The sequence below is a fragment of the Leisingera sp. ANG59 genome, from assembly GCF_013317235.1.
GTDB lineage: Bacteria > Pseudomonadota > Alphaproteobacteria > Rhodobacterales > Rhodobacteraceae > Leisingera.
The window spans coordinates 1-110,800 of record NZ_WLCM01000005.1; the positions used below are offsets into that span (position 1 = coordinate 1).

The window sequence follows — 110,800 nt, forward strand, 5'->3', positions numbered from 1 at the left end:
CCTTCGACACTCTTAAGGACCAGGTTGCTTCGGGCGCGGTTGACACCGTTCTGGTCTGCCTTGTGGACATGCAGGGCCGCCTGATGGGCAAGCGCTTCCACGCCAAGCATTTCGTGAATGGCGCCTGGGAGGAAACCCACTGCTGCAACTACCTCTTGGCCACCGACCTGGCGATGGCAACGCCGGACGGTTATGCCTCGACCAGCTGGGAGCGCGGCTATGGCGACTATGTGATGAAGCCCGACCTCTCCACCCTGCGCCCGGTGCCGTGGCTGGAGGGCACCGTGATGGTGCTGTGCGACGTGCTGGATCACCACACCCACGAGGAAGTCTCCCACTCCCCCCGCGCGATCCTGAAGAAACAGGTGAACCGGCTGAAGTCGATGGGCTATGACGCCATGTGCGCCACCGAGCTGGAGTTTTTCCTGTTCGCCAGGAGCTTTGACGAGATCCGTCGCTCGGGCTTCCGCGATCTGGAGCCGATCTCCGGCTACAACGAGGATTACAACATCCTGCAGACCACCCGCGAGGAGCATGTGATGCGCCCGATCCGCAACCACCTGTGGGATGCGGGGCTGCCGATCGAGAACTCCAAGGGCGAGGCGGAGACCGGCCAGGAGGAGCTCAACATCAAATACGCCGCGGCGATGGAGACGGCGGAATACCACACCATCGCCAAGCACGCGATCAAGGAGATCGCCGAGAGCCAAGGCCACGCGGTCACCTTCCTGCCGAAGTGGAGCCACGACAAGGTCGGCTCCTCTTCCCATGTGCATCAGTCGCTGTGGCAGGACGGCAAGCCCGCGTTCTTTGACGAGGCGGACGATCTGGGCATGTCGGCCCTGATGAAGAATTACATGGCGGGCCTCTTGAAATACGCGCCCGACTACACCGCCTTCATGGCGCCCTACATCAACAGCTACAAGCGCTTCATGAAGGGCACCTTTGCCCCGACCCGGATCATCTGGTCGGTGGACAACCGCACCGCGGGCTACCGGCTCTGCGGTGACGGCACCAAGGCGATCCGGGTCGAATGCCGTATTCCGGGCTCCGACATGAACCCCTATCTGGCGATGGCAGGCATGCTGGCGGCGGGCATTGCGGGCATCGAGGAAGGCCTGGAGCTGCAAGAACCGACCAGGGGCGATGTCTATCAGGGCGACACCGGCAAGATCCCCGGCACGTTGCGCGATGCGGCCGCGGCGCTGAAAGGCTCGGAGATGCTGCGCAAAGCGATGGGCGATGACGTGGTCGACCACTACGTGCGCGCGGCGGAAGTGGAGATCGAGGATTTCGACCGGGTGGTCACCGACTACGAGATCGCCCGCGGGTTCGAGCGGGCGTGATCCGGACGCGCCGGGGCGCCGTCCCGGACCCCGGGGTATTTGAAACCAGAAAGAAGCAGGGGCGGCTTGCCCCTTGGAATGGAGTTGATGGCATGGGCCAGGCACTGAAATGCATCTCGCCGATCGACGGATCGGTCTTTGCGGAGCGCGCGGTGCTGTCGCGCGAGGCCGCCTTCGCGGCGGCAGAACGGGCGCGGGCGGCGCAGGCGGCCTGGGCGGCGCGGCCGCTGCGGGAGCGCATCGGTCTGGTGATGGCGGGCGTGGCCGCCGTCGGCGCGATGAACGAGGAGATCGTGCCGGAGCTGGCGCATATGATGGGCCGCCCGGTGCGTTATGGCGGCGAGTTTGGCGGCTTCAACGAGCGTGCGGGCCATATGGCAAAGATCGCCGCAGAGTCGCTGGCAGATATCGAGGTTGGCGATGACGCAACCTTCAAGCGCTACATCAAGCGTATTCCGCACGGCGTGGTCTTTGTGGTTGCCCCCTGGAACTACCCCTACATGACTGCGATCAATACCGTGGCGCCTGCGCTGATTGCCGGCAATACGGTGGTGCTGAAGCACGCGACCCAGACCCTGCTTGCGGGCGAGCGCATGGCGCAGGCCTTCCATTCCGCAGGCGTGCCGCAGGACGTGTTCCAGAATGTCTTCCTGGACCACGACACCACGTCGGAACTGATCGCCTCCAAGGCGTTCAACTTCGTGAACTTCACCGGCTCGGTGGGCGGTGGCCAGGCAATGGAGCGCGCCGCGGCGGGCACTTTCACCGGCGTCGGCACCGAGCTGGGCGGCAAGGATCCGGGCTATGTGATGGAAGACGCCGATCTGGAGGCGGCGGTCGACACGCTGATCGACGGCGCAATGTTCAACTCCGGCCAGTGCTGCTGCGGCATCGAGCGGATCTATGTGCATGAGAGCCTGTTTGATGCCTTCCTTGAGAAGGCCATTGCCATCGTCAAAGGTTACAAGCTGGGCAACCCTCTGGATGCGGAGACCACCATCGGCCCGATGGCCAATGTGCGCTTTGCCAATGAAGTGCGCGGCCAGATCGCCGAGGCGGTTGAGGCCGGCGCCGTGGCCCATATCGAACCCTTTGCCGAAGACGACGGCGGCGCCTATCTGACGCCGCAGATCCTGACAAATGTCACCCACGACATGCGGGTGATGCGCGAGGAAAGCTTTGGCCCCGTTGTGGGGATCATGAAGGTCTCCTCAGATGAGGAAGCCATCCGGCTCATGAATGACAGCGACTTCGGCCTCACCGCCTCGCTCTGGACCAAGGATGTGGAGCGTGCGCAAGCCGTGGGCGATCAAATCGAGACCGGCACCGTCTTCATGAACCGCGCCGATTACCTGGATCCGGGCCTGTGCTGGACCGGCTGCAAGGACACCGGCCGCGGCGGCGGCCTGTCGGTCATCGGCTATCACAATCTGACCCGTCCGAAATCCTATCACCTGAAGAAGGTCACTGGCTGACGGACGGCCCCGCCCGCCCCGTTTCTCCTCCCGGGGCGGGCCTCAGCATCAAAGGAACATCACATGTCTCTCGTTGGAAACTGGTCCTACCCGACCGCAATCAAGTTCGGCGCAGGCCGGATCAAGGAACTTGCGGACGCCTGCGCCGCCGCGGGTATCAAGAAGCCGCTGCTGGTCACCGACAAGGGGCTGGCGGATCTGCCGGTCACCCAAAGCACCCTCGACATCATGGAGGCTGCGGGCCTCGGCCGCGGCATGTTCTCCGAGGTCGATCCGAACCCGAATGAGAAGAACCTGGAGGCAGGCGTTGCCGCCTATAAGGCGGGCGGCCACGACGGGGTAATCGCCTTCGGCGGCGGCTCCGGCCTGGATCTGGGCAAGATGGTGGCCTTTATGGCCGGCCAGACCCGGCCCGTTTGGGATTTTGAGGATATCGGCGACTGGTGGACCCGAGCCGATGCCGATGCGATCGCGCCGATCATCGCGGTGCCGACCACCGCCGGCACCGGCTCCGAAGTGGGCCGCGCCAGCGTGATCACCGACAGCGTTACCCACCAGAAGAAGATCATCTTCCACCCCAAGGTGCTGCCCGCCGTGGTGATCTGCGATCCCGAGCTGACCGTCGGCATGCCCAGGTTCATCACCGCTGGCACCGGGTTGGATGCCTTTGCCCATTGTGTCGAGGCGTTCTCCTCGCCCCATTACCATCCGATGTCCCAGGGCATCGCGCTGGAGGGCATGCGGCTGGTCAAGGACTATCTGCCGCGCGCCTACTCAGACGGCACCGATATTGAGGCCCGCGCGCAGATGATGTCGGCGGCCGCGATGGGCGCCACTGCCTTCCAGAAGGGCCTTGGCGCGATCCATGCGATGAGCCACCCAGTAGGGGCCCATTTCAACACCCACCACGGCACCACCAATGCGGTCTGCATGCCCAGCGTGCTGGAGTTCAACGCCCCCGTGATTGCCGACCGGTTCAACATGGCGGCGGCCTATCTGGGCATCGAAGGCGGTTTCGACGGGTTCCGGGCCTTCGTGCAGGAGCTGAACGACTCCTTGGGCATCCCGCGCAGGCTGGGCGAACTCGGTGTCACCGCCGAAGCGATCCCAGAGCTGGTCAAGGGCGCCATCATTGACCCCTCCTGCGGCGGCAACCCCATTGAGCTGACCGAGGAGAACCTCGCCCAGCTGTTCAAGGCTGCACTGTAANGTGATTGCCGACCGGTTCAACATGGCGGCGGCCTATCTGGGCATCGAAGGCGGTTTCGACGGGTTCCGGGCCTTCGTGCAGGAGCTGAACGACTCCTTGGGCATCCCGCGCAGGCTGGGCGAACTCGGTGTCACCGCCGAAGCGATCCCAGAGCTGGTCAAGGGCGCCATCATTGACCCCTCCTGCGGCGGCAACCCCATTGAGCTGACCGAGGAGAACCTCGCCCAGCTGTTCAAGGCTGCACTGTAAAAATCTCGGTTCACACATTACAGCGCTCTCCGTCCAGCGGAGAGCGCTTTTTTAGTTGGGCAAGGTGTCAGCCGCTGACGTAAACCTTGTCCTTGGGGTAATAGAAAATCTTCTGATTGTGCAGTTGCCCCAGCAATGCATGGACCCGGCGCAAGGTTTCCGCATCAGCGCTGCCTGCCGCTGGGTGGGTTTCCGACAGAGTGTCCCTTGTGTGGCGCAATGAGGTTTCGATCAGGTCCATATCCTCAACCGAAAGCTCGAACATGTCATTGTACTTGGGCATCTGCACTCCTTTACCGGGCCAACCCGCGCTGAACTGGAACCATACCCGCAGGTTGCCCCGGCCAGCCGGTCAAAGCTAGGAAAATCGCCTATGTTCGCTGCTGGGGCGGTTGCCTGACTGTCGCAGCAGCAAGCCGTTACGCCGGGCTAGAGCGTTTCCCCAAGGCTGATCGCGGGTGTCAAACGGTCGAACACCAGCCCCTCTGCCCCGCCGGTTTCCCGGGATTTCAGGATGATCCGCGCCGCACGCTCTCCGATCTCATGGCGGCAGGCATCCGTAGTCGCCAGTTGCAGCGGCAAGCCCTGCAGGATTTGCAGGTTGTTGAAGCCCGCCAAAGCAATATCGCCGGGTACCGACAGTCCCGCGGCCAAGCAATGCATCAGCCCGCCCACGCTCATCACGTCGCTTGAATAATAGATGCAATCCAGGCGAGGGTTGCGCGCAAGCATCTGTGACGTCAGCTGACGGCCGGTCTGGATCGAACTTTCGCCGGAGTAATGCTCCAAATCCGCAAGTGTCAAGCTCTGCGCCGCCAGCCCGTCCGTGAAACCGTCAAAGCGCTTCCGCGCACGGAAATCCTGCGGCATCTTGGTGCCAATGAAACCGATATTCCGGTAGCCGCGGGCAAGGATCTGCTCTGCCATGCCGCGGCCGGCCTGCAGATGCGAGATACCGACGCAATGGCGTACGGGGTCTCCATCGACATCCATCACCTCAACCACCGGGCAATCGGTCTGCTGCAGCATCCGCCGGGTAACCTCGGTATGCTCCAGCCCGGCGACGATCAGCCCCGAGGGCCGCCAGCTGAGCATTTCGCGGATGACGCTTTCCTCTTCCTCCAGATCATAGCCCGACACCCCGACCACCGGCTTCAAGGGGCTTTCTTTCAAGACGGCGGAAATTCCGGAGAGAACCTCCGGAAAGACAAAGCTGTTGAGCGACGGCACCACCACTGCCACCAGATTGACCGACTGCGAGGACAGGGAACCGGCAATCCGGTTTGGCACATAGCCGTGGATCCTGGCGATTTCCTCAATCTTCGCCTTGGTCTTGGCGGACACATCCGGGGCACCGCGCAAAGCGCGGGAGGCGGTCATCTCGCTGACACCGGCCAGCTTGGCCACGTCTTTCAGAAGCAGTTTCTTCGTCATACGCCCATGCTCCTGCAGATCGCGGGCAGCCGCAAGAGCCGCTCTGCTGCAACGGGGGTTGATTTTTGTCAGCGTTATCGATATCGGTTTCGCAACCGTTATCGATACCGGAGAAAGTTCCGGTACACCAGCCGGAGATCAGAGATGACACTGAAGATTGCAATCAACGGATTCGGGCGCATTGGCCGCGGGGTACTGCGGGCGCTGCTTGAAAGCGATGCCAAGGATATCGAGGTGGTGGCCATCAACGACCTGTCGCCGCCGGAAACCCTGGTGCATCTGCTGAAATATGACAGCGTGCACGGGCGGCTGAAGACTCCCGTCTTTCTGGCAGATGACCTGATCCGCGTCGGTCATCACAGCATCCGCCTGAGCGCCGTCCGCAACCCGGAAGACTTGCCCTGGCAGGATGTGGACATTGCCTACGAATGCACCGGCCTGTTCACCGCCCGCGAGGATGCAGCGCGGCATCTGCAAAACGGCTCCAAGCGGGTGCTGATCTCTGCCCCCGGCAAGGATGCGGACCGCACCGTGGCCTTTGGCGTCAACCACATGGATCTGACGGCGGGGGACGTGATCATCTCCAACGCCTCCTGCACCACAAATTGCCTGGCGCCGCTGGCCAAGGTGCTGGACGAGGCCTTTGGCATCAAAACCGGCTATATGACCACCATCCACGCCTACACCGGTGATCAGCCGACTCACGACACCAGCCACAAGGACCTCTACCGTGCTCGTGCAGCCTCGCTGTCGATGATCCCCACGTCCACCGGGGCTGCGCGGGCGATCTCCGAGGTGCTGCCGCATCTGAAAGGGCGGCTGGAAGGCTCTGCCATCCGGGTGCCCACCGTCAATGTCTCCGTGGTGGATCTCAGCTTTGTCCCAGAGCGCCCTGCCACGGTTGAGGCCGTTAACGCGGCGGTGCAGGCGGCAGCTGCAAACGGGCTGGAGGGCATTCTGTCCTACGAGGAAGACCCGCTTGTCTCCGTCGACTTCAACCACGACCCGCATTCCAGCTGCTTTGCCGCCGCGCAGACCGCCGTCACCGCCGAAGGGCTGGTGCGGGTGGTCAGCTGGTATGACAATGAATGGGGCTTCTCCAACCGCATGGTGGACACCGGTCGCCGCATCGGCGCAGTGATGAACGCCGCGGAAGTGGCCTTGGCCAGCTGACGGGATCCTCCCGCCCGTCCTCGGCCCGATGGGCCTCCTCCCGTTGGGCCCGGCGCCGCGCTGACGCGCGGCGCTGTTGCGTTTGCCGCACGGCATCCAGGCCTTCAGCAAGGCCAGCCCGCAAAAAAGCTGACTCCAGGATGCGTTAAAACAAACTCCTGGCTGTGTACGGCTGGCATGACCCGCCGAATTGCGCCAGAACAGGCGCAAGACATGACCAGCTACAGGAGACCGGCGTGACCGTCACCCGTGAAACCGTCCTTGAGGCGCTCAAAACCATCACCGATCCCGTCAGCGGCAGCGATATCGTCAGCGCAGGCATTGCCCGCGCCGTAAGCGTCGAAGGCAGCACCGTCCGCTTTGTGCTGGAAATCGACCCCGGAAAGTCCGAGGCCTACGGCCCGGTGCGCAACAAGGCTGACGCGGCCGTGGCAGCGCTGCCGGGGGTGGAGAAGGTTTCTGCCATGCTGACCGCCCATTCGGAAAAGGCGCCGCCGGACCTGAAACCCAAAAAGGCAGCCCAGCCCCAGCAGCAGACGCCGCAGAAAGTGCCGGGCGTGGCGCGGATCCTCGCTGTGGCCTCGGGCAAGGGCGGCGTCGGCAAATCCACGGTATCTGCCAACATCGCCTGCGCGCTGGCAATGCAGGGGCGCAGGGTGGGCCTGCTGGATGCCGACGTCTACGGCCCCTCGCAGCCAAAGATGCTTGGCATCAGCGGCCGCCCTGCCAGCCCGGACGGCAAGACCATCCTGCCGCTGCGCAACCATGGTGTCACCATGATGTCGATGGGGCTGATGACCGGCGAGGACCAGGCAGTGATCTGGCGCGGGCCGATGCTGATGGGAGCGCTGCAGCAGATGCTCTTGCAGGTGCAATGGGGCGTGCTGGACGTTCTGATCGTCGACCTGCCGCCCGGCACCGGCGACGTGCAGATGACGCTGGCGCAGAAAACCCATGTGGACGGCGCCATCGTGGTCTCCACCCCGCAGGACGTGGCGCTGATCGACGCCCGCAAGGGCATCGACATGTTCCGCAAGATGAACGTGCCGGTTCTGGGCATGATCGAAAACATGTCCACGCATATCTGCTCGAACTGCGGACATGAGGAGCATGTGTTCGGCCATGGCGGCGTGGCGCAGGAAGCCAGGAAGCTCGACGTGCCGTTGCTGGGCGAGGTGCCGCTGCATCTGGACGTGCGGCTGGCCGGCGACAACGGCACGCCGATCGTGGCCGCCAAGCCTGGCAGCGCCCAGGCCAAGGTGTTCCTCGACATCGCCACCCAGCTTGTGGACGCAGGCGCCGCCTGATCCCTGCCAACCCCGGGTCAAGGGCCGCAAGGCGGCGGCGCGCAGCGCCATTTACCCTTGAGGCGGGGATGGCAGAGTACACAATAGGAAAGGCGCTTGAGGGGCAGAATTGCCCCTCAAGCGCTTCTCTGCAGCCCTTCTGCGCCGCGCAGCGGCGCCACGCCGAACTGTGAAATGCATTCTTCGAATGCGCTGATACAGACGTGAGCAACCGCCCGCCGGATTAGGAATACTTCTCCAGGAACTCCTCCACCCGCAAATTGCGGAAGTCCGGCAACGCGGTCCGCAGGGTCTCGTGGTCCCAGTTCCACCAGGCCAGTTCCATCATCTGCGCGGCAATCGCCTCAGGATAGCGACGGCGGATCACCTTGGCGGTATTGCCGCCAACAATGGTGTAGGGCGCAACATCCTTGGTCACAATCGTGCCCGACGCGACGACAGCGCCGTGTCCAACGGTAACCTCAGGCTTGATCATCGCGCCGTGGCCGATCCAGGTGTCATGTCCGATACGGGCAGTTCGCGCGGCACGTCGCGCAAACCACGCCGCGTCATCCTCCGCATCATCCCAGTAGCTCGCCGAACGGTAGAGGAAATGGTGCAGCGACGCCTTCTCCATCGGGTGGTCCGAGGCGCCGATCCGCACGAAGCTGGCGATATTCGCGAACATGCCGATCTCCGCATTGGCAATGTCGCATATGCGGTCGCAGTAGCTGTAGTTGCCGAACACCGCATTTGACACCCGGCTGCCAACACCGATCTCCACATAGGTGCCAAAGCTGCTTCCGGTGATTGTGCATCCGGGATGGATGAAGGGTGCCTCTGCCTGCAAACGGGACATGGTCAGCTCCTCTCCGAAAACCGGCGCCGGGTCAGGGCAGCAGGAAGGCTTCGCCCTCCGCCTTTCGCGGCTTGCGCTTGGCGTTGCCGCCCTCGCCCTTGATCAGGCGGCGGCGCAGCCAGCCGGAAAACCAGTCCATCAGCATCACCATCAGGATAATCAGGGTGATGTAATAGGCCACTTCCTCCCAGTCCTTCTGGGTGATGATCGCCTGTGTCAGCAAGAGCCCGATGCCGCCACCGGTAATCGCGCCGATAATGGTCGCAGACCGCGTGTTGGATTCCAGGAAATACAGCAGCTGGCTCAGCAGCACCGGGGTGATCTGCGGGATCACCCCGAAACGGTAGCGCTGCACCGGCTTGGCCCCGGTTGAAGCCACGCCCTCGATCTGCTTCTGGTCAACGTTCTCCAGTGCCTCGGAGAAGATCTTACCGAAGGTGCCGGTGTCCGTCACCAGGATCGCCAGCGCGCCGGTCAGCGGACCGGGGCCAAAGGCCCGCGCCAGCACCACCGTCCAGATCAGCGAGTCAACGCCGCGCACAAAGTCGAAAAGGCGGCGCATGGCAAAGCGGATGCTGCGCAGGGGCATGAAATTCCGTGTCGCCAGAAAGGCCAGCGGCAGCGCGATGATGCCGGCGCCGATGGTGCCGAGGAAGGCCATCAGCAGGGTCTCAGCTATGGCCCAGGCCACGTCCTGATGGCGCCACATCTTGTTGGTCCAGAACTCTTGGAAGATCGCACCGCCCTCTCCAGTGGCAGCGCGCTGCATCAGCTCCCCTACCCCCATGCCGTAATACGGGCTGTCGAGGGTAAAGAAGAACAGCTCCCAGCCTGCGAAATAGCGGAAAACTTCCGCCCGGTTGCGGGTCACGGTCAGGCGGCCGGCCTCTGTGGTGACGGCCAGGCGGTTCTTCGAAACACTGATCCACTCCGGCACATCACCGGCAGGCAATTCCGCTTGCACGCCCGCGCTGCGGCTCGGGGTGGCCCGTACGGTGCCATAGCCTGGGATCTCGTATGCGATGGTCTCGGAGCCGAAAGTGACCCGATGCCCGTCCTCCAGATCAATGACCGTGGTTTCGCCCAGGGCCACCCAGTCCGGTGACATGCCGTCGGGATAGGCGCCCTTGCGCTCGCCCTCGATGGCCACTGACACCTCACCGCTGCGGTTGTCTCGGGTGACATGGGTTTTGTAGCTGTAGCTGTCGCTCACCAGTGTTTTGGCGTTGTCCAGGCTGGCACGCTCCCACAGTCCCGGCATGTCGAAGACCACAAAGACATAAGCGAGATAGGCCAGCACCGCGGCGGGCAGGGCAAAATTCATCAGCCGCTTTTTCAGAAACAGCCGCGAGATGTCCGACTTCAGGTCTGCCGGTGTCAAGGTGGTGTCAAAAGTGGTCATGCCTTCGCTCCATGGGTCAGGCGATCACGCAACAGACCGGACAGCTGGTCAACGGCCACGATAGTGACAAACAGAAGAAGGAAGATCGCGGCGGCCTCGTCATAGCGCCCCTGCCCCCAGGACATGGCGTTTTTCAGCTCGTAGCCAATGCCGCCCGCGCCAACGAAGCCAAGGATGGCGGAGGCCCGGATGTTGATCTCAAAACGCAGCAGCGCATAGCTCACATAGTTCGGACCGACCTGCGGGATCACTCCCAGCGTCATCCGCTGTGCCCAAGTGGCACCTACGGAAGTCAGCCCCTCGACGGGTTTCAGGGAGGCGTTCTCATTTACTTCGGAAAACAGTTTGCCCAGCGCGCCGGCAGTGTGGATGGCTATGGCAATCATGGCTGGCACCGGCCCGCCGCCCAGTACAAAGATCAGAACCAGAGCGATAACGATTTCCGGAATGGCCCGGCAGATATCACTGATCCGGCGGAACAGCGGAATAAGCACCGGCCACGGCGCCATGCCGCGGGTCGCCAGAAGCGACAGCAGCGTGCCGAACACGGCTCCCACCAAGGTCGAGGCGGCGGCAATGTTCAGCGTCTCCACCAGTGCCGGAAAGAATTGCACCAGATGCCCCGGCAACTGCGCAGCCTTTTCGGCGGCTTCCGCAAGAACCTCGGACGGGTAATCAAAGATGCGGGTGAACCCGTCGGCAAAGGAGCCTGCATTGCGCGCGTCCGCGGTGCGGAACCCCGCGGCCATCAGCGCCACAAAAACCGCCAGAAGAATACCGCCATAGAGCCGCTTGCGCTGGGTATGGGCGGTGTAGTGCTGCCGGATGTCCTCGATGCCCGGCCGGGCGGCTGTCAAATCTGCCATTTGGGGATCCTGATCTTCTAGGGATGGGTGATACTGGGTCCATCCAGGAAATTGCGGGGCTCCAAGACCGGCCCGGAACCCCGCAGAGCACAACTTAATAAGTGCTGGGCTGAAATTACTGGGACTTCAGCTTGCGGGCTTCGATGATCACCTCATAGGCTTCATGGGTGATCGGATCGAAACTCTTGGCCTCACCTGCCGCAACACCATAAAAGCAATCGCGGTCAATCTCGCTGAGGTTGTCCATCAGTGCGGTCATCTTAGCTTTAACGTCTGCCGGCAGAGCCTTGCGCAGAACCACCGGGCCTTCCGGGATCGGGGCGGATTTCCAGATTTCCACCATGTCGTTCATGTCGACCAGACCTGCATCCACGGCACGGCGCAGCGCGCCGGACTGGTAGCCGTCTTCCCATTCGCCCAGACCGTCGGCCCAGGTCACGCCGCCGTCCACGTCGCCGTTGGCAACCGCGACAATGGTCTGCTCGTGGCCGCCGGTGAACTTCACTTCACCGAAGTAGTCGCCAGAGTCCATGGAGGCATTGATCTTGTTCGGGATCTCGATCGACGGGATCAGGTAGCCCGAGGTGGAGTTCGGATCGCCGAAACCGAAGGTCTTGCCTTTCAGGTCTTCCAGCGAGGTGATGCCGCTGTCCTTGCGGGCAAAGCCGACCGAGTAATAGCCGTAGCCGCCGTCGGTGTTCACCTTGACCAGAACCGGCTCAACCGCTTCGGGGTCGGACAGATAGGTCTTGGCATAGCCGGACGCGCCCAGCCAGGCCATGTCGATGGTGCCGCCCAGCAGGCCCTGGATCACGCCGTTGTAGTCAGCAGGCGCAAACAGCTTGGTTTCAACACCCAGTTCTTTCTCGGTGTATTCACGCAGGCACTCGTTGTTGTTCAGGCGGTCCTGAGCGTTCTCTCCGCCCAGGATGCCAATGCGGAATTCCTTGATCTCTTCTGCCGCAACAGGGGCGGTCAGCGCGGTGGTTGCCAGAACGGCAGCAATCAGTTTCTTCATCTTTTGTCTCTCCGGTTGGGTCCCGGCAGAGCAGCCCGCCGGGTCGATGAATTCAGGGTCACGGGTTACTCAGCGGGAATGGCGGCGCGCATCGCGTCCGTCTTTTCCAGCGTTTCAATTTCGGTTGAGGTGGCTGCTTCGGAGAATTCCTCCCCGGCGCCGTAGATCTCGCGGGCCACCCCGGTGGTCAGCTGCTCCGGAAGCCCGTCAAAGACGATGCGCCCGTCGCGCATACCGACGACCCGGTCGCAATAGCGGCGCGCGGTGTCCAGCGTGTGCAGGTTGGCAATGACCGTCCGCCCATCTTCTTCGTGGATGCGGCGCAGCGCCTCCATCACGGTCTGGGCGTTCATCGGGTCGAGCGAGGCAATCGGCTCATCCGCCAGGATGATTTTCGGATCCTGCATCAGCGCCCTAGCAATCGCCACCCGCTGCTGCTGGCCGCCCGACAGCGCCTCGGCCCGCTTGGCCGCGTGTTCGGCAATGCCGAGCCGGTCGAGGATGTCGATTGCCTTGTGAATGTCGGCCATCGGGTACAGGTTGAACAGCGTCGCCACCGCATTGCGGCGGTTCAATGTGCCGTGCAGCACGTTGGACACCACATCCATCCGCGGCACCAGGTTGAACTGCTGGAAGATCATCGCGCATTCGGACTGCCAGGCCCGCTTGTCTTTGCCTTTCAGCCCGGTGACTTCGCGTCCCTCAAACAGGATACGGCCGCCGCTGGCGTCCTCCAGCCGGTTCAGCATCCGCAACAGGGTGGATTTGCCTGCGCCTGAGCGGCCGATGATGCCGATCATGCAGGGCTTGTCGATGTCCAGCGTGGCGGTATTCACCGCAATCTTATCGCCGAAGCGTTTGGTAAGTTTGTCAATGCGCAGCACCGGGGCGCTCCCTTCTCGTTCCGGGATTGCCTATCGGCCCTGCTCAAAGCTCATGTGTCACTGCCGTGAAAGTTTTGTGACGCGGCCCGGCGCAACCCGGAGGCGCAGCATTCAAGGAAACGGACCCGCTGCGCAATCTGCCCCTGTGCACAGCGGGCCGGACGGTCTATACGGCCTTCGACTCCTCATTTCCGTTCGCAAAAGGAAGCTGCCAGATGTCCTTTGACCGCAAGATCAAGATCGCACCCTCCATCCTGTCTGCCGATTTCGCCAACTTCGGCAAGGAGATCCAGGCCATCGAAGCCCAGGGCGCCGACTGGGTGCATGTGGATGTGATGGACGGGCACTTCGTGCCGAACCTCACCTTCGGCCCGCAGGCGGTGAAGGCGTTCCGCCCGCATGTCAAAACGGTGATGGATGTGCACCTGATGATCGCGCCGGTTGATCCCTACATCAACGCCTATGCGGATGCCGGCGCCGATGTGCTGACCGCCCATATCGAGGCAGGCCCGCACATCCACCGCACCCTGCAAGCGATCCGCGGCGCAGGCATGAAGGCAGGCGTGGCGTTGAACCCCGGCACCCCGGCGGAGGCCGTTGAGCACCTGCTGGACCTCACTGACCTCGTGTGCGTCATGACTGTGAACCCGGGCTTTGGCGGCCAGAAGTTCATCGACATGACCGCCAAGATCCGCCGCCTGCGCGCGATGATCGGCGACCGCCCGGTGCATATCGAGATCGACGGCGGTGTCGATCCCACCACCGCGCCGCTGGTGGCCGAGGCCGGCGCCGATGTGCTGGTCGCAGGCTCCGCGGTGTTCAAGGGCGGCTCGGTGGCCAACCCGGAGGTCTACGGCGAGAATATTCGCAAAATCCGCGCCGCCACTGAAGGCACCTGGACGTAAGCGACGGGAACTCCCGCCAATCGCAGGGCGCATCCTGAAATGCGCCGCTCTTGTTGGGCCGGGCGCCGCGCATTCTGCGCGGCGCTTTTCTTTAGGCGGGCTGCGTCTGTACGCCCTGGCTGCCTGCTTATGCGCCCTTGTTCAGATCATCGAAGGACTTGCCATCGGCAACCAGCTGCTCCAGCAGCGGCGCGGGCTGCCAGAAGAAATCATCTTCAACCGCATAAGCCCGGATATCCGCCAGGATGCCGTCCAGCCCCTGCAGATCAGCCCATTTCAGCGGCCCGCCCCAGAAGCGCGGGAAACCATAGCCGAACAGCATCACCATATCCACGTCCAGCGGGCGCCGGGCGATCCCCTCGCCCACTACCTTGGCGGCTTCGTTCACCATAGCGCACATGTATCGGCGCAGAACCTCTGCGTCCGAAAACTCCCGCGGAGCCACGCCCTGCTGCTCCTGATCCTTGGCGATCAGCTCCGCCACCTGCGGATTCGGCACGCCGCCGCCCCGCGGACCGTCCTCGTAAACATAGAAGCCTTTGCCGGTTTTCTGGCCGAAATCGCCGCCTTCGCAGAGCATCTCGTAGAACCGCGGCACCCGCTCGCGCGGGTCACGGGTGGGAGCGCGGCGCTTGCGGGCCGCCCAGTTGATGTCCAGCCCCGCCAGATCCCCCATCGCAAACGGCCCCATCGGGAAGCCGAAAGTGGTCACCGCCTTGTCCACCTGATAGGGCGAAGCGCCATCCAGCACCACATATTCCGCCGCCTTGCGGTAGACATTCATGATCCGGTTGCCGATGAAGCCGTCGCAGATGCCGGAGCGCACCGCCACCTTCTTCAGCCGCTTGCCCAGGGCAAAGCCGGTGGCCAGAACCTCCGGCGCGGTTTTTTCCGCCACCACAACTTCCAAGAGCTTCATTACGTGCGCGGGAGAGAAAAAATGCAGCCCTATCACATCCTGCGGGCGGGAAGTTGCCGCGGCAATCTCATCCACATCCAGATAGGAAGTGTTCGTCGCCAGCACCGCCCCCGGCTTGCAATGCGCATCCAGCTTGCCAAAGACCTCGCGCTTGACACCCATGTCCTCGAACACGGCCTCAACCACCAGATCCACCTTCCCCAGAGCCGCATAATCCGTGGACACGGTCAGCGCCTCTCCGGTCAGCTGATCATATTGCACCTGGGTGATCTTGCCCCGCTTCAGGGCGCCTTGCAGGTTGCCCTGGATCCGGCCGCGCGCGGCGGCAACACCCTCATCAGTCATCTCGATCAGCACCACCGACAACCCGACCAGCAGCGCCGCAGTGGCGATGCCCGCGCCCATAGTGCCGCCGCCGATCACCCCCATTGCGGCAACCTCGCGGGGTTCGATACCTTCCAGCTCCGGCAGCTTGCTGACCGCACGCTCCGAGAAGAAGGCATGGATCAGCCCCTGCCGCTGATCGGACTCCATCAGCTCCGTGAACAGCGCGCGCTCGCGCTTGAGGCCGGCTTCAAAGCTCTCCGCCTCAGCCGCGGCCTGTACCGCGCGCACGGCTGTTGCAGGAGACAACTGGCCGCGGCCTTTCTTCAACGTCGCCTCATAGACCGCATCAAAATCCACGGCTTCCGGAGCAGGCATTTCCCCGACCGCCCGGCGTGGTGCGCCTGCATCCAGCAGTTCCTGCGTATAGGCGAGGCCGATCTCGCGCGGCACGCCCTCTTCGATGCGGTCGATGATGCCCTTGTCCAGCGCCTCCGCCGCGCCGAAGTGGCGGCCGGTGGTAATCATCTCCAGCGCCGCCTCGGTCCCGGCCAGCCGCGGCAGCCGCTGGGTACCTCCCGCGCCGGGCAGGATGCCCAGGTTGACCTCAGGCAGCCCCATCTTGGCAGATGGCACCGCAATCCGGTAATGCGAAGACAAGGCCACCTCCAGCCCGCCGCCCAGCGCTGTGCCGTGCATGGCAGACACGACGATTAGCGGCGAGGCCTCAATCCGGCTGCACAGGCCCGGCAGATAGGGCTCCTGCGGCGGTCTGCCGAATTCGCGGATATCAGCACCGGCAAAATAGGTCTTGCCCTCGCCGTAGATCACGACCGCCTTGGCTCCTTCGCTTTCGGCACGTTCGATCCCGGCCAGCAGCCCTTTGCGCACATCAATGCCCAGCGCATTCACAGGCGGGTTCTGCGCCTTCAGTACGGCGACATCGCCGACGCGCTCATATGCAATGGCTTCACTCATCCGGTTTTCCTCTCTCTTCCGCGGCGGCAGTGCCTGCGCCCGGCTCCAAACAGATTAGGCACGGCAGCCGGACCGGCGCCAAGCCCCAATGACAGCAGAAGGCCCGCAAACCGCGCGTCACGGTGCTTGCGGCCTCCGGCAGGCTGTCATGCCGACAATTGCGTAACAGATAGAATGGAAAATGGAAACTTTTTGAAACACCTTATCTGTCAGCACAACAGCCAGGCCTGTCAGCCGGTTTTCATCAGCCCGCTGGCGGTCCCGCCGTCCAGAATTTCCAGCGCTTTGACAGAGCATCCGGCACCGCAGCAAAGGCGCCCTTCACCAAGCTCTCCCGCCCATGCCGACGGGGGGCAAAGCGGATTTCCCCCGCTCTTCCGGCTCCCCGGCCTGCGCCGCAGTGCCGGGGCCAAGCGCAGCCGCAACTGCGGCGCCGTTCGAAGCGATATTCAGCTCCAAGTTCTTCCGACCGGCCGCCCAATTGGTTCATTATACAAACCATTGGTTTGATTTTTTATTGACAGGCACTGTCCTTTTCTGCCAACACAATTGCATCACTGTGCGTCTTCTCACGCAGACAGCATCCGCAGGAACCAGCAGGGAGCATCGGCAAGAGCATGGGAACGGTATCCAAAGCCTTGTCCTTACTAACTTTCTTTGACCACAGCCGGACCAGGATCGGGCTCAGCGACCTCACACGCCTGTCCGGCATGAACAAGGCAACCGTCTACAGGCTGATGAGCGAACTGCAGGAATCAGGTTATGTCGAACAGGCCGGCGACGATCGCTCCTACCGGCTCGGCCCTCAGGTGCTGCGCCTCGCGGCCCTGCGCGAGGCGGCGGTTCCGATCCTCTCCGTTTCGCGCCGGGTGCTGCGCGACCTCAGTGACGAAACCGGCGAGACCAGCCACCTGTCGCTCTTGCAAGGCCGCCAGCTCAATTCGTTGTCGCATGCCTATTCGCCGCGCACCGCCACCAAAGTGATGATGGAGGACGCTAAGGTCCTGACCTTCCACGGCACCAGTTCGGGCATGGCGGTGCTGGCTTATGCCGATCCGGATTTCGCCGAGGAAGTCCTGTCGCAGCCGCTGGAGGCCCGCACCCCGGACACCGTCACCGACCCGCGGGAAATCCGCGCCCAGCTGGCCGGCATCCGCAGCAGCGGTATTGCCGTTTCGGTTGGCGGGTTTGAGGCTGACGTGCATTCCCATGCAGTCCCGGTTTTTGGCCCGGACCGCAAGGTGATCGGCGCCCTCGCGGTGGCCGCGCCGGCCTCCCGCATGACGGCGGAACAGAAACAGCTGATCCCCATGGCCCTGCGCCGCGCGGGCGCCGCCCTCACCCATCGCATCGGCGGTTCCGCCCCAGCAGACTACCCGCAGGACGAAACCGCCTGACCCCTTCACCGGCCCGGACCGGGCCGCATCCAGGAGCTGCCCCATGAAAGACTCCAACTTTCTGAAAGAACACAACGCCAAATCCCTGTGGCACCCGATGGCGCACCCGGGTGACAGCCTGGCCAATCCGCCCGCCATCATCACCTCCGCTCAAGGGGTCAAGATCACCGACATCGACGGGCATGAGGTGGTCGATGCGGTCGGCGGCCTGTGGAACGTGAACCTCGGCTTTTCCTGCCAGGTGGTGAAGGACGCAATTGCCACGCAGCTTGATGTGCTGCCCTATTACTCCACCTTCCGCGGCACCACCAACGACAAAGTGATCCAGCTGGCCGAGGAGCTGCGCACCTTCTTCGCGCCCGACGGGCTGACCCGCGCCTTCTTCACCTCTGGCGGCTCGGATTCGGTAGAAACCGCCCTGCGGCTCGCGCGCCAGTACCACAAGATCCGCGGCGAGGAAGGCCGAACCAAGTTCCTGAGCCTCAAGAAGGGCTACCACGGCACCCACATGGGCGGCGCCTCGGTGAACGGCAATGCCAATTTCCGCACCCAGTACGAACCGCTGCTACCCGGCTGCCACCACATCCCGGCGCCCTACACCTACCGCAACCCGTTCAACGAAACAGATCCGGAGCGGCTGGCCCAGCTCTGCCTGCAGGCGCTGGAAGATGAGATCGCCTTCCAGGGGGCGGGCACCATCGCCGCCTTCATCATGGAGCCGGTCCTGGGCGCAGGCGGGGTGATCCCGCCGCACAAGAGCTTCATGCCCGGCGTGCGCGACATCTGCACCAAGCACGGAATTCTCCTGATCGCCGATGAGGTGATCACGGCCTTCGGCCGCACCGGATCGTGGAGCGGCTCACGCCACTGGGGCGTGCAGCCCGACATGATGGCCACCGCCAAGGCGATCACCAACGGTTACTTCCCCTTTGGCGCGGTGATGATCGCGGACCATATGACCGAGACCTTCGAGAAGGACACCACGGGCAAGGCGGCCATTGGCCACGGCTACACCTATTCCGGCCACCCGGTCGGCGCCGCCGCCGCCCTGGCCTGCCTTGCGGAAACCCAGCGCCTGAACATTCCGGAAAACGCCGCCGCCCGCGGCAGCCAGATCCACCACGGCCTGCTGGCGCTGCAGCATAAATACGAGCTGATCGGCGACGTCCGCGGCGGCCACGGCCTAATGTGCGCGCTGGAGTTGGTGTCCGACCGCGCCACCAAGGCAGCCGTGGACAAGAAGACCATCGGCAAGCTGCAGGAGGTCGCCTATGAGGCCGGCGCGATGGTGCGGGTCTCCGGCCCCAACATCATCCTGTCGCCGCCGCTGGTGCTGAGCGCGGCGGAGGCGGACACCATTCTCTCGGCGCTCGACACAGGCTTCGCAGCGGTGAGCTGACACCGGCACCAAATATATCTGCACCCGGGCCGTCAGGGCCGGGCGCCGCCAGAAAGGGGGCGCCCGGCCCCGCCCTGCGGGTTCCCCGAAGTATTTTCCAAAGGTGAATATGCGGGCCGGCTATTGCGGTACCGGCCCGCGGTATTTCTCGGTCAGTTCGGGCGCCAGCTCGTCAGCCTCATAAACCCCCAGCAGGATGCCCTTGCGCCCGGACTTGCCGCGGCGCGCCTTGATTTGCGCATCCGACAATGTGATCCGCTGCGACATCCTGAGGCCCCACTCCAGCAGCCTGTCATACATCAGATCAATGATCTCCTGGTGGGTGCCGCCCTTGGCCAGGTCGACTAGCTCATCCGGGTCATTCTCCATGTCAAACAGCATCGGCCTGAGGCCGCCCTCGGCATGCATGAACTTCCAGCGCTTGTCGGCAACCATGAACAGCCGCGCATCTTTCGGCGCCAGCCCCAGCTTTTCGCACAGCGGCATGGTGGAATAGTCGAACTCGGCCACCGCATAGCCCCGCCACGCAGGATTTTCACCGCGCAGGAACGGCATCAGCGAACGCCCCTCAAGGATATGCGGCGCGGGCTCGCCACCCGCCACCTCGAGGAAAGTCGGCAGCAGGTCGATTGCCTCCACCAGCTCGTCGCAAGTTGATCCGCGGGTGACGTCGGCCTCCGCGCGCGGATCATAGATGATCAGCGGCACCTTGATTGACGGTTCGTGGAACAGGTTCTTCTCCCCCAGCCAGTGATCGCCCAGGTAATCGCCGTGGTCCGAAGTCACCACGATCATCGTGTCCTGCATCCGGCCCGTCTCCTCCAGCCAGGCAAACAGCCGGCCCATCTGGTCATCGGCCTGTTTGATCAGCCCCATATAGGCCGGGATCACCTTCTCCCGCACCTCATCGCGGCTGAAGGTCTTGCCGATCTGATTGTTCATCATGCCATCAAAGACAGGGTGCGCGTCTTCGCGCTCTGCCTCCGAGCGCACCGCCGGCAACACGTGCTCTACCCCATACATATTGTGATAAGGCGCTGGCACGATGTAGGGCCAATGCGGCTTGATGTAGCTGAGATGCGCGCACCAGGGTCCGTCAGCTTGTTCGATGAATTCCATCGCCTGAGTGGTCAGCCAGGGCGTTTCGCTGTCTTCCTCGGCAATACTGGCGGGCTTGTCCGCGTTGATCATGAACCAGCCGGACGCGATGTCGTTGCCTTCAACCCCGGCATTGGCAAAGTCGTTCCACGGGTTTTCACCCGGATAGCCCTTCTCCTTCAGGTATTCATTATAGGGGCTGCGCTTGCTGTCATAGAACCCGTCCGGCCCTTCGGCCCACAGCCCGTCATCGCGAACCCAGGGGTCAAAGCCGCATTCCGACTGGCGCACCCCGATCACACTGTCCGGCGCCAGCCCTAGCCGCTGCATCCCGTCAGCATCCGCAACCATGTGGGTCTTGCCGATCAAGTGGCAGCCCATCCCCGCCTTGCGCAGATGGTCGCCCATTGTCCACTCGCCTACTCGCAAGGGGTAGCTGTTGAACTGCACCCCGTGGCTGGAGGGATAGCGCCCGGTATAGCTCGACATGCGGGACGAACCACAGGTGGGCGACTGCACATAGGCGCGGGTGAAGCGCACACCCTTGGCGGCCAGCCCGTCAATGTGCGGCGTCTGCAGATGCGGGTGGCCCGCGCAGCTGAGGTAATCGAACCGCAGCTGGTCGAACATGATATAGAGGATGTTCATCGGCGCCTCCCGCTCAGTGCTGCCACATTTAAAAACAAGCAGTGCTGCCACATTAATAAACAAGTGAAGCAATTTTGGCGAGGGGATCTTCTTGACCCCTTCCGCTCCCATCTGAACTATGCTCCCAGTCTTTTCTTTCCCCAATGGCATTCATGACCGGAAATTCAGCCTCCACCACAATCCGCCCTGCCGCTATGGATGACTGCTCAAGCCTTGCAGTCCTGTCGATTGAGGTCTGGACCGGCACCTATTTGCGCGACGGGATCAGCGGGCATTTCGCGGACTACGTGCTCAGCCAGTATACTCCGGCGCATTTTGCAGCGGTGCTTGAAAACCCGGCCGAGCGCCTGCTGGTCTCGCAGAACCGGGATGGCATCGATGGATATGTCCGGATCTCGCACGGGCACCCCAGCCCGGCCGGCGGTGCGTCCCGCACCGAAATTTCGACACTCTATGTCCAGCCGCAGCATCACGGGCGCGGCATTGGTCTTTGCCTGCTGCAGGCCGGGCTGCAGCACTGCCGCGACAGCAGTTGGGACGCCCCCTGGCTCACCAGCAATTCGGACAACGCCCGCGCAATCTCGTTTTATTTGCGGAACGGTTTTGAGAAGACAGGCCAGACCCATTTCTGGATCGGCGGCAGCCGGTACCCGAACGACGTTCTCCAGCTCCGCGCATTATAGCGGGCGTCCGGGCTGATTGATCCGGCGCGCGCCCGCCTGTCGTCAATCATTTTGCGAAAGACCTCCTCCCGTTGGGCCCGATGCGTTTCAAAGCGCAACGGCGGGCGGCAGCCCCTGTCTGCGGCAAGTTCCCGGCAGCCGCAGCATCAATTCGTTACAGTTTTTCCATAACATGACGTTTTGCGTTACATTTCTCTTGCCGCGAATCATCTTCCGGCGTATCACCGACCCAACGGTCGGCTTTTCCTGCCGCCGCCACAGGAGACGCGAACACCCATGGATGCTTTCATCTGCGATGCCACCCGCACCCCGATCGGCCGCTACGGCGGCGCGCTGAGCCAGGTGCGGACCGATGACCTTGCCGCTCTGCCGATTGCCGCGCTGGCGGCGCGCAACCCGGACGTGGACTGGGGCGCCCTCGACGATGTGATCCTGGGCGACGCCAACCAGGCCGGCGAAAGCAACCGCAACGTGGCCCGCATGGCCGCCCTGCTGGCAGGCCTGCCAACCACGGTGCCCGGCACCACCATCAACCGCCTCTGCGCCTCCGGCATGGATGCGGTCGGCATGGCGTCCCGCGGCATCAAGGCGGGCGATTATGACATGGCCATCGCCGGTGGTGTCGAAAGCATGAGCCGCGCGCCCTTCGTGATGCCCAAGGCGACCTCCGCCTTCACCCGCGCCAATGCGGTTTATGACACCACCATCGGCTGGCGCTTCGTGAACAAGAAAATGCACGAGATGTACGGCACCGACTCGATGCCCCAGACTGCTGACAACGTGGCCGAGGACTACAGTGTCAGCCGCGAGGATCAGGACGCATTCGCCGCCCGCAGCCAGGCCCGCTGGGCCGCCGCGCATGAGGCCGGCATCTTCAAGGACGAAATCACCCCGGTCACCATCCCCCAGCGCAAGGGCGATGACCTGGTGGTGGATACCGACGAACACCCCCGCCCCGGCACTTCGGCGGAGAAGCTTTCAGGCCTCAAGGGCGTCAACGGCCCGGACAAATCCGTGACCGCAGGCAACGCCTCCGGTGTCAACGACGGCGCCGCGGCGATCCTGATGGCAAATGAGGCCGCGGCCGCGAAGAACGGCCTGAAACCGATGGCCCGCATCGTCGGCATGGCCGCCGCTGGGGTCGAGCCGCGCATCATGGGCATCGGCCCGGTGCCCGCCACCCGCAAGGTGCTGGCCCGTACCGGCCTCAGCATCGAACAGATGGACGTGATCGAACTGAACGAGGCCTTTGCGTCCCAGGGCCTCGCCACCCTGCGCGAGCTTGGCCTTCCGGACGATGCGCCCCATGTTAATCCCAACGGCGGTGCGATCGCACTGGGCCACCCGCTCGGCATGTCCGGCGCGCGGCTGGTGCTGACCGCCGCCTACCAATTGCAGCGCACCGGCGGGCGCTATGCCCTGTGCACCATGTGCGTCGGCGTCGGTCAGGGCACCGCCCTGATCCTCGAACGCGTGTAACGAAACCCTGAGGAGGTCCCAGACATGTATGCTCAGATGATCAAATCCGAGGCGACCCAGGACGATCCGGAAAAGCTGGCCGCCTTCCAGGCGCGCATCGACGCGGGCGAGAAGATCGAGCCCAAGGACTGGATGCCCGAGGGCTACCGCAAGACGCTGATCCGCCAGATCGGCCAGCACGCCCATTCCGAAATCGTTGGCCAGCTGCCCGAAGGCAACTGGATCACCCGCGCGCCCACGCTGGAGCGCAAGGCGATCCTGCTGGCCAAGGTGCAGGATGAGGCGGGCCACGGCCTCTACCTCTATTGCGCGGCGGAAACCCTGGGTGTCAGCCGCGACGAGATCACCGAAATGCTGCTCGACGGGCGCATGAAGTATTCGTCGATCTTCAACTACCCGACGCTGAACTGGGCCGACATCGGCGCGGTGGGCTGGCTGGTCGATGGTGCTGCAATCATGAACCAGGTACCGCTGCAGCGCACCTCCTTCGGCCCCTATTCCCGCGCGATGATCCGCATCTGCAAGGAAGAAAGCTTCCACCAGCGCCAGGGTTACGACGCCATCCGCCAGATGGCCGAAGGCACGCCGGAGCAGAAGAAGATGGCCCAGGATGCGCTGAACCGCCTCTGGTACCCGTCGCTGATGATGTTCGGCCCGTCCGACAAGGACTCGGTGCATTCCGCCCAGTCGATGGCCTGGAAGATCAAGATGAACACCAATGACGAGCTGCGCCAGAAGTTCGTCGACCAGACCGTGCCGCAGGCCGAATACCTTGGCCTCACCATCCCCGACCCGGACCTGAAGTGGAACGAGGAGCGTGGCCATTACGACTACACCGACCCGGACTGGAGCGAGTTCTTTGACGTGATCAAGGGCAACGGCCCCTGCAACGTCGACCGGCTCGCCGCCCGCAACAAGGCCTGGGACGACGGCCAGTGGGTGCGGGACGGCCTGCTCGCCCACGCCAGGAAGAAAGCCGCCGGCAAGCACGCGGCAGAATAATCCCAAGCATTCCGCGCGCCGCATTGCAGGCGCGCCCCTCAGCCAGGAGGATTTGAGACATGAAAAACGAATGGCCCCTCTGGGAAATCTTCATCCGCGGCCAGCACGGCATGAGCCACCGCCACGTCGGCTCCCTGCACGCGCCGGACGCCGAAATGGCGATCAAGAACGCCCGCGACGTCTATACCCGCCGCAACGAAGGCGTGTCGATCTGGGTGGTGGAGGCAAACCACATCTCCGCCTCCTCGCCCAGCGACAAGGGCCCGCTGTATGAGCCGTCCGAGTCGAAGGTCTACCGCCATCCGACCTTCTTCGACATCCCCGAAGAAGTGGGGGCGATGTAATGACCCGCGAAGAGGCATTTACCCAGTTCCTGCTGCGGATGGGGGACAACACACTGATCCTCGGCCACCGGGTCAGTGAATGGTGCGGCCACGCGCCGGTGCTGGAAGAGGACATCGCGCTGGCCAATACCGCGCTTGACCTGATCGGCCAGACCCAGATGTGGCTCGGCCTGGCAGGTGAAGTGCAAGGTGAAGGCAAGTCCGCTGACGACCTCGCCTTCCTGCGCGACGCCTGGGATTTCCGCAACGTGCTGCTGTGCGAGGTGCCGAACGGCGACTTCGGCCGCACCCTTATGCGCCAGTTCCTGTTCGACGCCTGGCATTCGATCCAGCTGGGCCGCCTGATGAAATCCTCGGACGAGCGGGTGGCCGCGATTGCCGAGAAAGCGTCGAAAGAGGTCGCCTATCACCTGGAGCGCTCCGCCGACACGGTGGTGGGCCTGGGCGACGGCACCGAGGAAAGCCGCCGACGGATGCAGGAGGCGCTGGACTATCTATGGCCCTACGTGGGCGAGATGTTCCAGTCCGACGATGTAGACGCCGAGATGGTGAAGGCAGGCATCGCCCCCGATCCAGCCTCCCTGCGCGAAGAATACGACGCGCTGATCTCCCGCATCCTGGGCGACGCGACGCTGACCATCCCGGAGAGCCGTTTTGCCCACAAGGGCGGGCGCACCGGTGCGATGCACACCGAGCACCTGGGCCACCTGCTGACCCAGATGCAATGGCTGCAGCGCGCCTATCCCGGCGCCAAGTGGTAACGCCACGGTCAAGGAACTGAGGGCATCCCCGACCTTGGACGGGGGTGAGGCCAGCTTCCGCAAAGGAGGCCGGGCGGAACAGCCAATGAGGGTAACCGCATGAGCCAAGTGACAACACAGCCAAGCACCACCCGGATCTGGGAGTGGCTCGACGCCGTGCCGGATCCGGAGATCCCGGTGATTTCGCTGGTGGATCTGGGAATCATCCGAGATGTCGCCTGGGAGGGTGGCACCCTGGTGGTCACCGTTACCCCGACCTACTCCGGCTGCCCGGCCACGTCGGTGATCGCCATGGACATCGAAACCGCCCTGCGAGACCGCGGCATCGAAGATCTGAAGCTCAAGACCCAGATCTCCCCTGCCTGGACCACCGATTGGCTGTCGGAAAAAGGCCGCACCAAGCTGGAGGAATACGGCATCGCCCCGCCTCAGCCCGCAGGCGGCCCGGAAAAATGCCCGCACTGCGGCAGCACACATGTCACCAAGGTCAGCCAGTTCGGCTCGACCCCCTGCAAGGCCCACTGGCGCTGCCAGGACTGCCTCGAACCCTTTGATTATTTCAAGTGCATCTGAGGAGACCCTGATGGCGCGCTTTCACGACCTTGAAGTCACCGACGTCCGCAAGACCATCCGCGATGCGGTGGTTGTTACCCTGAAGCCTGTGAACGGCGCGGCTGAAGAGTTCGATTTCACCCAGGGCCAGTACCTGACCTTCCGCCGCGACTTCGACGGCGAGGAGCTGCGCCGCAGCTACTCGATCTGCGCAGGCAAGGACGAAGGCATCCTGCAGGTCGGCATCAAGCGCGTCGACGGCGGCGCGTTCTCGACCTGGGCCAATACCGAGCTGAAGGCCGGCGACACCCTGCAGGCGATGGCGCCGATGGGCACCTTCTTCACCCCGCTCGATGCGGCGGCCGAGAAGAACTACCTGGGCTTTGCCGGCGGTTCCGGCATCACCCCTGTCCTGTCGATCCTCAAGACTACGCTGGCGGCGGAACCCAAATCCTCCTTCACGCTGGTCTATGCCAACAAGGGCGTGAACACGATCATGTTCCGCGAGGAGCTGGAAGACCTCAAGAACCTTTACATGGGCCGTTTCAACGTGATCCATGTGCTGGAATCGGACGCGCAGGAAATCGACCTGTTCACCGGCCTGGTGACCGAGGAGAAATGCGCCCAGCTGTTCGAGCACTGGATCGACATCAAATCGGTCGACACCGCCTTTATCTGCGGCCCGGAGCCGATGATGCTGGGCATTGCCGCCGCCCTGCGCACCGCCGGGCTGGAGGACAGCCAGATCAAGTTCGAGCTGTTCGCCTCTGCCCAGCCGGGCCGCGCCAAACGCAAGGCCGCCGCGAGCGGCGCAGCCTCTAGCGCCAACCAGACAAAGGCTGCCATCACCCTGGACGGCGCCACCCAGACCATCGAGATGGGCAAGGACATGACCCTGCTGGACGCTGCGCTGGAAAACGCAATGGACGCGCCCTATGCCTGCAAGGCGGGCGTCTGCTCGACCTGCCGCTGCAAAGTGCTGGAGGGCGAGGTCGAGATGGTCGCCAACCACGCGCTGGAGGACTACGAGGTCGAAAAAGGCTACGTGCTGTCCTGCCAGGCCTATCCGGTGACCGATAACGTCGTGGTCGATTACGACCAGTAACGCCTGCGCGAGGGAGGAAAGATCATGACTGACGAGATGAGCATCGCAAGCTATCTGGCCCAGGGCGGCGTACTGTCCAATCCATCAAACGTGCCGCCGCGCTACCGTGCCGAGCTGATGAAGATGATGGCGACCTTTGTCGACAGCGAGCTGGCAGGCGCCGCAGGCTTTGCCGACATCATCAACGAAGGGCCGGGCATCAAGGCGCGCATCGCCGCCGCCAAGATCGTGCTGGAAAAATCCGACAGCGCCGAAAAGGTGCTGCGCATCATGGGCGATTTCGGCGCCGATACAGAGCGTTACGCCGACCACCACCCTTGGACCGCGCGGCTGGAGCGGGACGCCGACATCGGCCAGACCCGGACCAAGCACGACATGCGGCTGGCCGTGTTCAACTACCCGCTGGAAGGCTGGGCGGATGCGGTGGTGATGAACCTGCTGATGGGCAGTGCCGTTGCCGTGCAGCTGGAAGAGCTGAGCCATGTCTCCTACCAGCCGCTGGCCGAGGCGTTCCGCGCCATCCAGCCGATTGAGGCGCACCACGCGGAATTGGCCGAGGAAGGCCTGATGGTGCTGGTCGAGACGCAAGGCGCAGAGACCCTGCAGGAGCTGGCGGACTACTGGTGGCCAAGGGTGGCGGCCAGCTTCGGTTCGGAGACTTCGCAGAAATTCGAGGGCCTTCAGGCGATGGGCCTGCGCCGCACGCCAAACGCGGAGCTGAAAGCCCGCTGGGAACAGGCCGCCACTGCCGTTCTGGCAAAGGCCGGCATGAAGCCCGCCGCCTGATCGCCAGCGGAAATGCTCCCGCCCGGGCTTCCGCGCATCACTGATGCGCAGGCCCGGTTGGGCCCGGCGCGCCTGACGGCGCGCTGGCCGCGCTGCTTACGTGCCGCTGTGCAAAACCACAGGGAAATGGTGCACCGCTGCGGAATAGCGTTTTGAACGGCAACCCTCCATCTTCACCTTAACAGACAGATGGAGACAGCAATGAGCACCGGCACAGCCCCCCTGCCCGCAGGCACCCGCATCGGCCATATCCACCTGAAGGTGTCGGACCTGGAACAGGCAATCGCGTTTTACAGCGGCGTGCTGGGGTTCGAAGTAACCCAGCGGCTGGGCAGCTCCGCCGTCTTCCTGTCGGCGGGCGGCTATCACCATCACATCGGCCTCAACACCTGGCAGTCGCGCGGCGGCCCTGCCCCGGCGCCCAACATGACCGGCCTCTACCATACCGCCATCCTGCTGCCGGACCGCAAGAGCCTGGCCGCGGTGCTGCGCCGGGTGCTGGACGCAGGCATCGCGCTGGAGGGCGCAGCCGACCACGGCGTCTCCGAGGCCATCTACCTGCGCGACCCGGACGGCAACGGAGTGGAGCTGTACCGCGACCGGGCTGAGGAAGAGTGGCCGCGCGGGCCGGACGGCAGCCTGCAGATGCGGTCTGACCCATTGGATTTGCAAGATTTGCTCGCAGAGGTTGAGTAGGTCAGCAACCCTGTCCGAATGTTTCGCGCGCGAAACAATTCGTCAGATATACTGACTTAATGGACGCGACGTCAGATTTTGCACCGTGTCAGAATAGCCCCATGAAACCAAACGGAAAAAGACGCTTCGCCGATGCCACCCCACCGGCACTGGCGGGCGATGTTAGGTCTGGACCTCTGACCTTTCCCTGCCTACCCTAGCGGCAAGCACAGGGAGGCAGAACCATGGCTGTGGGCCGCACAATCCGCACGTATTTCAACGGCAGCTGGCAGGATGGCAATCCGGCGGTGATGCGCGCTGCCGACCATGCAATATGGCTCGGCTCGTCGGTGTTTGACGGCGCACGGCTGTTTGACGGCGTGACCCCGGACCTGGACCTGCACTGCGCCCGCACCAATACCTCTGCCGCGGCGCTGATGATGGAGCCCACCCATTCGGTGCCGCAGATGATGGAGATCATCCGCGACGGGCTGGAGGGTTTCGCCCCCGGCGCCGCGGTCTATATCCGGCCGATGTACTGGGCCGCCGACGGCGACGAGACGCTGATCGCGCCCAAGGCGGAGAGCACCCGGTTTGCCGTCAGCCTGGAGGAGATCCCGATGGCAGCCCCCGATTCCGCCGCCACGCTGACCCGCACCCGCTTCCGCCGCCCGGTGCTGGAAAGCGCGGTGGTGAATGCCAAGGCCGGTTGCCTGTATCCCAACAACGCCCGGATGCTGCGGGAGGCGCGCAACAAGGGGTTCAGCAACGCGCTGGTGCTGGACGCCATGGGCAACGTGGCTGAAACCGCCACCACCAATGTCTTCCTGGTGCGCGACGGCGAGGTCTTCACCCCGATCCCCAACGGCACCTTCCTGGCCGGCATCMCCCGCGCCCGCCACATCAGCAACATGCGCGCCGATGGCATCACCGTGCATGAATGCGTGCTGGGCTATAATGATTTCGAGGAAGCGGATGAGATCTTCCTCTCCGGCAACATGAGCAAGGTGACCCCGGTCACTGCATTTGACGAGTGCCGCTATCAGGCCGGCCCCGTGGCCAAACGGGTGCGGGACCTCTACTGGGACTGGGCTGCCAGCAACCGGTAACCTGCGCGGCCCCGCTTGCAAGTGCTCGCGCCCGTTCCGGGCCTTTCTGCGAAACGCGGCTGCCCGGTCGAGCATCTACGCGGCGCCCGGCCCAAGGCCGCCAAGGAGGGGCCGGGGCGGCCGGACCACCCTGCGGGTGCGGGAGATCCGGCGGAGCAATCAAATCTCTAAGGCCAGAAATACGCAGCGTTGACGCTGCTTTGGCTCTATTGCCTGACGGCGCCGGTTGCGCCATGATCCGCGGTGCAACAACGAGAGAGCGAAGATGCGCAAATTCCTTGTGGTCCTGGACGACAGCCGCGAATGCCTGAATGCCATGCGCTTTGCCGCGATGCGGGCGGCGCATACCGGCGCAGGCGTCACCATCCTGTCGGTGATCCCGCCGGATGAGTTCAACCACTGGATCGGCGTCGGCGAAGTGATGCGCGAGGAAGCGCGCGAACGCATCCACGCCCACTTCGAGGTCTTTGCGAAATGGATGCGCGACCGCCAGAACGTGGACCCGGAACTGGTGATCCGCGAGGGCGAGCCGGTGCCGGAAATCCTCGACTATATCGAGGGCGATCCGGAAATCGGTGTTCTGGTGCTGGGCGCCGGCACCGGCCGCAAAGGGCCGGGGCCGCTGGTCACCCAGCTCACTAAAAACTCCGGCACCCTTCCGGTGCCGATCACCATCGTCCCAGGCGATCTCAGCAAGGAAAAGCTAGAAGCAATCACCTGACCGAAGCGGATGGCAGAGGCGATGATCGGGAGGGTCACATTCTGGTTCGAATTCGCCTCCACCTATTCCTACTTGAGCGTGATGCGCATCGGCGAACTGGCCGCCGCTCGCGGCGTTGCTGTAACTTGGAAGCCGTTTCTGCTGGGCCCGATCTTTGCCGCCCAGGGCTGGGACACTTCTCCTTTCAATATCTATCCGGCCAAGGGGCGCTACATGTGGCGCGACATGGAGCGGACCTGCGCGGCCCGCGGCCTGCCCTTCTGCCGCCCGCAGGTGTTTCCCCAGAACGGGCTGATGGCAGCGCGGCTGGCCTTGGCTGCCGCGGACGAGGACCGCATTGAACCTTTCGCCAAGGCGGTGTTTCAGGCGCAGTTTGGCGAGGGTGCGGACATCGCAAGCGAAGCCGTCCTGAAGGACTGCCTGCGCCAATGCGGCGCTGATGCAGTGCACGCAAAACCCCGCAATAAAATCGGCTTTGAGGGCGCAGACCGACGAGGCCATTGCCGCAGGTATTTTCGGCGCGCCCAGCTTTACCAGCGGAACTGAATTGTTCTGGGGCGATGACCGGCTGGAGCAGGCGCTGGAGCACGCCGCACGCACCGCTATTTAGAATCGTTCCAAATCTTGACTTGGCGGTCCGCAGGGCGCATATCGGGGGCACGCTTAACGGAGACCCGACATGTTCATTCAGACTGAATCCACGCCCAACCCGGCGACGCTGAAATTCCTGCCGGGCCAGACTGTTCTGGAAGTCGGCACCGCCGACTTCCCCAGCGTAGACGCCGCCGGCAAATCGCCGCTGGCCTCCCGTATCTTTGCGGTTGAGGGCGTGACCGGCGTGTTCTTCGGCAACGACTTCGTGACCGTCACCAAGGCAGAGGGCATCGAGTGGGACCACATCAAGCCCGCCATCCTGGGCGCGGTGATGGAACACTACCAGTCCGGCCAGCCGGTGATGGCGGACGGCTCTGCCGACCCCGCTTCGGGCCATGCCGAGCATTCCGGCGAGGACGCCGAGATCGTCAATCAGATCAAGGAGCTGCTGGACAGCCGGGTGCGCCCTGCAGTAGCCCAGGACGGCGGTGACATCACCTTCCACGGCTTCGACCGCGGCGTGGTCTACCTGCACATGCAGGGCGCCTGCGCCGGCTGCCCGTCTTCGACCCTGACTCTGAAAATGGGCATCGAGAACCTGCTGCGACACTACATTCCGGAAGTCACCGAGGTGCGCCCGGTTGCCGTCTGACCGCTCGCGAAAGGACTTCTGATGGCTTCCGAACCGCTGGTTCTGGGATTTGACACATCGGCCGCGCATTGCGCGGCCGCTTTGCTGCGCGGCGATGTGGTGCTGGCGTCCCGGCTGGAGGGAATGACCCGCGGCCAGGCCGAACGGCTGATGCCGCTCCTGGAGGAGGTGCTGGCTGAGGGCGGTGCCGCATGGCAGGATCTTGACGCAATCGGGGTCGGTATCGGCCCCGGCAATTTCACTGGCATCCGCATCGCGGTCTCCGCCGCCCGCGGTTTGGCGCTAGGGCTGGAGGTGCCGGTTGTGGGCGCCGACGGGTTTGAAGCCCGCGCCGCCGAGGGCATCCTGCCTGCGGTGCCGGCGCCGCGCGACCAGGTCTATGCCGCCCTGCCCGGCGAAGCTCCGCGCCTTATGCCGCGCCAGGAAGCCGAGGACGCCGCCCGCGGTGCCGGGCTGGCCTTCGCGCCTGAGGCAAGCCCTGCCGGTATTGCCGAAGCCATTGCACGTATCGCTGCCGGGCGGTTTGAAACCGTGACAGAGCCGCCGGCGCCGCTGTACCTGCGCGCGGCTGATGCCGCGCCCTCCAGCGACGTGCCGCCCGCGCTGATTGATGAGTGATCTGCTGACAGCCGCGCAGATGGCCGCCACCCATGCTGCGGCTTTCACCCAGTCGCGGCCTTGGTCAGCGCTGGAGTTTGCCGCGCTGCTGGACAGCCCGCTGGTTTTTGCCGCAGGGAACGCCCGCTGTTTCGCGCTGGTGCGGGTAATCGCGGATGAGGCGGAACTGCTGACCATCGCCACCGATCCCGCCCATCAGCGTCAGGGGCTGGCCCGCGCCTGCATGGCAGCCTGGGAATCACGGGCCCGCGTGCGCGGCGCTGAAGAGATGTTCCTGGAAGTCGCTGAAGACAACGCGCCCGCGCAGGCGCTGTACCGCGCCTGCGGATTCGCGGTATGCGGGCGGCGGGCGGGATATTACCGCCGCCAAGACGCTGATCCGGCAGATGCAATCCTGATGAGAAAGTCTTTACGCTAGGCCAGTTGCGCGGATTTCGCACCAAATGGTCAAAAAGCGGTTGACCCCCTCCCTGCCCTGCAGGCTAAATTGCCGCACCCTCTAAGGCCTGAACGGGGCCGGGCAGCGGAAATCCCCCGCTGCATCCAACAAATAATGACAGTGGGAGTTAACCTGATGACCCTGATGAAACCGCTGATGGGCGCAGCCGCGTCGCTGGCCCTGACCGCAGGTGCCGCGCTGGCGGAACCGGCGCTGATCTTCGATCTGGGCGGCAAGTTCGACAAGAGCTTCAACGAAGCCGCGCACGGTGGCGCCCAGCGCTGGGCCGAAGAGACCGGCGAAACCTACCGCGAGATCGAACTGCAATCCGAAGCACAGCGCGAGCAGGCGCTGCGCCGGTTTGCCGAGGCCGGCGCCAACCCGATCGTGATGGTCGGCTTTGCCTTTGCCGATGCCCTGGGCCAGGTGGCTGCCGATTACCCGGACACCAAATTCGCCATCATCGACATGGTGGTCGAAGGCGACAACGTGCGCTCGGTTGTCTTTAACGAACACGAAGGTTCCTATCTGGTCGGCATGATGGCCGCGATGGCGTCAAAATCGAACACCGTCGGCTTTATCGGCGGCATGGACATCCCGCTGATCCGGAAATTCGCCTGCGGCTATGCCCAGGGTGTTCAGGCGGCAAACCCGGATGCAAAGGTCATCGCCAACATGACCGGCACCACCCCGGCGGCCTGGAACGACCCGGTCAAGGGCTCGGAGCTGACCAAGGCGCAGATCAGCCAGGGCGCGGATGTGGTTTACGCCGCAGCAGGCGGCACCGGTGTTGGCGTGCTGCAGACAGCGGCAGACGAGGGCATCCTTTCGATCGGCGTGGACAGCAACCAGAACCACCTGCATCCGGGCAAGGTGCTGACCTCGATGACCAAGAACGTCGGAAACGCCGTGTTCGAGGCCTTCTCTGATGGCGCAGACATGGAAACCGGCTTCTCGGTCATGGGCCTGTCCAACGGCGGCGTCGGCTATGCCCTGGATGAGCACAACGCGCCGCTGGTCTCTGACGAGATGCAGGCCGCCGTGGACGACGCTGCAACCAAGATTGCCTCGGGTGAGATCAAGGTGCATGACTACATGTCCGACGACAGCTGCCCTGTGCTGAGCTTCTAAGCAGAAAGCCCCAGGCCATGACGGATTCTCTTCATATTCTGTTTGCGGCCTGGGGCGACCCATCGCCCGAAGCGCGCGCCGAAAAGACGGGCGCGGCCATCGGGCCCGGTTTTTATTACTCCGATCCCAACACCCCTACCCCCCTCACCAGGCGCGACGCCTACCTGGACTATATCGCGCAGTTCAGCGCGATGATGCCGGGCGCCGCCGCCAGGGTCGTTGCCGTCTCGGAACACCACGGCCATGCGCGCGCCACGGTGGATTTCGAGAAGGACGGCCAGCGCATGGTGCGCGGCCAGTATTTTGCCGATCTGCAAGACGGCAAGGTGGTGCGGTTGATCGGCTTCACAGGCATGGGAGAGCCCGATTGACCGCCCCCGCCATCGAACTCAAAGGCATTTCCAAGGCCTTTGGCCCGGTCCAGGCTAACAAGGACATTTCCATCAGCGTCGCCCCCGGCACCATTCACGGCATCATCGGTGAAAACGGTGCAGGCAAATCGACGCTGATGTCGATCCTCTACGGCTTCTACAAGGCCGACAAAGGCGAAGTCTGGATCAAAGGCAAGCGCACCGCGATCCCGGACAGCCAGGCGGCGATTGCCGCGGGCATCGGCATGGTTTTCCAGCATTTCAAGCTGGTGGAGAATTTCACTGTGCTGGAGAACATCGTGCTTGGGGCCGAGGACAGCGGCATGCTGATGCCCTCGCTGCGCCGCGCCCGCAAGGAGCTGAAGGCGCTGGAGGAGGAATACGAGCTGTTCGTGGACCCCGACGCCCGCATCGATGAGATCGGCGTTGGCATGCAGCAGCGGGTGGAAATCCTCAAGGCGCTCTACCGCAAGGCCGAAATCCTGATCCTTGACGAGCCGACCGGCGTTCTGACGCCGTCTGAGGCCGACCAGCTGTTCCGCATCCTCGACCGGCTGCGCGCCGAAGGGAAGACCATTATCCTGATCACCCACAAGCTGCGGGAGATCATGGAATACACCGACACGGTGTCCGTCATGCGGCGCGGCCAGATGACCGCCACCGTCAAGACGGCAGAGACCAGCCCCGAGCATCTGGCCGAGCTGATGGTGGGCCGCAAGGTCCTGCTGCGCGTCGACAAAGTGCCCGCCCAGCCCGGCGCGCCGATCCTGGAGATCGAGAACCTGCGGGTGGTGGACAGCGCCGGCGTCGAACGCGTCAAGGGAATAGACCTGACGGTGCGCGCAGGCGAGATCGTCGGCATCGCCGGTGTGGCCGGCAACGGCCAGTCGGAGTTGCTGGAGGTTCTGGGCGGCATGCGCCCCGGCACCGGCAGCATCAAGCTGCATGGCACCCCCCTGCCGCTGCACGGCCTGGGCTCCGATGCCGCTGCGCGCCGCGCCGCCCATATCGGCCATGTGCCGGAGGACCGTCAGCGCGAAGGCCTGATCATGGACTTCCACGCCTGGGAGAACGTGGCCTTCGGCTACCACCGCGACGCGGCCTATCAGAACGGCGTTCTGATGAACAACGCAGCGCTCCGGGCCGATACCGAGGCCAAGATGGAGAAATTCGACGTGCGCCCGCCCGATCCCTGGCTGGCGGCCAAGAATTTCTCCGGCGGCAACCAGCAGAAGATCGTGGTGGCGCGCGAGATCGAGCGCAACCCCGACCTGCTGCTGGTGGGCCAGCCGACCCGCGGCGTCGACATCGGCGCCATCGAATTCATTCACAAGCAGATCGTCGAGCTGCGCGACCAGGGCAAGGCGATCCTGCTGGTCTCGGTCGAGCTGGAAGAGATCCTGTCGCTCGCCGACCGGGTTGCGGTGATGTTTGACGGCATGATCATGGGCGAACGGCCCGCCGATCAGACCGATGAGAAGGAACTGGGCCTGTTGATGGCCGGTGTCGCGGGGGAGGCCGCGTAAATGGACAAGATGCCGAAATGGGCCGATGTGGTCCTGATCCCGCTGATCAGCCTGATCCTGGCCGCACTCCTGTCGGCCTTGGTGATCCTCGGGATCGGCGAAGACCCGGTGGCTGCGGTCAAGCTGATGGTCGATGGCGCCCTGGGCTCCACCTATGGCTGGGGCTACACGCTCTATTACGCCACCAATTTCATGTTCACCGGCCTTGCGGTGGCGATTGCCGCCCATGCGGGCCTGTTCAACATCGGCGGCGAAGGCCAGGCGATGCTGGGCGGGCTTGGCGTTGCGCTGGTCTGCCTGCTGATCCCCTGGCCGCACTGGACGCTGGCGCTGGTCTTTGCGGCGCTTGGCGCGGGCCTTTTCGGGGCCGCCTGGGCCGCGATTCCCGCTTATTTGCAAGCCAAGCGCGGCAGCCACATCGTGATCACCACCATCATGTTCAACTTCATCGCCGCGGCGGTGTTGAACTATGTGCTGGTGAACCTGCTGCGGCCCGAAGGCTCAATGGACCCGGCCACCGAACGCTTCCCCGAGGCCGTCCACCTGCCGTCCCTGCATGAGCTTCTGGCTCCGATCGGGATCGAGTTCTCGAAATCGGCCCCCGCCAACGTCAGCCTGCTGGTGGCTGTCGGTGCCTGCCTGTTTGTCTGGCTGCTGATCTGGCGCACGCCGCTGGGGTATGAAATCCGCTCACTCGGCAAGTCCGAGCCGGGCGCGCGCTATGCCGGCATCTCCTCGGTCCGGACCATCATGATCGCGATGCTGATCTCCGGCGCACTGGCCGGCATGATGGCTGTGAACAACGTGATGGGCGAGGCAGAGCGGCTGGTGCTGAACGCCACCGAAGGCGCCGGTTTCATCGGCATCGCGGTGGCGCTGATGGGCCGCAACCACCCGTTCGGCGTGTTCCTGGCGGCGATCCTGTTTGGTTTCCTCTACCAGGGCGGTGCGGAACTGGCACTCTGGACTTCGATCCCGCGCGAGCTGATCGTGGTGATTCAGGCCCTGGTGATCCTGTTCACCGGCGCGCTCGACAACATGGTGCGGATGCCGCTTGAACGGATCTTCCTGGCGATGCGGAAGGGGCAGAACTGATGGATTTCCTGACGATCATCCAGCTTCTGGACTCCACCGTCCGCCTGGCAACGCCCTTGCTGCTGGCCTGCCTCGCGGGCCTGTTCTCGGAACGTGCAGGCATCTTCGATATAGGGCTTGAAGGCAAAATGCTGATCGCTGCCTTCTTCTCTGCCGCTGTCGCCGCCGTCACCGGCAACGTCTGGCTGGGCCTGCTGGCGGGCATTGGCTCCTCACTGGTGCTGGCAGCGCTGCACGGAGTGGCCTCGATCACCTTCCGCGGCAACCAGCTGATCTCCGGCGTGGCGATCAACTTCCTGGCCGCGGGCATGACGGTGCTGATTGCCCAGGACTGGTTCCAGCAGGGCGGCCGGACGCCTTCGCTGATCGGCGGCGGGCGGTTCACCCCGTTTGACCTGCCCTTCGCCGAAAGCCTTTCCGGCGTGCCAGTGCTTGGCCCAATCTATTCCGAGCTGCTCTCCGGCCATTCGATCCTAGTCTACATCGCCTTTTTGGCGGTGCCGGCCACCTGGTGGGTGCTGTTCCGCACCCGCTTCGGCCTGCGCCTGCGCGCGGTGGGGGAAAACCCTGCTGCCGTGGACACCGCCGGCGTCTCGGTTGTCGGCCTGCGCTACGGCGCGGTGCTGATCTGCGGCCTTTTGTGCGGCATTGCGGGCGCCTATCTGGCCACCGCGCTGCAGGCGGGTTTCGTCAAGGACATGACCGCGGGCCGCGGCTTCATCGCGCTGGCCGCGCTGATCTTTGCCAAGTGGCGGCCCTGGCATGCCATGGGCGCCTGTCTGCTGTTCGGCCTGCTGCAGGCGATCGCGCTGCGGTTCCAGAACATCGAGCTCGGCGGCATCACCATCCCGGTGCAGGCGATGGACGCCCTGCCCTACGTGCTGACGGTGGTGATCCTGGCCGGTTTCGTCGGCAAGGCAATCCCGCCGCGGGCCGGCGGTGAGCCCTACGTGAAAGAGCGCTAAGCGCCGTCTGCAACTGTTGAAACGCCCGGCCCTTTGCCGGGCTTTTCTCTTTCCTGGCCTTCGTCTTTTCCGGGTCAAGGGCCGCGCAGCGGCGGCGCACAGGCGCCGTTCACCCTTGACGCGGAAAAGACGCAGGCACACTTGGCATGGCCATCTGAGGGGCAGCCCTGCCCCTCAGAGGCCTCTCAGCAGAACCTCTTTCCGCTGCACGCAGTGCGGCGCCCGGCCCAAGGCCGCCAAGGCGAAGGGCCATGCCCTTCACCTGCAGGCGCGGGAGCACCTGCCCTTAGGTCCAGTTCACCACACTCTGTCGGTCCTGTCCGCCGCAGTGCCGCCTGGCCGGTTGACCCCTTGCGTTCTGATTGCTGTATGTCCCCATGCACGTGTTCCTTCCCATCGCCGAAGTCTCTGTCAACTTTCTGCTGCTCTTGGGCATCGGCGGCGCTGTGGGCGTGCTGTCGGGCATGTTCGGGGTCGGCGGCGGCTTTCTGATTACGCCGCTCCTGTTCCTGATCGGCATTCCGCCAGGGGTTGCGGTTGCCACCTCCGCCAACCAGGTGGTGGCCTCCTCCGTGTCCGGCCTGATGGCGCATTTCCGGCGCCGCACGGTGGACCTCAAGATGGGCTACGTGCTGCTTGGCGGCGGGCTTCTGGGCGCCGCGCTGGGGATGGCGGTCTTCAACTGGCTCAAGCAGCTGGGCCAGGTCGATCTCGCCGTGCAGCTGTGCTACGTGCTGTTCCTTGGCGTGATCGGCGCGCTGATGTTCGTCGAAAGCGTCAACGCAATCCGCAAGGCCAGGAAGGCCGGCGGCGTTTCCGCCTACAAGCGGCGCCAGCGGTCCTGGGTGCACGCCCTGCCCTACAAGATGCGGTTCAAGGCGTCCGGGCTCTATATTTCGGTGATCCCGCCGGTCCTGGTCGGATTAGGCGTTGGCATCCTCTCAGCGATTATGGGAGTCGGCGGCGGCTTCATCATGGTTCCTGCGATGATCTACATCCTCGGCATGCCGACCAAGGTAGTGATCGGCACCTCGCTGTTCCAGATCATCTTTGTCGCCGGGTTCACCACGGTGATGCATGCCACCACCAACCAGACGGTGGACGTGGTGCTGGCGTTGTTCCTGCTGGCGGGCGGCGTTGCGGGCGCCCAGTTGGGCACCCTGATCGGCGCCAGGCTCAGGGCAGAGCAGCTGCGGGTGCTGCTGGCCCTGCTGGTGCTGTCGGTCTCGGTCAAGATCGCCTTCGAGCTGCTGCTGGAACCCACCGACCTGTTTTCCTTGACCGTGCTCAATCTGCCCTGAATCGCCGGCCGGCAGCTATAAGTCCAGTTTGCAACGGCAAATCAGTCCTGCACGCTGCAGAGCGGCATAGATCATTGATTTTTGATATGACTGCGGTTTAACAAAGAACATGCAGATCTACCTTCCCATAGCTGAGGTCTCAGTGAATGCCTTCCTTCTCCTGGGCCTTGGGGGAATGGTCGGGGTTCTCTCGGGCATGTTCGGAGTTGGCGGCGGCTTCCTGATGACGCCGCTTCTGTTCTTTATCGGCATCCCGCCCGCGGTGGCGGTGGCCACCGAGGCGAACCAGATCGTCGCTTCCTCCTTCTCCGGCGTGCTGGCTCATTTCCGAAGGCGCACGGTCGACATCAAGATGGGACTGGTGCTGCAGGCCGGCGGCCTGATGGGCGCGGCGCTGGGGGTTGTGGTGTTCAACTACCTCAAGGCGCTCGGCCAGGTCGATCTGCTGGTCAAGCTCTGCTACGTCGTCTTCCTGGGCGTGGTCGGCGGGCTGATGTTCATCGAAAGCCTGAACGCGATCCGCAAATCCAAGAAGGCAGGCGGCGCCGCCCCTGCGGCCCGGCGCCAGCGCGGCTGGGTTCATGCGCTGCCGTTCAAGATGCGGTTCCGCACGTCGGGCCTCTATATCTCGGTGATCCCGCCCATTCTGGTCGGCGTCTGCGTCGGCATCCTGGCGGCGATCATGGGCGTCGGCGGCGGCTTCATCATGGTGCCCGCGATGATCTATATCCTCGGCATGCCGACCAAGGTTGTTGTCGGCACCTCGCTGTTCCAGATCATCCTGGTCACCGGCTTCACCACCATGCTGCACGCCACCACCAACTATACCGTGGACATCGTGCTGGCGGTCCTGCTGCTGATCGGCGGCGTGGTCGGCGCCCAGATCGGCACCCGCATCGGCGTCTACCTGAAAGCCGAGCAGCTGCGCATTCTGCTGGCGCTGATGGTCATCGCGGTCTGCGTGAAACTGGGTCTCGACCTGCTGCTGCAACCCTCCGAGCTGTTCACGCTCGGCGAAGCGGGGGGCCACTGATATGCGCAAGCTGCTGCTTTCCGCCCTGACCGCCGCCGCCCTGGCGCTGCTGCCGCAGTCCGCGGCTTTGGCCGCCAAGGAAGAGGTGGTCCTGGGCCTCAGCCAGGACCGCGTGGCAATTACCGCCACATTCGATGGCTCTGAAATCCTGATCTTCGGCGCTGTCAAGCGCGAGACGCCGATCCCCTCTGACGAGCCGCTGCAGGTGGTGGTCGCGGTCTCCGGCCCGGCCCCCTCCGTCATGGTGCGGCGCAAGGAGAAGAAGCTGGGGATCTGGGTCAATGTGGACAGCGTACTGGTCGACTCGGCACCGGCATTTTATGCCGTGGCCACCAGCGCCCCCTTTAAACAGGTGCTGACCGACACCGAAGACCTGCGCTACCGGGTGTCCATCAAACGCGCGATCCGCTCAGTGGGTGCGGCCATGCACATCCGTGGCGCCCAGGCTTTTGCCGATGCGGTGATGCGGATCCGCGAGAAGAACGGCCTCTATTCCCTGCGTGAGAATACCGTGGCGGTGGATGAACAGACCCTGTTCCGCACCGCGATCAAGATGCCCGCCGACCTGACAGAGGGCGATTACCAGACCCGCATCTTCCTCACCCGCGGCGGCGAGGTGGTGTCGAGCTACGAGACCACCATCGACGTGCGCAAGGTGGGGCTGGAACGGTTCCTCTATTCGCTCTCGCGCGAGCAGCCGTTCCTCTACGGCCTGATGTCGCTGGCGATTGCAATTGCCGCTGGCTGGGGGGCCTCAGCCGCGTTTAGCCTGCTGCGCAACCGGTAGAGAGGGGCGCTGCCCCTCTTGGCCTGACAGCCAATTCACTCCGAGTATTTTGCTGCACAGAAGAAGGCCCTGGTTCTACGTTCTGAAACTACTCCCGTCCCGATGCCCTGCAGGCGGCCTTGCCGCCGGGAGGGGAGACGCGCGGTGCTACACCCAACGGGAGCGGTGCATACTGGATGCACCAGCGACGGGCGGGAGAGCCTAGCCGCGGCCGATATAAGGCATCTTGGTCGCCATCACCGTCATGAACTGGACATTGGCCTCCAGCGGCAGATTGGCCATATGCAGCACCGACTTCGCCGCATCCTCCACCGAAAAGGTGTGCATCGGTTCCCCGTCCGGGTTGGCCTCGGCGTGGCGCTGGGTCAGGTCCTCGACCATCGGCGTACGGGTGTTGCCGATATCGATCTGGCCGCAGGCGATATCAAAGGGGCGCCCGTCCAGTGACAGGCTTTTGGTTAGCCCGGTGATTGCCGCCTTGGTGGCCGCGTAGGGCGCCGAATGGGGCCGCGGCACATGGGCGGCGATGGAGCCGTTATTGATGATCCGCCCGCCCTGCGGCGCCTGATGACGCATCTGCCTGAAGGCCGCGCGGGCAGTCAGATACATGCCGGTGAGGTTCACATTTACCGAGGCGAACCAGTCTTCCAGCGGGATCTCTTCAATGGTGCCGGGCGGGGTGAAGATGCCCGCGTTGTTGAACAGAACATCCAGCCGCCCCGCCGCCATCGCAAAGCTGTTGACCGCATGATCGACCGCGGCCGGATCGGTCACATCGCCGGGCAGCACATGGGCATTGGCATTTCCCTGCGCCACCTCCTCGAGCTTTTCCGCCCGGCGGGCGGTCAGGCCGACCTGCCAGCCCTCGGCCAGGAACAGCTCTGCAACAGCCCGGCCGATGCCGGAGCTGGCGCCGGTGATTAGGATTGATTTGCTCATGCCGGGGTCTCCTCCTGTGCTTCCAGCGTCAGCGCCGCGGCAGGCACCGCCTTCAGGTCATCCACCGGCAGCGGGCCGGTGGGCTTGGCCAGCCGGTTTCGGACCACCCAAATCAGCCGTTCCTGCGCGCGGGTAATCGCCACATAGGCCAGCCGCTTCCACAGCGGCTGCCCCGCCTCCACCCGGCCCATGCGGGCAGCGGCATAGATATCGGGGGCAAAGACCTGGGTGGTGTCCCACTGGCTGCCCTGCGCCTTGTGGATGGTCACCGCCGCGCCATGCAGGAAGGCGGCGCCCATGCGGGCCGCATAGGGGATGAAGGGCTCTTCCTCATCCGGCTTCTCGATTTTGACGATGGAGGCGGCGGAGACCTGCGGATCCTCTGCCCCCATCACATGCAAGCGGGAAAACCCCGGTTTGCGGCCCGCGCCAAGGTAGATCACCTGCGCCCCTTTGATTAGCCCGCGGGCCTCCAGGTCCAGGCGTTTCTTGCGGTGTTTCACCGGCAGCTCGATGCCGTCGCAGATCAGCGGTTCCCCGGCGATCAGTTCATCCTCCGGCGCGCCATGCACAGTACGGAAGGCATTGATCAACCGGATGCGGGTATTGTTGCGCCAGACCAGCACCGGAGAGCGCGCCATCAGGTCGACCTCCACCCGCTGGCCCCAAACCACGCGGTCATCGCGGCGTGCGGTGTCTTCGATCATCCGCTCGAAATCCTCGAAGCCCAGCTGCGGGTCGGCCAGCGCATGGGCCAGGTCCAGGATCGGGTTGCCCGCCTCCTGCCGGTGGATGCGGTTCAGGATCAGGCGCCGCGGCTCCGGCAGCGCATCAAACACCATCGACCCCGACTGGTTCACCGGCGCCAGCTGCGCCGGGTCGCCGAACAGGATTAGGTTCGGGAAAATCTCCTTCAGATCCTCGAACTGGCGGTCGTCCAGCATCGAGGCCTCATCGACAAAGCCGATGTCCAGCGGCTCCTCGCGCCGCTTCCAGCCGGTGATGAAGTCGGAGCCGCGCAAGCCGGCGGCAGCGAGGGCGCCGGGGATCGACTTGTTCTTCTCGTAAAAGGCGGCGGCACGGGCCAGCGCCTCCTCTGTCAGCCCTTCGATTTCGGGCTGATCGCCCTGCCCGGCCAGCCATTCGGCGATCTTCTCAAACTCAGGGTCGTAGACCGGCGTGTAGAGAATGCGGTGGATGGTGGTCGCGGGCACCCCGCGCAGGCGCAGCACGCTGGCGGCCTTGTTGGTCGGCGCCAGGATCGCCAGGGTGCGGCGGTCGTCGCCTTTTTTGCGGCTTTCGTAGTCGCCGGAGACAACTTCGACCCCGGATTGCTCCAGTGCCTTGTAAAGCTCAGCCAGCAGCAGGGTCTTGCCTGATCCCGCCTTGCCGATCACCGCCATCACCCCGGCATCGCCGCGGGGCGGTTGCAACAGCCCGTCATCAAGGTCCACCCCTGCCTGGCGCAGGAGCTCGGTCACGCTGTTATAAGCGGTGGCCTGGTCATCGGAAAACTGTACGGGCAGAGCTGTCATGGCGCGACCCTACAGCCGCGGGGCCGGGTCCGCCAGAGGCAGCGGCCCCGGATTGCGGATCTGTCAGGCCGTAAGCGCCAAGGGCATCGCAGCCCCTGCCCCGCCAAACGAACGGTCGAACCAGAGCTGCGAAAGCTCCTGCGCGATGCCCGCCTTGGCGGCGACGTTCAAGTAGACCTCAGGCGCGTATTCCCAAAGGCCCAGGCAGATGCGGTCCCGCCCTTCGCCCTGGGTGCCGATCACCTCTGGGCTGAACCCCAGGCTGCGGTAGATCCGTACCATGCGGCGGTCGAAGACACCTGCGAAATGCGCGACGGAGAAGTTGCGCATGATCTCGACCCCGCCCAGGGTCAGCGCGCCGGCCACGTTTCGGCCAGCCTCGCGTGACAGGCAGAACCGGGTGCATTCCCAGATCAGCGGGCTGCTGATGGGCACACCGCCTGCGAGATCCAGAAAGATCTCATTAACCATAACCGGGCCGGTGGTGGGCAGGAACCGCATGGAGCCGCCGTGGCTGCCATCGGGCATTTCCCAGATCACATAAAGCGGGTCGAGCGCGTCATACTGATCCCGTTCCTCGCCGTTCCGGTCCACTTGCACGTCCCAGCCCAGCCGGGCCTGGAACTGGTCCGCCCGGTCCCGGAACATCGACTGCGCCAGGGAAGCGTGAGCGTGAAGATCGCGGCCATAGATAAAACGAAGCATGATTTGTCCCCTTCTGGTTGAACAGTGGGAACAGGGTACGGTTATTAACCACAATCTCAGAGGGTATTTACGATGATATTCGCAACCGGTCGTTAAACCACAATCAAACCAAGCGACGTCGCTCGGGCAATCGAATGGGTGGTATTGATTGCCCCCAGCTTGAACCGGGCGCTTTCGATGTAGACGCGCAGCGTGTGCTCCGAGATCGAAAGGGTCTTTGCCACCTGCGCGCGGCTGTAGCCGATCGCCAGCAGGGTCAGCGCGTCCACCTCCCGCGGCGACAGCGGCTGGGCCTGATCCGGGCTGCGGTCGGGTTCGAACTCCAACGCCTTGCGGTTGAAGTAATGCGCGATCAGAATCATGTCACGGCTGTAGCGCTCAGTCAGCTTTTCCCAGGTTTCATCGTCGCAGTTATGGCTGACAGTGAACACGGCAAACTGCCCGTTGGGCCCGCGGACCGGGATCGAGTAGCCCTGGTTGCCAACCCCGTGCTCCAGCGCATCCTTCAGAAATTCGCGGGCCGGTTTCGGCGACCAGTCCAGACGTTTCCAGTCAACCGGGTGAAAGCGCTGATAGCAGCCGGCCACAACCGGATCGACGCGGACATAGGCCCTTTCCTGGTAACGTGCGACCCAAGCCTGCGGATATGTGCCGAAGTGGTAGTGGTCTCCGGCGCTGTCGACCCAATGGTACATGGCATGGTCGACGCCAAACACTGTGCAGACCTGCTCGATGATCTGCTGAAGACCATCAAGGGTACCGGTGGCGTCCAGCGCCTCAAGAATACGGTCCAGTTCCGCTTTGCCTGCCATGGTTCGCTTGCCGCCGTAATTCGCTGCCTTGAATGTGATTGCCGCAATACCCGTTGCTTAAGGCATGGCATACAACTTCGGCTTTTCATGCAGCGGCTAAGTTACTCTAGTCAATGACACTTCTGACTCATTGGTCAAAAAATGGCCAAAAGGCGCCGCTCATAGGTGTTCTGGAGCAGCCGCATGCCATCTAAGGTTTATCCCACTTGCACTTTTCGGCGCAACCCTCCCCAAAAATAGCGGGCCATTCGCGGCTAAGCTACTGAAAGAAAGACTGATAAATAGAAACTCCCGCGAAACGCCTGGAGCGATTCGCGGGAGCCCCTGTTTGCCTTAAGATTTCAGTGCCAAGCCGCCCTCAGGCGTCGAGCACATCCTGCAGGGTGCGCAGGCCGGTCTTCGGCGCCTGCACCAGCACCGACATGTTGCCCGGCAAATGTTCATTGCGCAGCATCTTCATGTGGGCCTCGGGAAGGTCATTCCAGGTGAACACTTCGGACATGCAGGGATCAAGGCGGCGTTCGACCATCAGCTTGTTGGCAGCCGCGGCCTGCTTGAGGTGGGCAAAGTGCGAGCCCTGCAGGCGCTTCTGGTGCATCCACATGTAGCGCACGTCGAAGGTCAGGTTGTAACCGGTGGTGCCCGCGCAGATCACGACCATGCCGCCTTTCTTGACCACAAAGGTGGAGACCGGGAAGGTCGCCTCGCCGGGGTGCTCGAACACCATGTCGACATTTACGCCTTTGCCGGTAATGTCCCAGATCGCTTTGCCGAACTTGCGCACTTCCTTAAACCACTCGGCATATTCCGGTGTGTTCACGGTGGGCAGCTGGCCCCAGCAGTTGAAGTCCTTGCGGTTCAGAACGCCCTTGGCGCCTAAGCCCATGACGAAGTCGCGCTTGCTTTCGTCCGAGATCACGCCGATGGCGTTGGCGCCGGCGGTATTGATCAGCTGGATCGCATAGGAGCCGAGGCCGCCGGAGGCGCCCCAGACCAGCACGTTCTGACCCGGTTTCAGGTCGTGCGGCTCATGGCCGAACAGCATCCGGTAGGCGGTCGCCAGGGTCAGCGTGTAACAGGCGCTTTCTTCCCAGGTCAGGTGCTTGGGCCGCGGCATCAGCTGCTGGGCCTGCACATTGGTGAACTGGGCAAACGATCCGTCCGGCGTCTCATAGCCCCAGATCCGCTGGCTGGGGGAGTACATCGGGTCGCCGCCGTTGCATTCCTCGTCGTCGCCGTCGTCCTGGTTGCAGTGGATCACGACCTCGTCGCCAACCTTCCAGCGGGTCACCTTGGAGCCCACAGCCCAGACGATACCTGAGGCATCGGAACCGGCAATGTGGTAAGGTGCCTTGTGGCCGTCAAACGGCGAAATCGGCTTGCCCAGAGACGCCCAGACGCCGTTGTAGTTGACGCCCGCCGCCATCACCAGGACCAGCACCTCGTTGCTGTCCAGCTCGGGCACATCGACCACTTCCTGCACCATTGCGGTATTCGGCTCGCCGTGGCGCTCCTTGCGGATCGCCCATGCATACATCTTCTTGGGCACATAGCCCATCGGGGGAATTTCCCCCAGCTCGTAAAGGTCTTTCTCGGGCGCCTCGTACGACATGACGTCAGTCTGGGTATCCAATGCCATGATGGCCTCCTTTGCATCCTGTTCTTTGCCGCGGTGCAGAATCGCAGCGGTTACCTGATGGATAGGATTGAGAAGGTAATATTGCAACCACTTTCGCGGCGTTTGAGTAATTTTATGACCCAGCGGATGCAGCATTACTCTTAGCGGGTGCAGAAAAATCACTGCGGCCGCCGGGCAAACCGCTGTCCTCGGGCAGCAGATGACGGACCGAGTTGGCATAAAACTCCAGCAGATCCTGGCGATCCGCCATGGGTGTGATACGTCCTCCCGCTTCCATCACCAGCCCGCGCCGCAACAGCTGGCTCAGGCCCGCCTCAGCCGCATAAGACAGATCGTCCCGCGGAATATGGACATGCGCCAGCGGCATTGCGGCAACCAGATCCTCAAGCCGGTGCTCAATCGCTGCGCGGCTGAGCGGGCCGTGCCGCAGCAGGATGGCCGCGATCAGAGGCACGGGCAGCACCGGAACAATGGCGCTGATCCGCTGCATCAGCTCCCGTGCCAGCGGTTTGGTGATATCGCCTTCGCGCCCTGCCCCGAACCTGGCCAGGCTGAGCGGGCGGCCGAAATTCACCGCGGCATAGCCGGCCCGGCGGTGGCGGCCGGTCAGCCACAGCCACAGCTGCCGCAGCAACCGCAGCGCCACCAGCCCGATCCGGGCACGGAAGCGGCGGTCGCCTGCCTTGGCGGCAGAGGTCAGGATCTTATCCTCCAGCACCCGGTCGTAATTCAGCGCCACCGGCACAAACACCACGTCGCGCCGGTCCGGGTCATAGCCCTCGACGATGTATTTCAGCAGTCCCAGCCTGGGCTGGGCCAGGACACCGTCGAGGCTCAGCCCGCCCTCGGGGAACATCGCCTGGGTGGAGCCGCCGCGGGTGGCCAGACGCACATAGGCTGCCAGCACCTTGCGGTAGAGATCATTGCGCGACCGGCGGCGGATGAAATAGGCGCCCATCGCCCGGATCAGCCGGCTGAGCGGCCAGACCCGCGCCCATTCGCCAACCGCATAAGACAGTGCTGAGCGCTCCGCCGCAAGATAGGTGACCAGCACATAGTCCATGTTGGACCGGTGGTTCATCACGAAAACCACGGTGGACTTGGGGTCGATGGCCCGCAGCGCCTCCTCGTCCTGGTGGCCCAGCCGCACCCGGTAAACCGCGTTGGACAGGAACCGCGCCGCCCGGATGGCAAAGCTGAAATAGGCAAAGGCCGAGAAGCCCGGCACGATCTCGCGTGCATAGCGGCGCACCTGTTCGAATGCCACGTTCTCCGGGATACCCTCTGCCGCGGCATGGTCCGCCGCCGCCTGCGCCACCTGCGGATCGTGAATCAGCCGCTGGATCATGTCGTGGCGGCGTGCCAGCTTGAACGGCTCGATCGGTCGTTCCAACCGCTGATTAAGCCGCGCCACCGCCCGTTCCAGCCGCCGCCGGAAAAACCAGCGCACCGAGGGGAACAGGAAATGCGAGGCAAAGGTCACCGCGGCGAAGCCCACGATCAGCACGAATAGCCACAGCGGCAGTTCCACGGTTTGCGTCATAGTTGAACAGTTGCCCATGGCCTCCGCCTTGACAAGCACCAAGACACCCTGGCTTCCCGCCGCAGAAGCGGAATTGCCGCAACGCAGCGAATTGACATGGGTCGAAAATTGCAGTCTACATCTGCGTGACGAAATAAAATTACCGCCACACTGACTCGCGAGGCCCGACATGCCGCAGATGCAAAAAGACCGCCCCTGGCTGATCCGCACCTACGCCGGCCATTCCACGGCATCGGCATCCAACGCGCTTTACCGCGCCAACCTGGCCAAGGGGCAGACCGGCCTCTCGGTCGCCTTCGACCTGCCGACCCAGACCGGCTATGACAGCGACCATGTGCTGGCCCGCGGCGAAGTGGGCAAGGTTGGCGTTCCAGTTTGCCATCTGGGCGATATGCGGGCGCTGTTCAAAGAGATCCCGCTGGAACAGATGAACACCTCGATGACCATTAACGCCACCGCCCCCTGGCTGCTGGCGCTCTATATCGCGGTGGCCGAGGAACAGGGCGCGGATGTCTCCAAGCTGCAGGGCACGGTGCAAAACGACCTGATCAAAGAGTATCTTAGCCGCGGCACCTATGTCTGCCCGCCCAAGCCCAGCCTCAAGATGATCGCGGATGTGGCGGAGTACTGCTACACCAACGTGCCCAAATGGAACCCGATGAACGTGTGTTCCTACCACCTGCAGGAGGCCGGTGCCACGCCGGAGCAGGAGCTGGCCTTTGCCCTGGCCACTGCCCAGGCGGTGCTGGATGAGCTGAAGCCGCGCATCGCGCCCGAGGACTTCCCGGCCATGGTCGGCCGCATCTCCTTCTTCGTGAACGCCGGCATCCGTTTTGTCACCGAAATGTGCAAGATGCGCGCCTTTGTCGACCTGTGGGACGAGATCTGCGAGCAGCGCTACGGCGTTGCCGATCCCAAGTTCCGCCGCTTCCGCTATGGTGTGCAGGTGAACTCGCTGGGCCTGACCGAGCAGCAGCCGGAAAACAACGTCTACCGCATTCTGATCGAGATGCTGGCGGTGACCCTGTCGAAAAAGGCCCGCGCCCGCGCGGTGCAGCTGCCCGCCTGGAACGAAGCGCTTGGCCTGCCCCGCCCCTGGGATCAGCAGTGGTCAATGCGGATGCAGCAGATACTGGCCTATGAGACCGACCTCTTGGAGTACGGCGACCTGTTCGACCGCAACCCGGCGGTCGATGCCAAAGTCGAGGAGCTGAAGGAAGGCGCCCGCGCCGAGCTGGCGAACCTGGAATCGATGGGCGGCGCGGTGGCGTCCATTGAGTACATGAAAGGCCGCTTGGTCGATTCCAACGCCGAACGGCTGAACCGAATCGAGAAGAACGAAACCGTCGTGGTCGGCGTCAACAAATGGACCGATGGCGAGCCCTCGCCGCTGCAGACCGAGGATGGCGGCATCATGGTGGTCGACCCGGCGGTGGAACAGGAACAGATCAGCCGCCTGAACGCCTGGCGCGGCGAGCGTGACAATGTCGCAGTGCAATCGGCGCTCGCTTCCCTGCGGGCAGCTGCACAAAGCGGCACCAATATCATGGAGCCCTCGATTGCCGCCGCCAAGGCGGGCGTCACCACCGGCGAATGGGCGGAAGAAATGCGCAAGGTCCACGGCACCTACCGCGGCCCGACCGGCGTGTCGGCCTCTGTCTCCAACAAGACCGAAGGACTGGACGACCTGCGCGATGCGGTCAATGCCGTCAGCGACGTGCTGGGCCGCCGGATCAAGTTCGTGGTCGGCAAGCCGGGCCTGGACGGCCACTCCAACGGCGCCGAGCAGATCGCCTTTCGCGCCCGCGACTGCGGCATGGACATCACCTATGACGGCATCCGCATGACCCCGGCTGAACTGGTGGAAGCGGCGCAGAAGGACGACGCCCATGTGGTCGGCCTGTCGATCCTGTCCGGCAGCCATCTGCCGCTGGTCGAGGAAATGATGCAGCGTATGCGCGACGCGGGTCTGGAGCATATTCCCGTGGTCGTCGGCGGAATTATCCCGGACGAAGACGCGCAAAAGCTGAAGTCTATGGGGGTAGCCCGAGTTTACACCCCCAAGGATTTCGAGCTAAATTCAATCATGAGCGATATTGTCGACCTGGCAAAGCCACCTAAAATTGCAGTGAATTGACTTTTAATAGGCAACTTCCTGCAAATAGCCCAGAAAGATGCTGAAACGCGTCTGGAAATTGGGCCATAAAGAATGACATACCGGATTTTCCGGTATGTCATTTTTATATGGAGATCAAAATGACCTTCGATCTTTCGGCTATGAGCAGAAAAGAGCTTCTCCAGCTGCAAAGCGATGTTGGAAAGGCATTGCAGGAAGCAGAACTGCGCGAGCGTCAGGAAGCCCTGAAAGCCGCCGAAGAAGCTGCCGCTAAATACGGTTTTTCGCTGGATGAAATCGCCAGCGCATCGCGACAGGGCGCCAAGAAAACCAAAGCGGCACCGAAATACCGCAACCCGAACAACCCCGAGGAAACCTGGACCGGCCGCGGCCGCAAACCGCATTGGGTGCATGCCGCGCTGACCGCGGGCATGGATATTTCCGACCTGGAAATCTGACGCCTGAGCGGAGCGAAGCAATGACCATTCATATTGGCGCCGCACCGGGCGACATTGCCGAAACCGTGCTGATGCCAGGCGACCCGTACCGCGCGAAATGGGCGGCTGAAACTTTTCTGGAGGACGCCCGGCTGGTCAACGAAGTGCGCGGGATGCTGGGCTATACAGGCACTTGGAACGGCCACCGGGTCACCATCCAGGGCAGCGGCATGGGCATGCCCTCGCTGTCGATCTACGCCAATGAGTTGATCCGCGATTACGGCGCAAAAACCCTGATCCGCATCGGCTCCTGCGGCGGCATGCAGGACAAGGTCAAGGTCCGCGACGTGATCCTGGCCATGACCGCAAGCACCGTGAACAGCCCCTCCAGCGGTATTTTCCGTGAGCTGAATTTTGCCCCCTGCGCCGACTGGGGCTTGCTGCAGGCGGCCGCCCAGGCGGCTGCCAAACGCGGCTCAGCCACCCATATCGGCGGCATCTACTCCTCGGACGTGTTCTATGACGAACGCCCCGACCTGAACGAGCAGATGGTGCGCCATGGCATCCTGGGCGTTGAGATGGAAGCGGCGGAACTCTACACGCTGGCCGCCCGCCACGGCTGCCGGGCGCTGGCGGTGCTGACCGTGTCCGACCATCTGGGCACCGGCGAGGCTTTGTCCTCGGATCAGCGTGAACGCAGTTTTGGTGATATGGCTGAAATTGCGCTGGAGGCAGCATTTAGCTGACGTTGCGTAAATTCATTATTGGCAATGAAAAGGGCAGCGGTTTCTCCGCTGCCCTTTATTGTTTCATGACTGCGAAGCGCCTGGCGGCAACTCGGCTGTTTTCCGAGCGGCAGAAATTTGGCAGCACATTCCGGTTAAATGCAAAATGCGCGTGGTTCAGCCGCGGCCATGGCTGCGGTCATAGCCATTGGGCGGCGGGCTTTTCCAATCACCCAGCGCCCCTTCTGCCGGGGCAAAGACCTCAACCAGCAGCGGGTAACACGCGGCCGTATCGCTGGAATGCTCCGCCGAGCAATCACCGCCCGGGCAGGCGCTGAGACTGCCCAAGAGGTCAATCTCGGAAAAAAACTCCAGGTAATCGCCGGGACGCACCGGGCTTGCCTTCATGAAATACTGGCCGGTGCCGCGGGTGAAGCCGGTGCACATGAAGACATTGAGTACATCATGCACATGCGGCTCTGCCTCTGCCGGTGACACGCCCAGATGATCTGCCAGCGCCCGGGTCAGGTTTGAGTGGCAGCAGTGGTGGTACTGGCTGCCCGCCAGCAGGTTTCCGGTATAGGGGTCGCAGCGGGTGCCGATAACGTCATGCACCGAGCCGCCGAATTCGTCGATACCGTACCAGCCCAGCGTGTCCGCCACGACGGTCGCCATCGGACGCAGATGCGGAAAGCTGGTCCACATCCGCTCGCCGGTGGTGATATGGGTGCCATGCAGGGCGCGGGTCTTGCCGGAATAGAACCGCTCGCTGAGATCGGTCTTGTTCCACAGGTTGAGATCGCCCACCTGCGGCCCCTCGATTGAGGTTATGCGGAAGAAATGCCCGGCGGGCACCTCGAAACAGGCGGCATCGCGGGGCGGCACCCGCACCTCGCCGGTTTTCACCGCGCTTTCCCGCGCCCGGCTGTACAGCGCCAGGTCCGGCACCGGCAGGGTGTCGTTCGGGTAGCAGATCACCGGTTTGACGGCGCGGCGGGCCGCAGCGTCGGCGGGGGCAGCGGGAGTGCTGGACATGGGGGCAAACCTTCCTGTTCGTTTGCCCCATCAAGACCTCATCCCCGCCCCGGCGCAAGCCCTTCGCGCAGCAGGCACCCCTGCAGCTGTAACGGTGCCCTGTCAGGTGCTGCGCTGCGGATTACGGCAGATGCGGGGGGCGGCTTCCCCGGGTTCCACGGCACCGCAAGAGATGCAACGCCAGTGCCCTTCGGACTTGACCTGCCGCCAGCGGCAATTGCGGGTGAGATCCATCGCACGATGGCGCCACAGGAAGTAGCAAAGGACGCCAACCGCAAGGGCAACAACAAGTATCATGCAGCCTGTCTAGCCCTGACGGCGCGGCCCTTCAAATGCAAATCCCGCACGAGGACCGCGGCGGCCCGCTTCACGCAGCCTGGTAGTATTCGAACAACTGGTCCTGCTCCGGCTCCTGCCCGCTCTGCATAAGTGTTTCGGGGGTGTAGTAGGCATAGGCCTGCTCCAGCGCCTCCAGCGCGGCGCGGGCGGCTTTGGCTTGCTGCTCTTCCAGAGTTTCAACGGGTTTCATCGGGCGGTCTCCTTATTTGCGGCACCATCCTCCCTTGCCCGGCAACATAACTTCTGCCGTCCTCGCGCGCACCGGATGTTTTTGCAGCCTTGCCATGCAGTTAGCGCAAGCCGGCGCCCCTCAGCCCACCCAGCTCAGCCGATCAGAAAATGCCCGGCCAGCCCCAGCGCAAATCCCGCGACCGCGCCCAGCGCAGGCGCGCTGCTGCGGTTGCTGTGCGCCTTTGGGGCGATGTCCTGAAACAGCAGGTAAAGGATGCCGCCCGCGGCAAAGATCATGATTGCCCCCAGTACCGCATGGGCATCCGCCAGCCAGACCAGCCCGGCCAGTGCGCAGGCAGGTCCCAATGCGGCCAGCCCCAGAAACAACAGCAGCACGTGCCAGGCCGGGCTGTCGCCGCTCCAGACCTCGCGGAAGGCGGCAAAGCCCTCGGGCAGGTTCTGCAGGAAGATCATCAGCGCCAGCAGCTTGGCGGTGGCGGAATCCGCCACCAGCATCGCCCCCAGCGCCATCGCCTCCGGCAGGTAATCCAGCAGCATCGCCAGCAGCAAGGCGCCGCTGCCCCCGTGGCGCTGCAGAACGGTATCGATCAGGTAGAAAACCAAGCCGCCGGCCGCAAACAGGCCAACAGCCCAGGCGGGGGGCAGCGCCTCTGCCGCTTCCGGCACCAGCACCAGCGCCACTGCCGAGGCCAGCGCACCGCCGCCAAAGGCCGCGATGGTGTGCAAGACCCGGTCGCGCAGCACCGGATTGCCAATGTGCTCGCACCAGGCCAGCAGCCCGCCCAGCGGCATCGAAAGACCGGCAATGCCGGCAAGCAGAATGGCATAGAAATGCGGTTGCATCCCGGTACCTTAGGGCGGCATCTGGCGCCGCTCAACCGATATAGCTCAGATGTTGATGCAGGAGGTCGCTTGCGCCGCCTGCGCCTCCGTCACATTCAACCCCGGCTGCACGTTACGCAGCACCGTGGCGCCCGCGCCATGGCCTAAGAACTCGGTGCTGACGCGAACCTCCCCGGTGATCCCGGCCTCCGCGATACAGCCCGGAATCCGTGCATCCGTCGCCGCCAGCTGGCCGCCGATCCGGTCGTGGTCCGTTGCCGTCATACAGCCCGCCATCAGAGCCAGCGCACCTGAGGCGCATCCAAGAAGTCTCATGCCCGAAATCCGTTGCCTGCAAAAATCATACCCCCGGTTTCGCAGGAAACCGGGGGTCATGCAATTTTCATCGCCAGCGGGCGGCGGATCCTTGCGGACCGCCTGACGCGGTCAGACGGTGCGCTCGACCATCATCTTCTTGATATGCGCAATCGCCTTGGCCGGGTTCAGGCCTTTGGGGCAGGTCTTGGCGCAGTTCATGATGGTGTGGCAGCGGTAGAGCTTGAACGGATCCTCCAGCTGGTCCAGGCGCTCAGGCGTGGCTTCGTCCCGGCTGTCGATGATCCAGCGGTAGGCGTGCAGCAAGGCTGCCGGCCCAAGGTAGCGGTCGCCGTTCCACCAGTAGCTCGGGCAAGAGGTCGAGCAGGATGCGCACATCACGCATTCATAAAGGCCATCGAGCTTCTTGCGGTCCTCGATGGACTGCTTCCACTCCTTCGCCGGGCGGTTGGTCTTGGTTTCCAGCCAGGGCATGATCGAGGCATGCTGAGCATAGAAATGCGTCAGATCCGGGATCAGATCCTTGACCACCGGCATATGCGGCAGCGGATAGATCGCCACGTCGCCCTTGATCTCATCCATGCCGTAGATACAGGCCAGCGTGTTGATGCCGTCGATGTTCATCGCGCAGGATCCGCAGATCCCTTCGCGGCAGGAGCGGCGGAAGGTCAGGGTCGGGTCGATCTCGTTCTTGATCTTGATCAGCGCGTCCAGAACCATCGGGCCGCAGCTGTCCATATCGACGAAATAGGTGTCGACCTGCGGGTTTTTCCCGTCATCCGGGTTCCAGCGGTAGATCTTGAATTTGCGCACATTGCTGGCGCCCTCCGGCTTGGGCCATGTCTTGCCGGTGGTGATCTTGGAGTTCTTCGGGAGGCTGAATTGAACCATGGTCTGTCTCCTTAGAACGTCCGCGCCTTGGGCGCGATTTTCTTGAGGCTGATGCCGCCTTCATCCTCGGTGGTCAGCGGATCCACGATCACCGGGCGGTAGGACAGATCAACCTTGTTGCCCTCCACGCGCGACACGGTGTGGACTCGCCAGTTCTCGTCGTCGCGGGTGGCGTAATCCTCGTGGGCATGGGCGCCGCGGCTCTCCTTGCGCGCTTCGGCGCCAACGATGGTGGCCAGCGCGTTTGGCATCAGGTTGGTCAGCTCCAGCGTCTCCATCAGGTCGGAGTTCCAGACCAGCGAGCGGTCGGTCACCTTAAGGTCATCGAGCTTGGCCGCAATCGCGGTCATCTTCTCAACGCCTTCCTTCAGCGTCTTGTCGGTGCGGAAAACTGCCGCGTCCGCCTGCATGGTGCGCTGCATTTCCAGCCGCAGGTCCGCGGTCGGGATGCCGCCCTTGGCATTGCGCAGGGTGTCGAAGCGGTCAAACGCCTTGTCGACGGAGGCCTGGTTCAGCACCGGGTTCGCCGCGTCGGCGTCCACAACCTTGCCCGCGCGGATGGCGGAGGCGCGGCCAAAGACCACCAAGTCAATCAGCGAGTTGGAGCCCAGGCGGTTGGCCCCGTGCACCGAGGCACACCCCGCTTCGCCCACGGCCATGAGGCCAGGCACCACCGCGGTCGGATCGTCGGCGGTCGGGTTCAGCACCTCGCCCCAGTAGTTGGTCGGGATGCCGCCCATGTTGTAGTGCACGGTGGGCAGAACCGGGATCGGCTCCTTGGTCACGTCCACACCGGCAAAAATCTTGGCGCTCTCAGAGATGCCCGGCAGCCGCTCCGCCAGCGCCTCGGCCGGCAGGTGGCTGAGGTTCAGGTGGATATGGTCGCCCTCGGCGCCGACACCGCGGCCTTCGCGGATTTCCATGGTCATAGAGCGGCTGACATAGTCGCGCGGCGCCAGGTCCTTGTACTGAGGCGCATAGCGCTCCATGAACCGTTCGCCCTCGGAGTTGGTCAGGTAGCCGCCCTCGCCCCGCGCGCCCTCGGTGATCAGGCAGCCGGAGCCGTAGATGCCGGTCGGGTGGAACTGCACGAACTCCATGTCCTGCAGCGCCAGGCCGGCCCGGGCCACCATGCCGCCGCCGTCGCCGGTGCAGGTATGCGCCGAGGTGGCGGAGAAATAGGCACGGCCGTATCCGCCGGTCGCCAGCACCACCATTTTGGCGTTGAACACATGCATGGTGCCGTCATCCAGCTTCCAGCAGACAACACCCTGGCACTGCCCGTCCTCGGACATGATCAGGTCGATGGCGAAATACTCGATGTAGAACTCGGCATTGTTCTTCAGACTCTGACCATACAGCGTGTGCAGGATCGCGTGGCCGGTCCGGTCAGCCGCCGCACAGGTGCGCTGCACCGCGGGGCCTTCGCCGAACTCGGTGGTGTGGCCGCCGAACGGGCGCTGGTAGATCTTGCCTTCCTCGGTGCGCGAGAACGGCACCCCGTAGTGCTCCAGCTCGTAAACCGCCTTGGGCGCCTCGCGGGCCAGGTATTCCATAGCGTCGGTGTCGCCCAGCCAGTCAGAGCCCTTGACGGTGTCATACATATGCCACTGCCAGCTGTCCGGGCCCATGTTGCCCAGGGAGGCAGCAATACCGCCCTGCGCCGCCACCGTGTGGGAGCGGGTCGGGAACACCTTGGTCACACAGGCCGTGCGCAGCCCCTGTTCCGCCATGCCCAGCGTCGCGCGGAGGCCAGCCCCGCCGGCGCCAACCACGACCACGTCATATTCATGTGTTTCGTATTCGTAAGCAGCCATTGAAAAAGACCTCGGAGCGTTACAGGGCCAGGCGGATCAGCGCATAGGCGCTGGTCGCGGCGACGGCATAGGACAGGCAGTTGACCAGGATGATCGTCAGGCGGCCATTGAAGCCGTGGACATAGTCCTCGATCATGATCTGGGCGCCGGATTTGAAGTGCATCATGCCGACCCAGATGGTCAGCGCCGCCACGAGTGCCGGGAACGGGCGGGAATAATAGGCAGTGATCTCCTCATAGGAGCCGCCCAGCGCTGGACCAAAGGTGAAAACAAACAGCGGCACCAGGATCAACAGGGCAATGGAGCTCACCTGCATCGACCAGTGATGGCTGGTTCCGGATTTTGCAGCGCCCATGCCAACGGCGCGTTTGCGGTCAGTCAGATATCGCATCGCGTGTGTCCCCAGCTTAGACGATGATAATGGTGAGTACGGTCAGAACCGCCGAGCCGATCACGACAATCCAGCCCAGCTTCTCGGCCTGTTCCAGATCCAGCATATAGCCGTTGTCCCAGATCAGGTGCCGGATGCCGGCCAGCGTGTGGTACCACAGGCCCAGCACCGACAGGGTCATCACCAGATCGCCGAACCAGCTGGTCAGCAGGCCGTTGGCGGTGGCGAAGTATTCGGGTGAGGTAGCGGCGGCCAGGAACCACCAGGCGATCAGCAGCGCGGAAACGATCAGCGCGTTGCCGGTAATCCGCGTCAGGATCGACGTCACGGAGGTCAGCTGCGGGCGGTAGACCTGCAAATGCGGCGAAAGCGGGCGGTTGCCCCGATTGACATCGGCCATGTTGGCTCCTTTTCAGGTTGGCTGACGACGTTTTAGCCGATTTTTACGGCGTGTCACCCGAAGGAACGGTTAAAAACGGCAGGTTTCTGGCCTGTTGGCGCTAAAACGCCACGGCTTGTGATCACAGCAAATAATTAGTGATCACAAAACCTGCGGTTGGAAATTTTTTACAGAATCACAAGGCAATCTGCAAATCATTGCAAAGCCGCGGGCCGCTGGGCCGCCTGCGGCGGCAGTGCCGCAGTCTGCCGCGCCACCTCCCGCACCAGCTTTTTGCGGATGCGCGCCGGGTAGTCGGCAAAGCTCGAAGCAGAAACCACAAAGGCCCCCTCGCCGCGGATCACATTCTCAAAGAAATAGGCGGTCAGATCCGGCTCGCTCTGCTCGATGGCAATGGCATTCACCGTCACACCCGCCTCTGCCAGCGCCGCATGCGCCGCGCGCGGCTCAACCCCTTCGTTGGAGAACCCGTCGCCGGACATATCGATCACCCGGCGCTTGCAATGCTCCACGGCCGGGAACTGCTCCAGTCCCAGGAACAGCGCCTCCCCCACCGCGGTGGAGTAATTGCGCCAGGGCCTTGGTGCCTGCTCAATCGCCCGCGCCAGCGCTTCGACATCTCCGAAGGTCCGGATCTCCGCCCAGGGCAGCGTCACCTCCTGGCGCGACTCCCCGGACCACTGCATCAGCAGCACCTGGGCGCGCGCCTTAACCAGCGCCTCGGACACTACCCCGTCGCGCAGCCCTGCCGCCAGCCCGTCCATCTGAATGCGGTATTCATCGGCATCGACAGAACCGGAAACATCCACCGCCAGCACCAATGCCAGATCGCAGGCCGCCGTTCGCAGCGGCCAGAGGGAGAGCATGGAGAATACCAGAAGCTGCAAAACCCGCATGCCGCCAGCTTAAGCGGCAATCGCGCGGCGGGTCATCACAATTCTGCCAGCCCCGGCTGATCCGGTTCAAAATATTCCAGGGCTGAGCAGGCACAGCTTGCGAGGGGAAAGCCCCTTCAGGTCACTTCGGCATCAGCGCCCAGTAGTCCAGGTCGAGCAGCACATCGGGGAGGTACTTGCCGTCCTCGCCCTTCAGCTCAAATGGCGCGCCGCCCTTGGTCGCCACCAGCCGCAGCCGGATCGCACCGACGCCGGATGCCGCGGTGTCGGCTTTGTCCAGCACCTCGGACCAGGCCCGGACCGTCAGTCCCGACAGGCAGGGGTTGGCATGCGCTCCGCCGTTCAGGCCGACGATCATCTGCGCGTTGGCAAGCCCGTTGAAGCTAAGCGTGCGCGCCATCGAGATCACATGGCCGCCATAGATCAGCCTTGTGCCGTCCGGGCGGGCGGTATTGTCGAAATGCACCTTGGCGGTGTTCTGCCACAGGCGGGTCGCCATCATGTGTTCGGCTTCCTCGATGGTGACGCCATCCACATGGTCGATCGTCTCGCCGACCTCGTAGTCGCCCCAGCGGTGCGGCTCGCCGGCCAGAGTGAAATCGTAGTTGCTGAAATCCAGCCCCGCCGGGATCACCAGCTGCTCCGCCGGGATCACCTTGTTCAGCTCCGGGATCACCGTCTCCGGCGCCGGGGCATTGAGGTCGCGTTTGCGCACCATCACCCAACGCACGTATTCCATCACGCATTCGTCGCGCTGGTTCAGCCCGCGGGTGCGCACATAGACCACGCCGGACTTGCCGTTTGAATTCTGCTTGAGCCCGATCACCTCGGATTCCGAGCGCAGCGTGTCGCCGGGATAGACCGGCAACAGCCAGCGCCCCTCGGCATAGCCGAGGTTCGCCAGCGCATTCAGGGAGATGTCCGGCACCGTCTTGCCGAACACCACATGGAAGGCCGCCAGATCATCCAGCGGCGCCGAAGGCAGACCACAGGCCCGGGCAAATTCATCCGAAGAATAGAGCGCATGGCGCGCCGGGTAGAGCGCGTGGTAGAGCGCCCGCTCGCCGCCCGATACCGTGCGGGGCACCGCGTGGCGGATCACCTCGCCAACGGTGTAATCTTCGAAAAACCGGCCCGGATTGGTCTTGGCCATCAGTGTTCTCCCAGTTTGGTCTCAGGGGTGTAGGTTCCGTCCACTTCCTTCACCACCGCCTGGCCGCAGCGCATGATCCCCTTGACGGGATCAAAGGCCTGGGTCGGGCTGCCGTGCAGCTCCCAGCCCTTGTTCAGCGCATCGGTTACCTTGTGGCAGAAGGCAGAGGTGTCGTCCTCGGACAAAAATCTGTACAGTTTCATGGCTTCCTATCCTGCTCAGGGCCTATCCCGGAAAGGGCGACGGCCCGATCATCCCGTGGACGTAGCCGATCACCCCCAACAGGACAATCGAAGCCGCAAAGAACATCGCATCCTTGGCGATGGTGCCCTTCGGCCCCGGCTGCCAGTCCGGCTCGGAGCGGTTGATCACGATGACCTCAGCCACCGCCCAGGCCAGCAGCCCGCCGAACAGGATGATCGAGGCGAGATCGCCATTGACCAGCAAATGCGCCACGGCCCAGAGCTTGAATCCCGCTAGCATCGGATGCCGCATGCCATTCAGCAGCGCGCCTTTCTTGGGCGCCGGGCTCATCATCCAGATGGCGATCAGCACCAGCAGATTGTTGATATGCACCATGAAGGACGGCGGCGCCCACACGTGGATAAACTCCATGCCGCGGTAGCCCAGCACCATCAGCACCACACCCGCCGCCAGCACCAGCGCCACAACGCCGCGCCCGCCATTGCCCATGGAGGCGCGCATCTCCGGCGCCAGCCGTTTGAACAGGTGGCCGCCCCACCACAGCAGAAGTCCCAGGATCAACAGTGCCATTTCAGCCCCTCTTAGATGTTAAGCTGATTAACACCTATGCGGAAAGCACAGAGATTGCATCCGCTTTTGCCAGGATCTCACGCGCCGTCACGACGTGCAGGTTCTCGACTATCTTGCCGTCGACCACGGCAACACCCTGCCCTGCGGCCTTGGCCTCTTCAAATGCGGCAATCTGGCGGCGCGAGGTGTCGATCTCGCGCTCGGTCGGGGCAAAGGCGGCATTGGCGGTCTCCACCTGCGCCGGGTGGATCAGGGTCTTGCCGTCAAAACCCATGTCTCTACCTTGCGCGCATTCCGCGGCCAGCCCCTCGACATCCTTGAAGGCGTTATAGACGCCATCGACTATCACCAGCCCCTCGGCCTTGGCCGCCAGCAGGCACAGGCCCAGACCTGCCATCATCGGCATCCGGTCGGGCCGGTAGCGGGTCTGCAATTCCTTGGCCAGGTCATTGGTGCCCATCACCATGCCCTGCAGCTTGGGATGCGCGGCAATCGCCGCGGCGTTCAGCATGCCGCGCGGGGTCTCCATCATCGCCCACAGCGGGATGTCGCCGGTAATCTCTGCCAGCGCGTCCAGATCTTCCGGCGCGTTCACCTTGGGCAGCAGAATCGCGTCGCAATCCATCCGGGCCGCCGCCGCATCGCCGCGGCCCCAGGGCGTGTCCAGCCCGTTGATCCGCACAATCTTCATCCGCGTGCCATAGCCGCCGGCCTTCAGCGCCTGGGCCAAGGTCTCGCGGGCATTGGTTTTTTCATCGGCCGAGACCGCGTCTTCCAGATCGAAGATCACCGCGTCCACCGGCAGGGTTTTGGCCTTCTCCAGCGCACGCGCGTTGGAGCCGGGGATATACAAAACCGAACGGTAAGGGCGCGCACGCGGATCCATAGAGCCTCTCCAAAAGTTATTTTGTTGCGTAAAGCGGTACAGATTCGATTGTATACTTTCAAGTACAATTCCGCCGCAGCGCAGCGTAAGCTTTCACGCGTTTGCAGCAAGCACTTGATAACAAGTGTGAATTTTCAGCGCACGCCTGATTAACCACTTATCAGCAACTGACCGGCACACTGAAGGGCACCAAGGCACAGGACCCCGCCGCCCCACCAGGCCGCACCTGCTGCCCGCAGGCATGGGGCCTGCAAAATCGTACCGCGTCACACACCGGCCCGAACAGGGGCACCGGGGGCCGCCATCCGGCACCCCGCCCTGTCCGGCCGTTCCGGAAAGGGTAAAACGAGATGAAAAAGACCTATCTTGCACTCACGCTGGCCCTGGCCGCATCTGCCATGGCCGCCGCTCCCGCCGCCGCGCAAAGCCGCAACTGCGCCCCGCGCGACGCGGTGGTGAAACGGCTGGCCGAAAAATACGGCGAAAGCCGCCAGAGCATCGGCATGGGCCAGCAGGGCATGGTGATGGAGACCTTTGCCTCTGCCGACACCGGCAGCTGGACCATCACCGTCACCACCCCCAACGGCATGACCTGCCTGGTGGCCTCCGGCCAGTCCTACGAAGTTCTGGCAGAGGCCCTGCCGAACACCGACAGCGACGCCTGAACAGGCGTTGAGGCAGGTTTCCAGGCTGCATGTTCCGCGGCCGGGGATGGCGCAGCGGGCTGCGCCTGGGCATAGAACTCAGGTCAGCCCGTCCCAGATCAGCTTGGCGCCGGTCACCGTCAGCAGCACATAGGTGAGCGCAAAGAACCAGCGCTCCGGGATCGAGTGGTGCAGTTTCACCCCCAGCCAGGCTCCCAGCAGGGCAAAGGGCGCCAGCATCAGATCCAGCGTCAGGGTCTCGCGGGTGAACATCCCCAGTCCGGCATAAGGCACCGCCTTGGCAATGTTGATGGCCCAGAAGATCAGCACAGTGCTGGCCTGATATTCGGTCTTCCGCAACTTGAGGCTGAGGAGATACACCGCCGCCGGCGGCCCGCCTGCGTGGCTGACAAAACTGGTGAACCCCACCGCCAGCCCGGCCAGCGCCCCTGCCCCGGTGGACAGCGGCGCCTCCGCGGCCAGCCGCAGCCCCAGCCGCGCCCGCAGCTGCCACAGCACAAAGCCGACGGAAACCACGCCGATCAGCACCCGCATAACATCGGCATCCACCGCCGCATACAACCACGCCCCCAACGCAACACCGGGCAGCCCGCCGCCGATCAGCAGCATGGACGCCCGCAGGTTCCAGCGCCCCCAATAAGGTTTCAGATTAGCCACGTCGATCAGCATCAGCAGGGGCAGCATCAGCGCCAGCGCCATGCCCGGCTCCAGCACCAGCGCCAGAATCGACGCCGAGGCAAAAGCTGCGCCGGACCCGAAACCGCCCTTGGACACGCCCGCAAAAACGACCGCCGGGATGGCAAAAACGAAAAACATCGCATCAAACGCCGCCATCACCCGCCCTCCGAAATGCCCAGATTACAGACGGTTTAGCGGTATCAGCACGGTATACACAAGCATACAGCGCCGAATGCCGCAGCGCAGAGCCCTTGCACGGCACGGTTTTACGCCGTAGGCATCAGGAAATTTCAACCGGACCGGAGACATTTTCCAATGGCACGACCCAAAATCGCCCTCATCGGCGCAGGTCAGATCGGCGGCACCCTCGCACATCTCGCAGCCCTCAAGGAACTGGGCGACGTCGTACTCTTCGACATCGCCGAAGGCATCCCCGAAGGCAAGGCGCTGGACATCGCAGAATCCGGTCCCTCCGAGGGCTTCGACGCCTCCCTGAAGGGCACCCAGTCCTATGAGGACATCGCAGGCGCCGACGTCTGCATCGTGACCGCCGGCGTGCCGCGCAAGCCGGGCATGAGCCGCGACGACCTGCTGGGCATCAACCTCAAGGTGATGAAATCCGTAGGTGAAGGCATCCGCGACCACGCGCCGGACGCTTTCGTGATCTGCATCACCAACCCGCTGGACGCGATGGTTTGGGCCCTGCGCGAATTCTCCGGCCTGCCCCATAACAAGGTCTGCGGCATGGCCGGCGTGCTGGACTCCGCCCGCTTCCGCCACTTCCTGGCCGAGGAATTCGGCGTTTCCATGAAGGACGTCACCGCATTCGTTCTGGGCGGCCACGGCGACACCATGGTGCCGTCGGTGCGCTACTCCACCGTTGCAGGCATCCCGCTGCCAGACCTGGTCAAGATGGGCTGGACCACCCAGGAGCGCCTGGACGCCATCCTGCAGCGCACCCGTGACGGCGGCGCCGAGATCGTCGGCCTGCTGAAAACCGGCTCCGCCTTCTATGCGCCGGCCACCTCCGCCATCGAAATGGCCGAGGCCTACCTGAAAGACCAAAAGCGCGTGCTGCCCTGCGCCGCCTATTGCGACGGCGAGCTGGGCGTCAAGGACATGTATGTCGGCGTGCCCACCGTGATCGGCGCCGGCGGCATCGAGAAGGTGGTGAACATCCAGCTGAACGAGGAAGAGCAGGCGATGTTCGACAATTCGGTCAACGCCGTGAAGGGCCTGGTCGAGGCCTGCAAAGGCATCGACGCCTCGCTGGCCTGAGGCCCGCAGCACCCGGAAATCAGAGAGGCCCGCTTCCGGCGGGCCTTTTCTTTTGCCGCGGCGCCACCGCTCCTGCGGCTGCCGCTTTTGATCCATGATGCGGCGGGCGCAGCCCTTGGGTCCCGGCTCGAATCACCCGCATCAAGGCTTTGTTAATTTGTGATCACACCCCCAAAACCCGTGATCACAAAACCCGGAAATCTTCGGCATTTCTCGACTGCCTGTCAAAAAACCCTTTAACACTTGGCTTTAACACGGCCTATTGAGCAGCAGACAATTGCAGCCAGACGGGACAGTTTCAGATGAACATCCACGAATATCAGGCCAAAGCCCTCCTTCGCAGCTACGGTGCCCCGGTGTCCGACGGACGCGTGGTGCTGCGGGCCGAAGAAGCCAAGACCGCCGCCGGTGAACTCGACGGCCCGCTGTGGGTCGTGAAGGCGCAGATCCACGCAGGCGGCCGCGGCAAAGGCTCCTTCAAGGAAGCCGACGCCGGCGAGAAGGGCGGCGTGCGCCTGACCAAATCGGTGGAGGAAGCTGCCGAAGAAGCCAAGAAGATGCTGGGCCGCACCCTGGTGACCCATCAGACCGGCCCGGCCGGCAAACAGGTGAACCGCATCTACATCGAGGCCGGCTCCGGCATCAAAACCGAGCTGTACCTGGCCCTGCTAGTTGACCGCCAGACCTCGCGCATCTCCTTTGTCTGCTCCACCGAGGGCGGCATGGACATCGAGGAAGTGGCCGCCGCCACCCCTGAGAAGATCCTGTCCTTCTCGGTCGACCCGGCCACCGGCTACCAGGCCTACCACGGCCGCCGCATCGCCTTTTCGCTCGGCCTTGAGGGCCAGCAGATCAAGCAGTGCGTCAAGCTGATGGGGCAGCTCTACAAGGCCTTCGTCGAGAAGGACATGGAGATGCTGGAGATCAACCCGCTGATCGTCGGCGACGACGGCAACCTCAAGGTGCTGGACGCCAAGGTCGGCTTTGACGGCAACGCGGTCTACCGCCACGCCGACGTGGCCGAACTGCGCGACACCACCGAGGAAGACCCGAAAGAGCTGGAAGCCTCCAAGTACGACCTGAACTACATCGCACTGGATGGTGAGATCGGCTGCATGGTGAACGGCGCAGGCCTGGCGATGGCCACCATGGACATCATCAAGCTCTATGGCGCTGAGCCCGCCAACTTCCTCGACGTGGGCGGCGGCGCCACCAAGGAAAAGGTGACCGAGGCGTTCAAGATCATCACCTCCGACCCCAACGTCAAAGGCATCCTGGTCAACATCTTCGGCGGCATCATGCGCTGCGACGTGATCGCCGAGGGCGTGGTTGCCGCGGTGAAGGAAGTCGGCCTGAAGGTGCCGCTGGTGGTCCGCCTCGAAGGCACCAACGTCGAAAAGGGCAAGGAGATCATCAACACCTCCGGCCTCGACGTGATCGCCGCCGACAACCTGAAGGACGGCGCCGAGAAGATCGTGAAGGCGGTCAAGGGCTAAGGACCTGATCCGGTGAAGGCGGCTGTCTATCTCATAGGCTTGCGGCAGGCCACGGGCCGGGCGGAGCTGATGCAGCGGGAGCTGGATCAGGCCGGGCTGTCGGCTGCGCGCATCGATGCGGTGGACAGCACCAAGGTCAGCCGCGAGGAAATGCTCAAGCAGTGCTCCCCTGAGGGCAACTGGGGCTATTTCCAGACCAAGGACATGGCCTGCACCCTCAGCCATGCCAAGGCCTGGGAGGCGTTTCTGGCCTCAGATGCCGATGCGGCGCTGATCCTGGAGGATGACGTCTTCCTGTCGCCCGACACCGGCGCCTGGCTGGCGAATCTCTCCTGGTGGCCCGCGGATGCCGGCATCGTCAAGTTCGAACGCTGGCGGGCAAAGAAACTGCAGGTGGCGCTTGGCAAGGATGGTTTCACCCATCTGGGCCGCGAGGTGCGCCGGATGATGTCCCGCCACGCAGGCGGTGCGGCTTACGTGATCTCGCGCCAGGCCGCGCAGCATCTGCTGGACAGCCGCCCGTTCTGCATCACGCTGGACAACCTGCTGTTCAACTTTGACGCCTCGCTGCCTGCGCGCGGCATCAAGGTCTATCAGGTGCAGCCGGCACTTGCCGAACAGGGCAATGAAGCCCCGGGCGAGGTGGGCGTCGGCCCGCCGCGCCACCGGCCCAAGGGCTGGCCGCTGATCCGCCAGAAACTCCGGCGCGGAATCTACGAGTTCCGCGGCGGCTTCCGAATACTTCCCAGCGTGGTCCTGGGGCGGGCCACCCTCGAAAAAATCCGCTTCGACGGCCGTTCCCTGGCCACCCCGCAGACCCAACACACACATACCGCTTGAAGGAACCGAAACATGGCAGTCCTCATCGACGAAAACACCAAGGTCATCTGTCAGGGCTTTACCGGCTCTCAAGGAACATTCCACTCCGAACAGGCCATCGCCTACGGCACCAAGATGGTCGGCGGCGTGACCCCCGGCAAAGGCGGCCAGACCCATCTGGAGCTGCCGGTGTTCAACTCCGTGCATGAAGCCAAGCATGTGACCGGGGCCAATGCCTCCGTGATCTACGTGCCGCCGCCGTTTGCCGCGGATTCCATCCTCGAGGCGATCGACGCCGAGATGGAAGTGATCGTGGCGATCACTGAGGGCATCCCGGTTCTCGACATGATGAAGGTGAAGCGGGCGCTGGAGAACTCCTCCTCGATCCTGATCGGCCCCAACTGTCCCGGCGTGATCACGCCCGATGCCTGCAAGATCGGCATCATGCCCGGCCACATCCACCGCCGCGGTTCGGTCGGCGTGGTGTCGCGCTCTGGCACCCTGACCTATGAGGCGGTGAAGCAGACCACCGACGTGGGCCTGGGCCAGTCGACCTGCGTCGGCATCGGCGGCGACCCGATCAAGGGCACCGAGCATATCGACGTGCTGGAATGGTTCCTGGCCGACGACGAGACCGAAAGCATCATCATGATCGGCGAAATCGGCGGCTCCGCCGAGGAAGAGGCTGCGCAGTTCCTGGCTGATGAGGCCAAGAAGGGCCGCAAGAAACCGGTTGCAGGTTTCATCGCCGGGCGCACCGCCCCTCCGGGCCGCCGCATGGGCCACGCGGGCGCGATTGTCGCCGGCGGCAAGGGCGGCGCCGAGGACAAGATCGAAGCGATGAAATCCGCAGGCATCGTGGTCGCCGAAAGCCCGGCCGGCCTGGGCGAGGCGGTTCTGAAAGCGATCGGCAAGTAATGCATCCTTCCGCTTTGCATACCACAAAGCGGACCATGCCCGGCGGTCTCCGCCGGGCATCCCCACCCGCCAAGGCAGCTCATTCATTGACGGACCCTGCCGCCAATTCGGTTTGCACCGCCGGACTGGCCGCAAGGTTCTGCGGCTCATTCATTCATTTGAAACTCCCGAGCACCACCCTGCCGGGAGCGGCCTAAGGCCAGAACGTATACGGTCCCAACCCGCAAGAGGCACCAAAATGACCGACCAATCGCCCAACGACCTCTTCCACGCCTCCTCCTTCATGCAGGGGCACAATGCGGAGTATCTGGAGCAGCTTTATGCCCGCTACGCCAATGACCCCAACGCGGTGGATGCCGCCTGGGCTGAGTTCTTCCGCCAGATGGGCGACGCCGAACTGGACGTGAAGGCAGAGGCCAAGGGCCCCTCCTGGGCGCGCGGCGACTGGCCGCCAGCCCCCAATGACGATCTGACCGGCGCGCTGACCGGCGAATGGCCGGCCCCGGCGGAGGCCAAGGGCGCGGGCAAGAAAATCAAGGACAAGGCCGCCGCCAAAGGGGTGGAGCTGACTGACGACCAGGTGCAGCGTGCGGTGCTGGACTCGATCCGCGCCCTGATGCTGATCCGCGCCTACCGGATCCGCGGCCACCTGGCGGCCGATCTGGACCCGCTGGGCATGCATGCGGCCGGCGCCCACCCTGAGCTGGACCCCAAGACCTACGGCTTCACCGATGCCGACATGGACCGGCCGATCTTCATCGACAACGTGCTGGGCCTGCAGGTTGCGACTATGCGCCAGATCGTCGAGATCGTGAAGCGCACCTACTGCGGCACCTTTGCGCTGCAGTACATGCATATCTCCGATCCGGAGCAGGCCAGCTGGCTGAAAGAGCGGATCGAGGGCTACGACAAGGAAATCACCTTCACCCGCGAAGGCCGCAAGGCGATCCTCAACAAGATGGTTGAGGCCGAGGGTTTCGAGAAGTTCCTGCACGTCAAATACACCGGCACCAAGCGGTTCGGCCTGGACGGCGGCGAAAGCCTCATTCCGGCAATGGAGCAGATCATCAAGCGCGGCGGCGCGCTGGGGGTCCGCGACATCGTGATCGGCATGCCGCACCGCGGCCGCCTCAACATCCTTGCCAACGTGATGCAGAAACCCTACCGGGCGATCTTCAATGAATTCCAGGGCGGCAGCTTCAAACCCGAGGACGTGGACGGCTCCGGCGACGTGAAATACCATCTCGGCGCCTCCTCCGACCGGGAGTTCGACGGCAACACCGTGCACCTTTCGCTGACCGCAAACCCCTCCCACCTGGAGGCGGTGAACCCGGTGGTTCTGGGCAAGGTCCGCGCCAAGCAGGACCAGCTGGGCGACAATGACCGCAGCCAGGTGCTGCCGATCCTGCTGCACGGCGACGCGGCCTTTGCCGGCCAGGGCGTGGTAGCGGAATGCTTTGCGCTGTCGGGCCTGCGCGGCCACAAGACCGGCGGCACCATGCACATCGTGGTGAACAACCAGATCGGCTTCACCACCGCGCCGCATTTCTCGCGCTCCTCCCCCTATCCCACCGACAACGCGCTGGTGGTCGAGGCGCCGATCTTCCACGTCAACGGCGACGACCCCGAGGCCGTTGTGCATGCGGCCAAGGTGGCCACCGAGTTCCGCCAGAAGTTCCACAAGGACGTGGTACTGGACATTTTCTGCTACCGCCGCTTCGGTCACAACGAAGGCGACGAGCCGATGTTCACCAACCCGTTGATGTACAAGAAGATCAAGGGCCACAAAACCACGCTGACGCTGTACACCGACCGGCTGGTCAAGGACGGGCTGATCCCCGAGGGCGAGATCGAGGACATGAAGGCCGCCTTCCAGGCGCATCTTAACGAAGAGTTCGAGACCGGCAAGAACTACAAGCCCAACAAGGCCGACTGGCTGGACGGGCGCTGGTCGCATCTGGACAAGAAGGATGCCGACTACCAGCGCGGCCGCACCGCGATCGAGCCAAAGACCATGGCCGAAATCGGCCGGGCGCTGAGCCGGGTGCCGGACGGCTTCCCGCTGCACCGCACCGTCGGCCGCTTCCTGGACGCCCGCGGCAAGATGTTCGAATCCGGCGAAGGCTTTGACTGGGCCACCGGCGAGGCGCTCGCCTTCGGCTCCTTGATGCTGGAAGGCTACCCGGTGCGCCTGGCCGGCCAGGACGCCACCCGCGGCACCTTCTCGCAGCGCCATTCCGGCATCGTCAACCAGGAGACCGAGGAGCGCTACTACCCGCTCAACAACATCCGCGCGGGCCAGTCGCAGTACGAGGTGATCGACTCCGCGCTGTCGGAATACGCGGTGCTGGGGTTTGAATACGGCTACTCGCTGGCCGAACCCAATGCGCTCACCCTGTGGGAAGCGCAGTTCGGCGACTTCGCCAATGGCGCCCAGATCATGTTCGACCAGTTCATCTCCTCGGGTGAATCGAAATGGCTGCGGATGTCGGGCCTTGTCTGCCTGCTGCCGCACGGGTTCGAGGGCCAGGGGCCGGAACACTCCTCCGCCCGGCTGGAGCGGTTCCTGCAGATGTGCGGCCAGGACAACTGGATCGTGGCCAACTGCACCACGCCTGCGAACTACTTCCACATCCTGCGCCGCCAGCTGCACCGCACCTTCCGCAAGCCGCTTATCATGATGACTCCGAAATCCCTGCTGCGCCACAAGATGGCGGTCAGCAAGGCCGAGGAGTTCACCACCGGCTCCAGCTTCCACCGGGTGCTGTGGGACGACGCGCAGCACGGCAACTCCGACACCCAGCTGGTGGCCGACGACAAGATCAAGCGCGTGGTGATGTGCTCGGGCAAGGTCTACTTCGACCTGCTGGAGGAACGCGACGCCCGCGGCATCAACGATGTCTACCTGATGCGGATCGAGCAGTTCTACCCGTTCCCGGCGATCTCGATGGTGAAGGAGCTGGAACGCTTCAAGCAGGCGGAGATGGTCTGGTGCCAGGAAGAGCCCAAGAACCAGGGCGCCTGGACCTTCATCGAGCCCAACATCGAATGGGTGCTGACCCGCATCGGCGCCAAGCACACCCGGCCGGTCTATGCAGGCCGCGCCACTTCGGCCTCGCCCGCAACCGGCCTGGCCAGCGAACACAAAGCCCAACAAGCAGCCCTCGTGAACGAAGCGCTGAGCATCTGAGGATAAAGAGACATGACAACCGAAGTCCGCGTACCCACCCTGGGCGAATCCGTGACCGAGGCCACCGTGGCCACCTGGTTCAAGAAGCCCGGCGACAGCGTCAATGCCGATGAAATGCTCTGCGAGCTGGAAACCGACAAGGTGACCGTCGAGGTGCCCTCGCCCGCGGCCGGCACATTGGGCGAGATCGTTGCCGGCGAAGGCGAGACCGTCGGCGTAGACGCGCTGCTGGCAACCCTGAGCGAGGCCAACGGCGCCGCCGCAGCCTCTGCCCCTGCCGCTGCTGCGGCAGCACCGGCTCCGGCTGCTGCTCCCTCCGGCGGCGAAGGCGCCCCGGTGCCGGTCATGGTTCCGTCGCTTGGCGAGTCGGTTTCCGAGGCAACCGTGTCCTCCTGGTTCAAGAAGGTGGGCGACACCGTCGCGCAGGATGAAATGCTGTGCGAGCTGGAAACCGACAAGGTCTCCGTCGAGGTGCCTTCCCCGGCCGCCGGCGTGCTGACTGATATCATGGCAGCTGAAGGCGCCACCGTGCAGGCCTCCTCGCAGCTGGGCGTGATCGCCTCCGGCGCCGCCGGTGCTGCCGCCGCACCTGCCGCAGCCGCTGCCCCGGCCGCCGCTGCCACCGGCTCCAAGGACGTCGCCAACGCGCCCTCCGCCGAGAAAGCCATGGCAGAGGCCGGCATCAGCGCCGATCAGGTTACCGGATCGGGCCGCGACGGCCGCATCATGAAAGAAGACGTCGCCGCCGCCGTGGCGGCTGCCAAGGCAGCCCCTGCCGCCGCGCCTGCCCCGGCCCCGGCCCAGGTTCGCGGCCCCGTCACCGCCGACGATGCCGCGCGCGAGGAACGGGTGAAGATGACCCGCCTGCGCCAGACCATTGCCAAGCGCCTGAAGGACAGCCAGAACACCGCTGCCATGCTGACCACCTACAACGAGGTCGACATGACCGAGGTGATGGCGCTGCGCAATGAGTACAAGGACCTGTTCCTGAAGAAGCACGGCGTGAAACTGGGCTTCATGTCCTTCTTCACCAAGGCCTGCTGCCACGCGCTGAAGGAAGTTCCGGAAGTCAACGCCGAGATCGACGGCACCGACATCGTCTACAAGAACTACGTCCACATGGGCATCGCCGCAGGCACGCCCACGGGCCTGGTGGTGCCGGTGATCCGCGACGCCGACGCGATGTCCTTTGCCTCCATCGAGAAGGCGATTGCCGAAAAAGGCGCCCGCGCCCGCGACGGCAAGCTGTCGATGGCAGAGATGCAGGGCGGCACCTTCACCATCTCCAACGGCGGCGTCTACGGCTCGCTGATGTCCTCGCCGATCCTGAACCCGCCGCAGTCCGGCATCCTGGGCATGCACAAGATCCAGGACCGCCCGATGGCGATCAACGGCAAGGTGGAAATCCGCCCGATGATGTATCTGGCGCTGAGCTATGACCACCGCATCGTCGACGGCAAAGGCGCCGTGACCTTCCTGGTCCGCGTCAAGGAAGCCCTCGAGGATCCGCGCCGTCTGCTGATGGATCTGTAAGAAGGCTCGAGAGTAAATGAAAAAGATCAGCGCATTAAATCGTGCAATGGTAATTTGGTGCGCTGGTCTTGCTACGTTCGTTCTCGTCTACCAGATTTGGACGCTCACTTTTAGAACTGCTCCCGACTATTTTTCGGTTGCGATGATTAAGATCATTCCTGGAACTGTGGGCTTCCTAGTTTTCTACGGTTTTCTGGCCCAAAATGCCTTCCGGCAAAAACATGGGGTCCGCAAACTCAATTTGATAGCAGGAATTTGGTGGACTGCTCTGGCTGGTGTCATGGCATTGCAGACTTTGGTACCTTGTCCGACATGCGATGAATACGCCGGTCAGAGATTTGCAATCACAATCCTATCAATGGGATTAATTGCCTCCGTCCATTGGTTTTTTCAGCAAAAAATGCAACACACCCAATGACCCTCCCGCTCTGGGGCCTTGTCTGCCTCTCGATCCTCGCCCTGATCCACGTGAGCTGCGATAGCTTCTTGCTGAAGCTCTCGGTGGGCAATGCCTGGACCGCAGGCCCGCGCGACACCTCCGTCTCCCGCGGCGCGCTGGCGGGCCGGGCTCGCCGCGCCTTTACCAACTTTCTGGAAACCGCCCCGGTCTTCATCAGCCTCGCCCTGGTGGCGGAGCTGGCCAGCCTGCAAGACGCCCTGATCACCGGCGGCATTTATACCTATCTCGGGGGCCGCGCCCTCTACCTGCCCGCCTACCTCAGCGGCGTGCCTTACCTGCGCACCGCCATCTGGCTGATTGCCACCAGCGGCCTTGCCGCCATGCTCGCGGGGGTGCTCCTCGCATGAGCTTTCATCTTTCCGGAAATACTCAAATTGCCTCCGCCCGGGCCGGGGACAGCGCCGCAATTCTGCGGAAGCTGCTGCAACACCCGCCTTTCTTGAGTGGAATCAAAGCACTCCTTACCCTTACCGGGGCATCCTGCCTTCAATACGGAAAAGGAGTATAACCAATGGCAACCCATGTTCTCTGGCAGGCCGATGTGGCCGATTTCGATGCCTGGCTCACCGTGTTCCGGCAGGACAAGCGCAACCGGCAGGCCGCGGGCATCACCGACATGAACGTCTGGAGCGATCCGGACCGCAAAAACCACGCCGTGGCGCTGTTCGCGATCACCGACCTGGAAAAGGCCCGCGCCTTCTTCGGCTCCGAGGAACTGGCCATGCACCTTGAACGCGACGGGGTCACCAATATCTCGATCAAGATGTTGACCCCCGTCTGATCCTAAGACCACTATCCCCTAACGCGTGTTCCGGAAAACGGAACCAGGGAGAACAGAGGAAGACAGACCCATGTCCCAATATGACGTCATCGTAATCGGCGCCGGCCCCGGCGGCTATGTCTGCGCCATCCGCTGCGCCCAGCTGGGACTGAAAACAGCTGTTGTCGAGGGCCGCGAGACCCTCGGCGGCACCTGCCTGAACGTCGGCTGCATCCCCTCCAAGGCGCTCTTGCACTCGACCCATCTGCTGCATGAGGCAGAGCACAACTTTGCCCATATGGGCCTCAAGGGCAAAAGCCCCTCGGTCGATTGGGACCAGATGAAGGCCTACAAGGACGAGGTGATTGGCCAGAACACCGGCGGCATCGAGTTTCTGTTCAAAAAGAACAAGATCGACTGGATCAAGGGCTGGGCCTCCATTCCGGCGGCCGGCAAGGTGCAGGTCGGCGATGAGGTGCATGAGGCCAAGAGCATCGTGATCGCCTCCGGCTCGGTGCCGTCCTCGATACCGGGCGTGGAGATCGACGAGAAGATCGTGGTCTCCTCCACCGGCGCGCTGGAGCTGCCGAAGATCCCGAAGAAACTGGCCGTCATTGGCGCCGGCGTCATCGGGCTGGAGCTGGGCTCGGTCTATGCCCGCCTCGGCTCCGAGGTGACCGTGGTCGAATACATGGACGCGGTCTGCCCCGGCATGGACAAGGACGTGCAGCGCAGCTTCAAGCGGATCCTGGAAAAACAGGGCCTCAACATCATCCTGGGCGCCGCGGTGCAGGGGGTGGAGACCTCCAAGACCAAGGCCAAGGTCAAGTACCAGCCCAAGAAGGGCGGCGGCGAGGTCACGCTGGACGCCGATGTGGTGCTGGTTGCCACCGGGCGCAAACCCTACAGCGAAGGCCTGGGGCTGGATGCGCTTGGCATCAAGATGACCGAGCGCGGCCAGATCGCCACCGACAACCACTGGCGCACCAATCTGCCCGGCATCTATGCCATCGGCGATGTGATCGAAGGCCCGATGCTGGCGCACAAGGCCGAGGATGAGGGCATGGCGGTGGCCGAGGTCATCGCGGGCAAGCACGGTCACGTGAACTATGGCGTGATCCCGGGCGTCGTCTACACCACGCCGGAGGTGGCCACCGTCGGCGCCACCGAGGACGCGCTGAAGGCCGAAGGCAAGAAGGTCAAGGTCGGCAAGTTCATGTTCATGGGCAACGCCCGCGCCAAGGCCGTGGGCCAGGCCGAGGGCGGGTTCGTCAAGATCATCACCGACGCCGAAACCGACCGCATCCTGGGTGCTGCCATCATCGGCCCGGCGGCCGGCGACATGATCCACGAGCTGTGCGTTGCGATGGAATTCGGCGCCTCGGCCGAGGACGTGGCGCTGACCTGCCACGCCCACCCGACCTATTCCGAAGCCGTGCGCGAAGCGGCGCTGGCCTGCGGCGACGGGCCGATCCACAGCTGAGCCACGCCACTCGGCAGACAGTTCAGGGCAGCCCGTCGGGGCTGCCCTTTTAGTTTTGCGAGGAACCAAATCAGCATATGACTGGGGCAGCTATTCCTTTTCAGGAGACATCCCCTTGCCCGTTTCATTGCAAGTCATCTACCCGGCTGCCGAAGGCAAGACCTTCGACCACCACTACTACGCGGACACCCACATGCAGATCGTGAATCAGCACATGGGGCCGCATTTGCAGTCGATCGTGGTCACCAAGGGGCTGGCCGGCGGGCCGGACATCGCGCCGCCGTTCTTTGCCATCGCCACATTTGTCTTTGCCGATCAAGCGGCGATGGATGCGGCGATGAAGGCCGCAGGGCCTGCGCTGGACGACATTCCGAATTTCACCGATGTGCAGCCGCAAATCCTGCTCGGCGACGTGATCCGCTGACCGCCCGCAACCGGGGCGCCGGCCCTTCCCCGCGGTCGTGGCGGGCGGTTATCCAGCGTCCGTCCGGCTGCTGCTTCCAGCTGTTTTGCCGCTCCGCTTCAGGCGGCGCGCGGCCTTGACGAAGGGGATGGAATAGAGCTTCCAGCAGGTGTCCATCTCCATCGATTTCATGCCCGCAACACCGAATTTCACATCGCGGTTGTCCTCCGGCATTTCATAGGTACCGAAAATCACGTCCCAGACCGGAAACATGAAGGCAAAGTTCTTGTCGAAATGATCCGGATGGCAGCTGTGGTGCACATGGTGATGGGCGGGCGACGGGAAGACCTTGGACCAGATGCCGGGCCAGCGCAGCCAGACGTGGGAATGGCGCAGGTTGTAGGCCAGGATGTTGAAGACAAACATCAGGATAGGCACGCCCAGAATGCTGGGGACGCTCGGCACCACCGCGGCATACTGGTAAACACCGCCGGCAACCGCCCCGTAGCCCGCCCCGATCAGCAGCAGATAGAAGAAATTGTCCACCGGGTGCTCGCGGTAGTTGGACAGCGGATGCATCACCTCGGCGCTGTGATGCACCTTGTGGAATTCCCACAGGATCGGCACCTTGTGCTGCAGGTAGTGCACGGTATAGCCGATCAGATCGAGGACGATTGTACTGACCAGCATGTAGCCGATCACGATGCCCCAGCCCGCGGCGCCCTCGGCAGTGACGGGCAGAGAGGTGATCGCATGGCCGGTGATCCAGCGGAACACCAGGGCTGCGGTACCGGCAAAGAGACCCAGCAACAGGAAATGCGCCAGCAGCTTGTGAAAGAAGAAATAACGCACGTCGAGCCAGGCTGAAGGGTGCGACCACACCGACTTGGGAAACAGGAACGCCAGGAAGGAACCCTCTCCGGCGTTTCGGCTCTGCTTGCGCTGGAACAGGTAGACCCCATAGGCCGCCAGAACGGAGGTCGCGATATAGACGTAGAAAACGCGCTGCCCTGGGTCGAGAAAATACAAGAGAACATCTCTGGCATAGGCCAGATAGGAAGCCAGGAAATCGCTCATCGTCTTTCTGCCCGCTCGTTTTCTGCCCGCTGTTGGTTCTTGTTGCGCGCGTCTGGCAAGCCCTGCAGCCGCGCATTCTTGCCGCAAGGCTAGCCTGTTTCGGCCATACCGTCACCCCGGCAAATCAGCGCCAAGGCCTCCGGCACACGGGCAGACCGGCCATCAGGCCGGCAGATCAGGCCTGAACGACCGCCTGGTCCGGATCGAACCCGGCTTCGCGCATCAATGCGTCTGAGCGGCTCTCGACCCGCTCTTCCAGCTTTGCCATGAAATCGTCGCGGGCGATCCCCGGCTGCATGGGTTCAAGGAATTCCACCACCGCCAGCCCCGGCTTGCGGTAGATGCCGGTGCGGGGCCAGAACACACCGACATTGGTGGCGGCCGGCACGCAGGGCTGCTTCAACCCTTCGTACAAAACCGCGGTGCCGATCTTGTAGGGTTTCCTGGCGCCGGGGGCGACACGGGTGCCTTGCGAATAGATGATAAGCTGGCCCGGCTCCGCGCATTCCTTGGCGACATCCTTGACCATCTTGGCAATTGCCGCGCCGCGTTTGCCGCGGTTCACCGGCACGCAGCCCAGCCGCTTGGCATAGACGCCGATGACGGGCGTCCACATCAACTCGCGCTTCATGATGAACCGGGCCGAAGGCACCGCGTTGAAAATAATCATGATGTCCAGAAAGCTCTGGTGCTTGGCGGCGATGATCACCTCGCCCGTGGGCACCTGGCCGCGCACCTCGGTGCGGATGCCGACCATCCAGCTCGCGGTCCACAGCGCCCAGCGGGCAAAGCTCTTGCAGGCAACGCGCGCGCCTTTGGGAGACGCCATTGCCCAGGGCGCAAACAGGATGCCCAGCACCAGCATCGCCAGATACATCTGCGTGATGAACACAAACGAACGCAGCCATTGGACAGGATTTTTCACGACAGTTCCCCCAGACGTTTGGTGGCCGCACGGGTGGTGGCGGCAAAGGCCACCAGCGCCCCCAGCGGCGGGATCAGAAGCGGCACCAGCCAGCCGAAACCCTGGAAGCCAAGGCCGGTGAGGAAGCCGCCCTCAGCGGAGGCCTCCGGCATCAGCCAGACCCCGGCCATGCCCAGCACCACGCCCGCCGCGGCGCCGGTCAGCGCCCGCAGGGTGAAGCGGCGGATGAAGGCCTGGGCGATATAGCTGTCCAGCGCGCCGACCAGCCGCAGCACCTCGATCACCTGGGCGTTGGCCGCCAGCGCCGCATTGGCAGCCAGGGTGATCATCGCCGCGGTGGCGCCGCCGATCAGCAGGATCGACACCCAGGCCAGGCGGCGCAGCGCCTGTGCGGCATCCACCAGCGGCGCCCGCCAGCGGGTGTGGTCGTCCAGCACCGCGCCCGGCACCTCGGCCTGCAGCCGCAGCCGCAACCCCTGGGCGTCATACCCTGTATCATCGCCCGTTACCTCAATCAGCTGCGGCAGCGGCAGATCGCCCACCGGCACGCCGGCGCCGAACCAGGGCGCAAGCAGCGCCGCCTGCTCCTCGCCGGTCAGGGCGCGGGCGGTGGCGACGCCGGGGGTCTGGCGCAGGATCTCCAGCGCCGCCTCGGTCTGGGCGGCGCGCTGCGCTTCAGGAGCGTTAATGCGCAGGGTGGCCGCGCGGGCCAGCTCCTCGGCCCACTGGTCCGCCAGCCGCCCCGACGCCATCGACAGCGCCAGAGCAAAGACCGTCAGGAACGCCATGGCCCCAGACACAAACAGGGTCAGCTGGGCGGTGAAGCCGCTCGGCGGCACCACCCGGTCGGCCTGGGCATCGCCCAGGATCAGCTTGCGCAGCCTGCCCTCGCTCATAGGTCTGCCCCCGCCAGCTGCAATTGCCGGTTGGAAATCCGCAGCACCCGCGCCTGCACCTGGTTCTTGGCGGCGCGGATCAGCGACAGGTCATGGGTGGCGACCAGGATGGTCTTTCCCATCCGGTTCAGTTCCACCAGGAGCTGCAGCAGCCGCTGCGACATCTCCCAGTCGACATTGCCGGTCGGCTCATCGGCGATGATAACATCCGGCGACAGGATCACCGAACGCGCCAGCGCCGCCCGCTGGCGCTCGCCGCCCGACAGCTCCGGCGGCAGCGCATGGGCGCGCTCGCTGAGGCCGACCCAGTTCAGCAGTTCCTTCAGGTTGGCTTCCTCGTGGCTCAGCTCGCGCCCCGCGACCAGCAGCGGCAGCGCAATGTTCTCGATCACCGGCAGGTGGTCCAGGAACCGGCAGTCCTGATGCACGACACCGACCCGGCGGCGCAGATAGGCCATCTGGTCGCGGTCCAGTCCGTGCACATCCATGTTGAAGGCGCGCACCCGGCCCGCAGTCGGGTTCAAGGCTCCGTAGCAAAGCTTCAGCAGCGTGGTCTTGCCCGCCCCCGACGGGCCGGTCAGGAAATGGAACGAGCCCGGCGCCAGCTGCACCGACACCGCGTTCAGCAGCTCGCCGCCGCCGTAGTTGTAGCCCACATTTTCCAGCTCGATCACTGCTGCCCCCTGAACGCGCCTGCTGTTTGCGCCCGGCTGTTTTGCCCCATGGGGCCGGCAGTTTCAATGGGGGCTCTGTTGCCGGGAAACCCGCGTGCGGGGCGTTGCCGCAATTGCCACTTCCACCACCTGTGGGGGATGCCTATAATCCTTGGAAAACAATCTGCCGCCTGCGGGGCGGCGGGATGGTGCCGAGGAGAGCATGATGCGCCTGACCTGCCCGAATTGCGCAGCCCAATACGAAGTGCCCGAGGATGTGATCCCGCCTGAGGGGCGCGATGTGCAGTGCTCCAACTGCGGCCAGACCTGGTTCCAGGCAGCCGCAGGCGCCGCTGAAGCCGCGCCAGAGGACGCGCTGGAAAACATCGGGATCGAGGAAGCCTTTGCCCGCGCGGCTGAAGCCGAGGCAAAGGAGAAGGCGGAGCGGGAGCAGGCAGCAAAAGCCGCACGGGAAGCCGAAGCGAAAGAGAAAACCGAACGGGAAAGAGCGGCGCAAGCCAAGCGCGAAGCCGGGCAGCAGCCGGAAGCCGCCTCGGACCCGGAGCCCGAGGACAGCACGCAAGAAGCCGCGCTGGAACCGGCGGATGAGGCAGAATCCGCCGCAGACGTACCGCAGGACCGTCCCGGCGGGGACGCGGATGACCACACCGGCGGCCATGACGAGGATGAGGGCGAGGATGAGGGCGAGGGCGAGAGCGTTCACGCCGAAGAAGCACCGCAGCCGCAGCGCGGGCGCACGCTGGATCCGGAAATGTCCGATATCCTGCGCGAGGAAGCCGCGCGCGAGGCCGAGCTGCGCAAGGCAGAAGCCCAGAGCCTGGAAACCCAGCCCGATCTGGGGCTGGAGGACCCTGCACCCGCGGAGGATGATGAAGCCGCCCGCCGCAGCCGCCAGGCCCGCGACCGGATGGCGCGGATGCGCGGCGAGGATCCGCGCCAGCTGGCCGCCGCCGAAAGCGGCTCGCGCAAGGAGCTGCTGCCGGACATCGAGGAAATCAACTCCACACTGCGCTCTGCCGGCAGCTCGGCACCCGCGCCGCAGGCGGATCCGGAGGAGCTGCCGGTGCGGCGCAAGAGCAGCTTTGCCCGCGGCTTTGCCTTTTCGGTGATTGCGGCGCTGATCCTGGTGATGGTCTATGACAAGGCACCGCTGATTGCCGAAAAGCTACCGCAGGCGGACCCGGCGCTCAGCAGTTATGTGGACTGGGTCGATCAGGCGCGGCTGTGGCTGGACAGCCAGGTGAAGTCCGTCACCGCCACCCAATAAGACAGCTCATCTAAGTATCCTGAACGTCGGCTTTGCCGGCAGCCCCCTGTCAGCCCCCTGTGCTGCCGGGGTCAGAACCGGTCCAGCAGCCGCTGAAGATAGCTGCGCTCGCGGTCGCTGCGTTCGCGCTCTCCGGCCCGGCGGCGGATGTCCTCCAGCAGATCCCAGGCGCGGCGGTAGGCCGTGCCTTCGCCCACCTTGCCGCCGTCATTGATACTGCCGTTGTTGCGGCCCAGCGGGTCCAGCCGGTCCCCCTGCGCGGTGGCAGAGGGCTGCTGCCCGTTCTGCTGCCCCGGCTGCTGCTGTTGCGCCAGCGCCTCGCCCAGGCTGCGCATGCCTTCGCGCAGCGCCTCCATGGCGTCCGACTGGCGGTCGATCGCCTCGGCATTGTCGCCACCGCGCAGCGCCTCCTCGGCGCCCTCCATTGCGCGGCCCGCGCGGTCCAGCGCCTCGCGCGCGGCGTCGCCGGCCTCACCGCCCAGATAGGGCAATCCTTCACGCTGCCGCTGCAGCTGCTGGCGCAGCGCCTGCTGCCGGTCGGCCAGCGAGCCGCCCTGTCCCGGCTCTTCGCGCCCGTTGCCGCCCTGGCCGTCCGGGTTGCGGCTCTCGGCGCCTTCGCCGCCCTCACCATCACCGCGGTCGCCGCCCTGACCGCCCTGATGGCTCTGGCCGCGGCCCAAGCCGCCGTCGCGGCCCTCATTGCCCTGGCTTTCGCCGCTTCGGGCGCCGGGGTTGAACTGCTCCTGCAGATCGCGGAAAGCCTGATCCGACAGCCCCTGCTGCTCGCGCAGGGTTTCGGCCAGCCCCTCCATCGCCTCGCGGCCTTCGTTGCCCTGGCCCTGCCCCTGCTGCGAGCGGGTCATCCGCATGTTTTCCATCATCTCCTGGAACTCGCGCAGCGCCTGTTCGGCCTCGGCCATGCGGCCCTGCTCCATCAGCTCCTGGATGCGGTCCATCATTGCCTGCAGGTCGTCCTGGCTGAGCGTCATCATGTCCTCGGGCATATCACCCGGATTCATCAACTCGCCGTTTGCCTCTGCCTGACGGCTGAGCTGGCGCATGTAGTCCTGAGTGGCCTCGCGCAGTTCCTGCATCAGCCGGGCAATCTCCTGGTCGCTGGCACCGTCGCGCATCGCCTGGCTCAGCCGCTCCTGCGCCCGCTGCATCCGCTCCAGCGCGTCGCCCACGTCGCCCTCTTCCAGCTGGATTGCCAGATCCCACAGCGCGGCGGCGATCTCCTCCTGCTGCGGCTCAGAGATCGTACCGGCAACGGTGTAGCTCTCCAGCCGCCGCAGAATGGTGCGCAGCCGCAGGTAATCGCCGTAGTCGCGGAACAGCCCCTCCGGGCGGTGCGTCAGGGTGCGGATCACCTGCGCCGCCCGCACCGCGTTGGCGCGCGCCCACAACAGGTCGCGGCGCTGTTCGATCACAGCCGCGGCCAGCGGATCAAAGAAACGGCGGGTCAGCAATTCAGCGCCATATCCCGCGGCGGCAGACGACTGGCCTGCCTCATCCACTGCCGAGAAGGTGAAGACCACCGGCAGGTTGGCCCAGGGGTGCTGGGCAAAATCCTCGACCAGCTTTTCGGTAAAATCCTTGCGCGAGCCGGACAAGGGCAGCGGCAGATCCAGCACAATCGCCTCCCGCGGGTCAGGCTCCGCGGCCAGCCCGTGCTGCCGCTCGACCGCCGCCAGGTCCAGCGCGATGCGCACCTGGCCTGCCGCCACGCCGTAGTCATCCTGCGCCGCAAATCCCAGGGTGGTGTAGCCGTCGTTTTCCAGCTCCGGCTCACCCGCGACAGCCACCATGGGAGGGTTGTCCGGGATCACTTCCACCTGCCAGCTGCGCCCGCCATCGCCCTCGATGGCAAAGCTGCCGCTGCGGGTGACGTCGAATTCCATGGCGGTCTGCGGGGTGTCCGCATCGCCGCCCTGCTGCCCGGTGACGGTCTCGGCCAGTTCCAGCGCGCCCACCTCTCCGTAGAAACGCAGGGTCACGCGGCTGCCCTCCGGCAGTTTTAGCAGGCCGGCGTCCTGGTCATTCAGATAGAGCACCGGCAGGCGGGTGTAGGCGGGCGGTTCCGCCCAGCCTTCCCAGGCCGGGCCGTTCAGTGCCGCGCTGCCGCCTGCCCCCAGGTCCCTGACCGTGGCCAGCTGCCATATCGAGCCGAACAGAACCGCCACTGCCAGCATGAGCCCCGCCATATAGCGCAGGCCGTAGGGATCGGAAGATGCAATGTTCAGATCGGGCGCGGGCGCCTTTGCCTCGGCAGCCGCCGCAGCCATCCGGCGCTGGTGTGCCTGCCACAGCGCGGCTGAGGCGGCATCTTCTGCGCCGATGGCCTGGGTATCCAGCAGGGCAGAAACCGGGCGGCCCGGCAAGGTTTGGTCCAATCGTTCCAGCGCTGCGGCCCTGCTGGGCCAGCGGAAACGCCAGAGCCCCCAGCCCAGCGCCGCGGTGGCAGCCATCAGCACTGCCATCGCGCCGGTCCAGACCAGCCGCTCCGGCAGCATCTGGTGCAGTCCCAGCATCAGCGCCGCCAGCGCCGCCATCAGCACCGAGGCCAGCGGCCAGAAGCTGCGCAAGGCACGTTCCGCCACCAGCCCGGCCTGCGTCAGGCGCAGGGGCCAGCGCACCTGTTTCAGGACCGGATCGGCCTGCTGGCCGGCCCGGCGGTCAGTTCGGCGAAGAAAGGGCATTCGGGCCTCATGATCTGATGGCCCGCGCCGGATCGCGCCCGGATCGCTTCAGAGCCACTCCGGGATGGTATCGCGGTTTATCATCTCTTCATAGTCCGGCCGCCGGCGAATAACCGCGAATTGATCCCCGTGCACAAGCACTTCGGGGATCAGCGGGCGCGAATTGTACTCGCTCGCCATCACTGCGCCATAGGCGCCGGCGCTGCGGAAGGAGACCAGATCGCCCGCTGCCAAGGGCGGCAGGTCGCGCTGCTTGGCAAAGGTATCGCCGGTCTCGCAGACCGGGCCGACGATGTCATAGGGCTGGCTTTCCACACCTGCTGCGGCTTCCTCGACCGGGATGATGTCGTGATGCGCCTCATACATCGCCGGGCGGATCAGGTCGTTCATCGCCGCATCCAGGATCAGGAAATCGCGCCCCTCGCCTGATTTCACATAGATCACTTTCGACACCAGCTGGCCCGCATTGCCCGCGATCAGCCGGCCCGGCTCAATCTCGATCTCGCAGCCCAGGTGGCCCAGGGTCTCCTTGACCATCTGGCCGTATTCCACCGGCAGGGGCGGCGCAGTGTTGGAGCGTTCGTAGGGGATGCCGAGACCGCCGCCCAGGTCCAGGCGGCGGATATCATGGCCATCGGCGCGCAGGGTTTCGGTCAGCTCTGCCACCTTCTGATAGGCCAGCCGGAACGGCTCCAGGTCGGTCAGCTGCGAGCCGATATGGACGTCGATCCCCACCACCTCCAGCCCCGGCAGCGCAGCGGCGCGGGCATAGACCTCGCGGGCGCGGGCAATCGGGATGCCGAACTTGTTCTCGGATTTGCCGGTGGCGATCTTGGCATGGGTCTTGGCGTCGACATCCGGGTTCACCCGGATGGTGATCGGGGCCTTGGTGCCCAGTTCCTGCGCCACGGCGCTGATCACCTCCATCTCCGGTTCGGATTCCACGTTGAACTGGCGGATTCCGCCGGTGAGCGCCACGCGGATTTCCTCTGCCGTCTTGCCGACGCCGGAAAACACGATCCTGTCGCCCGGCACGCCCGCCGCCCTGGCGCGCAGGTATTCGCCCTGGCTGACCACATCCATGCCCGCGCCGGCCTGCGCCAGGGTCTTCAGGATCGCCTGGTTGGAGGCGGCCTTCATCGCAAAGCAGACCAGATGCTCGGTGCCCTCCAGCGCCTCGTCGAACAGGCGGAAATGACGCAGCAGCGTGGCAGTGGAATAGACATAGAACGGAGTGCCCACCGCCGCGGCGATCTCGGAGATGGGAACGTCTTCGGCGAAAAGCGCGCCGTCGCGGTAGAGAAAATGGTCCATGCCCCGCGTTTAGGGCAAAAGGGGCAGATGGATCAAATGATTCCGCCCGCAGCCCCTGCCGGAAGCAAAGGCGCTCTCCCGCCCGCCGCAAACGCATCAAGGATGCGGTCGCGCCGGTTGGGTCCGGCGCCTCGCTGGCGCGCGGCGGGTCTTGAGTATTTGGGCAAAGAAGAAGCCCCCGTCTCTACTTCTTTGCAAAAATACTCACTGCGCAATGGCAGCGGCAAAGGCGATGCCCGGGGTGTTGCGCTTCATGCGTACGCCGCCGTCACAGCATCTTAAGCCCCATATGACAGGATGCTTGCTGATCGCGGTCACTCGCCGGGCCTGACACCCCCGGCACCCAGGAACAGGGCCCTTTGGCAAGGGCGCGCAGAGACAACGTTCAGCGTGCGGGAGGAACCTCCCGTCCCGCCTCCGCCCCTTGGCGGCGCCGCCCCCCCTTACCGCTGATAGACAGCATATCAGGTACGGAACACACCAAAGCAGACGGCAACCGGACGGGAGACAAGCCCGCTCCGGCCATCTCGCGTGTCTGCTAGAATGTGGTGGACACCCCAACCCGGCCATAACCGGAAACCTTGACCCCGGTTGCGGCGGGTTCGGTTTTTTGCGGCGGGCTGGACGCCGGGGCGCCGGTGTCGCAGGCGGCCAGGCCAAGAAGAGCCAGAACGGCAAGAACTGCTTTCATCGCAATATCCCTGAAATCAAAAGCCGCCCCGGCATTGCGACGGGGCGGCTTCGAAATGGTTGTTCAGCAAGGCCGCATCAAGGGCCAGGGGGCTAGAAGCCCAGCAAAACGCTGAGCGGCCCCTTGTGCAGACCCACGGCACCGCCGACGTGGACGCCGCCGCTGCCGACGCCGACACCGGCGTTCAGGGTCGGCTGCACCGGCTCTCCGTCCGCCCCGCAGGCCGAAAGCACTGCCAGTCCCAGCAAAGCAAAGATCATGTTGCGCATTGTCTGCCTCCTTGCCGCGGCCAGCCCTTGCAGGCTCAGCCTGCCAGCACCTCTTTCCAGCGGGCCACCTGCGCGCGCACCTGGGCGGGTGCAGTGCCGCCGTAAGACATGCGCGAGCTTACCGAGTTTTCGACGCCGAGCACAGAGAAGATGTCCTCGGTAATGCCTGCGTGCACGCCCTGCATGTCCTCCAGAGTGAGGTCCGGCAGGTCGCAGCCGCGGTTTTCGGCCATGGCAACCAGGGTGCCGGTCACATGATGGGCATCGCGGAACGGCACCTTCAGCACCCGCACCAGCCAATCAGCCAGGTCGGTGGCAGTGGAGAAGCCGGATCCCGCAGCCGCGGCCAGCGACTCGCGGTTGGCACTCATGTCCTTGACCATGCCCTCCATCGCCGCCAGCGCCAGCATCCAGTTGTCGGCGGCGTCAAAGACCTGCTCCTTGTCTTCCTGCATGTCCTTGGAATAGGCCAGCGGCAGACCTTTCATCACCATCATCAGCGCGGTGTTGGCGCCGAAGATCCGGCCCACCTTGGCGCGGATCAGCTCAGCCGCGTCCGGGTTCTTCTTCTGCGGCATGATCGAAGAGCCGGTGGAGAAACGGTCGGACAGGGTCACGAAGCGGAACTGGGCGGAGGACCAGATCACCAGCTCTTCGGCAAAGCGGCTGAGGTGCATGGCGCAGATCGACGCCACCGAGAGGAACTCCAGCGCGAAGTCGCGGTCAGACACCGCATCGAGCGAGTTGGCGGTCGGCCGGTCAAAGCCCAGCGCGCTTGCGGTCATCTCCCGGTCGATCGGGAAGGAGGTGCCAGCCAATGCCGCCGAACCCAGGGGTGATTCGTTCATCCGGACGCGGGCATCGCGCACGCGGGACAAATCGCGGCCGAACATCTCGACATAGGCCATCATGTGGTGGCCCCAGGTCACCGGCTGCGCGGTCTGCAGGTGGGTAAAGCCCGGCATCACCCAATCGGCCCCCGCCTCGGCCTGCGACAGAAGCGCGCGGATCAGCGCCAGCAGCCCCGATTCCGCCGCGTCCAGCTGGTCACGCACCCAGAGTTTGAAATCGGTCGCCACCTGGTCATTGCGGCTGCGGCCGGTGTGCAGACGGCCCGCAGGCTCGCCGATGATCTCTTTCAGGCGGGCCTCCACGTTCATGTGGATGTCTTCCAGCGCGGTGGAAAACTGGAAAGTTCCGCCCTCGATCTCTGACAAAACGGTGAGCAGCCCTTCCCGAATGGCCTCGGCATCATTATCCGTAATGACACCTGTGGCGGCGAGCATCGCCGCATGGGCCCTGGAGCCGGCAATGTCCTGCGCCGCCATCCGCTTGTCGAACCCGATCGAGGCGTTGATCGCCTCCATGATCGCGTCCGGGCCAGCGGCAAAGCGGCCGCCCCACATCTGGTTCGAGGATTGATCTGTCATGGTGTGGAACCCCGGAGATAATATGCGTCTGTTTCGTCAGCTTTCCCTTTATATGGCCCTGACCTTGGGTGCAAATGCCGCCTTTGCAGCGGACCTCGCGCAGCTTGAGGGCTTGCGCGATGGCTCGATGAAGAAGCTGGTCGTGCATGCCGAGCCGCGCGACGTGTCCGCCGCCGCCTTTGATCTGGCCGACGGCGCCGGCACAGCGACTCTGGGCGATTACCAGGGCAAGATCGTTCTGCTCAATTTCTGGGCCACCTGGTGCGCCCCCTGCCGCAAGGAAATGCCGCAGCTGGAGGAGCTGCAGCAGGAGTTCGGCGGCGAGGATTTTCAGGTGCTGACAATCGCCACCGGCCGCAACTCCCCCGCGGGCATCCAGAAGTTCTTTGACGAGAACGGCATCAACAGCCTGCCCCGCCACCAGGACCCGAAGCAGGCGCTGGCGCGGGAGATGGCGGTGATCGGCCTGCCGATCACGGTGCTCCTGGACCGCGACGGCAAGGAGGTCGCCCGGCTGCTGGGCGATGCCGAGTGGAACTCCGAGAGCGCCAAGGCGATTATCAGTGCGATGATCGCAAAAACCGAAGGCAGCTGACCTTAGAGCCTCAGGAGGTGCCGCTGCTTCGGCTCAAGCACCTCCACCAAAGCCGGCTCCATATACCCGTAGTTGTCCGGAACGCCTAGAACGGCGACCTTCTTATGCGCCAGCAGATTTCCGAACTGGCCCGCCAGCTTGCTCCGTTGGCGCTTTTCCATCACTGCGATCACATCCGCCCAGGCGATATGCTCTACTGAAATCCGCTCGTCCGCATCCCGGCTTAATCCGGCAAAATCGGCTTCGACGCCCGCCCAGGAGGCAGCAATATCCGCAGCAGTTGGACTGCGCATCCGCGCCTTGCCGCATACAAAAAGAACACTGACCATGATCGGCAGATAGCATGAGACACCGGGGCCGGGAGAGCCCCGCGTGATCCCCGCTCATTTCGCACTACCTGTAACCTGAGGGACGCCCGGACAAGGCGCCCGCGTTCAGGGTGGAGAGTGATATGAAACCTGTTGTGTTACTGATCGGAAAGCTGCCGCATGTGATCGGCAATGTGGCTGAGGAGCTGGACCATCTGCCGATCCACTGGCTGGGTGCGCATGATCAGCCCGAGGTGGTGCGCCAGCTGGAAAACGAGCCGCGCATCGAATGCGTGATCATGGGCGCGGGCCTGGATGACCAAATCCGCGGCGATCTGATCGGCATCATCGCGGCGTTGCGGCCCGATGTTTGCATCCACCTCAAGGACCGGGCCTCCGGCCCCGAAGGGCTGGTGCCTTTTGTCGAGCGGGTGGTGCAGATGCAGGTGCTGAGCCGCCCCCGCGGCGCCGCCATGGCGGGGTAGAAGCGGCCGGGCTTGACCCCACGCCACCTTTGACAGCTTCCCAGCGGGCCGCCAGTCTGCCCGCGGGAGGGCTCGCATGCCGCTGGAATTGCTCTTGGCCCTGGTTCTGGGCGGGATATCTGGAATTGCGGTGCTGCTGCATTTGACCGGGCGCTCCCGGCTGGCTGTGCTGAGCGCTGAGACCGCCCGCACCGGCTGGCTGCGCCATTTCCCCGGAGACAAGATTTCGAAAGTACTGCCTGCCGCCAGCGGACAGGCCGTGCTGGTGCTGACCGAAGGCGGGCCCGGGCTGCTTTGGGTTTTTGGTGCCGACACCGTGGGCCGCCGTCTGGCTGAAAGCAAAATCCGCGAAACTGCCACCGGGCTGCGCTTTGAGTTCAATGACTTTGCCGCCCCCGGCCTCTCCCTGCCCCTGTCCGATGGCGAGCGCCTGCAGTGGCTGGCGCTGATCAGCCCCCCAGAGGAGGCCGCATGACCGGAGATATCTCCTACCCTGACGCCACGCAGCTGGCGGTGCCCTTCTTCATCGCCGCCATCCTCGCCGAGTTCCTGTGGATCGCCTTGATGCGGCGCGGCGGCCGGTATGAGACCCGCGATGCCGTCACCTCCCTTATCATGGGAGCGGGCAGCGTCGCCGAGGGGCTGCTGCTGGGCTTCATCGCCTGGGGCTTCCTGATGACCCTGTGGCAGCTGACACCGCTGGACATGGGCACCTCGATCTGGGCGGTGCTGGCGTGCTTTGTGCTGGACGATCTGCGTTACTACTGGGTGCACCGCTTCGGCCACCGGGTGCGCTGGGTCTGGGCGTCGCACGTGAATCATCACTCCAGCCAGCACTACAACCTGACCACGGCGCTGCGGCAGACCTGGACCGGCACCTTCACCTTCATGATGGTCGTGAAGGCGCCGATGGTTCTCTTGGGGTTCCATCCGGCGCTGGTGCTGTTCTGCGGCGGGCTGAACCTGATCTACCAGTTCTGGATCCACACCGAGGCGGTCACCCGCCTGCCCCGCTGGTTCGAGGCGGTGATGAACACCCCCAGCCACCACCGCGCCCACCATGGCAGGAACCCGCGCTACCTGGACTGCAACTATGCCGGCGTGTTCATCATCTGGGACAGAATGTTCGGCACCTTCGTGCCGGAACAGAACCACGACCGCCCCGATTACGGGCTGGTGCACAACATCGCCACCTTCAATCCGCTGCGGGTCGCGTTTCACGAATGGATCGGCATTTTCCAGGACATGGCCCAGCCCGGCCTGACCTGGAAGCAGCGGCTGCTCTATGCCATTGCGCCGCCCGGCTACAGCCATGACGGCAGCCGCGACACCTCTGCCGGTATCAAGGCTGCGCATCTGGCCCGCCACCCCGAGGACGCGGGCACCCCGGGCTTCGGCGGCTGACCAGCGGCCCTGCGGCAGCCGGATCGTTCAAATTTGATCCTTAATCCCGTCTCAACCCTTTTGCGGCAACCTGCGGGGAGCATCATACTGTCCCCAACTTAGCGGCAAACAGGGCTCCAGCAGCACATGAACAAACGAAACGCCAAGGCAGATCTTCCCGAAGGGGCCGATAGCCCGCTGAATGCGGCGGTGGCCGGACGCGACCGCTCGACACTGGACATGGTGGAAGACGCGGTGCGGCACAATCAGACGGTGCTGGCCTACCAGCCCGTCATGCAGGCGATGGCGCCGCATGGCACCGCCTTCTACGAGGGCTACATCAGGGTGCTGGACCCCACCGGCCGGGTGATCCCGGCCCGTGAATTCATGCATGTGGTCGAGGACAAGGAGATCGGCCGCGAGATGGACTGCCTGGCACTGCAGCACGGGCTGAAGGCGCTGGAGAAATACCCGCAGGTGCGCCTGTCGGTGAACATGTCAGCCCGCTCCATCGGCTACCGGCGCTGGCAAAAGGTGCTGGACCGCTTCCTGAACCGTGATGCCAGCCTGGCCGAACGGCTGGTGCTGGAAATCACCGAAGCCTCCGCCATGGCGGCGCCGGAACTGGTCACTGATTTCATGAGCCGGATGCAGCAGCACGGGATTGCCTTTGCGCTCGACAACTTCGGCGCCAGCACAACCGCGATTGGCCATTTCCGCCAGTTCTTCTTTGACGCGGTCAAGATCGACGGCCAATTCGTGCGCGGCATCCATGCCAGCCACGACAACCAGGCGGTGGTCCGCGCGCTGATCGGCATTGCCAAGCAGTTCGACATGTTCGTCGTGGCGGAATCGGTCGAAAGCCAGGCGGACGCGGAGTTCCTGGTGGAAAACGGCGTCGACTGCCTGCAGGGCTACCTGTTCGGCGCCCCCTCTGTCACCCCGCCCTGGATTGAAGAGATGAAACGGCAGGAAGCCGGCTGACCCTCAAGCACACTGGCGCCTGCAAGACGCGGCAGCCCTGCCGCCGCCCCTGTGCGGAGGGGGCCGCCTGGGGTATCCGGGTGGTGCGGCGGCCTTCCGCCTGCCGGTTCCAGCCCCTGACAGCAAGGCGGCTGCAATTGACGCCCGCACAGCAAAAGCCTCAGCATCCGGCCTGCCTGCCGGCATTTGCGCCAGTCTTTTCAACGGCTTTGCCGGCGCCGCCGGGGCTGCCCCGCAGCGGGCAGCATTGCTGCCTTGCAGCATCACCGCCCCCGGCTGACGGAAATCCTGCCGTTCTGGACGTATCTCGCGGTTGACTCTGCCGCACCCCCTGAGACACGCTGTCAATTGCTGCACGTGCAGCAATAGATTATGTCGGGAACCGGAGTAACCGGGAAAGATTCTTGCGCGGACGCCTATCCAGGCGTGTGCCCAGGCTTTCCCGGAAGACCTGAATTGATGGCAGAGGACCAGAAATCAATGACCAATGTTGTAATCGCATCCGCCGCGCGCACCGCCGTCGGCTCCTTTGGCGGCTCGTTCGCCAACACCCCCGCCCATGACCTGGGCGCCGCGGTGCTGGAAGCCGTGGTGGAACGCGCCGGTGTGGACAAATCAGAAGTGTCCGAGACCATCCTCGGCCAGGTGCTGACCGCGGCGCAGGGCCAGAACCCGGCCCGCCAGGCGCACATCAATGCAGGCCTGCCCAAGGAAAGCGCCGCCTGGGGCATCAACCAGGTTTGCGGTTCCGGCCTGCGCGCCGTGGCGCTGGGGGCGCAGCACATCCAGCTGGGCGATGCCTCCATCGTGGCGGCCGGCGGCCAGGAAAACATGACCCTGAGCCCCCATGCCGCGCATCTGCGCGCCGGCCACAAGATGGGCGACATGAGCTATATCGACACCATGATCCGCGATGGTCTGTGGGACGCCTTCAACGGCTACCACATGGGCCAGACCGCCGAGAACGTGGCTGAGCAGTGGCAGATCTCCCGCGACATGCAGGACGAATTTGCGGTTGCCTCGCAGAACAAGGCGGAAGCGGCACAGAAGGCGGGCAAGTTCGCTGATGAAATCGCGGCCTTCACTGTGAAGACCCGCAAGGGCGACATAGTTGTGGATCAGGACGAATACATCCGCCACGGTGCCACCATGGAAGCAATGCAGAAGCTGCGCCCGGCTTTCACCCGTGACGGCTCTGTCACCGCCGCCAACGCCTCCGGCCTGAACGACGGTGCCGCCGCCACCCTGCTGATGAGCGCCGATGAAGCAGAGCGCCGCGGCATCGAGCCGCTGGCCCGCATTGCGTCTTACGCAACCGCCGGTCTGGACCCGTCGATCATGGGCGTCGGCCCGGTCTATGCCTCCCGCAAGGCGCTGGAAAAGGCTGGCTGGTCGGTGAATGACCTGGATCTGGTCGAAGCCAACGAAGCCTTTGCCGCTCAGGCCTGTGCCGTGAACAAGGACATGGGCTGGGATCCGTCGATCGTGAACGTGAACGGCGGTGCCATTGCCATCGGCCACCCGATCGGCGCCTCCGGCTGCCGGGTGCTGAACACGCTGCTGTTCGAAATGAAGCGCCGCGGCGCCAAGAAAGGCCTTGCCACCCTGTGCATCGGAGGCGGCATGGGCGTCGCCATGTGTGTCGAGCGCCCATAAAACCGGCAACAAACCGTAAAATGAGAAGGACGCCCCCGTGGCGTCCTTTTTCTTTTACACTGCAGGTCTATACTGCAGGTGCGACAATTTTTTCGCGGCAACGCAGAATTATGCTGAGCAATATTGTTGCGCTCACCTACTGGAATCTGTAGCAAGATTACCAAGAGACTATGACTGGAGGATTCTTTAATGGCACGTACTGCACTCGTCACCGGCGGCTCCCGCGGCATCGGCGCAGCAATTTCCCAAGCGCTGAAGGCGCAGGGCTGCAATGTGGCCGCAACCTATGCCGGCAATGACGAAGCCGCGGCAAAATTCACCGAGGAAACCGGCATCAAGACCTACAAGTGGAACGTCGGCAGCTACGAGGACAGCGCTGCGGGCATCGCCAAGGTCGAAGAGGAATTGGGCCCGATCGACATCGTTGTGGCCAATGCCGGCATCACCCGCGACGCGCCGTTCCACAAGATGACGCCGCAGCAGTGGCAGGAGGTGATCGAAACCAACCTGACCGGCGTGTTCAACACCGTGCACCCGGTCTGGCCCGGCATGCGCGAGCGCAAGTTCGGCCGCGTCATCGTGATCTCCTCGATCAACGGCCAGAAGGGCCAGTTCGCGCAGGTGAACTATGCCGCCACCAAGGCAGGCGATCTGGGCATCGTGAAGTCGCTGGCCCAGGAAGGCGCCCGCGCCGGCATCACCGCCAACGCGGTCTGCCCCGGCTATATCGCCACCGAAATGGTGATGGCGGTGCCGGAGAAGGTGCGCGAGGCGATCATCGGCCAGATCCCGGCAGGCCGCCTCGGCGAGCCGGAAGAGATCGCCCGCTGCGTGGCCTTCCTGGCGTCTGACGAGTCGGGCTTCATCAACGGCTCGACCATCTCCGCCAACGGCGCGCAGTTCTTCGTCTAAGCTGTTTTGACAGTTGAAACGGCAAGGGCCGGTCCATCTGGACCGGCCCTTTTCCTATCCCGTAAGTGCCTTCTCTCGAATAAGAGCGCGCTCAGGCCCAGCGGGAAACCTTGGGGCGGAGGGCTGGCACTGGCTTCTTGCCGAACAGCCGGGTCCACGCCTGTTTCAGCCCGGTCTTCAATACCTGGCCGCGCGCGGCATGGGCGCGGGCCATAGCGGACTTGACGGCGGCATCAGCAGTATATTCCAGCATTTCAAACCTCCTTCTCAGATCAGTATCCTTTACCTGCATCCAATATGAGGACGTTCCGTCAAACGCACAAACGAGACTTTGCAGGACTTCAGTTAAGGTATACTTATGCGAACATGACTGACCGCCTGCCGCCCCTCACCGCTTTGCGCGCCTTTGACGCCGCCGCCCGCCACATGTCCTTTGCCAAGGCGGCAGATGAGCTGAACGTAACCCCTGCGGCGCTGTCCTTTCAGATTAAATCGCTGGAGGAGCATCTGGGCCAGCCGCTGTTCCGCCGCCTGAACCGGGCGGTGGAGCTGACCGAGGCAGGCGAGACGCTGGCCCCCGGCGCGGCAGAGGGTTTCCGCACCTTGGGGCAGGCCTGGCAAAGCACCCGGCGGCTGCTGGATGAGACTACGCTGACGGTCACAGCCGGGCCTGCGCTGACGGCAAAATGGCTGGCGCCGCGGCTGTTCGAGTTTGCCCGCACCCACCCGGAGATCGAGCTGCGGCTGTCGGCCTCTCTCAAGGTGGTGGACCTGCGCCGCGGCGATGTGGATGTGGCGATCCGCTTTGGCGTCTCGGACGATGTGGGCCTTGCGTCTTATGGCACAAGGCCGGACTGGCTGACACCGGTGATGACGCCGGAGCTGCATGAGCAATTCCCCACCCCGGACTCACTGATGAGCGCGCCGCTGATCTTTGACGATTCGATCAGCAAGGTGGCCCCGGGCTGCGACTGGCCAACCTGGTTCCAGGCGGCGGGGGTCGGCTTTACACCAACCAGCGGCACCCATTTTTCCGCCCCCGACCATGCCATTGACGCCGCCTGTGCGGGTCTTGGCGTGGCGCTGGGGCGGCGGCCGCTGATCATCAAGGACGTACGCGAGGGGCGGCTTGTGGCGCCCTACAAGATCGCCATCCAGTCCGACGCCCGGTTCCGCTTCCTGTGCCTGCCGGAAGCCAAGGACCGGCCGCAGATTGCTGCCTTCCGCGACTGGTACTTTGCAGAGATCGAGAAAACCGCGCATATGTGGGGCGACATTAAAATCATCCCGATTCAGGACCTCCAATCCCAATGACCAAGACCCGCGCGACCGCCATTGGTTTCATCGCTGTATTGCTGTGGGCGCTGCTGGCGCTCTTGACCGTTGGCTCTGCCCCCACGCCGCCGCTGCTGCTGAATGCGCTGTGCTTCACCATCGGCGGCACGCTGGGGATCATCTGGACCGCGGCCAGCGGCAAGCTGAAGCAGCTGCGCCATGTGCCGGTGCGGGTCTATATCTTCGGCACACTGGGGCTGTTCGGCTATCACGCGCTCTATTTCTCGGCGCTGCGGCTGGCCCCGGCGGCGGAGGCCGGGCTGATTGCCTATCTGTGGCCGCTGCTGATCGTGCTGTTTTCCGGCCTGCTGCCCGGCGAGAGGCTGAAAGCGGGGCATCTGACCGGGGCAGGCCTGGGCTTCGCCGGGGCGGCCACCATCATTTCCGGCGGTGGTGAGGGGTTTCAGGCGCAGTACCTCCCGGGCTACGGTCTGGCGCTCTTGTGCGCACTCACATGGTCCGGCTATTCGGTGCTGTCGCGGCTGGTGGGCGGGGCGCCGACCAGTTCGGTTGCGGTGTTCTGTCTGGCCACTGCCGTGGCTTCCTGGGGGCTGCATTTCATGCTGGAGGAGACCGTGTGGCCCGCTGGCACCCTGGGCTGGATCTCGACCGTACTGCTGGGCCTCGGCCCGGTGGGACTGGCATTTTACGTCTGGGACATCGGCGTCAAGCAGGGGGATATCCAGATGCTGGGAACCAGCTCCTACGCCGCGCCCCTGATGTCGACACTGATCCTGGTGCTGGCGGGGATTGCCACGGCGTCCTGGGGCCTAGCGCTGGCGGCGGCGCTGATCACCGGCGGAGCGCTGATCGCAGCCCGGGCCAGCGCCGGCAAGTAACCCCTCAAACGAATGGAGGGCCGCCGCATTGGCAGGCCCTCCGGTTGACTGTGCCGGGCTATGCCCCGGCGGGAACTCTTCAGACGGCTTCGGCTGACAGGCGCGTGATTTCTTCCTTCAGCTTCAGCTTTTGCTTTTTCATTGCTGCGATTTCCAGATCGTCGGTACTAGGCGATCGTTGGGCCTGTTCCACTTCCATGCTCAGATGCTCGTGCTTCTTCTTAAGTTCGGTCAGATGCGAGCTGAGGCTCATGGCAACCCTCCTTTATTGAGCTAGATGTGTTTGACTTAAGGAGTGGAGCATATGTTCACGCGTCTGTCACGCTGCAGCCGCACGATTTTTGTCATGAAATTTTCATATCGGCTATGCGCCGCGCATTTTGCCGCAGGGCAGAGCGCGTTTTTGCAGAAACCTGCATATTTGGATTCTCCAAAGGTTGAATCCGGCACGCGCCGCCCCTAAATTTGCGCCGCCGGGAAAACCGCCCTAACCCGGCCAGGGCAAGTCGGCACCATCGCGCAGGATGGCGCGGATTTCGGGGCGGTAGCTGTCTCCGTCTCGCTCATGCCGGGCGCCTTCATGCAGAATCAGCGGGGCATGAAGACGGAAATCCGCTCGGCCGCCCTTGCGCGCACGCAGGATCACCAGTTCTGCAGCCCGTCCGTTGCGCGGCGCCAGCGGCAAGACTTCGACCGACCCAATGCGGCCGTCACAGGCCGCCAGCATGTCCGGCAGCCGGTCGGCACGCTGGATCATGTGCAAATAACCTTTGGGCGCGAGGCGGCGGGCCGCAGCGGCGATCCAGTCCGCCAGCGGTGTGCCCTCTCCCAGCGCCACCTTCCGGCCGTCGTCGCGGGCCTGGCTGTGGGCACCCGCCTTGTAGTAAGGCGGATTGGCAATGACGTGGTGGAACTGGCGCTGTTTCAGCGGCTCCGGGAGGGCGGAAAGGTCGGCCTCGAAAACCTCGGCATCCTGGCTGTTGGCTTGGGCGTTGCGGCGGGCCAGATCCGCGTAAGTCGCTTGCAGCTCTACCCCCGCCAGCAACAGCCCCGGCACCCGGCAGCCCAAGCACAGGAGCGCCTGACCGGCGCCGCAGCCCAGCTCCAGCACCGCTTCCCCGGCCCGCGCGGGAACGGCGGCTGCCAGCAGCACCGGGTCGACCCCGGCACGGTAGCCGCGCGCCGGCTGCCACAGCTGCACCCTGCCGCCGAGGAAACCATTGCGGGTCAGCTCATCATCGGAAAAGGCTGTCATCGTACGGGCCTCACCGGCCAAGCGGGATTTCATTATCGCGCATCACATTCACGGCAGCGTCGTAGTCATCCTCGTGAACCATCAGACGGCGCGGGAAAATTCCGATCCCGCCTTCCAGGATGCTCATATTTACGTCCATTTGAAAGCAGTCTATATCCTCTCCCTCAAGGAGGGCAGAGGCAAAGGCCATGATCGTCGGATCGGTGCTGCGCAGAAGCTCTTTCATGGGGATGGATCTAAGGGCAAGGCGCAGGCGTTGTCGAGACTTGCGAGCGGGAAAGTGATGGACCAAGTGATGACCAGGAAACCGCATGAGATGCTGGCCGCGACGCTGAGCCAGGAACTGGACGCGGTGAACGCGCTGATCCGCACCCGGATGGCCTCCAAGCACGCGCCGCGCATCCCAGAAGTGACCGCGCATCTGGTTGAGGCCGGCGGCAAACGGCTGCGGCCGATGCTGACGCTGGCGGCGGCGCGGCTGTGCGGCTACGAGGGCGACCATCACCTGAAACTGGCGGCGACGGTGGAGTTCATCCACACCGCCACCCTTCTGCATGACGATGTGGTCGACGAAAGCGGCCAGCGGCGCGGCCGCCCGACTGCGAACCTTCTGTGGGACAATAAGAGCTCCGTTCTGGTGGGCGATTACCTGTTTGCCCGCAGTTTCCAGCTGATGGTCGAGACCGGAAGCCTGCGGGTGCTGGACATTCTGGCGAACGCCTCTGCCACCATTGCCGAGGGCGAAGTGCTGCAGATGACCGCGGCGTCGAACCTGAAAACCGATGAAGACGTCTATCTGCAGGTGGTGCGCGGCAAGACCGCGGCGCTGTTCTCCGCTGCGACCGAGGTGGGCGGGGTGATTGCCGGCGCATCTGAGGCGCAGGTGAAGGCGCTGTTCCAGTACGGCGACGCGCTTGGGATCGCCTTCCAGATTGCCGATGACCTGTTGGACTACCAGGGCGACAGCAAGGCAACCGGCAAGAATGTCGGCGACGATTTCCGCGAGCGCAAGCTGACGCTTCCGGTTATCAAGGCAGTGGCGCAGGCCACGGACGAGGAGCGCGCTTTCTGGAGCCGCACCATCGAGAAGGGAAAGCAGGAAGACGGCGACCTGGAGCAGGCACTGGCGCTGATGGCCAAGTACAAGACGCTGGAAGCCACCCGCGAGGATGCCTATGGCTGGGCCGCCAAGGCGCGCGCGGCGCTGGAGCTGCTGCCCGATCACGAGATCCGCACCATGCTGAGCGATCTGGCAGACTACGTGGTGTCGCGGCTGAACTGATGCGCTAAGGGGCTTTGCCCCTCGCGCCTGCGGCGCTCACCCCAGAGTATTTTTACAAAGAAGAAGCGGGCAGGCGGTGCCGCGCCGTGCGGCAGCGCGGCGCCCGGCCCAACGGCGGGCAAGCATCTTTGATGCGCTGCTCCGCGGGCGGGAGCACGGCGCTGGACGAAGGGCGGTTCAGGTCAGGGTAACCGCGCTGCACCACCACTCGGGATATGCTGCGCCGATTTCATAGGCCGCCATATGGGCGGCCTTCTTTGTGGGGTAGAGCGCAAAGCAGGTGGCACCGGAGCCGGACATGCGGGCGAGCAAGGCCTGGCGGGAGCTGCGCAGGTCCGAAAGAACCCGCTCGATCTCCGGCGCAAGCGCGATGGCCGGACCTTCCAGGTCGTTGCGCTGTTCTGCCAGCCAGGCGGCGCAGTCCTCACCGGACGTGAAGGCGGGGATGTCCTGCGGCATTGGCGGGTTGTTGCGGGAGGCAAGCGCGGAAAACACAGGGCCTGTCGGGACATGCGCCCCCGGGTTGACCAGCAGCGCATGCAGTTCCGGCAGCTCCACCGGCGTGACCTGCTCGCCGATGCCCTGCATCCGGGACGCGCGCGCCGCCATGCAGACCGGGACGTCGGCGCCAAGGTTCAGCGGCAGGTCTGCGGGGACGCCGGCGCCCTGCCCCTCCAGCGTGCGCAATACTGCAGCGGCATCCGATGAGCCGCCGCCGATACCAGCCCCGTGGGGCAGCTGCTTGTCGAGGCTGATATGTCCGGTCCAGCCAGCGCCCTCGGCAGCTTTCCAGACCAGATTTCGCGCGTCCGCAGGCACGCCCGTTGCGAACAGGCCGAAGACCTCAAGCGACAGCTCCGGGCCCGGCTCAAGCTGCAGCCGGTCGCCGGTATCCGCAAAGACCACCAGCGAATCCAGCAGGTGGTAACCGTCCTCGCGGCGGCCGGTCACATGCAGGGTCAGGTTGATCTTGGCGGGTGCTGCGACCTCAGCCGCCATTGGCCACCTTCAGGGGCTGGGCGCCTTCCTCGGCCAGAACCGCATCGAGGCCCACTTCCAGCTTGCGGCGGATGCGCTCGGGGTCGGCTTCGCCGTCGGTGTCCTCCGGGTCGATGAAGGAGAGCGCCCGCTTCCACTGGAACTCCGCCTCGCGCGCGCGGCCCACGGCCCAGTAGACGTCACCGAGGTGGTCATTGACCACCGGATCGACCGGCATCAGTTCCACTGCGCGCTCCATATGCGCGACGGCCTCTTCGAACTTGCCCATGCGGTAGAGCACCCAGCCTAAGGAGTCGACGATAAAGCCGGAATCGGGCCGCGCGGCAACGGCGCGTTCGATCATGTCCAGCGCCTCGTCCAGCTTGCTGTGTTTCTCCACCAGCGAGTAGCCAAGGTAGTTCAGCACCTGGGGCCGGTTCGGGTCCAGGTCCAGCGAGGCGCGGAAGTCGGCTTCGGCCTGCGGCCACTGGTCGAGGCGCTCGTGGCAGATGCCGCGGGCGTAGAACAGGAACCAGCGGCTGGAGGAATCCTCGGGCGTCTTGTCCAGCGCCTTGTCATAGGCGCGGGCGGCGGCGGCATAGTCTTCCTGCTGGCGCAACAGGTCGCCGAGGCTGATGTAGACGCTGGGCTGTTCCGGGAAGTCGCGGGCCAGCTTCTCCAGCACCTCAATGGCCGCGTCCGGCTTGGCGGCGCGGCGCAGCGCCTCGGCGCGGCCCATTTCGGCGGCGTGGTAATCCGAGTGGCCGGCCGGAACCTGCTTGTAGGTGGCAACCGACAGTTCGTAGCGGCCCAGCTGATCCAGCAGGCTGGCGCTGAGCAGGATAGCGTCCACATGGTCCGGGCGCAGCGAGGCCGCCATGCGGGCATACATCAGCACGTAATCATTGGCGGTGTCGCCGTTCAGCGCCGCACCGAGGGTGAAGAACACCTCGGCAATGCCGTCCTGCGGGCTGGGGGCGATGGTGTAGGCCAGGGTTTCACCGGCGGCGAGCTGCGCGTCCAGCGCCTCCAGCCCCGGATCGAGGCTGCTGCCGAAGGCGGCAGACAGCGCCGCGCGGGCGTCCTCGTTGCGGCCCAGCAGCGACAGGATCTGCACCCGCGCCACAGCCGCGCGGCGGCTGAGGGTGGCAAGGCGGCCATCCTCGGCGGCAAACAGGTCCTCAGCGCCGCCGTAGTCGCCGGCAGAGGCCAGCGCCAAGGCCCGGTGATAGAGCACGAAGGGCTTCAGGCTGCCGTCCTTGGCGAGCCGGTCAAAAGTTTCCAGCGCGCTGGACACGGAGCCTGCACCGGCATGCGCCCAGCCCTCCAGCAAACCGTCCACCAGCGGGTGAATGGCTTCCTGTTCCAGATCCCGGCCGAGGATCGCCTGATAGTCGCCCTTGGCGGCCAGACCGCCCGCCAGGACGATATTGGCGACCTGGCTGCGGGCACCGGTCTGGCGCAGCCGTTCGGCCACCGGCACGGCGAGATCCGCCTTGCCCATGGCAAGCTGGGCGAACACCACGTTTTCCATCAGCAGCGGATTCTGCGGGTCGCGCGCAAGCGCCTGGGTGTAATAAAGCGCCGCAGCGGCGAAATCGCTGTCATAGGTCGCGGCCCGTCCGGCCAGGTAGGATCCCGCCAGTCCTTCGGCCTGCACGGCAGGCGCGGCGGCGGCGGCCATCAGGGCCGCACAGGACAGGGTGCGAAGAATGGATACGGGCACGCGGGACCCCCTTACGGTTTACTGCTCTTGCTCTTGTAAGAAAGGGTAGTGCGGCGCCCGTCAACACGCAATGGGGCGGCCCAAGGACCGCCCCATAAAATCCGGCAAAAGCCCGCCGGAAACCTAACGTTCCCGTTACATGTTCGGGTAGTTCGGGCCATCGCCGCCCTGCGGCGTGGTCCAGGTGATGTTCTGGGACGGGTCCTTGATGTCGCAGGTCTTGCAGTGGACGCAGTTCTGGAAGTTGATCACGAACTCCGGCTTGCCGTCCTTTTCCACCACCTCGTAGACGCCGGCCGGGCAGTAGCGCTGCGCCGGTTCCGCAAACTTCGGCAGGTTCACCGAGATCGGAGTGTCCTCATTGCCCAGGCGCAGGTGGCAGGGCTGGCTTTCCTCGTGGTTGGTCATCGAGAAGCTGACGTTGGTCAGGCGGTCGAAGGACAGCACGCCATCGGGTTTGGGATAGTCGATGGGCTTGTGCTTGGAGGCTTCCTCGGTCGACTGGGCGTCGTTCTTGCCGTGGCCCAGGGTGCCGAAGAAGGAGAAGCCGAACAGGTTGTTGGTCCACATGTCCAGGCCGCCCAGCGCCAGCGAGGCGGTGAGGCCCCACTTGGACCACATCGGCTTGACGTTGCGGACCATCTTCAGGTCCTTGCCGATTGCGCCTTCGCGCACGTCGGTTTCGTAAGCCGTCAGCTCATCGCCCGAACGCTCTGCCTTGATCGCGTCATAGGCGGCTTCGGCCGCGGCCTTGCCCGACAGCATCGCGTTGTGGTTGCCCTTGATGCGCGGCACGTTGACCATGCCCGCAGCGCAGCCCAGCAGCGCCACGCCCGGCGCCACCAGTTTCGGCATCGACTGCCAGCCGCCTTCGGTGATGGCACGGGCGCCGTAGGCCACGCGCTTGCCGCCCTTCAGCAGGTCAGCGACCACCGGGTGGTGCTTGAAGCGCTGGAATTCCATGTAGGGGAACAGGTGCGGGTTCTTGTAGTTCAGGTGCACCACGAAACCGACGTAAACCTGGTTGTTGTCCAGGTGGTAGATGAACGACCCGCCGCCCGCGTTGGAGCCCAGCGGCCAGCCCATGGTGTGGGTGACGGTGCCTTCTTTGTGCTTGGCCGGGTCGATCTCCCAGATTTCCTTCATGCCGACGCCGTATTTCTGCGGCTCCTTGCCGTCGGAGAGGCCGTATTTGGCGATCACTTCCTTGGACAGCGAGCCGCGCACGCCTTCGCCCAGGAAGACATATTTGCCGTGCAGCTCCATGCCGGGCTCATAGGCCGGGCCAGGGGTGCCGTCGGGGTTCTTGCCGAATTCGCCGGCAACCACACCCTTCACTTCACCGTTGTCGCCATAGACCAGTTCCGAGCACGCCATGCCCGGGAAGATCTCGACGCCCATTTCCTCGGCCTGCTCTGCCATCCAGCGGCAGACGTTGCCCATGGAGACGATGTAGTTGCCGTGGTTGTTCATCAGCGGCGGCATCGGAAAATTGGGAATGCGGACCTTGCCGGCCTCGCCCAGCATCAGGAAGTTGTCTTCCTTGACTTCCACGTTCAGCGGCGCGCCCTTTTCCTTCCAGTCGGGGATCAGCGCGTTGAGGCCGCAGGGGTCCAGCACTGCGCCGGACAGGATGTGCGCGCCCACCTCGGAGCCTTTTTCCAGGACCACGACCTGCAGGTCGGCGTCCAGCTGTTTCAGGCGGATGGCCGCAGACAGACCGGCAGGGCCGGCCCCGACGATCACCACGTCGTATTCCATCGCTTCGCGTTCAATCTCGGCCATTTGCGGCGCTCCTTGGCTTTCTTTTCGCTACCGGCCCCACAACAGTCTGCGGGCGCAATTTTCTTTCGCGGTGCTTAGCGTTTGGCGCCCCCATGGGTCAATCCAAACTCCGCGTCAAACACCTGTAAAACAGGCAACTGAGACAAAAAGTGCGTCCATTTTCGTCACTCAAGGAGCATTTTCCGCCTCAGCTTCTGTCTCAGGCCGGTCTCCCATCAGGTATCGGGGTCCCTGCCCCTTCTGTGCCGCCCGGTCTTCGGGGTTGTAAAGTTTGCAATTCGGAAGCGAAAGACAGCCGCAGCCTATGCAGCCGTCCAGATTGTCGCGCAGTTTGACCAGGGTTTCGATTCGCTGGTCCAGGTGGCTGCGGAAGGTGTCCGAAATGCAGGCCCAGTCCTCCTTGGTCGGGGTGCGGCTGCCCGGCAGGCTTTTGAGAAAGCCGCGGATTTCCGGCAGCGAGAAACCGAACTGCTGGGCGATCATGACGAAGCTCAGCCGCCGGATGTCGGCCCGGTGAAAGCGGCGCTGGCCGCCTGCGTTGCGCCAGGGCTCCACCAAGCCTTGCGCCTCGTAGTAGCGGATCGCGGACACCGCGAGACCGGTGCGTTCGGCCAGATAGCCGATGGAAATCCCGGCGGACTGGGGCATGGCAGCCTCCCTGAAGAAATATCTTGAGCTAAAGTTAGGTTTAGGAATTACGGTGAGTCGCATCAACAGGTTTGCTCAACCCGAAAAGGAGATTTCCGATGAGCGCAGTTTTGGAGCACGCAAACATCACCGTCGCCGACCCCAACGGCACCGCCGCCTGGATGGAGAAAGTATTCGGCTGGCATGTGCGCTGGGAGGGCGAGGCGAAGAACGGCGGCTACACCGTGCATGTTGGCGAGGAGAACAGCTATCTGGCGCTCTACACCCCGCGCACCGCGGCCGCAAAAGCGCCGGAAAGCTATGGCATTATCGGCGGGCTGAATCACGTCGCGGTCATCGTCGAGGACCTGGACGCGACCGAGGCGGCGGTGAAGGCAGCCGGTTTCACACCGATGAACCACGGCGATTACGAGCCGGGCCGCCGGTTCTACTTCCACGACGAAAACGGCATCGAATACGAGGCGGTCCAATATGATTGATCTGCCCGAGGCGGCGCCGATGGCCGCCGCCCTTCACGGCATTTTTCCGCGCAAACCTGTGGAAAACCCGCATAATCTGCCCGGTTAGGCGGAATTGCAGGCAACCGGCCCCTGCGGCCACTTGAAATCGGGCGCAGGATTGGGTCAGGTATTTGTCAACCGGACCGGAGGCCCCGCGGCACATGCTGCGGGGCTGCGGTTTTCATAGAGACAAGAACAAAAGAGCGACCTGGACCAATCACATGGAAAAGATCCCGATGACCCCGGCGGGTTTCGCCGCCCTGGAAAGCGAACTGAAGAACCTGAAATCCGTCGAGCGACCGGCCATCATCCAGGCGATTGCCGAAGCGCGCGAGCTGGGCGACCTGTCGGAAAACGCCGAATACCACTCGGCCCGCGAAAAGCAGTCCTTTATCGAGGGGCGCATCAAGGAGCTGGAAGGCATCCTGTCGCTGGCCGATGTGATCAACCCGGCCAAGCTGTCCGGCGCCATCAAGTTCGGCGCCAAGGTGACGGTGGTGGACGAGGACACCGACGAGGAGAAGACCTGGCAGATCGTCGGCGAGCATGAGGCCAACATCGAAGCGGGCCTGCTGAACATCAAATCCCCGATCGCCCGCGCCTTGATCGGCAAGGACGAAGGCGACAGTGTGGAAGTGCGCACGCCCGGCGGCGAGCGCGCCTATGAGATTCTCAAGATCGTCTATTCCTGATCCGCAAGGGCAGAGTGGTCATGACAGGCTCCAGCAGCAGTCCGGGTTCCAGCCCGAAACCAGGCGGCAGCCAGCCGCCGCGCCGCCTTGACGGCCCCGCGGCCGCCAATGGCCTGGGCGGTGCGGAGCTGGTGGCCATCGGGCTGGGCGCGCTGTGGCTGCTGGCGGCGGCCGGGTTCTATCTGTTTGCGCCGGAAGATGCGGGCCTGTCGCAGTGGGCGGATCTGATCACCGGCGTGCTGGCGCTGGTGCTGCCGCTGGCGATGCTGTGGGTTGCGGCCTCTGCCGCGCGTTCGGCCCGGGTGATGCGCGAGGAGAGCGAGCAGCTGCAGGCCGCCATCGACGGATTGCGGCAGAGCTACCTGGCCCAGTCCCAGCAGCATGCAGCGGTGGCGGAGACCTCGGTCGCCAAGCGGCTGGAGGAAATCGCCGAGGCCACCCGCAAGACCGAGACCGCACTGGCCACCTTCCACACCAGCCGCCGCGCCAACCCGCTGCGCCCGGCGATCCCGGCAGCGGCGGCAGAGATGACCGCGGCTGAACAGGGCTCGCTGGCGCTTGGCACCCAGGCGGCGGATACCGCGCCGCCCTTGCCCGCCGAGCAGTTCATCCGGGCGCTGAACTTCCCGGAAACCGCCGAGGACGAGGAAGGATTTGCCGCCCTTCGCGCGGCACTGCGCGACCGCAAGGCGGCGCAGGTGATCCAGGCAGCGCAGGACGTGCTGACGCTGCTCAGCCAGGACGGCATCTATATGGACGACCTGCGCCCCGACATGGCCCGGCCGGAGATCTGGCGCCAGTTCGCACAAGGGGCGCGCGGCCGGGCGGTGGCAGCGCTTGGCGGTGTGCGCGACCGGACGTCCCTGGCTCTGACTGCGGCGCGGATGAAGCAGGATCCGATTTTCCGCGATGCCGCACACCACTTCCTGCGCCGGTTCGACCAGATGTTTGCGGATTTCGAGGCAGAGGCCACCGACGGCGAGATTTCCGCCCTTGGCAACACCCGCACCGCCCGGGCCTTCATGCTGGTTGGCCGGGTGGCCGGGACATTCGACTGACCAGGGCGGCCGGGTCGGGCTGTTGCCTGCGGCGCGGGTGTTTTTGACCAGAAAGAAGCAGCTAGCGGTGGCACGCCGCGCACCAGCGTGGCGCCCGGCCCAATGGCGGGCAAGCATCTTTGATGCGCCGGGCCGCGGGCGGAAGCGCCGCGTTTACATCGCGAAGCTGCCGTAGGGGAGGAAGCGGACCAAATCGCCCGGCTTGATATCCGCGGCGCCGTCGCCGAGCTCCACCAGCCCTTCCGCCCAGCTGAGACCGCTGATGCGGCCGGAGCCTTCGGATCTGAACACCTCCGCACGGCCGACCCGCACCCGCGCCCGCAGGTACTCGCGGCGGCCCGGTTTCTTGCGCTTTTCAAACGCGGCAGGTACTTCAAACGCCTGCGGCTCCTGCCAGCCTGCCCCCGCCATCAGCCCCATTGCAGGGCGGGCAAAGATCAGCGTGCACACGAGGGCGGCCACCGGGTTGCCCGGCAGCCCGAAAACCGGCGTGCCCTGCCACATGCCCAGCGCCAGCGGGCGGCCCGGTTTCAGCGCGATGCGCCATTCCTGCATCGCCCCCGCCTCACGCAGCAGGGCAGACATGTGATCCTCATCCCCGGCAGAGGCGCCGCCGGAGGTCAGGATCACATCGGTCTGCGCCGCGGCGCCATCCAGATGCGCGCGCAGCGCCTCGCGGTCATCCGCCGCCTTGCCCAGGTCCACCGGCACAAAGCCCAGCTGGCGGATCAGCGCCAGCAGCATCGGGCGGTTGGCATCGAAAATCTGCCCCTTGCCGGCGGGTTGCCCGGCCTCGACCAGTTCGTCGCCGGTGGAAAGCACCCCGACCCGCAGCGGCAGCCGCACCGTGAGTTCTGCCAGCCCGGTGGCGGAGGCAAGGGCGAGATCGGCAGGGGTGATGACCCGGCCCGCGGGCAGGATTACCTCACCTGCGCAGACATCCTCACCCGCCTTGCGGGTGTTCGCCCCTTGTTTCAGCGGGCCGTTGAAAGCGATCCGGTTGCCGTCGGTGTTGACGTCCTCCTCAAGGATCACCGTGTCCACGCCTTCGGGCAGCGCGGCGCCGGTCAGGACCCGGATTGCGCTGCCTGCGGGCACGGTTCCGTCAAAGGGCACCCCGGCTGCGGCCCGGCCCTGCACCAGCGGCAGCACATGCGGCCCATCTGCCCTGCCGCCAGCAAAACCATAGCCGTCCACCGCCGTATTGGGCAGCGGCGGGTTGGAGCGTTTGGCCGCCGCCTCCTTTGCCAGCACCCGGCCCAGCGCATCAGCCAGCGGCACGGTTTCCGCACCGGTGACCGGCCCCAGCCTGTCCCTGAGCAGCGCCAGCGCGTCATCCACCGGGGTCCAGTCCACGCCCGCAGGCAGGGCAAAGCAGTCGTTGCTGAGCGGCGGCGGTGTCAGGGTCATTGCGGTTCCACTCCCAGAATCCAGCCCTCTTCGGGCGCATGGACGTTCAAAAGCCGCTCCTGTTCTGCCACGGGGCGGCGGCAAAGTTCCAGTGCGACCTGTTGTACCTGCCAGGCATCCTTGATGAAGCCTGCAGGCGGCTGGCCGAGGGTCAGCGAGGGCCAGATCTCGATGAGCGCGACCGGCTTATCCAAGGGCTCAAACGGCCAGGCTGCCACTTGCCCGGCAAAGCGGCGGCGCAGGCGGGCGAGCACCGGCAGCCCCATCATCACCTGGCTGCCCACCGCCCCGGCACCAGCCATCTGCCAGCAGGTGAAGCTGCCCTTGGCCAGATGCTCCACCGCGCGGCGGTCGGGGAAAGGGTTGCTGTAGGTGGCCTTGTTGCGGGGCAGACCGTCAATGTCCCGTTTCAAGCCGTTGGCCCAGAACGGCCCCTGCCCGCCGAACCTGCGGTTGATCTTGCCCGCAAGGTCAAAGCGGTTGTTGGATTTGGGGCTGTCGTCGATCCGGTCTTCGAACCAGTCCCAAAGGTTCAGCGGGTCCTCTGAGCCGGTGAGCGCCTGCGCGAAACCGGCGGGGTAGCCGAACGGGAAATCGAAGCCCAGAAACAGCCGCCGTCCCGCGGTCAGCTCCCCCTCAACCAATCCCGACAGCCAGTCCTCCGCAAGCTGCCGGTTTCGCAGGTAAACCGGTTCCTCCGCGGCCCGTTCCCGCACCACACAGGCCCAGATGGCATCCTTGCAAGGCTTTGGCCCGCGGTCGTTGCCGCCGGACCAGTCCACCATTGCAAAGGTTTGCCAGCGGCTCACATCCCCAAGTCCTTTTGGATGAAATCCGCAATAGCCACGGTGTCATCCAGATCGAATACCGGGCGGTCCAGATGCAGCGGCACGTCGCTGGCCACGGCACGGATGGTGGCATTTTCCGGCGCGATCAGCGGCTGACCCGCGGCGGTTCTGTAAGCTTCGATCTTGGGGTGGGCCTCGCGCTTGAAGCCTTCGACCAGCACTAGATCGACGGGACGCAGACGCGCCAGCAGTTCGGTGAAGGATGGCTCCCCCGCCCCGCGTAGCTCCTGCATGATGGCAACCCGGTTGGGCGAGGCCAGCACCACCTCAGACGCGCCGGCCGCGCGGTGGCGGTAGCTGTCGGTGCCGGGCTGGTCCACATCGGTGCTGTGATGGGCGTGCTTGATGGTGGAAACGGAAAATCCGCGGGCGCAGAACTCCGCCACCAGCCGTTCCATCAGCCCGGTCTTGCCGTTGTTCTTCCAGCCGGTAACGCCGTAGATCTTCATTTCAGCAGCGCCTCTGCCCTGGCCAGATCATCCGGCGTGTTGATGTTGAAGAAGGGGTCGAAGGGATCGGCCTCGAACAGCGCCTCGCGGCCCCCGTGCCGGTCGGTCCACAGCACCACCTTGCGAAGCCCGTCATTCAAGGCAGCGCGCAGGTCGTCGCGCAGGGCGACGGGCCAGAGGCCGAAAGCCGGGTGCCGGTTCACGCGTTTGCCGCCGCCGGATTTTAGCGCCTCGTCGCCGGTGCGCGGCGTGGTGGCGAGCACCAGCGGCTGGTCCATGCCCTTGGCTGCTGTGGTCAGCCGGGCCACCAGATCCTGCGGGAAGAACGGTGTGTCGGCGGCGGCAGTGACGATGGTGTCCGCCCCCTGCTCGGCCGCCCAGTCAAGACCCGCCAGGACGCCCGCCAGCGGGCCGGCATAACCTTCGATCGAGTCGGCAATGACCGGCAGGCCCAGATCGGTGAACCGCTCCGGATCGCCATTGGCGTTGAGCGCGAGGCCTGCGACCTGCGGCGCCAGCCGGTCGATGACGCGGGAGATCAGGCTTTGGCCGCCGACCTGCAGCCGCCCCTTGTCGCCGCCGCCCATCCGGGTGGCGAGACCGCCTGCGAGGATTACGCCGAGGGGCTTGGTCATGTCGCATGTACTCCGATCTCGAAGGACACGCCCTCCCCGCCGGGCCGGACGCTGCCCTCACCTTTAGAAATCAAATTTTTCATCCCGAGCTCTTCCGCCGGTGCTTCTTTTCTTCCACCGGAGCTTCCTTGGGGTCCATGTCCCGCACCAGTCGTTCCTCACCGGAGAGGCAGATGAACCGCTGGCCGCGCATGCGGCCGATCAGGGTGAGGCCAACCTCGCGGGCAATCTCCACGCCCCAGGCGGTGAAGCCCGACCGGGACGCCAGCACCGGGATGCCCATCATCGCGGTCTTGATCACCATTTCCGAGGTCAGCCGCCCGGTGGTATAGAGGATCTTGTCCGCGGCCTGTGCCTGTTCAGACAGCATCCAGCCGGCGATCTTGTCCACCGCGTTGTGGCGGCCGACGTCCTCCATATAGACCAGCGGGCGGTCCTGCCGGCAGAGCACGGTGCCGTGGATGGCGCCGGCCTCGAGATACAGCGAGGGCGTGCGGTTGATCTTGTGCGCCAGCGCATAAAGCCAGGAGGTGCGGACCGCCGCCTTAGGCAGGCGCACGTCTTCCAGCCCCTCCATCATGTCGCCAAAGACGGTGCCCACCGCGCAGCCGGAGGTGCGGGTCTTCTTCTTCAGCTTTTCCTCGTGGCTGGTCTCCACCGCGGTGCGCACCACCACGGTTTCCAGGTCCTCGTCATAATCGACGCGGGTCACCTCATCCTCGTCGCGCAGCATCCGCTGGTTGCGCAGGAAGCCGAGCGCCAGATATTCCGGGTAGTCGCCGATAGTCATCGCGGTGACAATTTCCTGCGAGTTCAGGAAGATGGTCAGCGGGCGTTCCTCGACCACAGCGATCTCGCTTTGCTCGCCATTCTGGTCGACACCGGTGACGGCGCGCGTGAGCCGCGGGTCGGCAACGCCGGGGGCGATCAGATATTCCGACGTGATATCCATACTCACCAATTGCATTCCTTCTGCGTCCGCCGTAGTGCGGGTCAACGCAATCTAGGACGCGCAGATGGCAATCACCACCACCAAATCGGCCTTCTGGAAAGGGTTTCGCGACAGCGCGCCTTTCCTGTTCATGGCTTCGCCCTTCGGCTTTCTGTTCGGGGTGCTGGCGGCGGAGGCCGGGCTGATCGTGCCGGAGGCCTTTGCCTTCTCACTGGCGGTCTTTGCCGGCGCCGCCCAGTTCACCGCGCTGCAGCTGATGCAGGAAAACGCGCCGCTGATCATCATCCTGATCTCGGCCCTGGCGGTGAACCTGCGGATGGCGATGTATTCGGCGTCGCTCACACCCTACCTGGGCGATGCGCCGATGTGGCAGCGGGCGCTGGCCGCCTATTTCGTGGTGGACCAGTCCTATGCGCTGTCGATCGTGCAGTTCGAGGCTGAGCCGAAAATGCCGCTGCCGCAACGGATGGCCTATTTCTTTGGCACCAACGGGCTGATCACTCCGGCCTGGGTGATTGCCACCGCACTGGGGGCGCTGGTGGGCACCCGTATTCCGGAGAGCTGGGGCGTGGATTTCGTGCTGCCGCTGGCGTTTCTGGCGATGATCGGGCCGATGCTGCGGACCCCTGCGCATGTGGCGGCGTGTTTCGTGGCGGTGGCGGCCTCGCTGCCGGCCTCTGCCCTGCCTTATAACCTGGGACTGATCGTGGCGGGGATTGCCGGTATGGTTGCGGGCGCGCAGGCTGAGCTGTGGCTGGAACGGCAAAAGGCAAAATCGGAGGCCGCGAAATGAGCAGTATTCCCGCACCGGTTCTGTGGACCGTGATCATCGGGCTGGCGGTTGGCAGCTATGCCCTGCGATTTGCCTTCATCGGCTTCATGGGCGGGCGCCCCATCCCCGACTGGCTGATGCGGCATTTGCGGTATACGGCGGTGGCGATCATCCCGGCGCTGGTCGCGCCTCTGGTGCTCTGGCCTGCGCCGACGGGAGGCGACCCCAGCCTGATGCATTTCGCCGCCGCGGCCGCGACCTTTGCTGCAGGATATCTGACCAGGAACGTGCTGTTTGGCCTGGGAACCGGCGGGCTGTCGCTGCTGCTGCTGTATCTCGCCGCCTGACGCGCCGCGCCGGAGATAAGTTAATCTGCGGAGGAGGTAAGGGCTACGTTGGCCCCGGAAATGCCCGCCTGCAGATCGCCGCTGTCATTCTCATAGTAGCGTTCGGTCCGCACACCCGGCAGCTGGCCGAACTGTTCCGCCAGTTTTTCCGGATAAAAGGTGCGGTCAATGCTCTCAAAGCCCGGGATCTGCTGCAGGATGCCGATGGTCGCCTGGGCACAGTAGGCACCCGGCACCCGGCCGTTGGTCACCGCCAGCTGATAGGCTTTCCGGGACTGCTCCGGCGTCACCTCAACCCGCTGCACCACTACATGGAAAGTGCTGCGCGCATGGGCGCCGCGGTAGGCTTTCTCAACCGCAGGGGTGATGCCGTAAAGAACATCGTTACGCTCCGGCACCACCGAGGCGTAGAAGGACCCTGCGGGGTCGAAAATCACCCGCTCGGACGCGTTGATCATCAGCGACGTGTGGCCGCCCCGCCCGGTGCGGTTGTTGATCATCGTGTAGAGGGTGAGTGCCGGCGGGCCGGAATGGCGGTAAGCCGCCTTGGCCAGGGTTTCAGCATCCGCGTTGGGCTGCTGCGGCGCCGCGCAACCCGCAAGCGCCAGCATCACCGCGCCGAGGCAGAGCAGATTACGCATCAATTGGTTCCCGGAATCAGGTGGCGAAAACTGCCAGGAACAGCGCTAGGAAGACCATCGCAATACAGAAACGGGTCACGAATGTCATGAAGCTCGCGAACATCTTCTCCTGAACGGTGATGTCCATGCTGCCGTGCTGATGTTCAGCCATGTGAGTTATCCCTCAAATTCACGTGCGTTTTCCCGGTGATTACCGGATTTGCCATCCCCTGTCACCACGTCATTCGGGCGCATCCGGCGGAAATGCCGCCCGAAAACCACAGAAAACCGCCGGGGATCCGGCGGCTGCGGCCCGGGCGGCGAATCGTGCGGCTCACTCCTGCTGCAGGTCCGAGGCGAGGCGGAAGCCGATCCGGTTGGCGGGCTCTTCCTCACGGGGCTTGGGCACCGCGCGCAGCATCACATTGAGCTGGCTGAC

117 protein-coding genes and 1 pseudogene (1 of these 118 cut by a window edge) are annotated in these 110,800 nt (G+C 64.2%); 63 read left to right on the forward strand and 55 right to left on the reverse strand.

Annotation, left to right across the window (positions count from 1 at the left end):
- The 4 genes from GKC28_RS06300 to GKC28_RS06315 form a co-directional block, all read left to right on the forward strand.
- The coding region (locus GKC28_RS06300; protein ID WP_254604169.1) for a glutamine synthetase family protein at positions 1–1,346 on the forward strand (1,346 nt) is incomplete at its 5' end.
- A 92-nt stretch (positions 1,347–1,438) separates the two neighbouring features.
- Positions 1,439–2,821, forward strand: coding sequence for an aldehyde dehydrogenase family protein (locus GKC28_RS06305; protein WP_174146065.1), 1,383 nt, complete (start codon positions 1,439–1,441; stop codon positions 2,819–2,821).
- Between the two features lie 63 nt (positions 2,822–2,884).
- A complete protein-coding gene (locus GKC28_RS06310; RefSeq protein ID WP_174146066.1) occupies positions 2,885–4,030 on the forward strand; it encodes an iron-containing alcohol dehydrogenase in 1,146 nt (381 codons plus the stop codon).
- A 1-nt stretch (position 4,031) separates the two neighbouring features.
- Positions 4,032–4,280, forward strand: a complete 249-nt coding sequence (locus tag GKC28_RS06315) for an iron-containing alcohol dehydrogenase (RefSeq protein WP_368041100.1) — start codon at positions 4,032–4,034, stop codon at positions 4,278–4,280.
- 67 nt (positions 4,281–4,347) lie between these two features.
- Here the strand turns inward: GKC28_RS06315 and GKC28_RS06320 are convergent, their stop codons facing one another.
- The gene (locus GKC28_RS06320; RefSeq protein WP_065266022.1) at positions 4,348–4,563 is read right to left on the reverse strand and encodes a hypothetical protein; all 216 of its coding nucleotides are present in this window, start codon (positions 4,561–4,563) and stop codon (positions 4,348–4,350) included.
- A 146-nt stretch (positions 4,564–4,709) separates the two neighbouring features.
- Positions 4,710–5,714, reverse strand: a complete 1,005-nt coding sequence (locus GKC28_RS06325) for a LacI family DNA-binding transcriptional regulator (protein ID WP_174146067.1) — start codon at positions 5,712–5,714, stop codon at positions 4,710–4,712.
- 144 nt (positions 5,715–5,858) lie between these two features.
- Between GKC28_RS06325 and gap the strand changes: the two genes are divergently transcribed.
- Both gap and GKC28_RS06335 read left to right on the forward strand, forming a co-directional pair.
- Positions 5,859–6,887, forward strand: a complete 1,029-nt coding sequence (gap, locus tag GKC28_RS06330) for a type I glyceraldehyde-3-phosphate dehydrogenase (protein ID WP_174146068.1) — start codon at positions 5,859–5,861, stop codon at positions 6,885–6,887.
- 236 nt (positions 6,888–7,123) lie between these two features.
- Positions 7,124–8,194, forward strand: coding sequence for an Mrp/NBP35 family ATP-binding protein (locus GKC28_RS06335; protein ID WP_174146069.1), 1,071 nt, complete (start codon positions 7,124–7,126; stop codon positions 8,192–8,194).
- 223 nt (positions 8,195–8,417) lie between these two features.
- On the opposite strand, the gene GKC28_RS06340 is transcribed toward GKC28_RS06335, so the two are convergent.
- From GKC28_RS06340 to phnC, 5 genes are all read right to left on the reverse strand, one after another.
- Positions 8,418–9,032 (reverse strand): chloramphenicol acetyltransferase, encoded by a 615-nt coding sequence (locus GKC28_RS06340; protein WP_174146070.1) that lies wholly within the window; start codon positions 9,030–9,032, stop codon positions 8,418–8,420.
- A gap of 31 nt (positions 9,033–9,063) precedes the next feature.
- Positions 9,064–10,434, reverse strand: a complete 1,371-nt coding sequence (gene phnE, locus GKC28_RS06345; RefSeq protein ID WP_174146071.1) for a phosphonate ABC transporter, permease protein PhnE — start codon at positions 10,432–10,434, stop codon at positions 9,064–9,066.
- Entirely contained in the window at positions 10,431–11,300 is an 870-nt protein-coding gene (phnE, locus tag GKC28_RS06350) for a phosphonate ABC transporter, permease protein PhnE (RefSeq protein WP_174146072.1), read from the reverse strand. Before phnE (GKC28_RS06350) ends, phnE (GKC28_RS06345) begins: the two co-directional genes overlap by 4 nt.
- A 115-nt stretch (positions 11,301–11,415) precedes the next feature.
- Positions 11,416–12,318: a phosphonate ABC transporter substrate-binding protein gene (phnD, locus tag GKC28_RS06355; protein WP_065266015.1), complete on the reverse strand. Its 903-nt coding sequence runs from the start codon at positions 12,316–12,318 to the stop codon at positions 11,416–11,418.
- A 65-nt stretch (positions 12,319–12,383) separates the two neighbouring features.
- Positions 12,384–13,202, reverse strand: a complete 819-nt coding sequence (gene phnC / locus GKC28_RS06360; protein ID WP_174146073.1) for a phosphonate ABC transporter ATP-binding protein — start codon at positions 13,200–13,202, stop codon at positions 12,384–12,386.
- A 215-nt stretch (positions 13,203–13,417) separates the two neighbouring features.
- Between phnC and rpe the strand changes: the two genes are divergently transcribed.
- On the forward strand, positions 13,418–14,107 hold the full coding sequence (gene rpe / locus GKC28_RS06365; protein WP_174146074.1) for a ribulose-phosphate 3-epimerase: 690 nt from the start codon (positions 13,418–13,420) through the stop codon (positions 14,105–14,107).
- Positions 14,108–14,234: 127 nt separating this feature from the next.
- On the opposite strand, the gene GKC28_RS06370 is transcribed toward rpe, so the two are convergent.
- Positions 14,235–16,328, reverse strand: coding sequence for a 3-hydroxyacyl-CoA dehydrogenase NAD-binding domain-containing protein (locus GKC28_RS06370; protein ID WP_174146075.1), 2,094 nt, complete (start codon positions 16,326–16,328; stop codon positions 14,235–14,237).
- A gap of 617 nt (positions 16,329–16,945) precedes the next feature.
- Here GKC28_RS06370 and GKC28_RS06375 point away from each other — a divergent pair.
- Both GKC28_RS06375 and GKC28_RS06380 read left to right on the forward strand, forming a co-directional pair.
- The gene (locus GKC28_RS06375) at positions 16,946–17,725 is read left to right on the forward strand and encodes an IclR family transcriptional regulator (RefSeq protein ID WP_174146076.1); all 780 of its coding nucleotides are present in this window, start codon (positions 16,946–16,948) and stop codon (positions 17,723–17,725) included.
- 43 nt (positions 17,726–17,768) lie between these two features.
- The gene (locus tag GKC28_RS06380; protein ID WP_174146077.1) at positions 17,769–19,124 is read left to right on the forward strand and encodes an aspartate aminotransferase family protein; all 1,356 of its coding nucleotides are present in this window, start codon (positions 17,769–17,771) and stop codon (positions 19,122–19,124) included.
- Between the two features lie 120 nt (positions 19,125–19,244).
- Here GKC28_RS06380 and GKC28_RS06385 read toward each other — a convergent pair whose 3' ends face one another.
- Positions 19,245–20,870, reverse strand: a complete 1,626-nt coding sequence (locus GKC28_RS06385) for a sulfatase-like hydrolase/transferase (protein ID WP_174146078.1) — start codon at positions 20,868–20,870, stop codon at positions 19,245–19,247.
- 152 nt (positions 20,871–21,022) lie between these two features.
- Between GKC28_RS06385 and GKC28_RS06390 the strand changes: the two genes are divergently transcribed.
- The 23 genes and pseudogenes from GKC28_RS06390 to GKC28_RS06500 all read left to right on the forward strand — a co-directional run bounded on the left by GKC28_RS06390 (position 21,023) and on the right by GKC28_RS06500 (position 40,599).
- Entirely contained in the window at positions 21,023–21,553 is a 531-nt protein-coding gene (locus GKC28_RS06390; protein WP_254604170.1) for a GNAT family N-acetyltransferase, read from the forward strand.
- 276 nt (positions 21,554–21,829) lie between these two features.
- On the forward strand, positions 21,830–23,032 hold the full coding sequence (gene pcaF, locus GKC28_RS06395) for a 3-oxoadipyl-CoA thiolase (RefSeq protein WP_174146080.1): 1,203 nt from the start codon (positions 21,830–21,832) through the stop codon (positions 23,030–23,032).
- Positions 23,033–23,056: 24 nt separating this feature from the next.
- The gene (gene paaA / locus GKC28_RS06400; RefSeq protein ID WP_174146081.1) at positions 23,057–24,034 is read left to right on the forward strand and encodes a 1,2-phenylacetyl-CoA epoxidase subunit PaaA; all 978 of its coding nucleotides are present in this window, start codon (positions 23,057–23,059) and stop codon (positions 24,032–24,034) included.
- 59 nt (positions 24,035–24,093) lie between these two features.
- Positions 24,094–24,378: a 1,2-phenylacetyl-CoA epoxidase subunit PaaB gene (paaB, locus tag GKC28_RS06405; RefSeq protein ID WP_008562338.1), complete on the forward strand. Its 285-nt coding sequence runs from the start codon at positions 24,094–24,096 to the stop codon at positions 24,376–24,378.
- Entirely contained in the window at positions 24,378–25,139 is a 762-nt protein-coding gene (gene paaC / locus GKC28_RS06410) for a 1,2-phenylacetyl-CoA epoxidase subunit PaaC (protein ID WP_174146082.1), read from the forward strand. Before paaB ends, paaC begins: the two co-directional genes overlap by 1 nt.
- 99 nt (positions 25,140–25,238) lie before the next feature.
- A complete protein-coding gene (gene paaD, locus GKC28_RS06415) occupies positions 25,239–25,712 on the forward strand; it encodes a 1,2-phenylacetyl-CoA epoxidase subunit PaaD (protein ID WP_174146083.1) in 474 nt (157 codons plus the stop codon).
- Positions 25,713–25,722: 10 nt separating this feature from the next.
- Positions 25,723–26,796, forward strand: coding sequence for a 1,2-phenylacetyl-CoA epoxidase subunit PaaE (paaE, locus tag GKC28_RS06420; protein ID WP_174146084.1), 1,074 nt, complete (start codon positions 25,723–25,725; stop codon positions 26,794–26,796).
- Positions 26,797–26,820: 24 nt separating this feature from the next.
- Positions 26,821–27,582: a Phenylacetic acid catabolic protein gene (locus GKC28_RS06425; protein ID WP_174146085.1), complete on the forward strand. Its 762-nt coding sequence runs from the start codon at positions 26,821–26,823 to the stop codon at positions 27,580–27,582.
- Between the two features lie 201 nt (positions 27,583–27,783).
- Positions 27,784–28,278 (forward strand): VOC family protein, encoded by a 495-nt coding sequence (locus tag GKC28_RS06430; protein WP_174146086.1) that lies wholly within the window; start codon positions 27,784–27,786, stop codon positions 28,276–28,278.
- Positions 28,279–28,502: 224 nt separating this feature from the next.
- The gene (locus GKC28_RS06435) at positions 28,503–29,366 is read left to right on the forward strand and encodes a branched-chain amino acid aminotransferase (protein WP_174146087.1); all 864 of its coding nucleotides are present in this window, start codon (positions 28,503–28,505) and stop codon (positions 29,364–29,366) included.
- Positions 29,367–29,631: 265 nt separating this feature from the next.
- On the forward strand, positions 29,632–30,087 hold the full coding sequence (locus tag GKC28_RS06440) for a universal stress protein (protein WP_027235076.1): 456 nt from the start codon (positions 29,632–29,634) through the stop codon (positions 30,085–30,087).
- Between the two features lie 81 nt (positions 30,088–30,168).
- Positions 30,169–30,697: pseudogene (locus GKC28_RS06445) on the forward strand (2-hydroxychromene-2-carboxylate isomerase).
- A 69-nt stretch (positions 30,698–30,766) separates the two neighbouring features.
- Positions 30,767–31,333 carry a NifU family protein gene (locus tag GKC28_RS06450; protein ID WP_174146088.1) on the forward strand — a complete coding sequence of 189 codons (567 nt, stop codon included), beginning with the start codon at positions 30,767–30,769 and terminating at the stop codon, positions 31,331–31,333.
- Positions 31,334–31,354: 21 nt separating this feature from the next.
- Positions 31,355–31,951 carry a tRNA (adenosine(37)-N6)-threonylcarbamoyltransferase complex dimerization subunit type 1 TsaB gene (tsaB, locus tag GKC28_RS06455; RefSeq protein WP_174146089.1) on the forward strand — a complete coding sequence of 199 codons (597 nt, stop codon included), beginning with the start codon at positions 31,355–31,357 and terminating at the stop codon, positions 31,949–31,951.
- Positions 31,944–32,369 carry a GNAT family N-acetyltransferase gene (locus tag GKC28_RS06460; RefSeq protein ID WP_254604171.1) on the forward strand — a complete coding sequence of 142 codons (426 nt, stop codon included), beginning with the start codon at positions 31,944–31,946 and terminating at the stop codon, positions 32,367–32,369. Before tsaB ends, GKC28_RS06460 begins: the two co-directional genes overlap by 8 nt.
- A 156-nt stretch (positions 32,370–32,525) precedes the next feature.
- Entirely contained in the window at positions 32,526–33,521 is a 996-nt protein-coding gene (locus GKC28_RS06465) for a BMP family protein (protein WP_174146090.1), read from the forward strand.
- 17 nt (positions 33,522–33,538) lie between these two features.
- Positions 33,539–33,892 (forward strand): nuclear transport factor 2 family protein, encoded by a 354-nt coding sequence (locus tag GKC28_RS06470; protein WP_174146091.1) that lies wholly within the window; start codon positions 33,539–33,541, stop codon positions 33,890–33,892.
- Positions 33,889–35,418 carry an ABC transporter ATP-binding protein gene (locus tag GKC28_RS06475; protein ID WP_174146092.1) on the forward strand — a complete coding sequence of 510 codons (1,530 nt, stop codon included), beginning with the start codon at positions 33,889–33,891 and terminating at the stop codon, positions 35,416–35,418. Before GKC28_RS06470 ends, GKC28_RS06475 begins: the two co-directional genes overlap by 4 nt.
- A complete protein-coding gene (locus GKC28_RS06480) occupies positions 35,419–36,513 on the forward strand; it encodes an ABC transporter permease (RefSeq protein ID WP_174146093.1) in 1,095 nt (364 codons plus the stop codon).
- Positions 36,513–37,478 (forward strand): ABC transporter permease, encoded by a 966-nt coding sequence (locus GKC28_RS06485; protein WP_174146094.1) that lies wholly within the window; start codon positions 36,513–36,515, stop codon positions 37,476–37,478. Before GKC28_RS06480 ends, GKC28_RS06485 begins: the two co-directional genes overlap by 1 nt.
- A 377-nt stretch (positions 37,479–37,855) precedes the next feature.
- Positions 37,856–38,779 (forward strand): sulfite exporter TauE/SafE family protein, encoded by a 924-nt coding sequence (locus GKC28_RS06490; RefSeq protein WP_174146095.1) that lies wholly within the window; start codon positions 37,856–37,858, stop codon positions 38,777–38,779.
- A gap of 109 nt (positions 38,780–38,888) precedes the next feature.
- Entirely contained in the window at positions 38,889–39,812 is a 924-nt protein-coding gene (locus GKC28_RS06495) for a sulfite exporter TauE/SafE family protein (RefSeq protein ID WP_174146096.1), read from the forward strand.
- Position 39,813: 1 nt separating this feature from the next.
- Positions 39,814–40,599 carry a TIGR02186 family protein gene (locus GKC28_RS06500; RefSeq protein ID WP_174146097.1) on the forward strand — a complete coding sequence of 262 codons (786 nt, stop codon included), beginning with the start codon at positions 39,814–39,816 and terminating at the stop codon, positions 40,597–40,599.
- Between the two features lie 201 nt (positions 40,600–40,800).
- Here the strand turns inward: GKC28_RS06500 and GKC28_RS06505 are convergent, their stop codons facing one another.
- From GKC28_RS06505 to GKC28_RS06530, 6 genes are all read right to left on the reverse strand, one after another.
- Positions 40,801–41,538: an SDR family oxidoreductase gene (locus GKC28_RS06505; protein ID WP_174146098.1), complete on the reverse strand. Its 738-nt coding sequence runs from the start codon at positions 41,536–41,538 to the stop codon at positions 40,801–40,803.
- Positions 41,535–43,073, reverse strand: a complete 1,539-nt coding sequence (locus tag GKC28_RS06510) for an ATP-dependent RecD-like DNA helicase (protein ID WP_174146099.1) — start codon at positions 43,071–43,073, stop codon at positions 41,535–41,537. The genes GKC28_RS06505 and GKC28_RS06510 overlap by 4 nt, the downstream gene beginning before the upstream one ends.
- 63 nt (positions 43,074–43,136) lie before the next feature.
- Positions 43,137–43,778: an acyl-homoserine-lactone synthase gene (locus tag GKC28_RS06515; RefSeq protein WP_174146100.1), complete on the reverse strand. Its 642-nt coding sequence runs from the start codon at positions 43,776–43,778 to the stop codon at positions 43,137–43,139.
- 92 nt (positions 43,779–43,870) lie between these two features.
- On the reverse strand, positions 43,871–44,590 hold the full coding sequence (locus GKC28_RS06520; protein WP_174146101.1) for an autoinducer binding domain-containing protein: 720 nt from the start codon (positions 44,588–44,590) through the stop codon (positions 43,871–43,873).
- A gap of 358 nt (positions 44,591–44,948) precedes the next feature.
- On the reverse strand, positions 44,949–46,229 hold the full coding sequence (ccrA, locus tag GKC28_RS06525; protein ID WP_174146102.1) for a crotonyl-CoA carboxylase/reductase: 1,281 nt from the start codon (positions 46,227–46,229) through the stop codon (positions 44,949–44,951).
- A 112-nt stretch (positions 46,230–46,341) separates the two neighbouring features.
- Positions 46,342–47,772, reverse strand: coding sequence for a 1-acyl-sn-glycerol-3-phosphate acyltransferase (locus tag GKC28_RS06530; protein WP_174146261.1), 1,431 nt, complete (start codon positions 47,770–47,772; stop codon positions 46,342–46,344).
- Between the two features lie 169 nt (positions 47,773–47,941).
- Here GKC28_RS06530 and GKC28_RS06535 point away from each other — a divergent pair, with 169 nt between their 5' ends.
- The 3 genes from GKC28_RS06535 (at position 47,942) to deoD (ending at position 51,071) form a co-directional block, all read left to right on the forward strand.
- Positions 47,942–49,909 carry a protein meaA gene (locus GKC28_RS06535; RefSeq protein ID WP_174146103.1) on the forward strand — a complete coding sequence of 656 codons (1,968 nt, stop codon included), beginning with the start codon at positions 47,942–47,944 and terminating at the stop codon, positions 49,907–49,909.
- 119 nt (positions 49,910–50,028) lie between these two features.
- Complete coding sequence (locus tag GKC28_RS06540) at positions 50,029–50,346, forward strand: H-NS family nucleoid-associated regulatory protein (protein ID WP_174146104.1); 318 nt, start codon at positions 50,029–50,031, stop codon at positions 50,344–50,346.
- Positions 50,347–50,366: 20 nt separating this feature from the next.
- Positions 50,367–51,071, forward strand: a complete 705-nt coding sequence (deoD, locus tag GKC28_RS06545) for a purine-nucleoside phosphorylase (RefSeq protein ID WP_174146105.1) — start codon at positions 50,367–50,369, stop codon at positions 51,069–51,071.
- Between the two features lie 156 nt (positions 51,072–51,227).
- On the opposite strand, the gene GKC28_RS06550 is transcribed toward deoD, so the two are convergent.
- The 13 genes from GKC28_RS06550 to GKC28_RS06610 all read right to left on the reverse strand — a co-directional run bounded on the left by GKC28_RS06550 (position 51,228) and on the right by GKC28_RS06610 (position 60,982).
- Positions 51,228–52,085, reverse strand: coding sequence for a DUF1989 domain-containing protein (locus GKC28_RS06550; protein WP_174146106.1), 858 nt, complete (start codon positions 52,083–52,085; stop codon positions 51,228–51,230).
- Between the two features lie 367 nt (positions 52,086–52,452).
- Positions 52,453–52,614 (reverse strand): hypothetical protein, encoded by a 162-nt coding sequence (locus GKC28_RS06555; RefSeq protein WP_174146107.1) that lies wholly within the window; start codon positions 52,612–52,614, stop codon positions 52,453–52,455.
- A gap of 134 nt (positions 52,615–52,748) precedes the next feature.
- Positions 52,749–53,459, reverse strand: coding sequence for a ZIP family metal transporter (locus GKC28_RS06560; RefSeq protein WP_174146108.1), 711 nt, complete (start codon positions 53,457–53,459; stop codon positions 52,749–52,751).
- 45 nt (positions 53,460–53,504) lie between these two features.
- A complete protein-coding gene (locus GKC28_RS06565; RefSeq protein WP_174146109.1) occupies positions 53,505–53,774 on the reverse strand; it encodes a hypothetical protein in 270 nt (89 codons plus the stop codon).
- Between the two features lie 111 nt (positions 53,775–53,885).
- Positions 53,886–54,665: a succinate dehydrogenase iron-sulfur subunit gene (locus GKC28_RS06570; protein ID WP_039174849.1), complete on the reverse strand. Its 780-nt coding sequence runs from the start codon at positions 54,663–54,665 to the stop codon at positions 53,886–53,888.
- A gap of 11 nt (positions 54,666–54,676) precedes the next feature.
- Positions 54,677–56,482, reverse strand: a complete 1,806-nt coding sequence (sdhA, locus tag GKC28_RS06575) for a succinate dehydrogenase flavoprotein subunit (RefSeq protein ID WP_174146110.1) — start codon at positions 56,480–56,482, stop codon at positions 54,677–54,679.
- A 19-nt stretch (positions 56,483–56,501) separates the two neighbouring features.
- A complete protein-coding gene (sdhD, locus tag GKC28_RS06580) occupies positions 56,502–56,873 on the reverse strand; it encodes a succinate dehydrogenase, hydrophobic membrane anchor protein (protein ID WP_174146111.1) in 372 nt (123 codons plus the stop codon).
- A gap of 16 nt (positions 56,874–56,889) precedes the next feature.
- On the reverse strand, positions 56,890–57,273 hold the full coding sequence (sdhC, locus tag GKC28_RS06585; RefSeq protein ID WP_174146112.1) for a succinate dehydrogenase, cytochrome b556 subunit: 384 nt from the start codon (positions 57,271–57,273) through the stop codon (positions 56,890–56,892).
- 194 nt (positions 57,274–57,467) lie between these two features.
- The gene (locus GKC28_RS06590) at positions 57,468–58,169 is read right to left on the reverse strand and encodes a DUF1194 domain-containing protein (protein WP_174146113.1); all 702 of its coding nucleotides are present in this window, start codon (positions 58,167–58,169) and stop codon (positions 57,468–57,470) included.
- Between the two features lie 121 nt (positions 58,170–58,290).
- Complete coding sequence (locus GKC28_RS06595; protein ID WP_174146114.1) at positions 58,291–59,322, reverse strand: MaoC family dehydratase; 1,032 nt, start codon at positions 59,320–59,322, stop codon at positions 58,291–58,293.
- Entirely contained in the window at positions 59,322–59,525 is a 204-nt protein-coding gene (locus GKC28_RS06600) for a DUF1737 domain-containing protein (protein ID WP_019297062.1), read from the reverse strand. Before GKC28_RS06600 ends, GKC28_RS06595 begins: the two co-directional genes overlap by 1 nt.
- 22 nt (positions 59,526–59,547) lie before the next feature.
- Positions 59,548–60,096: an NnrU family protein gene (locus GKC28_RS06605; protein ID WP_174146115.1), complete on the reverse strand. Its 549-nt coding sequence runs from the start codon at positions 60,094–60,096 to the stop codon at positions 59,548–59,550.
- A 34-nt stretch (positions 60,097–60,130) separates the two neighbouring features.
- Complete coding sequence (locus GKC28_RS06610) at positions 60,131–60,982, reverse strand: CoA ester lyase (RefSeq protein ID WP_174146116.1); 852 nt, start codon at positions 60,980–60,982, stop codon at positions 60,131–60,133.
- 350 nt (positions 60,983–61,332) lie between these two features.
- Between GKC28_RS06610 and GKC28_RS06615 the strand changes: the two genes are divergently transcribed.
- A complete protein-coding gene (locus GKC28_RS06615) occupies positions 61,333–61,647 on the forward strand; it encodes a hypothetical protein (RefSeq protein ID WP_174146117.1) in 315 nt (104 codons plus the stop codon).
- Between the two features lie 78 nt (positions 61,648–61,725).
- Here GKC28_RS06615 and GKC28_RS06620 read toward each other — a convergent pair whose 3' ends face one another.
- Positions 61,726–62,481 carry a sulfite exporter TauE/SafE family protein gene (locus GKC28_RS06620; RefSeq protein ID WP_174146118.1) on the reverse strand — a complete coding sequence of 252 codons (756 nt, stop codon included), beginning with the start codon at positions 62,479–62,481 and terminating at the stop codon, positions 61,726–61,728.
- A 159-nt stretch (positions 62,482–62,640) separates the two neighbouring features.
- Here GKC28_RS06620 and mdh point away from each other — a divergent pair, with 159 nt between their 5' ends.
- The 11 genes from mdh (at position 62,641) to GKC28_RS06680 (ending at position 74,686) form a co-directional block, all read left to right on the forward strand.
- Positions 62,641–63,603 (forward strand): malate dehydrogenase, encoded by a 963-nt coding sequence (mdh, locus tag GKC28_RS06625; RefSeq protein WP_174146119.1) that lies wholly within the window; start codon positions 62,641–62,643, stop codon positions 63,601–63,603.
- A 302-nt stretch (positions 63,604–63,905) separates the two neighbouring features.
- Complete coding sequence (gene sucC / locus GKC28_RS06630; protein ID WP_174146120.1) at positions 63,906–65,099, forward strand: ADP-forming succinate--CoA ligase subunit beta; 1,194 nt, start codon at positions 63,906–63,908, stop codon at positions 65,097–65,099.
- Between the two features lie 12 nt (positions 65,100–65,111).
- Positions 65,112–65,939, forward strand: coding sequence for a glycosyltransferase family 25 protein (locus GKC28_RS06635; protein ID WP_174146121.1), 828 nt, complete (start codon positions 65,112–65,114; stop codon positions 65,937–65,939).
- Positions 65,940–65,951: 12 nt separating this feature from the next.
- Positions 65,952–66,836: a succinate--CoA ligase subunit alpha gene (sucD, locus tag GKC28_RS06640; protein ID WP_019297072.1), complete on the forward strand. Its 885-nt coding sequence runs from the start codon at positions 65,952–65,954 to the stop codon at positions 66,834–66,836.
- Positions 66,837–67,074: 238 nt separating this feature from the next.
- Complete coding sequence (locus tag GKC28_RS26170; RefSeq protein ID WP_217433997.1) at positions 67,075–70,026, forward strand: 2-oxoglutarate dehydrogenase E1 component; 2,952 nt, start codon at positions 67,075–67,077, stop codon at positions 70,024–70,026.
- 12 nt (positions 70,027–70,038) lie between these two features.
- The gene (odhB, locus tag GKC28_RS06655) at positions 70,039–71,559 is read left to right on the forward strand and encodes a 2-oxoglutarate dehydrogenase complex dihydrolipoyllysine-residue succinyltransferase (protein ID WP_174146122.1); all 1,521 of its coding nucleotides are present in this window, start codon (positions 70,039–70,041) and stop codon (positions 71,557–71,559) included.
- A gap of 16 nt (positions 71,560–71,575) precedes the next feature.
- On the forward strand, positions 71,576–71,977 hold the full coding sequence (locus GKC28_RS06660) for a hypothetical protein (protein ID WP_174146123.1): 402 nt from the start codon (positions 71,576–71,578) through the stop codon (positions 71,975–71,977).
- On the forward strand, positions 71,974–72,366 hold the full coding sequence (locus GKC28_RS06665; RefSeq protein ID WP_174146124.1) for an MAPEG family protein: 393 nt from the start codon (positions 71,974–71,976) through the stop codon (positions 72,364–72,366). The genes GKC28_RS06660 and GKC28_RS06665 overlap by 4 nt, the downstream gene beginning before the upstream one ends.
- A 164-nt stretch (positions 72,367–72,530) precedes the next feature.
- Entirely contained in the window at positions 72,531–72,800 is a 270-nt protein-coding gene (locus tag GKC28_RS06670; protein WP_174146125.1) for a hypothetical protein, read from the forward strand.
- A 70-nt stretch (positions 72,801–72,870) separates the two neighbouring features.
- Complete coding sequence (gene lpdA, locus GKC28_RS06675; RefSeq protein WP_174146126.1) at positions 72,871–74,262, forward strand: dihydrolipoyl dehydrogenase; 1,392 nt, start codon at positions 72,871–72,873, stop codon at positions 74,260–74,262.
- Positions 74,263–74,377: 115 nt separating this feature from the next.
- Positions 74,378–74,686 carry an EthD family reductase gene (locus tag GKC28_RS06680; protein WP_174146127.1) on the forward strand — a complete coding sequence of 103 codons (309 nt, stop codon included), beginning with the start codon at positions 74,378–74,380 and terminating at the stop codon, positions 74,684–74,686.
- A 48-nt stretch (positions 74,687–74,734) separates the two neighbouring features.
- On the opposite strand, the gene GKC28_RS06685 is transcribed toward GKC28_RS06680, so the two are convergent.
- From GKC28_RS06685 to GKC28_RS06700, 4 genes are all read right to left on the reverse strand, one after another.
- Complete coding sequence (locus GKC28_RS06685; protein WP_174146128.1) at positions 74,735–75,742, reverse strand: sterol desaturase family protein; 1,008 nt, start codon at positions 75,740–75,742, stop codon at positions 74,735–74,737.
- A 175-nt stretch (positions 75,743–75,917) separates the two neighbouring features.
- Positions 75,918–76,667: a lysophospholipid acyltransferase family protein gene (locus GKC28_RS06690; RefSeq protein ID WP_174146129.1), complete on the reverse strand. Its 750-nt coding sequence runs from the start codon at positions 76,665–76,667 to the stop codon at positions 75,918–75,920.
- Positions 76,664–77,563, reverse strand: a complete 900-nt coding sequence (locus GKC28_RS06695) for an ABC transporter permease (protein ID WP_174146130.1) — start codon at positions 77,561–77,563, stop codon at positions 76,664–76,666. Before GKC28_RS06695 ends, GKC28_RS06690 begins: the two co-directional genes overlap by 4 nt.
- Positions 77,560–78,237 (reverse strand): ATP-binding cassette domain-containing protein, encoded by a 678-nt coding sequence (locus GKC28_RS06700; RefSeq protein ID WP_174146131.1) that lies wholly within the window; start codon positions 78,235–78,237, stop codon positions 77,560–77,562. The genes GKC28_RS06695 and GKC28_RS06700 overlap by 4 nt, the downstream gene beginning before the upstream one ends.
- Before the next feature lie 151 nt (positions 78,238–78,388).
- Between GKC28_RS06700 and GKC28_RS06705 the strand changes: the two genes are divergently transcribed.
- The gene (locus GKC28_RS06705) at positions 78,389–79,504 is read left to right on the forward strand and encodes a zinc-ribbon domain-containing protein (protein ID WP_254604172.1); all 1,116 of its coding nucleotides are present in this window, start codon (positions 78,389–78,391) and stop codon (positions 79,502–79,504) included.
- Between the two features lie 71 nt (positions 79,505–79,575).
- On the opposite strand, the gene GKC28_RS06710 is transcribed toward GKC28_RS06705, so the two are convergent.
- From GKC28_RS06710 to argH, 5 genes are all read right to left on the reverse strand, one after another.
- Complete coding sequence (locus GKC28_RS06710) at positions 79,576–82,203, reverse strand: TIGR02302 family protein (RefSeq protein ID WP_174146132.1); 2,628 nt, start codon at positions 82,201–82,203, stop codon at positions 79,576–79,578.
- Between the two features lie 48 nt (positions 82,204–82,251).
- The gene (gene lysA / locus GKC28_RS06715) at positions 82,252–83,517 is read right to left on the reverse strand and encodes a diaminopimelate decarboxylase (RefSeq protein WP_174146133.1); all 1,266 of its coding nucleotides are present in this window, start codon (positions 83,515–83,517) and stop codon (positions 82,252–82,254) included.
- Between the two features lie 538 nt (positions 83,518–84,055).
- Positions 84,056–84,208, reverse strand: a complete 153-nt coding sequence (locus GKC28_RS06720) for a hypothetical protein (protein WP_174146134.1) — start codon at positions 84,206–84,208, stop codon at positions 84,056–84,058.
- Between the two features lie 92 nt (positions 84,209–84,300).
- Positions 84,301–84,477, reverse strand: a complete 177-nt coding sequence (locus tag GKC28_RS06725) for a hypothetical protein (protein ID WP_174146135.1) — start codon at positions 84,475–84,477, stop codon at positions 84,301–84,303.
- 35 nt (positions 84,478–84,512) lie between these two features.
- Positions 84,513–85,907 carry an argininosuccinate lyase gene (gene argH / locus GKC28_RS06730; protein ID WP_174146136.1) on the reverse strand — a complete coding sequence of 465 codons (1,395 nt, stop codon included), beginning with the start codon at positions 85,905–85,907 and terminating at the stop codon, positions 84,513–84,515.
- Positions 85,908–85,929: 22 nt separating this feature from the next.
- Between argH and GKC28_RS06735 the strand changes: the two genes are divergently transcribed.
- On the forward strand, positions 85,930–86,502 hold the full coding sequence (locus tag GKC28_RS06735) for a TlpA disulfide reductase family protein (protein ID WP_254604173.1): 573 nt from the start codon (positions 85,930–85,932) through the stop codon (positions 86,500–86,502).
- A gap of 2 nt (positions 86,503–86,504) precedes the next feature.
- Here the strand turns inward: GKC28_RS06735 and GKC28_RS06740 are convergent, their stop codons facing one another.
- Positions 86,505–86,795 carry a phosphotyrosine protein phosphatase gene (locus GKC28_RS06740; protein ID WP_217433998.1) on the reverse strand — a complete coding sequence of 97 codons (291 nt, stop codon included), beginning with the start codon at positions 86,793–86,795 and terminating at the stop codon, positions 86,505–86,507.
- Between the two features lie 158 nt (positions 86,796–86,953).
- Here GKC28_RS06740 and GKC28_RS06745 point away from each other — a divergent pair, with 158 nt between their 5' ends.
- From GKC28_RS06745 to phbB, 6 genes are all read left to right on the forward strand, one after another.
- A complete protein-coding gene (locus tag GKC28_RS06745) occupies positions 86,954–87,295 on the forward strand; it encodes a hypothetical protein (protein ID WP_174146139.1) in 342 nt (113 codons plus the stop codon).
- Between the two features lie 76 nt (positions 87,296–87,371).
- Complete coding sequence (locus tag GKC28_RS06750; RefSeq protein ID WP_174146140.1) at positions 87,372–87,770, forward strand: hypothetical protein; 399 nt, start codon at positions 87,372–87,374, stop codon at positions 87,768–87,770.
- Positions 87,767–88,699 carry a sterol desaturase family protein gene (locus GKC28_RS06755; RefSeq protein ID WP_174146141.1) on the forward strand — a complete coding sequence of 311 codons (933 nt, stop codon included), beginning with the start codon at positions 87,767–87,769 and terminating at the stop codon, positions 88,697–88,699. The genes GKC28_RS06750 and GKC28_RS06755 overlap by 4 nt, the downstream gene beginning before the upstream one ends.
- A 126-nt stretch (positions 88,700–88,825) precedes the next feature.
- The gene (locus tag GKC28_RS06760) at positions 88,826–89,662 is read left to right on the forward strand and encodes an EAL domain-containing protein (protein ID WP_174146142.1); all 837 of its coding nucleotides are present in this window, start codon (positions 88,826–88,828) and stop codon (positions 89,660–89,662) included.
- A 480-nt stretch (positions 89,663–90,142) separates the two neighbouring features.
- Entirely contained in the window at positions 90,143–91,318 is a 1,176-nt protein-coding gene (locus GKC28_RS06765) for an acetyl-CoA C-acetyltransferase (RefSeq protein WP_174146143.1), read from the forward strand.
- Positions 91,319–91,507: 189 nt separating this feature from the next.
- The gene (gene phbB, locus GKC28_RS06770) at positions 91,508–92,230 is read left to right on the forward strand and encodes an acetoacetyl-CoA reductase (RefSeq protein ID WP_174146144.1); all 723 of its coding nucleotides are present in this window, start codon (positions 91,508–91,510) and stop codon (positions 92,228–92,230) included.
- A 91-nt stretch (positions 92,231–92,321) separates the two neighbouring features.
- On the opposite strand, the gene GKC28_RS06775 is transcribed toward phbB, so the two are convergent.
- A complete protein-coding gene (locus GKC28_RS06775; protein ID WP_174146145.1) occupies positions 92,322–92,483 on the reverse strand; it encodes a hypothetical protein in 162 nt (53 codons plus the stop codon).
- Positions 92,484–92,596: 113 nt separating this feature from the next.
- Between GKC28_RS06775 and GKC28_RS06780 the strand changes: the two genes are divergently transcribed.
- Both GKC28_RS06780 and GKC28_RS06785 read left to right on the forward strand, forming a co-directional pair.
- On the forward strand, positions 92,597–93,544 hold the full coding sequence (locus GKC28_RS06780; protein ID WP_174146146.1) for a transcriptional regulator GcvA: 948 nt from the start codon (positions 92,597–92,599) through the stop codon (positions 93,542–93,544).
- Positions 93,541–94,404 (forward strand): DMT family transporter, encoded by an 864-nt coding sequence (locus GKC28_RS06785; protein WP_174146147.1) that lies wholly within the window; start codon positions 93,541–93,543, stop codon positions 94,402–94,404. Before GKC28_RS06780 ends, GKC28_RS06785 begins: the two co-directional genes overlap by 4 nt.
- A gap of 79 nt (positions 94,405–94,483) precedes the next feature.
- Here the strand turns inward: GKC28_RS06785 and GKC28_RS06790 are convergent, their stop codons facing one another.
- From GKC28_RS06790 to GKC28_RS06800, 3 genes are all read right to left on the reverse strand, one after another.
- Positions 94,484–94,657, reverse strand: coding sequence for a YdcH family protein (locus GKC28_RS06790; RefSeq protein ID WP_174146148.1), 174 nt, complete (start codon positions 94,655–94,657; stop codon positions 94,484–94,486).
- A 234-nt stretch (positions 94,658–94,891) separates the two neighbouring features.
- The gene (locus GKC28_RS06795; protein WP_174146149.1) at positions 94,892–95,659 is read right to left on the reverse strand and encodes a tRNA1(Val) (adenine(37)-N6)-methyltransferase; all 768 of its coding nucleotides are present in this window, start codon (positions 95,657–95,659) and stop codon (positions 94,892–94,894) included.
- Between the two features lie 10 nt (positions 95,660–95,669).
- Complete coding sequence (locus GKC28_RS06800) at positions 95,670–95,885, reverse strand: DUF2007 domain-containing protein (protein ID WP_174146150.1); 216 nt, start codon at positions 95,883–95,885, stop codon at positions 95,670–95,672.
- 57 nt (positions 95,886–95,942) lie between these two features.
- Between GKC28_RS06800 and GKC28_RS06805 the strand changes: the two genes are divergently transcribed.
- On the forward strand, positions 95,943–96,941 hold the full coding sequence (locus GKC28_RS06805; RefSeq protein WP_174146151.1) for a polyprenyl synthetase family protein: 999 nt from the start codon (positions 95,943–95,945) through the stop codon (positions 96,939–96,941).
- A gap of 177 nt (positions 96,942–97,118) precedes the next feature.
- Here GKC28_RS06805 and GKC28_RS06810 read toward each other — a convergent pair whose 3' ends face one another.
- The 4 genes from GKC28_RS06810 to soxR form a co-directional block, all read right to left on the reverse strand.
- Positions 97,119–97,940, reverse strand: coding sequence for a 4-(cytidine 5'-diphospho)-2-C-methyl-D-erythritol kinase (locus GKC28_RS06810; protein ID WP_174146152.1), 822 nt, complete (start codon positions 97,938–97,940; stop codon positions 97,119–97,121).
- The gene (locus GKC28_RS06815) at positions 97,930–99,645 is read right to left on the reverse strand and encodes a tetratricopeptide repeat protein (RefSeq protein WP_174146153.1); all 1,716 of its coding nucleotides are present in this window, start codon (positions 99,643–99,645) and stop codon (positions 97,930–97,932) included. The genes GKC28_RS06810 and GKC28_RS06815 overlap by 11 nt, the downstream gene beginning before the upstream one ends.
- A gap of 135 nt (positions 99,646–99,780) precedes the next feature.
- Positions 99,781–101,430, reverse strand: a complete 1,650-nt coding sequence (locus GKC28_RS06820) for an electron transfer flavoprotein-ubiquinone oxidoreductase (RefSeq protein ID WP_174146154.1) — start codon at positions 101,428–101,430, stop codon at positions 99,781–99,783.
- Positions 101,431–101,598: 168 nt separating this feature from the next.
- Positions 101,599–102,078, reverse strand: a complete 480-nt coding sequence (soxR, locus tag GKC28_RS06825; RefSeq protein ID WP_174146155.1) for a redox-sensitive transcriptional activator SoxR — start codon at positions 102,076–102,078, stop codon at positions 101,599–101,601.
- A gap of 98 nt (positions 102,079–102,176) precedes the next feature.
- Between soxR and GKC28_RS06830 the strand changes: the two genes are divergently transcribed.
- The 3 genes from GKC28_RS06830 (at position 102,177) to GKC28_RS06840 (ending at position 104,328) form a co-directional block, all read left to right on the forward strand.
- Positions 102,177–102,557 (forward strand): VOC family protein, encoded by a 381-nt coding sequence (locus GKC28_RS06830; RefSeq protein ID WP_174146156.1) that lies wholly within the window; start codon positions 102,177–102,179, stop codon positions 102,555–102,557.
- Between the two features lie 242 nt (positions 102,558–102,799).
- Entirely contained in the window at positions 102,800–103,270 is a 471-nt protein-coding gene (greA, locus tag GKC28_RS06835; protein WP_174146157.1) for a transcription elongation factor GreA, read from the forward strand.
- Positions 103,271–103,290: 20 nt separating this feature from the next.
- Complete coding sequence (locus GKC28_RS06840) at positions 103,291–104,328, forward strand: hypothetical protein (protein ID WP_174146158.1); 1,038 nt, start codon at positions 103,291–103,293, stop codon at positions 104,326–104,328.
- A gap of 153 nt (positions 104,329–104,481) precedes the next feature.
- Here the strand turns inward: GKC28_RS06840 and glp are convergent, their stop codons facing one another.
- The 5 genes from glp to GKC28_RS06865 form a co-directional block, all read right to left on the reverse strand.
- Positions 104,482–105,738: a gephyrin-like molybdotransferase Glp gene (gene glp / locus GKC28_RS06845; protein ID WP_174146159.1), complete on the reverse strand. Its 1,257-nt coding sequence runs from the start codon at positions 105,736–105,738 to the stop codon at positions 104,482–104,484.
- A complete protein-coding gene (locus GKC28_RS06850) occupies positions 105,735–106,547 on the reverse strand; it encodes a molybdopterin guanine dinucleotide synthesis (protein WP_174146160.1) in 813 nt (270 codons plus the stop codon). The genes glp and GKC28_RS06850 overlap by 4 nt, the downstream gene beginning before the upstream one ends.
- A complete protein-coding gene (gene mobB / locus GKC28_RS06855) occupies positions 106,544–107,035 on the reverse strand; it encodes a molybdopterin-guanine dinucleotide biosynthesis protein B (RefSeq protein WP_174146161.1) in 492 nt (163 codons plus the stop codon). Before mobB ends, GKC28_RS06850 begins: the two co-directional genes overlap by 4 nt.
- Positions 107,032–107,670, reverse strand: a complete 639-nt coding sequence (mobA, locus tag GKC28_RS06860; protein WP_174146162.1) for a molybdenum cofactor guanylyltransferase MobA — start codon at positions 107,668–107,670, stop codon at positions 107,032–107,034. The genes mobB and mobA overlap by 4 nt, the downstream gene beginning before the upstream one ends.
- A gap of 79 nt (positions 107,671–107,749) precedes the next feature.
- Positions 107,750–108,622: a formate dehydrogenase accessory sulfurtransferase FdhD gene (locus tag GKC28_RS06865; RefSeq protein ID WP_254604178.1), complete on the reverse strand. Its 873-nt coding sequence runs from the start codon at positions 108,620–108,622 to the stop codon at positions 107,750–107,752.
- A 64-nt stretch (positions 108,623–108,686) separates the two neighbouring features.
- On the opposite strand from GKC28_RS06865, the gene GKC28_RS06870 reads away from it, so the two are divergent.
- Positions 108,687–109,415 carry an AzlC family ABC transporter permease gene (locus GKC28_RS06870; RefSeq protein ID WP_174146164.1) on the forward strand — a complete coding sequence of 243 codons (729 nt, stop codon included), beginning with the start codon at positions 108,687–108,689 and terminating at the stop codon, positions 109,413–109,415.
- Complete coding sequence (locus tag GKC28_RS06875) at positions 109,412–109,741, forward strand: AzlD domain-containing protein (RefSeq protein ID WP_174146165.1); 330 nt, start codon at positions 109,412–109,414, stop codon at positions 109,739–109,741. Before GKC28_RS06870 ends, GKC28_RS06875 begins: the two co-directional genes overlap by 4 nt.
- Positions 109,742–109,761: 20 nt before the next feature.
- On the opposite strand, the gene GKC28_RS06880 is transcribed toward GKC28_RS06875, so the two are convergent.
- The 3 genes from GKC28_RS06880 to GKC28_RS06890 form a co-directional block, all read right to left on the reverse strand.
- Positions 109,762–110,382 (reverse strand): hypothetical protein, encoded by a 621-nt coding sequence (locus GKC28_RS06880; RefSeq protein WP_174146166.1) that lies wholly within the window; start codon positions 110,380–110,382, stop codon positions 109,762–109,764.
- Positions 110,383–110,398: 16 nt separating this feature from the next.
- Positions 110,399–110,533 (reverse strand): aa3-type cytochrome c oxidase subunit IV, encoded by a 135-nt coding sequence (locus GKC28_RS06885; RefSeq protein ID WP_174146167.1) that lies wholly within the window; start codon positions 110,531–110,533, stop codon positions 110,399–110,401.
- A 162-nt stretch (positions 110,534–110,695) separates the two neighbouring features.
- Positions 110,696–110,800, reverse strand: partial view of a DUF6173 family protein gene (locus tag GKC28_RS06890; protein ID WP_174146168.1) — the 3' end only. It continues 348 nt past the right edge of the window; only the last 105 of its 453 coding nucleotides appear in the window; the start codon falls outside the window, past its right edge — the gene reads right to left on this strand; its stop codon occupies positions 110,696–110,698.

Excerpts from the sequence above, each read along its gene's own strand:
- sdhA (WP_174146110.1), bottom strand. The coding sequence starts at position 56,482 with ATGGCTGCTTACGAATACGAAACACATGAATATGACGTGGTCGTGGTT.
- GKC28_RS06520 (WP_174146101.1), bottom strand. The coding sequence starts at position 44,590 with ATGGCAGGCAAAGCGGAACTGGACCGTATTCTTGAGGCGCTGGACGCC.
- GKC28_RS06800 (WP_174146150.1), bottom strand. The coding sequence starts at position 95,885 with ATGAAAGAGCTTCTGCGCAGCACCGATCCGACGATCATGGCCTTTGCC.
- GKC28_RS06340 (WP_174146070.1), bottom strand. The coding sequence starts at position 9,032 with ATGTCCCGTTTGCAGGCAGAGGCACCCTTCATCCATCCCGGATGCACA.
- GKC28_RS06875 (WP_174146165.1), top strand. The coding sequence starts at position 109,412 with ATGAGCAGTATTCCCGCACCGGTTCTGTGGACCGTGATCATCGGGCTG.
- GKC28_RS06320 (WP_065266022.1), bottom strand. The coding sequence starts at position 4,563 with ATGCCCAAGTACAATGACATGTTCGAGCTTTCGGTTGAGGATATGGAC.
- GKC28_RS06540 (WP_174146104.1), top strand. The coding sequence starts at position 50,029 with ATGACCTTCGATCTTTCGGCTATGAGCAGAAAAGAGCTTCTCCAGCTG.
- GKC28_RS06750 (WP_174146140.1), top strand. The coding sequence starts at position 87,372 with ATGCCGCTGGAATTGCTCTTGGCCCTGGTTCTGGGCGGGATATCTGGA.
- paaB (WP_008562338.1), top strand. The coding sequence starts at position 24,094 with ATGAAAAACGAATGGCCCCTCTGGGAAATCTTCATCCGCGGCCAGCAC.
- tsaB (WP_174146089.1), top strand. The coding sequence starts at position 31,355 with ATGGCTTCCGAACCGCTGGTTCTGGGATTTGACACATCGGCCGCGCAT.
- phnE (WP_174146071.1), bottom strand. The coding sequence starts at position 10,434 with ATGACCACTTTTGACACCACCTTGACACCGGCAGACCTGAAGTCGGAC.
- GKC28_RS06480 (WP_174146093.1), top strand. The coding sequence starts at position 35,419 with ATGGACAAGATGCCGAAATGGGCCGATGTGGTCCTGATCCCGCTGATC.
- GKC28_RS06795 (WP_174146149.1), bottom strand. The coding sequence starts at position 95,659 with ATGACAGCCTTTTCCGATGATGAGCTGACCCGCAATGGTTTCCTCGGC.
- GKC28_RS06590 (WP_174146113.1), bottom strand. The coding sequence starts at position 58,169 with ATGCGGGTTTTGCAGCTTCTGGTATTCTCCATGCTCTCCCTCTGGCCG.
- GKC28_RS06805 (WP_174146151.1), top strand. The coding sequence starts at position 95,943 with ATGGACCAAGTGATGACCAGGAAACCGCATGAGATGCTGGCCGCGACG.
- paaE (WP_174146084.1), top strand. The coding sequence starts at position 25,723 with ATGGCGCGCTTTCACGACCTTGAAGTCACCGACGTCCGCAAGACCATC.
- GKC28_RS06515 (WP_174146100.1), bottom strand. The coding sequence starts at position 43,778 with ATGCTTCGTTTTATCTATGGCCGCGATCTTCACGCTCACGCTTCCCTG.
- GKC28_RS06565 (WP_174146109.1), bottom strand. The coding sequence starts at position 53,774 with ATGAGACTTCTTGGATGCGCCTCAGGTGCGCTGGCTCTGATGGCGGGC.
- sucD (WP_019297072.1), top strand. The coding sequence starts at position 65,952 with ATGGCAGTCCTCATCGACGAAAACACCAAGGTCATCTGTCAGGGCTTT.
- GKC28_RS06605 (WP_174146115.1), bottom strand. The coding sequence starts at position 60,096 with ATGGCACTGTTGATCCTGGGACTTCTGCTGTGGTGGGGCGGCCACCTG.
- sdhD (WP_174146111.1), bottom strand. The coding sequence starts at position 56,873 with ATGCGATATCTGACTGACCGCAAACGCGCCGTTGGCATGGGCGCTGCA.
- GKC28_RS06810 (WP_174146152.1), bottom strand. The coding sequence starts at position 97,940 with ATGGCGGCTGAGGTCGCAGCACCCGCCAAGATCAACCTGACCCTGCAT.
- GKC28_RS06735 (WP_254604173.1), top strand. The coding sequence starts at position 85,930 with ATGCGTCTGTTTCGTCAGCTTTCCCTTTATATGGCCCTGACCTTGGGT.
- GKC28_RS06535 (WP_174146103.1), top strand. The coding sequence starts at position 47,942 with ATGCCGCAGATGCAAAAAGACCGCCCCTGGCTGATCCGCACCTACGCC.
- GKC28_RS06620 (WP_174146118.1), bottom strand. The coding sequence starts at position 62,481 with ATGGCGGCGTTTGATGCGATGTTTTTCGTTTTTGCCATCCCGGCGGTC.
- GKC28_RS06310 (WP_174146066.1), top strand. The coding sequence starts at position 2,885 with ATGTCTCTCGTTGGAAACTGGTCCTACCCGACCGCAATCAAGTTCGGC.
- rpe (WP_174146074.1), top strand. The coding sequence starts at position 13,418 with ATGTCCTTTGACCGCAAGATCAAGATCGCACCCTCCATCCTGTCTGCC.
- soxR (WP_174146155.1), bottom strand. The coding sequence starts at position 102,078 with ATGCCCCAGTCCGCCGGGATTTCCATCGGCTATCTGGCCGAACGCACC.
- GKC28_RS06725 (WP_174146135.1), bottom strand. The coding sequence starts at position 84,477 with ATGCGCAACATGATCTTTGCTTTGCTGGGACTGGCAGTGCTTTCGGCC.
- GKC28_RS26170 (WP_217433997.1), top strand. The coding sequence starts at position 67,075 with ATGACCGACCAATCGCCCAACGACCTCTTCCACGCCTCCTCCTTCATG.
- deoD (WP_174146105.1), top strand. The coding sequence starts at position 50,367 with ATGACCATTCATATTGGCGCCGCACCGGGCGACATTGCCGAAACCGTG.
- ccrA (WP_174146102.1), bottom strand. The coding sequence starts at position 46,229 with ATGGCATTGGATACCCAGACTGACGTCATGTCGTACGAGGCGCCCGAG.
- pcaF (WP_174146080.1), top strand. The coding sequence starts at position 21,830 with ATGGATGCTTTCATCTGCGATGCCACCCGCACCCCGATCGGCCGCTAC.
- GKC28_RS06495 (WP_174146096.1), top strand. The coding sequence starts at position 38,889 with ATGCAGATCTACCTTCCCATAGCTGAGGTCTCAGTGAATGCCTTCCTT.
- GKC28_RS06830 (WP_174146156.1), top strand. The coding sequence starts at position 102,177 with ATGAGCGCAGTTTTGGAGCACGCAAACATCACCGTCGCCGACCCCAAC.
- GKC28_RS06490 (WP_174146095.1), top strand. The coding sequence starts at position 37,856 with ATGCACGTGTTCCTTCCCATCGCCGAAGTCTCTGTCAACTTTCTGCTG.
- GKC28_RS06440 (WP_027235076.1), top strand. The coding sequence starts at position 29,632 with ATGCGCAAATTCCTTGTGGTCCTGGACGACAGCCGCGAATGCCTGAAT.
- greA (WP_174146157.1), top strand. The coding sequence starts at position 102,800 with ATGGAAAAGATCCCGATGACCCCGGCGGGTTTCGCCGCCCTGGAAAGC.
- GKC28_RS06550 (WP_174146106.1), bottom strand. The coding sequence starts at position 52,085 with ATGTCCAGCACTCCCGCTGCCCCCGCCGACGCTGCGGCCCGCCGCGCC.
- GKC28_RS06460 (WP_254604171.1), top strand. The coding sequence starts at position 31,944 with ATGAGTGATCTGCTGACAGCCGCGCAGATGGCCGCCACCCATGCTGCG.
- GKC28_RS06430 (WP_174146086.1), top strand. The coding sequence starts at position 27,784 with ATGAGCACCGGCACAGCCCCCCTGCCCGCAGGCACCCGCATCGGCCAT.
- GKC28_RS06385 (WP_174146078.1), bottom strand. The coding sequence starts at position 20,870 with ATGAACATCCTCTATATCATGTTCGACCAGCTGCGGTTCGATTACCTC.
- GKC28_RS06380 (WP_174146077.1), top strand. The coding sequence starts at position 17,769 with ATGAAAGACTCCAACTTTCTGAAAGAACACAACGCCAAATCCCTGTGG.
- GKC28_RS06665 (WP_174146124.1), top strand. The coding sequence starts at position 71,974 with ATGACCCTCCCGCTCTGGGGCCTTGTCTGCCTCTCGATCCTCGCCCTG.
- gap (WP_174146068.1), top strand. The coding sequence starts at position 5,859 with ATGACACTGAAGATTGCAATCAACGGATTCGGGCGCATTGGCCGCGGG.
- GKC28_RS06450 (WP_174146088.1), top strand. The coding sequence starts at position 30,767 with ATGTTCATTCAGACTGAATCCACGCCCAACCCGGCGACGCTGAAATTC.
- lpdA (WP_174146126.1), top strand. The coding sequence starts at position 72,871 with ATGTCCCAATATGACGTCATCGTAATCGGCGCCGGCCCCGGCGGCTAT.
- GKC28_RS06765 (WP_174146143.1), top strand. The coding sequence starts at position 90,143 with ATGACCAATGTTGTAATCGCATCCGCCGCGCGCACCGCCGTCGGCTCC.
- GKC28_RS06720 (WP_174146134.1), bottom strand. The coding sequence starts at position 84,208 with ATGAAAGCAGTTCTTGCCGTTCTGGCTCTTCTTGGCCTGGCCGCCTGC.
- GKC28_RS06865 (WP_254604178.1), bottom strand. The coding sequence starts at position 108,622 with ATGGATATCACGTCGGAATATCTGATCGCCCCCGGCGTTGCCGACCCG.
- GKC28_RS06685 (WP_174146128.1), bottom strand. The coding sequence starts at position 75,742 with ATGAGCGATTTCCTGGCTTCCTATCTGGCCTATGCCAGAGATGTTCTC.
- GKC28_RS06390 (WP_254604170.1), top strand. The coding sequence starts at position 21,023 with ATGACCGGAAATTCAGCCTCCACCACAATCCGCCCTGCCGCTATGGAT.
- GKC28_RS06375 (WP_174146076.1), top strand. The coding sequence starts at position 16,946 with ATGGGAACGGTATCCAAAGCCTTGTCCTTACTAACTTTCTTTGACCAC.
- GKC28_RS06740 (WP_217433998.1), bottom strand. The coding sequence starts at position 86,795 with ATGCGCAGTCCAACTGCTGCGGATATTGCTGCCTCCTGGGCGGGCGTC.
- GKC28_RS06880 (WP_174146166.1), bottom strand. The coding sequence starts at position 110,382 with ATGCGTAATCTGCTCTGCCTCGGCGCGGTGATGCTGGCGCTTGCGGGT.
- GKC28_RS06560 (WP_174146108.1), bottom strand. The coding sequence starts at position 53,459 with ATGCAACCGCATTTCTATGCCATTCTGCTTGCCGGCATTGCCGGTCTT.
- GKC28_RS06610 (WP_174146116.1), bottom strand. The coding sequence starts at position 60,982 with ATGGATCCGCGTGCGCGCCCTTACCGTTCGGTTTTGTATATCCCCGGC.
- GKC28_RS06790 (WP_174146148.1), bottom strand. The coding sequence starts at position 94,657 with ATGAGCCTCAGCTCGCATCTGACCGAACTTAAGAAGAAGCACGAGCAT.
- mdh (WP_174146119.1), top strand. The coding sequence starts at position 62,641 with ATGGCACGACCCAAAATCGCCCTCATCGGCGCAGGTCAGATCGGCGGC.
- GKC28_RS06780 (WP_174146146.1), top strand. The coding sequence starts at position 92,597 with ATGACTGACCGCCTGCCGCCCCTCACCGCTTTGCGCGCCTTTGACGCC.
- phbB (WP_174146144.1), top strand. The coding sequence starts at position 91,508 with ATGGCACGTACTGCACTCGTCACCGGCGGCTCCCGCGGCATCGGCGCA.
- mobA (WP_174146162.1), bottom strand. The coding sequence starts at position 107,670 with ATGACCAAGCCCCTCGGCGTAATCCTCGCAGGCGGTCTCGCCACCCGG.
- odhB (WP_174146122.1), top strand. The coding sequence starts at position 70,039 with ATGACAACCGAAGTCCGCGTACCCACCCTGGGCGAATCCGTGACCGAG.
- argH (WP_174146136.1), bottom strand. The coding sequence starts at position 85,907 with ATGACAGATCAATCCTCGAACCAGATGTGGGGCGGCCGCTTTGCCGCT.
- GKC28_RS06505 (WP_174146098.1), bottom strand. The coding sequence starts at position 41,538 with ATGAGCAAATCAATCCTAATCACCGGCGCCAGCTCCGGCATCGGCCGG.
- phnE (WP_174146072.1), bottom strand. The coding sequence starts at position 11,300 with ATGGCAGATTTGACAGCCGCCCGGCCGGGCATCGAGGACATCCGGCAG.
- GKC28_RS06555 (WP_174146107.1), bottom strand. The coding sequence starts at position 52,614 with ATGAAACCCGTTGAAACTCTGGAAGAGCAGCAAGCCAAAGCCGCCCGC.
- GKC28_RS06485 (WP_174146094.1), top strand. The coding sequence starts at position 36,513 with ATGGATTTCCTGACGATCATCCAGCTTCTGGACTCCACCGTCCGCCTG.
- GKC28_RS06820 (WP_174146154.1), bottom strand. The coding sequence starts at position 101,430 with ATGGCCGAGATTGAACGCGAAGCGATGGAATACGACGTGGTGATCGTC.
- GKC28_RS06785 (WP_174146147.1), top strand. The coding sequence starts at position 93,541 with ATGACCAAGACCCGCGCGACCGCCATTGGTTTCATCGCTGTATTGCTG.
- GKC28_RS06775 (WP_174146145.1), bottom strand. The coding sequence starts at position 92,483 with ATGCTGGAATATACTGCTGATGCCGCCGTCAAGTCCGCTATGGCCCGC.
- GKC28_RS06660 (WP_174146123.1), top strand. The coding sequence starts at position 71,576 with ATGAAAAAGATCAGCGCATTAAATCGTGCAATGGTAATTTGGTGCGCT.
- paaD (WP_174146083.1), top strand. The coding sequence starts at position 25,239 with ATGAGCCAAGTGACAACACAGCCAAGCACCACCCGGATCTGGGAGTGG.
- GKC28_RS06305 (WP_174146065.1), top strand. The coding sequence starts at position 1,439 with ATGGGCCAGGCACTGAAATGCATCTCGCCGATCGACGGATCGGTCTTT.
- GKC28_RS06885 (WP_174146167.1), bottom strand. The coding sequence starts at position 110,533 with ATGGCTGAACATCAGCACGGCAGCATGGACATCACCGTTCAGGAGAAG.
- paaA (WP_174146081.1), top strand. The coding sequence starts at position 23,057 with ATGTATGCTCAGATGATCAAATCCGAGGCGACCCAGGACGATCCGGAA.
- GKC28_RS06465 (WP_174146090.1), top strand. The coding sequence starts at position 32,526 with ATGACCCTGATGAAACCGCTGATGGGCGCAGCCGCGTCGCTGGCCCTG.
- GKC28_RS06695 (WP_174146130.1), bottom strand. The coding sequence starts at position 77,563 with ATGAGCGAGGGCAGGCTGCGCAAGCTGATCCTGGGCGATGCCCAGGCC.
- GKC28_RS06370 (WP_174146075.1), bottom strand. The coding sequence starts at position 16,328 with ATGAGTGAAGCCATTGCATATGAGCGCGTCGGCGATGTCGCCGTACTG.
- GKC28_RS06760 (WP_174146142.1), top strand. The coding sequence starts at position 88,826 with ATGAACAAACGAAACGCCAAGGCAGATCTTCCCGAAGGGGCCGATAGC.
- GKC28_RS06470 (WP_174146091.1), top strand. The coding sequence starts at position 33,539 with ATGACGGATTCTCTTCATATTCTGTTTGCGGCCTGGGGCGACCCATCG.
- GKC28_RS06500 (WP_174146097.1), top strand. The coding sequence starts at position 39,814 with ATGCGCAAGCTGCTGCTTTCCGCCCTGACCGCCGCCGCCCTGGCGCTG.
- glp (WP_174146159.1), bottom strand. The coding sequence starts at position 105,738 with ATGACCCTGACACCGCCGCCGCTCAGCAACGACTGCTTTGCCCTGCCT.
- phnD (WP_065266015.1), bottom strand. The coding sequence starts at position 12,318 with ATGAAGAAACTGATTGCTGCCGTTCTGGCAACCACCGCGCTGACCGCC.
- GKC28_RS06510 (WP_174146099.1), bottom strand. The coding sequence starts at position 43,073 with ATGACAGCTCTGCCCGTACAGTTTTCCGATGACCAGGCCACCGCTTAT.
- GKC28_RS06755 (WP_174146141.1), top strand. The coding sequence starts at position 87,767 with ATGACCGGAGATATCTCCTACCCTGACGCCACGCAGCTGGCGGTGCCC.
- GKC28_RS06325 (WP_174146067.1), bottom strand. The coding sequence starts at position 5,714 with ATGACGAAGAAACTGCTTCTGAAAGACGTGGCCAAGCTGGCCGGTGTC.
- GKC28_RS06745 (WP_174146139.1), top strand. The coding sequence starts at position 86,954 with ATGAAACCTGTTGTGTTACTGATCGGAAAGCTGCCGCATGTGATCGGC.
- GKC28_RS06870 (WP_174146164.1), top strand. The coding sequence starts at position 108,687 with ATGGCAATCACCACCACCAAATCGGCCTTCTGGAAAGGGTTTCGCGAC.
- GKC28_RS06425 (WP_174146085.1), top strand. The coding sequence starts at position 26,821 with ATGACTGACGAGATGAGCATCGCAAGCTATCTGGCCCAGGGCGGCGTA.
- GKC28_RS06615 (WP_174146117.1), top strand. The coding sequence starts at position 61,333 with ATGAAAAAGACCTATCTTGCACTCACGCTGGCCCTGGCCGCATCTGCC.
- sdhC (WP_174146112.1), bottom strand. The coding sequence starts at position 57,273 with ATGGCCGATGTCAATCGGGGCAACCGCCCGCTTTCGCCGCATTTGCAG.
- GKC28_RS06595 (WP_174146114.1), bottom strand. The coding sequence starts at position 59,322 with ATGGCCAAGACCAATCCGGGCCGGTTTTTCGAAGATTACACCGTTGGC.
- GKC28_RS06600 (WP_019297062.1), bottom strand. The coding sequence starts at position 59,525 with ATGAAACTGTACAGATTTTTGTCCGAGGACGACACCTCTGCCTTCTGC.
- sucC (WP_174146120.1), top strand. The coding sequence starts at position 63,906 with ATGAACATCCACGAATATCAGGCCAAAGCCCTCCTTCGCAGCTACGGT.
- GKC28_RS06670 (WP_174146125.1), top strand. The coding sequence starts at position 72,531 with ATGGCAACCCATGTTCTCTGGCAGGCCGATGTGGCCGATTTCGATGCC.
- GKC28_RS06840 (WP_174146158.1), top strand. The coding sequence starts at position 103,291 with ATGACAGGCTCCAGCAGCAGTCCGGGTTCCAGCCCGAAACCAGGCGGC.
- GKC28_RS06710 (WP_174146132.1), bottom strand. The coding sequence starts at position 82,203 with ATGCCCTTTCTTCGCCGAACTGACCGCCGGGCCGGCCAGCAGGCCGAT.
- GKC28_RS06570 (WP_039174849.1), bottom strand. The coding sequence starts at position 54,665 with ATGGTTCAATTCAGCCTCCCGAAGAACTCCAAGATCACCACCGGCAAG.
- GKC28_RS06530 (WP_174146261.1), bottom strand. The coding sequence starts at position 47,772 with ATGACGCAAACCGTGGAACTGCCGCTGTGGCTATTCGTGCTGATCGTG.
- paaC (WP_174146082.1), top strand. The coding sequence starts at position 24,378 with ATGACCCGCGAAGAGGCATTTACCCAGTTCCTGCTGCGGATGGGGGAC.
- lysA (WP_174146133.1), bottom strand. The coding sequence starts at position 83,517 with ATGGACCATTTTCTCTACCGCGACGGCGCGCTTTTCGCCGAAGACGTT.
- mobB (WP_174146161.1), bottom strand. The coding sequence starts at position 107,035 with ATGAAGATCTACGGCGTTACCGGCTGGAAGAACAACGGCAAGACCGGG.